The 107,569-nt window shown below is 73.2% G+C and carries 93 protein-coding genes and 1 pseudogene; 50 read left to right on the forward strand and 44 right to left on the reverse strand.

What is annotated here, in order from left to right:
• Nucleotides 1–103: 103 nt before the first annotated feature.
• The 4 genes from AB0P06_RS18040 to AB0P06_RS18055 form a co-directional block, all read right to left on the reverse strand.
• A complete protein-coding gene (locus AB0P06_RS18040; RefSeq protein WP_363608328.1) occupies nt 104–2,893 on the reverse strand; it encodes an SdrD B-like domain-containing protein in 2,790 nt (929 codons plus the stop codon).
• Nucleotides 2,894–3,098: 205 nt separating this feature from the next.
• Nucleotides 3,099–3,830, reverse strand: a complete 732-nt coding sequence (locus AB0P06_RS18045; RefSeq protein WP_363608329.1) for a PIG-L deacetylase family protein — start codon at nt 3,828–3,830, stop codon at nt 3,099–3,101.
• A 472-nt stretch (nt 3,831–4,302) separates the two neighbouring features.
• Entirely contained in the window at nt 4,303–4,614 is a 312-nt protein-coding gene (locus tag AB0P06_RS18050) for a hypothetical protein (protein WP_363608331.1), read from the reverse strand.
• The gene (locus AB0P06_RS18055; protein ID WP_363608333.1) at nt 4,542–4,961 is read right to left on the reverse strand and encodes a hypothetical protein; all 420 of its coding nucleotides are present in this window, start codon (nt 4,959–4,961) and stop codon (nt 4,542–4,544) included. Before AB0P06_RS18055 ends, AB0P06_RS18050 begins: the two co-directional genes overlap by 73 nt.
• 542 nt (nt 4,962–5,503) lie before the next feature.
• On the opposite strand from AB0P06_RS18055, the gene AB0P06_RS18060 reads away from it, so the two are divergent.
• Nucleotides 5,504–6,496: a tetratricopeptide repeat protein gene (locus tag AB0P06_RS18060; protein WP_363608335.1), complete on the forward strand. Its 993-nt coding sequence runs from the start codon at nt 5,504–5,506 to the stop codon at nt 6,494–6,496.
• A gap of 294 nt (nt 6,497–6,790) precedes the next feature.
• Here the strand turns inward: AB0P06_RS18060 and AB0P06_RS18065 are convergent, their stop codons facing one another.
• Both AB0P06_RS18065 and AB0P06_RS18070 read right to left on the reverse strand, forming a co-directional pair.
• Nucleotides 6,791–7,264 (reverse strand): GNAT family N-acetyltransferase, encoded by a 474-nt coding sequence (locus AB0P06_RS18065; RefSeq protein WP_363608337.1) that lies wholly within the window; start codon nt 7,262–7,264, stop codon nt 6,791–6,793.
• Nucleotides 7,265–7,339: 75 nt separating this feature from the next.
• Complete coding sequence (locus tag AB0P06_RS18070) at nt 7,340–11,353, reverse strand: ATP-binding protein (RefSeq protein WP_363608339.1); 4,014 nt, start codon at nt 11,351–11,353, stop codon at nt 7,340–7,342.
• A gap of 222 nt (nt 11,354–11,575) precedes the next feature.
• Here AB0P06_RS18070 and AB0P06_RS18075 point away from each other — a divergent pair, with 222 nt between their 5' ends.
• The 4 genes from AB0P06_RS18075 (at nt 11,576) to AB0P06_RS18090 (ending at nt 14,627) form a co-directional block, all read left to right on the forward strand.
• The gene (locus AB0P06_RS18075; protein WP_363608341.1) at nt 11,576–11,842 is read left to right on the forward strand and encodes a hypothetical protein; all 267 of its coding nucleotides are present in this window, start codon (nt 11,576–11,578) and stop codon (nt 11,840–11,842) included.
• Between the two features lie 123 nt (nt 11,843–11,965).
• Nucleotides 11,966–13,603 carry an NAD(P)/FAD-dependent oxidoreductase gene (locus tag AB0P06_RS18080; protein WP_363608343.1) on the forward strand — a complete coding sequence of 546 codons (1,638 nt, stop codon included), beginning with the start codon at nt 11,966–11,968 and terminating at the stop codon, nt 13,601–13,603.
• Between the two features lie 64 nt (nt 13,604–13,667).
• On the forward strand, nt 13,668–14,141 hold the full coding sequence (locus tag AB0P06_RS18085) for an SRPBCC family protein (RefSeq protein WP_363608345.1): 474 nt from the start codon (nt 13,668–13,670) through the stop codon (nt 14,139–14,141).
• A gap of 312 nt (nt 14,142–14,453) precedes the next feature.
• Entirely contained in the window at nt 14,454–14,627 is a 174-nt protein-coding gene (locus AB0P06_RS18090; protein ID WP_363608347.1) for a CsbD family protein, read from the forward strand.
• Nucleotides 14,628–14,850: 223 nt separating this feature from the next.
• On the opposite strand, the gene AB0P06_RS18095 is transcribed toward AB0P06_RS18090, so the two are convergent.
• From AB0P06_RS18095 to AB0P06_RS18105, 3 genes are all read right to left on the reverse strand, one after another.
• A complete protein-coding gene (locus tag AB0P06_RS18095; RefSeq protein WP_363608349.1) occupies nt 14,851–15,375 on the reverse strand; it encodes a hypothetical protein in 525 nt (174 codons plus the stop codon).
• Nucleotides 15,376–15,458: 83 nt separating this feature from the next.
• On the reverse strand, nt 15,459–16,013 hold the full coding sequence (locus tag AB0P06_RS18100; protein WP_363608351.1) for a hypothetical protein: 555 nt from the start codon (nt 16,011–16,013) through the stop codon (nt 15,459–15,461).
• A 204-nt stretch (nt 16,014–16,217) separates the two neighbouring features.
• Nucleotides 16,218–17,270, reverse strand: coding sequence for an AI-2E family transporter (locus AB0P06_RS18105; protein WP_363608353.1), 1,053 nt, complete (start codon nt 17,268–17,270; stop codon nt 16,218–16,220).
• A gap of 364 nt (nt 17,271–17,634) precedes the next feature.
• Here AB0P06_RS18105 and AB0P06_RS18110 point away from each other — a divergent pair, with 364 nt between their 5' ends.
• The gene (locus AB0P06_RS18110) at nt 17,635–17,775 is read left to right on the forward strand and encodes a hypothetical protein (RefSeq protein WP_363608355.1); all 141 of its coding nucleotides are present in this window, start codon (nt 17,635–17,637) and stop codon (nt 17,773–17,775) included.
• 10 nt (nt 17,776–17,785) lie between these two features.
• Nucleotides 17,786–18,250, forward strand: a complete 465-nt coding sequence (locus AB0P06_RS18115) for an ATP-binding protein (RefSeq protein ID WP_363608356.1) — start codon at nt 17,786–17,788, stop codon at nt 18,248–18,250.
• Nucleotides 18,251–18,562: 312 nt separating this feature from the next.
• Here the strand turns inward: AB0P06_RS18115 and AB0P06_RS18120 are convergent, their stop codons facing one another.
• Nucleotides 18,563–18,886, reverse strand: coding sequence for a plasmid stabilization protein (locus AB0P06_RS18120; RefSeq protein ID WP_363608358.1), 324 nt, complete (start codon nt 18,884–18,886; stop codon nt 18,563–18,565).
• Between the two features lie 272 nt (nt 18,887–19,158).
• On the opposite strand from AB0P06_RS18120, the gene AB0P06_RS18125 reads away from it, so the two are divergent.
• From AB0P06_RS18125 to AB0P06_RS18135, 3 genes are all read left to right on the forward strand, one after another.
• The gene (locus AB0P06_RS18125) at nt 19,159–20,076 is read left to right on the forward strand and encodes a SigB/SigF/SigG family RNA polymerase sigma factor (protein WP_363608360.1); all 918 of its coding nucleotides are present in this window, start codon (nt 19,159–19,161) and stop codon (nt 20,074–20,076) included.
• 93 nt (nt 20,077–20,169) lie between these two features.
• Nucleotides 20,170–20,484 (forward strand): hypothetical protein, encoded by a 315-nt coding sequence (locus tag AB0P06_RS18130; RefSeq protein ID WP_363608362.1) that lies wholly within the window; start codon nt 20,170–20,172, stop codon nt 20,482–20,484.
• Entirely contained in the window at nt 20,481–21,476 is a 996-nt protein-coding gene (locus tag AB0P06_RS18135) for an iron-containing redox enzyme family protein (RefSeq protein WP_363608363.1), read from the forward strand. The genes AB0P06_RS18130 and AB0P06_RS18135 overlap by 4 nt, the downstream gene beginning before the upstream one ends.
• Here AB0P06_RS18135 and AB0P06_RS18140 read toward each other — a convergent pair.
• Both AB0P06_RS18140 and AB0P06_RS18145 read right to left on the reverse strand, forming a co-directional pair.
• Complete coding sequence (locus tag AB0P06_RS18140) at nt 21,450–21,653, reverse strand: CDGSH iron-sulfur domain-containing protein (RefSeq protein WP_363608501.1); 204 nt, start codon at nt 21,651–21,653, stop codon at nt 21,450–21,452. The genes AB0P06_RS18135 and AB0P06_RS18140 overlap by 27 nt on opposite strands.
• A gap of 16 nt (nt 21,654–21,669) precedes the next feature.
• A complete protein-coding gene (locus AB0P06_RS18145) occupies nt 21,670–22,326 on the reverse strand; it encodes a HemK2/MTQ2 family protein methyltransferase (RefSeq protein WP_363608365.1) in 657 nt (218 codons plus the stop codon).
• 204 nt (nt 22,327–22,530) lie between these two features.
• Between AB0P06_RS18145 and AB0P06_RS18150 the strand changes: the two genes are divergently transcribed.
• The 5 genes from AB0P06_RS18150 to AB0P06_RS18170 all read left to right on the forward strand — a co-directional run bounded on the left by AB0P06_RS18150 (nt 22,531) and on the right by AB0P06_RS18170 (nt 30,693).
• Nucleotides 22,531–22,824 carry a helix-turn-helix domain-containing protein gene (locus AB0P06_RS18150; RefSeq protein WP_363608367.1) on the forward strand — a complete coding sequence of 98 codons (294 nt, stop codon included), beginning with the start codon at nt 22,531–22,533 and terminating at the stop codon, nt 22,822–22,824.
• Between the two features lie 155 nt (nt 22,825–22,979).
• Nucleotides 22,980–24,167, forward strand: coding sequence for a YbdK family carboxylate-amine ligase (locus tag AB0P06_RS18155; RefSeq protein ID WP_363608369.1), 1,188 nt, complete (start codon nt 22,980–22,982; stop codon nt 24,165–24,167).
• Between the two features lie 1,167 nt (nt 24,168–25,334).
• Nucleotides 25,335–27,218 (forward strand): stealth family protein, encoded by a 1,884-nt coding sequence (locus AB0P06_RS18160; RefSeq protein ID WP_363608371.1) that lies wholly within the window; start codon nt 25,335–25,337, stop codon nt 27,216–27,218.
• Between the two features lie 113 nt (nt 27,219–27,331).
• Nucleotides 27,332–29,338 carry a hypothetical protein gene (locus AB0P06_RS18165; protein WP_363608373.1) on the forward strand — a complete coding sequence of 669 codons (2,007 nt, stop codon included), beginning with the start codon at nt 27,332–27,334 and terminating at the stop codon, nt 29,336–29,338.
• A gap of 149 nt (nt 29,339–29,487) precedes the next feature.
• On the forward strand, nt 29,488–30,693 hold the full coding sequence (locus AB0P06_RS18170) for a sensor histidine kinase (RefSeq protein ID WP_363608375.1): 1,206 nt from the start codon (nt 29,488–29,490) through the stop codon (nt 30,691–30,693).
• 69 nt (nt 30,694–30,762) lie between these two features.
• On the opposite strand, the gene kdpC is transcribed toward AB0P06_RS18170, so the two are convergent.
• The 5 genes from kdpC to AB0P06_RS18195 all read right to left on the reverse strand — a co-directional run bounded on the left by kdpC (nt 30,763) and on the right by AB0P06_RS18195 (nt 35,521).
• Nucleotides 30,763–31,401 carry a K(+)-transporting ATPase subunit C gene (gene kdpC / locus AB0P06_RS18175; protein WP_363608377.1) on the reverse strand — a complete coding sequence of 213 codons (639 nt, stop codon included), beginning with the start codon at nt 31,399–31,401 and terminating at the stop codon, nt 30,763–30,765.
• A gap of 74 nt (nt 31,402–31,475) precedes the next feature.
• Nucleotides 31,476–33,605, reverse strand: a complete 2,130-nt coding sequence (kdpB, locus tag AB0P06_RS18180) for a potassium-transporting ATPase subunit KdpB (RefSeq protein ID WP_363608379.1) — start codon at nt 33,603–33,605, stop codon at nt 31,476–31,478.
• Nucleotides 33,605–35,266: a potassium-transporting ATPase subunit KdpA gene (kdpA, locus tag AB0P06_RS18185; RefSeq protein ID WP_363608381.1), complete on the reverse strand. Its 1,662-nt coding sequence runs from the start codon at nt 35,264–35,266 to the stop codon at nt 33,605–33,607. Before kdpA ends, kdpB begins: the two co-directional genes overlap by 1 nt.
• Before the next feature lies 1 nt (nt 35,267).
• Complete coding sequence (gene kdpF, locus AB0P06_RS18190; RefSeq protein WP_363608383.1) at nt 35,268–35,357, reverse strand: K(+)-transporting ATPase subunit F; 90 nt, start codon at nt 35,355–35,357, stop codon at nt 35,268–35,270.
• Entirely contained in the window at nt 35,354–35,521 is a 168-nt protein-coding gene (locus AB0P06_RS18195; protein ID WP_363608385.1) for a hypothetical protein, read from the reverse strand. Before AB0P06_RS18195 ends, kdpF begins: the two co-directional genes overlap by 4 nt.
• 277 nt (nt 35,522–35,798) lie before the next feature.
• On the opposite strand from AB0P06_RS18195, the gene AB0P06_RS18200 reads away from it, so the two are divergent.
• Entirely contained in the window at nt 35,799–36,989 is a 1,191-nt protein-coding gene (locus AB0P06_RS18200) for an AI-2E family transporter (protein ID WP_363608387.1), read from the forward strand.
• 235 nt (nt 36,990–37,224) lie between these two features.
• Nucleotides 37,225–40,731: a S8 family serine peptidase gene (locus tag AB0P06_RS18205; RefSeq protein WP_363608389.1), complete on the forward strand. Its 3,507-nt coding sequence runs from the start codon at nt 37,225–37,227 to the stop codon at nt 40,729–40,731.
• 54 nt (nt 40,732–40,785) lie between these two features.
• On the opposite strand, the gene AB0P06_RS18210 is transcribed toward AB0P06_RS18205, so the two are convergent.
• Nucleotides 40,786–41,193: a DUF190 domain-containing protein gene (locus AB0P06_RS18210; protein ID WP_363608391.1), complete on the reverse strand. Its 408-nt coding sequence runs from the start codon at nt 41,191–41,193 to the stop codon at nt 40,786–40,788.
• A 340-nt stretch (nt 41,194–41,533) separates the two neighbouring features.
• On the opposite strand from AB0P06_RS18210, the gene AB0P06_RS18215 reads away from it, so the two are divergent.
• The gene (locus tag AB0P06_RS18215; protein WP_363608393.1) at nt 41,534–42,772 is read left to right on the forward strand and encodes a styrene monooxygenase/indole monooxygenase family protein; all 1,239 of its coding nucleotides are present in this window, start codon (nt 41,534–41,536) and stop codon (nt 42,770–42,772) included.
• Between the two features lie 43 nt (nt 42,773–42,815).
• Here AB0P06_RS18215 and AB0P06_RS18220 read toward each other — a convergent pair whose 3' ends face one another.
• Both AB0P06_RS18220 and AB0P06_RS18225 read right to left on the reverse strand, forming a co-directional pair.
• Entirely contained in the window at nt 42,816–43,676 is an 861-nt protein-coding gene (locus AB0P06_RS18220) for a universal stress protein (RefSeq protein WP_363608395.1), read from the reverse strand.
• Nucleotides 43,677–43,782: 106 nt separating this feature from the next.
• Nucleotides 43,783–44,652, reverse strand: a complete 870-nt coding sequence (locus AB0P06_RS18225) for a universal stress protein (protein ID WP_363608397.1) — start codon at nt 44,650–44,652, stop codon at nt 43,783–43,785.
• Nucleotides 44,653–44,940: 288 nt separating this feature from the next.
• On the opposite strand from AB0P06_RS18225, the gene AB0P06_RS18230 reads away from it, so the two are divergent.
• Nucleotides 44,941–45,615: a pyridoxamine 5'-phosphate oxidase family protein gene (locus AB0P06_RS18230; RefSeq protein ID WP_363608399.1), complete on the forward strand. Its 675-nt coding sequence runs from the start codon at nt 44,941–44,943 to the stop codon at nt 45,613–45,615.
• 82 nt (nt 45,616–45,697) lie between these two features.
• Here AB0P06_RS18230 and AB0P06_RS18235 read toward each other — a convergent pair whose 3' ends face one another.
• Entirely contained in the window at nt 45,698–47,317 is a 1,620-nt protein-coding gene (locus AB0P06_RS18235) for an MFS transporter (protein WP_363608401.1), read from the reverse strand.
• Nucleotides 47,318–47,559: 242 nt separating this feature from the next.
• On the opposite strand from AB0P06_RS18235, the gene AB0P06_RS18240 reads away from it, so the two are divergent.
• Nucleotides 47,560–47,769, forward strand: a complete 210-nt coding sequence (locus tag AB0P06_RS18240) for a hypothetical protein (protein ID WP_363608403.1) — start codon at nt 47,560–47,562, stop codon at nt 47,767–47,769.
• An 81-nt stretch (nt 47,770–47,850) separates the two neighbouring features.
• Here AB0P06_RS18240 and AB0P06_RS18245 read toward each other — a convergent pair whose 3' ends face one another.
• The 9 genes from AB0P06_RS18245 to AB0P06_RS18285 all read right to left on the reverse strand — a co-directional run bounded on the left by AB0P06_RS18245 (nt 47,851) and on the right by AB0P06_RS18285 (nt 59,478).
• Nucleotides 47,851–48,825 carry an SDR family NAD(P)-dependent oxidoreductase gene (locus tag AB0P06_RS18245; RefSeq protein WP_363608405.1) on the reverse strand — a complete coding sequence of 325 codons (975 nt, stop codon included), beginning with the start codon at nt 48,823–48,825 and terminating at the stop codon, nt 47,851–47,853.
• Between the two features lie 477 nt (nt 48,826–49,302).
• Nucleotides 49,303–50,037, reverse strand: a complete 735-nt coding sequence (locus AB0P06_RS18250) for an alpha/beta hydrolase (protein WP_363608407.1) — start codon at nt 50,035–50,037, stop codon at nt 49,303–49,305.
• Nucleotides 50,038–50,573: 536 nt separating this feature from the next.
• Entirely contained in the window at nt 50,574–52,088 is a 1,515-nt protein-coding gene (locus AB0P06_RS18255; protein WP_363608409.1) for an FGGY-family carbohydrate kinase, read from the reverse strand.
• Nucleotides 52,085–53,743 (reverse strand): glycerol-3-phosphate dehydrogenase/oxidase, encoded by a 1,659-nt coding sequence (locus AB0P06_RS18260; RefSeq protein WP_363608411.1) that lies wholly within the window; start codon nt 53,741–53,743, stop codon nt 52,085–52,087. Before AB0P06_RS18260 ends, AB0P06_RS18255 begins: the two co-directional genes overlap by 4 nt.
• Before the next feature lie 66 nt (nt 53,744–53,809).
• Nucleotides 53,810–54,697, reverse strand: coding sequence for a 3-hydroxy-5-phosphonooxypentane-2,4-dione thiolase (gene lsrF, locus AB0P06_RS18265; RefSeq protein WP_363608413.1), 888 nt, complete (start codon nt 54,695–54,697; stop codon nt 53,810–53,812).
• Between the two features lie 51 nt (nt 54,698–54,748).
• On the reverse strand, nt 54,749–55,759 hold the full coding sequence (locus tag AB0P06_RS18270; protein WP_363608415.1) for an ABC transporter permease: 1,011 nt from the start codon (nt 55,757–55,759) through the stop codon (nt 54,749–54,751).
• Nucleotides 55,756–56,715, reverse strand: coding sequence for an ABC transporter permease (locus AB0P06_RS18275; protein WP_363608417.1), 960 nt, complete (start codon nt 56,713–56,715; stop codon nt 55,756–55,758). Before AB0P06_RS18275 ends, AB0P06_RS18270 begins: the two co-directional genes overlap by 4 nt.
• Nucleotides 56,708–58,327, reverse strand: a complete 1,620-nt coding sequence (locus AB0P06_RS18280; RefSeq protein ID WP_363608419.1) for a sugar ABC transporter ATP-binding protein — start codon at nt 58,325–58,327, stop codon at nt 56,708–56,710. The genes AB0P06_RS18275 and AB0P06_RS18280 overlap by 8 nt, the downstream gene beginning before the upstream one ends.
• A gap of 26 nt (nt 58,328–58,353) precedes the next feature.
• Entirely contained in the window at nt 58,354–59,478 is a 1,125-nt protein-coding gene (locus AB0P06_RS18285; RefSeq protein ID WP_363608421.1) for an ABC transporter substrate-binding protein, read from the reverse strand.
• A 274-nt stretch (nt 59,479–59,752) separates the two neighbouring features.
• Between AB0P06_RS18285 and AB0P06_RS18290 the strand changes: the two genes are divergently transcribed.
• The gene (locus tag AB0P06_RS18290) at nt 59,753–60,490 is read left to right on the forward strand and encodes a GntR family transcriptional regulator (protein ID WP_363608423.1); all 738 of its coding nucleotides are present in this window, start codon (nt 59,753–59,755) and stop codon (nt 60,488–60,490) included.
• 286 nt (nt 60,491–60,776) lie between these two features.
• On the opposite strand, the gene AB0P06_RS18295 is transcribed toward AB0P06_RS18290, so the two are convergent.
• On the reverse strand, nt 60,777–63,119 hold the full coding sequence (locus AB0P06_RS18295; RefSeq protein WP_363608425.1) for a collagenase: 2,343 nt from the start codon (nt 63,117–63,119) through the stop codon (nt 60,777–60,779).
• A 654-nt stretch (nt 63,120–63,773) separates the two neighbouring features.
• On the opposite strand from AB0P06_RS18295, the gene AB0P06_RS18300 reads away from it, so the two are divergent.
• The 6 genes from AB0P06_RS18300 to AB0P06_RS18325 all read left to right on the forward strand — a co-directional run bounded on the left by AB0P06_RS18300 (nt 63,774) and on the right by AB0P06_RS18325 (nt 70,903).
• On the forward strand, nt 63,774–64,883 hold the full coding sequence (locus tag AB0P06_RS18300) for an aminotransferase class V-fold PLP-dependent enzyme (protein ID WP_363608427.1): 1,110 nt from the start codon (nt 63,774–63,776) through the stop codon (nt 64,881–64,883).
• Nucleotides 64,884–64,984: 101 nt separating this feature from the next.
• Nucleotides 64,985–66,322 (forward strand): extracellular solute-binding protein, encoded by a 1,338-nt coding sequence (locus AB0P06_RS18305; protein WP_363608429.1) that lies wholly within the window; start codon nt 64,985–64,987, stop codon nt 66,320–66,322.
• Nucleotides 66,319–67,245, forward strand: a complete 927-nt coding sequence (locus AB0P06_RS18310; RefSeq protein WP_363608431.1) for a sugar ABC transporter permease — start codon at nt 66,319–66,321, stop codon at nt 67,243–67,245. Before AB0P06_RS18305 ends, AB0P06_RS18310 begins: the two co-directional genes overlap by 4 nt.
• On the forward strand, nt 67,242–68,075 hold the full coding sequence (locus AB0P06_RS18315; protein WP_363608432.1) for a carbohydrate ABC transporter permease: 834 nt from the start codon (nt 67,242–67,244) through the stop codon (nt 68,073–68,075). The genes AB0P06_RS18310 and AB0P06_RS18315 overlap by 4 nt, the downstream gene beginning before the upstream one ends.
• Nucleotides 68,076–68,089: 14 nt before the next feature.
• On the forward strand, nt 68,090–69,829 hold the full coding sequence (locus AB0P06_RS18320; RefSeq protein WP_363608433.1) for a glycoside hydrolase family 36 protein: 1,740 nt from the start codon (nt 68,090–68,092) through the stop codon (nt 69,827–69,829).
• A 54-nt stretch (nt 69,830–69,883) separates the two neighbouring features.
• Complete coding sequence (locus tag AB0P06_RS18325; RefSeq protein ID WP_363608435.1) at nt 69,884–70,903, forward strand: LacI family DNA-binding transcriptional regulator; 1,020 nt, start codon at nt 69,884–69,886, stop codon at nt 70,901–70,903.
• Between the two features lie 56 nt (nt 70,904–70,959).
• Here the strand turns inward: AB0P06_RS18325 and AB0P06_RS18330 are convergent, their stop codons facing one another.
• The gene (locus tag AB0P06_RS18330) at nt 70,960–71,766 is read right to left on the reverse strand and encodes a DeoR/GlpR family DNA-binding transcription regulator (RefSeq protein WP_363608437.1); all 807 of its coding nucleotides are present in this window, start codon (nt 71,764–71,766) and stop codon (nt 70,960–70,962) included.
• Between the two features lie 185 nt (nt 71,767–71,951).
• Between AB0P06_RS18330 and galT the strand changes: the two genes are divergently transcribed.
• Nucleotides 71,952–73,103, forward strand: coding sequence for a galactose-1-phosphate uridylyltransferase (gene galT, locus AB0P06_RS18335; RefSeq protein ID WP_363608439.1), 1,152 nt, complete (start codon nt 71,952–71,954; stop codon nt 73,101–73,103).
• A 55-nt stretch (nt 73,104–73,158) separates the two neighbouring features.
• Nucleotides 73,159–74,289: a galactokinase gene (gene galK / locus AB0P06_RS18340; RefSeq protein WP_363608441.1), complete on the forward strand. Its 1,131-nt coding sequence runs from the start codon at nt 73,159–73,161 to the stop codon at nt 74,287–74,289.
• Nucleotides 74,290–74,349: 60 nt separating this feature from the next.
• Here galK and AB0P06_RS18345 read toward each other — a convergent pair whose 3' ends face one another.
• Nucleotides 74,350–75,036, reverse strand: coding sequence for a ScbR family autoregulator-binding transcription factor (locus AB0P06_RS18345; RefSeq protein ID WP_363608443.1), 687 nt, complete (start codon nt 75,034–75,036; stop codon nt 74,350–74,352).
• A gap of 236 nt (nt 75,037–75,272) precedes the next feature.
• Here AB0P06_RS18345 and AB0P06_RS18350 point away from each other — a divergent pair, with 236 nt between their 5' ends.
• Nucleotides 75,273–76,355 (forward strand): ScbA/BarX family gamma-butyrolactone biosynthesis protein, encoded by a 1,083-nt coding sequence (locus AB0P06_RS18350; protein WP_363608445.1) that lies wholly within the window; start codon nt 75,273–75,275, stop codon nt 76,353–76,355.
• A gap of 417 nt (nt 76,356–76,772) precedes the next feature.
• Nucleotides 76,773–77,447 carry an HAD-IB family hydrolase gene (locus tag AB0P06_RS18355; protein ID WP_363608447.1) on the forward strand — a complete coding sequence of 225 codons (675 nt, stop codon included), beginning with the start codon at nt 76,773–76,775 and terminating at the stop codon, nt 77,445–77,447.
• 13 nt (nt 77,448–77,460) lie between these two features.
• Here the strand turns inward: AB0P06_RS18355 and AB0P06_RS18360 are convergent, their stop codons facing one another.
• Nucleotides 77,461–78,042 (reverse strand): TetR/AcrR family transcriptional regulator, encoded by a 582-nt coding sequence (locus AB0P06_RS18360; RefSeq protein ID WP_363608449.1) that lies wholly within the window; start codon nt 78,040–78,042, stop codon nt 77,461–77,463.
• 327 nt (nt 78,043–78,369) lie between these two features.
• On the opposite strand from AB0P06_RS18360, the gene AB0P06_RS18365 reads away from it, so the two are divergent.
• From AB0P06_RS18365 to AB0P06_RS18395, 7 genes are all read left to right on the forward strand, one after another.
• Complete coding sequence (locus tag AB0P06_RS18365) at nt 78,370–79,590, forward strand: transposase (protein WP_363608451.1); 1,221 nt, start codon at nt 78,370–78,372, stop codon at nt 79,588–79,590.
• A gap of 289 nt (nt 79,591–79,879) precedes the next feature.
• Complete coding sequence (locus tag AB0P06_RS18370; RefSeq protein ID WP_363608453.1) at nt 79,880–81,088, forward strand: acyl-CoA dehydrogenase family protein; 1,209 nt, start codon at nt 79,880–79,882, stop codon at nt 81,086–81,088.
• Between the two features lie 154 nt (nt 81,089–81,242).
• Nucleotides 81,243–82,310, forward strand: a complete 1,068-nt coding sequence (locus AB0P06_RS18375) for an alcohol dehydrogenase catalytic domain-containing protein (RefSeq protein WP_363608455.1) — start codon at nt 81,243–81,245, stop codon at nt 82,308–82,310.
• 65 nt (nt 82,311–82,375) lie between these two features.
• Nucleotides 82,376–83,950 (forward strand): trehalose-6-phosphate synthase, encoded by a 1,575-nt coding sequence (locus AB0P06_RS18380; RefSeq protein ID WP_363608457.1) that lies wholly within the window; start codon nt 82,376–82,378, stop codon nt 83,948–83,950.
• A gap of 72 nt (nt 83,951–84,022) precedes the next feature.
• A complete protein-coding gene (locus tag AB0P06_RS18385) occupies nt 84,023–84,523 on the forward strand; it encodes a flavin reductase family protein (RefSeq protein ID WP_363608459.1) in 501 nt (166 codons plus the stop codon).
• Nucleotides 84,524–84,617: 94 nt separating this feature from the next.
• The gene (locus tag AB0P06_RS18390; RefSeq protein ID WP_363608461.1) at nt 84,618–85,613 is read left to right on the forward strand and encodes a Gfo/Idh/MocA family oxidoreductase; all 996 of its coding nucleotides are present in this window, start codon (nt 84,618–84,620) and stop codon (nt 85,611–85,613) included.
• Nucleotides 85,614–85,701: 88 nt separating this feature from the next.
• Entirely contained in the window at nt 85,702–86,697 is a 996-nt protein-coding gene (locus AB0P06_RS18395) for a methyltransferase (protein WP_363608463.1), read from the forward strand.
• Nucleotides 86,698–86,806: 109 nt separating this feature from the next.
• Here the strand turns inward: AB0P06_RS18395 and AB0P06_RS18400 are convergent, their stop codons facing one another.
• Together AB0P06_RS18400 and AB0P06_RS18405 are read right to left on the reverse strand one after the other, a co-directional pair.
• The gene (locus AB0P06_RS18400) at nt 86,807–87,889 is read right to left on the reverse strand and encodes an LLM class flavin-dependent oxidoreductase (RefSeq protein ID WP_363608465.1); all 1,083 of its coding nucleotides are present in this window, start codon (nt 87,887–87,889) and stop codon (nt 86,807–86,809) included.
• 86 nt (nt 87,890–87,975) lie between these two features.
• On the reverse strand, nt 87,976–88,332 hold the full coding sequence (locus AB0P06_RS18405) for a helix-turn-helix domain-containing protein (protein ID WP_363608467.1): 357 nt from the start codon (nt 88,330–88,332) through the stop codon (nt 87,976–87,978).
• A gap of 221 nt (nt 88,333–88,553) precedes the next feature.
• Between AB0P06_RS18405 and AB0P06_RS18410 the strand changes: the two genes are divergently transcribed.
• Both AB0P06_RS18410 and AB0P06_RS18415 read left to right on the forward strand, forming a co-directional pair.
• Complete coding sequence (locus AB0P06_RS18410) at nt 88,554–90,026, forward strand: MFS transporter (protein WP_363608469.1); 1,473 nt, start codon at nt 88,554–88,556, stop codon at nt 90,024–90,026.
• 247 nt (nt 90,027–90,273) lie between these two features.
• Entirely contained in the window at nt 90,274–91,257 is a 984-nt protein-coding gene (locus AB0P06_RS18415; protein ID WP_363608471.1) for a carbohydrate kinase family protein, read from the forward strand.
• A gap of 161 nt (nt 91,258–91,418) precedes the next feature.
• Here the strand turns inward: AB0P06_RS18415 and AB0P06_RS18420 are convergent, their stop codons facing one another.
• The 5 genes from AB0P06_RS18420 to AB0P06_RS18440 form a co-directional block, all read right to left on the reverse strand.
• A complete protein-coding gene (locus AB0P06_RS18420) occupies nt 91,419–92,216 on the reverse strand; it encodes an ABC transporter ATP-binding protein (protein WP_363608473.1) in 798 nt (265 codons plus the stop codon).
• Nucleotides 92,189–92,989 carry an ABC transporter permease subunit gene (locus AB0P06_RS18425; protein WP_363608503.1) on the reverse strand — a complete coding sequence of 267 codons (801 nt, stop codon included), beginning with the start codon at nt 92,987–92,989 and terminating at the stop codon, nt 92,189–92,191. Before AB0P06_RS18425 ends, AB0P06_RS18420 begins: the two co-directional genes overlap by 28 nt.
• A 20-nt stretch (nt 92,990–93,009) precedes the next feature.
• Nucleotides 93,010–94,101, reverse strand: a complete 1,092-nt coding sequence (locus AB0P06_RS18430; protein ID WP_363608475.1) for an ABC transporter substrate-binding protein — start codon at nt 94,099–94,101, stop codon at nt 93,010–93,012.
• A 64-nt stretch (nt 94,102–94,165) separates the two neighbouring features.
• The gene (locus AB0P06_RS18435; RefSeq protein ID WP_363608477.1) at nt 94,166–95,242 is read right to left on the reverse strand and encodes an LLM class flavin-dependent oxidoreductase; all 1,077 of its coding nucleotides are present in this window, start codon (nt 95,240–95,242) and stop codon (nt 94,166–94,168) included.
• Entirely contained in the window at nt 95,242–95,859 is a 618-nt protein-coding gene (locus AB0P06_RS18440) for an OsmC family protein (RefSeq protein WP_363608479.1), read from the reverse strand. The genes AB0P06_RS18435 and AB0P06_RS18440 overlap by 1 nt, the downstream gene beginning before the upstream one ends.
• A gap of 590 nt (nt 95,860–96,449) precedes the next feature.
• On the opposite strand from AB0P06_RS18440, the gene AB0P06_RS18445 reads away from it, so the two are divergent.
• The 7 genes from AB0P06_RS18445 to AB0P06_RS18475 all read left to right on the forward strand — a co-directional run bounded on the left by AB0P06_RS18445 (nt 96,450) and on the right by AB0P06_RS18475 (nt 102,822).
• A complete protein-coding gene (locus AB0P06_RS18445; RefSeq protein WP_363608505.1) occupies nt 96,450–96,524 on the forward strand; it encodes a putative leader peptide in 75 nt (24 codons plus the stop codon).
• A 167-nt stretch (nt 96,525–96,691) separates the two neighbouring features.
• Nucleotides 96,692–97,723, forward strand: a complete 1,032-nt coding sequence (locus AB0P06_RS18450; RefSeq protein WP_363608482.1) for an LLM class flavin-dependent oxidoreductase — start codon at nt 96,692–96,694, stop codon at nt 97,721–97,723.
• A gap of 136 nt (nt 97,724–97,859) precedes the next feature.
• Nucleotides 97,860–99,065: a peroxidase-related enzyme gene (locus AB0P06_RS18455; protein ID WP_363608484.1), complete on the forward strand. Its 1,206-nt coding sequence runs from the start codon at nt 97,860–97,862 to the stop codon at nt 99,063–99,065.
• A 498-nt stretch (nt 99,066–99,563) separates the two neighbouring features.
• The gene (locus AB0P06_RS18460) at nt 99,564–100,097 is read left to right on the forward strand and encodes an EF-hand domain-containing protein (protein ID WP_363608486.1); all 534 of its coding nucleotides are present in this window, start codon (nt 99,564–99,566) and stop codon (nt 100,095–100,097) included.
• Nucleotides 100,098–100,125: 28 nt separating this feature from the next.
• On the forward strand, nt 100,126–101,217 hold the full coding sequence (locus AB0P06_RS18465; protein WP_363608488.1) for an isocitrate/isopropylmalate family dehydrogenase: 1,092 nt from the start codon (nt 100,126–100,128) through the stop codon (nt 101,215–101,217).
• A complete protein-coding gene (locus AB0P06_RS18470) occupies nt 101,214–101,813 on the forward strand; it encodes an isochorismatase family cysteine hydrolase (RefSeq protein ID WP_363608489.1) in 600 nt (199 codons plus the stop codon). The genes AB0P06_RS18465 and AB0P06_RS18470 overlap by 4 nt, the downstream gene beginning before the upstream one ends.
• 124 nt (nt 101,814–101,937) lie before the next feature.
• A complete protein-coding gene (locus AB0P06_RS18475; protein ID WP_363608507.1) occupies nt 101,938–102,822 on the forward strand; it encodes a class I SAM-dependent methyltransferase in 885 nt (294 codons plus the stop codon).
• Here AB0P06_RS18475 and AB0P06_RS18480 read toward each other — a convergent pair.
• Nucleotides 102,816–103,052 (reverse strand): annotated as a pseudogene (locus AB0P06_RS18480) (LuxR C-terminal-related transcriptional regulator); the annotation flags it as partial. The gene AB0P06_RS18475 and the pseudogene AB0P06_RS18480 sit on opposite strands and share 7 nt — an antisense overlap.
• A 51-nt stretch (nt 103,053–103,103) precedes the next feature.
• A complete protein-coding gene (locus AB0P06_RS18485; RefSeq protein ID WP_363608491.1) occupies nt 103,104–103,544 on the reverse strand; it encodes a hypothetical protein in 441 nt (146 codons plus the stop codon).
• A 345-nt stretch (nt 103,545–103,889) separates the two neighbouring features.
• On the opposite strand from AB0P06_RS18485, the gene AB0P06_RS18490 reads away from it, so the two are divergent.
• On the forward strand, nt 103,890–104,621 hold the full coding sequence (locus tag AB0P06_RS18490; protein WP_363608493.1) for a CocE/NonD family hydrolase: 732 nt from the start codon (nt 103,890–103,892) through the stop codon (nt 104,619–104,621).
• Nucleotides 104,622–104,668: 47 nt separating this feature from the next.
• On the opposite strand, the gene AB0P06_RS18495 is transcribed toward AB0P06_RS18490, so the two are convergent.
• Nucleotides 104,669–106,090, reverse strand: a complete 1,422-nt coding sequence (locus AB0P06_RS18495) for an MFS transporter (RefSeq protein ID WP_363608495.1) — start codon at nt 106,088–106,090, stop codon at nt 104,669–104,671.
• Nucleotides 106,091–106,302: 212 nt separating this feature from the next.
• Here AB0P06_RS18495 and AB0P06_RS18500 point away from each other — a divergent pair, with 212 nt between their 5' ends.
• Together AB0P06_RS18500 and AB0P06_RS18505 are read left to right on the forward strand one after the other, a co-directional pair.
• The gene (locus tag AB0P06_RS18500) at nt 106,303–106,878 is read left to right on the forward strand and encodes a helix-turn-helix domain-containing protein (protein WP_363608497.1); all 576 of its coding nucleotides are present in this window, start codon (nt 106,303–106,305) and stop codon (nt 106,876–106,878) included.
• Nucleotides 106,879–107,178: 300 nt separating this feature from the next.
• A complete protein-coding gene (locus AB0P06_RS18505; protein ID WP_363608499.1) occupies nt 107,179–107,451 on the forward strand; it encodes a hypothetical protein in 273 nt (90 codons plus the stop codon).
• Nucleotides 107,452–107,569 lie beyond the last annotated feature (118 nt).

Below are 107,569 nucleotides of genomic sequence, written 5' to 3' on the forward strand. Positions count from 1 at the left end.
GCCCCCCGGGGGGGCGGGGTCCGCCCCCCCCGCGCCCCCCCCCCCGCCCGATCCACTCCTGCCGGCAGCCGGCGCACCGGGCGCCGGCCACCGAGCCCGGATGCTACCGGTGCTGGGCCCTGCGCCTGCGGACCAGCACGAGCAGCGCCCCGCCGAGAGCCGTCAACATCGCGGCGGCCAGGGCCATCGGCATGAGCTGGCCCGTGCCGGTGCTCGCCAGGGGCGAGCCGGGCACGGCGCCCGGTGCGGCAGGCACGTTCGGCGGGTTCGGCGCGGCCGGTGCGCTGGGCGTGTCCGGCGTCGGCGGCGCCGGTGTGGGTGTCGGCGTTGCCGACGGGGTGGGTGTGGGGGTGGCCAGCAGCCGGTTGACCGCGGTCGTGGAGAGTCCGGCGTCGAGGTTCCCGGCGTTCAGCACCAGCGGGCCGAGGACCGGTTCGTCCGGAGCGGCGTAGCCCTCGGGCGGGCTGACCTCCTGCCAGTAGTACGTTCCCGGTACGACCATGAACTGGCAGATGCCGTCGGCCCCGGTCGTGCAGGGCTCACCGACCGGCGTGTCGGGCTTCGTCCCGGTGGTCTGCAAGCCGTCGGTGCCGTTCGTCTCCTTCCACAGCGCGAATTTCGCTCCGGACAGCGGTTTGCCGTCCTGGTCGTTCTTGACCAGGCGCAGCGCACCTTCCTGCTGACGGAACCCGAAGTCGAAGGTGTGGTCGTTCTCGCCCGGTCCGCCGGTGGTCAGCGCCCGTTCCGGGAACTTCCCGCCGGCCGGGACGATGCCCTTGGAGTCGACGAAGTGGTTGTCGCCGACGTCCGCGTCGGTGGGCACCCACTGGTACAGCGGGCCGTCCTTGGCGTAGTCGGCCGGGTTGTCGAGCCGGATGGTGTACTTCGTCTTCGGCTTCAGACCGCCGGGCACGTTCGAGTCGTCGAAGTAGTACTCACCGCGCGGTGTTGTCTTCGTCGTGCCGACGAGTTTCCCCGACTCGTCGTAGAGGTTGACGGTGGCACCGGGGACCGGGCGCTGGCCCGGGCTCTGGACGCCCTTGCGCTCGGGGTCGTACCAGACCCGGTTGCCGATCTGCAACGGTGCCTGGTCGCAGAGCACCTCCAGGTCGCCCATCGAGGCGCCCTTCCCGAAGGCGGCGTTGCCCGGGTTCAGGCGCAGGCCGGAACCGCGCTCCCGCGTTCCGTCGCGCTTGGTGAACATCGTGCCGGCGCCGTACGCCGTGTCATTGGGGTCCACACCGGAGGTCGCGATGTAGTCCTCCACCTTCGACAGCGCCAGGCCGGCGTAGGCCGAGTTCGCGTGGATACCCCCCATGCTGGACACGTTGAAGAACCTGGTGCCGCGCGGCGTCAGCCCGCAGCCGGTGTTCGTGTCCATCACGTACACGCCGCCGGCCAGGCACGCCTTGTTCAGGTCGCCGCCGGCCACGATCACCCGGTAGGTCGAGGTGTCCCCGGGCCGCGCATACGCCGTCGACTGGTCGGCGAACCGGTCGCGGAACGCCAGCAGCATGGAGCCGTCGGTCTCGAAGGCGATATCGGCCAGCTCCGGCTCGGGGTTGGACATGGACCCGCCGCACGCCTGGCCGTTCTGCTGGGTGGGGTACGTGTCCGTCCAGGGGAACCAGCCCGACCCGGAACAGGGACCGGCCCCACCGAGCGTGGACAGGCGCGGGTAGTCCAGGGGCTGCTCCAGCACCGCCTTGCCGAAGGTCCCCGTCGCCGGGTCGAAGGGCAGGACCACCGCGCGCAGATCCGAGACCTTCCCGGTCGACTCGCCCGAACAGACACCGCCGACGTAGCCGACGCCGTCCTGCAGGCCCAGGCCGAACGGACGCCAGTCACCCGGCGCGGGACAGCCCGGGTCCGGGATGGCGTGGACGGACTCGGGAGCCGCCGCGGTCGGCAGGGTGGCGTTGTAGTGGTACAGCTTGCGGTTGTTGAGGTTGACGACGAAGAGGTCGCGGCCGTCCTCGGAGATCTCCAGGTCGCCCAGGCTCTCCTTGCCCGTCGCGGAGAGGAAGGCGTCGTCGGCGGTGCCGGCGCCGTGCGCCGACGCTCCGGAGTCCGGGACGGTGGTGAACAGCGACGTGGTCTTGTTCGTCATGTCGGTGACGTAGATCGCGCCGGCGCCGCCGGGGCCGTACGTCGTGTCCCGCTTGGCCAGCGCCGAGCTGAACAGCCGCTTCCCGGGCTTGCTCCACCCGATTCCGTAGAGGGTGCCGGTCTCGGCGTTCGTGGCCAGGTCGGTCGTGTCCGTGTTGAGTCCGCGCGCGTTGTACGGGAACGTCACCAGCGTTCGCTGGGACTGCGGTTCATTGCTCGCGGGCTGGCACGCCGTGACCAGCGGCGCGTTCTTCTGGCAGTAGTCGCCGGGGCTCCACAGCCCCGTGGTGTACGCCACGTGCTTGCCGCCGCCGAGGTCGACGAACTCCTCGTTGCTGCTCAGCTGGTTCGGCGCGCCGTCCAGGCCCTGCCGCGACGCGAACGCCGGGAACAGCACGCCCGGCTTCGGGTTCACGACCTGGACCCGGTACTTGCCGCTGGCCGTCCGGGCCGTACCGGGTGCCAGGGTGAGCGTGCCGTCGGCGGCCGTCACCCCGGTGATCCCGACGCCGTCGTCGTTGGTGAGTGTCACCGTGACGCCGCCGATGCCCGGTTCCAGGGCCGGGCTCCACACGCCGGTCGCGTCCACGGCCCGCACCACCCGGACCGTCACCGATCCGTCGTCCGCCTGCGGATACGCCGCCGGTGCGACCGCCAGTGAGCAACTGGCGATTCCCACGGCGAGGGCCGCGGAGCGGGCTATGGTGCGGCGGCCGGGCAGACCCGACCACCGCCGGCCCGGTCCGTGCGCGGCGCCGTTCGTCTGTTCACTTCTAGGTGTCATTCCTGCTCTCATCGTGGAGAAGGGGCTGGTGCCCCGACCTCGTGAAGGAGTCCATAGAGCGGCGGTGATCCGCCTTCTTAACGGAAGTTTAAAGAGGGTGTAAGCAAGCATGTGACAGAATGGCAATTTTGACGTCAGGTCAATTCGCTTCGGTGCCCGGCCCCGGCCTTCCGCGAGCGAGCCGCCCGGGCCGGGGATCCCGTGGTCAGGTCGACAGGCGGATGAAGTGCTCGGTCGCGAGGATTCGGTGCCTGACGTCGTCGGGCAGGCGGGACAGGACGCCGGGAAGAGGACGCTCGCCGTCGACCTGGCTCCGGTGTGCCGTGATCGCGGCCCACTTCTGCCCCATCCAGGGGCGGACGTCGCGTGTCACGTCGGCCAGGGCGTCCGGGACGCTGAGCACGGACTTGCCGACCCGCGTCAGCAGGGGGCCGAGGTCCGCGACCGCCGAGTGGGGATGGGTGGCCATGTGCACGGAGCCGGGCCGCCAGGGCGCCCCGGCACCCGGGTAGAGGTGTTCGAGCCCTGCGGCGGCCGCGGCCAGCAGGGTGGCGCGGTGGGTCTGCCGGTGGTCCGGATGGCCTGTCAGCTGCCCGTAGGCGTCGTGGGTGAGCACGATCTCGGGCCTCACCTCGCGGATGTGGCGCACGATGTCCTCCACCACGCGATCGAGAGGTGCCTCGCACAGCCGCGGCCGCCCGGGGGCGGAGTCCGGGGCACGGTGGTCGGCGTAGCCGAGCATCCGCGGCTCGCCCGCGCCCAGGATCCGGAGGGCCTCGGCGAGTTCGGCGGCGCGGTGGGTGCCCGGCGCCCAGGTGACGGTGACGACCGCTGTCCGTGCTCCGGAAGCGGCGTGCTGGGCGAGCACCCCGCCGACGAGGAGCGACTCGTCGTCCGGGTGCCCGACCACGGCGAGCAGCGAGGGCAGTGGCGGCATGCGAATCTCCATCATCGGTGCGCCGGGAACGGTCGGCGGAGCGGCAAGGGGGGCTTCACCGGCTGCTGCTGCCCTGGTCGTGGTGGGATGGTTCACGCGGTTGGTCCGGTGCGGTGTCGGTGCTGTGGTGGTGCCGGTCGGATGTGGGGTCCGCGCCTCGATGAGCACTGGGCCCTGTGGGGACGCGCGATTCCACGCCCGATGGGCACTCGTTCTGTCGGTGTTGCGTGAGCAATCGGCGCGCTCCAAGCGTCGGCGTGGTAACCGTGTGTAGGGACAGCGCTGGGGGCGCATCGTCATCATGTGAACGCACGCCCGGCGATTCATCCAAGTCGCTTTCAGGCGTTCCTGGACGACGTTCCGTCAGTCCTGGCCGGTCGAGTCCTGGTCGAACGCTTCCCAGGGGGTTCACTCGAAAGAGTGAACCCCCTGGGGTTCGCGGTCGGCGCCGGATGCTGAGGGGTGCCCGGGGTCAGATCCAGGTGTAGTTCTGGTCCGTGATCGGCTCCAGTTCGAACCTGTGCACCGGGGCGGTGGGGCTGTCGAGTTCGGCGATCTGCTTGCCGATCGGCGGGAAGAGCGGCAGGCCGTCCACCTTGCGGTAGTCGTGCCACTCGATGGTGCCGACCTCGTGGCTGCCGTCGGGGAGTTCGTCGAACTCCTGGGTGGCGAGCTGGGCACGGACCTCGGGGGTGACGTGGATCCGGTAGATCAGGTGGAACTTGCGGGGCGGCGGGGCAGGTACACGGCCACGTCGAACGTGGCGAACACCCTGCTGGCCCACAGCGCGAGCGTGGCCGTGAGGTAGGGGCCGCCCGCCAGGCCGAAGGCGATGGTTCGGTCCGCGTAGCCGTCCTGGATGATCACGGCGTCGGCAGGCCGGGGCGGGTCGACGCGGACCAGGAGCCCGTCGAGCGCGTACCCTCCGACCAGGAACGCAGCCGTGATGGCACTGCTCTCGGCCTGCCGGACCAAGGGGAGCCGCTTGAGCAGCGGCTCGACGGGGTGGTGCTCGGCGAGCATCCCGCGATGCCGCACCGCGGTGACTTCCCGGGCTTCGAGGGTCTTGATCAGAGTGGTGACCAGGGTGGTCTTGCCCGACATGTCCAGTCCGTCGACGAGGATGCGCACGGCGTGCCTCCTGAACCTCGATGGGGTAGGGCTCGGGCCGCCGCACGGGCCGGTCGAGCCCGTGCGCGTGGGCGGTTCGGGGAGGGGAATGAACGTCCTCGCCGACCGCGAGCGGCTGACTCTCAGTCAACGGCCGTGCACGCAGCAGCAGAAGCTGCCAGGGTGTAGGCCAGTCGTCGGCCAGTTGTCGGCCACTGTCGGCCGGGGAGAGGGGTGCCGTGTCAGCGGATACCGCACCGATCGGGACGCTGATCAGAGATGCCAGGAAGAAGAAGGGCTGGTCGCAGCCCCGGCTCGGCCGGGAACTCGGTAAGGCCGAGGGCAAGGGGGCCGCTGGTCCGGGGCGTGATCAGGTGTCGCGGTGGGAACTCGGTGGACGTGTCCCGAAGTACTGGCTGCCGTACCTGATCGAGGTTCTGGACCTGCGGCCACCAGATCCGGGCGGCAGTTCGCCAACCGGTCCGGAAGATCCGGTGTCGGGCGATACCGTGGATTCCGTCATCGAGCTGAGCCGGAGGGACGTGGTGGATCGCCGGGGATTCGTGGCCGCCTCCAGTGCGTACGCGCTAGCGGCCCTGGGGCTGCCCGATCCGGAGAGCCTTCTCCGCCGTGTCCGCCTGAAGGCCGGAGGGAAAGTCCAGGTCGGCCGGGGCGAAGTCGCGGCCGTCCGCCAGATGACCAAGTCCCTCGGCGACGCGGCGGCCGAACTCGGCGGCGGACACGCCCGCCACCTCGCCGTCCGCTACCTCCACGAGGACGTCTCCAAGTGGCTGGACGGCACGTGGACCGAAGCCGTCGGCCGCGAATTGTTCGCCGTGACCGCCCAACTCGTCCACCTGGCCGGCTGGATGGCCCAGGACGAGGGCAACCAGGACGCCGCCCAGCAGTACTACGCGCACTCCTTCCGGCTGGCCTCCGAGGCCGGCGACGCCGAACTCGCCGCCACCGCCCTGCGTGGCCTGGCAGTCCAGGCCATCGACCTCGGCTTCCGCGCGACCGCCGTGCGGATGGCCGAGGACTGCGTCAACCAGGCCAAGAACCTGGACGACCCCCGCGCGGTGGCGTACTACCAGGCCACCTTGGCCAACGCCGCAGCCCTGGACGGCGACCGGCCGACCGCCACCCGATCCCTCACCACCTCGCAGACGTCCATCGAACGCGCCACCGGCGCCCCCGGCGACTCGTGGGCCTCGCACTACAGCATCGGCCGGTGGGCCCACGAGGCCGGCATGATCCTGGCTCAGCTCGGTGACTTCACGAGCGCACAGGACCACCTGCACCACGCGCTCGACATCCACGGCCTCGACCGTCGGCGCACCCGCGCCATCGTCCTGGCCGACCTCGGCACCGTCCGGCTCCGCCAGGACGACGTGGACGGCGCCCTCGCCTCCTGGAACGACTTCCTCGACTGCGCGGACGGCATCCGCTCCATCAAGGTGCGGGACGCCATCCACGACATGCGAGCCCGCCTGTACCGGCTGCGTGACGTCCCCGGCGTCGAGGAACTGGACGAACGAGCGTCAGCCCTCGAATAGAGAAGACACACGGCAGAGGACCTGACCGAGCGGTACGGGCCACTCGCAGGCAGCGGAAGTGCAGACGAAGGGGGTCACTGACTTCCTTGCCCTACAGATATCCAGCCGTTGCGACAACCGATGGTAGGCCGAGGTTCACACCGCTGGGTAGGGCCGCCAAGGGCAGTGTGCTCGTGGTGCTGAACGGGTCGGTCTTCGAAGAACGTGGCCGCGTCTCCTGGCGGGGCGGTGAAGTACGGCACCGTCTCGACCTCGGATCCGCACTCCTCGCAGACCCGGGTCCCGACTGTCTGGTCAGCGCACCCACCCGTCAGGGCCGGGACGCAGCGTCATGTAGCCGTCCACGGGCCCGAAGCCGAGGTCGCGGTAGAGCGGGGCGCCGGCCTCGGTGGCGCGCAGCTCGATCGAGCCGCAGCCGGCGTCCTGGAGCGCCTCGACCAGGGCGGTGGTGACGGCGCGGGCGTGGCCGCGCCGCCGGTGCGCGGGGTCCGTGGCCACCGTGTGGATCCGGCCCCAGCGGCCGGTGGGAAAGGCCGGGCCGAGGTAGCCGCGGTAGATGATGCCGATGGCGCACGCCGCGAGCCCGCCGTCGGTGGGGACGACGTAGGCGAGCAGGTTCGGGTCGCTGCCGAGGCGGGCGCGCATGTCGTCACGGAAGGTCGAGCGCCACTCGTCGGTGGGCTGGGCGCCGTCCAGGACGGCGACGCGCAGGCGCAGCAGTTCGTCGGCGTCCTCGGGCCGGGCCGGACGGGCGGTGGTGGCGGTCATCGACTGGTCTCCTTCGCACGGGGGTCGGGGTCGGTGGTGAGGAGGAGGCGGATCCGGCGGGCAGGACGGCGGCGCTCAGGAGCACGCCGGCTCCGCTTCCCCCTGCGGCCACGCGTCGCGGTCGCGGCGGTGGTCGAACTCCTCGGCCTCGGCGGCCAGGACGTCGAAGTGGGGGAGCGGGGCCCAGAGGCTTCGTTCGCCGATGACGTAGAGGCGGCGCTTGGCGCGGCTGGCGGCGACGTTGAGCAGGTGCGGGGTGCCGGCGGCCCACGCGCGGGCGCCGGGCCGGCCTCCGCCGAGTACGAGGATGACCACGTCGGCCTCCTTGCCCTGGGCCTTGTGGACGGTGGCGCAGCGTTCGTCGAGGAGATCAGGGGACCAGCCGGTGCGCTCGCGGCAGATCTTCCTGCACTCGTCGACGAGGGCGCGGAACGGGGCGATGATGCGCAGGCGTTCGAGGTCGACGCCGTGCTGGTGGAGGCGGTCGAGGACGAAGGTGAAGGCGCGGCGGTCGCGTTCGCCCCAGGGAGCGTCGGGTGGGCGGTTGGGGTCGTCGGTGTTGAGCCAGCGGCTGGGCAGCAGGCCGTCGCGGGCGGTGTCGGGGAAGGGCCTGGGGTGGGTGCCGTAGACCATGAGGCCGCCGTACGCGACCTCGTTGCTGACGGTGAACATCGGTTCTTCGCAGCGGCGGTGGACACGCAGGGGCGAGCCGACCCAGACGTACTCGTCGTCACCGCCGGGGGAGGGCAGGTAGGTGCCGTAGCGGTTGACACGGTCGGCGACGGCTTGCGCGGAGGTGGCGGAGGGCAGCCACTCCTCGTCCACTCCGTAGGCGCGCAGCAGGCGGCGCTGGAGGCTGGTGGGCATGGTGACGACGGGTTCGAGCTGGAGAGGGTCGCCGACCAGGACGGCGCGGCGGGCCCGCCACAGGGCGCCGACGGCGGCCTGCGGGGTGGCCTGGCCGGCCTCGTCGACGAGGACCCAGCCGACCGAGCCCTGTCCGAGGCGGGCGAACATGCTGCCGATGGAGGAGAAGGTGGTGGAGACCACCGGCACGAGGAGGAAGAGGGTCTGCCAGGCGTGCTGGACCTCCTCGTCGGGGACGGGGCCGTTGGTGCCGGCCATCAGCTCCATCAGGACCTGGAGGTTGCCGCGGACCTTCTTGGCGGTGCCCGCGACGAGGGCGCGGTGCAGGTCGAGGGCGCGCAGGAACAGGTCGCTGCGGGCGGTGGACCAGGCCTCGTCGGACCAGGGTGAGCCGAGTTCCTGGTCGCGCTCGTCGAGGTGGAGCCAGCCGAGCGGCAGGGCGGGCAGCGTGCTGGCGGCCTCCCGCAACTGGTGGTGGAGGGCGTCGAGTTCGGCGACGGCGGAGTCGAGGTCGCGTCGGGCGGTGGCCGTCGCGTGCCGGGCGCGCCGGAGTGCGTCGTCGGCCGCGTCCTCCTCGGCGCGGGCCGCGTCCTCGCGGGCCTGGGCGGCGGCGACGGCGGAGGCGGCCTCGGCCACCGCGCCGCCGCTGCGGGCGTGGAGGTCGGCGGCCAGGGCCTCGGTGCGTACGGCGGCGGCGACCTGCGCCATGGCGCTGTCCAGGTCGGTGCGCTGCTGGACGAGCAGGTGCAGGATCTCGGCCTGGGTGCGGTCGCGGTGCTGTTCGGCGGCCTGCCGGTCGGCGGAGGTCTGCAGCAGGCGGCGCAGTCCGCCGCGCACGCCCCGTTCGGTGGTCGGGGGCGCCTCGTGACGGGCGGTCAGCGCGTCCACGTACTGCCGGTGGTGTGCGGCCAGTTCGCGGGCGGCCGACAGGTCCGCGCGGGCGGTGGCCAGCTGCCGGCGGGCCTGGGGAACGCCTTCGCCGGCCAGCCGGTGTGCCGTCTCGGCTGCCCGGGTGGCGGCCTGGGCGGTGGCGGTCGCCGCGGTGGCGGTGTCGAGGCGGGCCGCGGCGGCGACCGCCCGCTCGTCGGCGCGGTGGATGTCGGCTCGCAGTGTCTCGATCCGCTGTCCGGCCCGCGGTGACTCGACGCCCTCCAACCTGGCGGCCAGTCGGCGGCGTTGCTCGCGCAGGCGCTCGACCTCGGCCTGCGCGGCGCGGAAGTCGGCGACGGCCTGCGTCCAGGACGGCACCGGCCGGGCCGGACCGGCCGGTGGGGCGGTGCTCGGGCCGGCGGAGCCCTCGGCCCGGCCGCGGGCCGGGGCCGGGGTGCGGGGCGGGATCCAGTCACTCAGGAGGGCCTGCATGCCGCGCAGCGCGGGGAGCCCCGCGGCGGTGCGGGCGTCGGCCTCCTTCTCGGGCAGCCGCCCCCACCAGAAGCGCTCCCCGAACTCCCTGCGGTTGGCCTTGTTGCCGAGTACGGCCGCGACGAGCCCCCACGCGGGCGCGCCCCCGAGGAGCGCGGAGGCGAGGTCGGCAAAGTGGTCCGGGTCGTCGTGCCAGTGTTCGTCGAGCGCGTCGAGGCCGGGGAGTTCGGCGGTGATGTTCTCCACCGCGCCGTTGTTGGACGAGGTGACCACGATCTCGAAGCCGGTCAGCCGCGGGTCGAGCCCGGAGACGAAGCGCGCGTGAGCGCCCTGGCGGTCCTTGCCCTGCCACGGGCGGCCGGTGAACGCCTGTGCGGGCCGGTCGAAGTCGGCCATCGCCGCGGCCCGTTCGACCACGAGTGCGGCGACCAGATCGCGCAGCATCGTCGTCTTGCCCGTTCCCGGCGGGCCGTTGACCGAGAACAGCCCGCCGTCGGTGCCCGCCCGGTCGGCCAGCATGCGGTCGACCGCGAACTGCTGGCTCAGCGCGAGGGGGAACCGCGCCGGTGCCGGCCACCGGCCGGCCGGCACCAGGTCCGGAGCGACACCGGCCAGGACGACCTCGCGGTCCTGCCGGACATCCGTCCTCGCGCCGGTGTCGATGGCGCCGTGCTCGGTCAGGTAGGCGTCCAGGGCCGGGCCGAGGCCCTCGCCGGCGGCCGCGCGCACCCGGGCGAGGTCCGGCGGAAGCAGGCTGTTGAGGAACGGCTGGGCGGCGGTGACCTTGGTCCTCGGATCGCGCGGGCGGTGAACCAGCAGGCTGCGCACCCGGACGACCCTCGGCCGCAGGTGCTCCTGGACACCGCACAGGTCGGCGATCTGCGCGGTCAGGGCCACCAGGTCGGCGAACGCGACCGGGCGCGGACCGGCATCGGCCTCGCGGCCGGGCACCGCAGCCACGTCCGCCGGGTCGGTGGGCGATGCCTCGGAGGCGGCGTCCGGGCCGCTGTCGGCTTCGGCCGCGCGGCCCTCCTCCACGGTGCCGCGAGCGGAGTGGCGGGCCGCAGCCCAGTCGGCGGCGCGACGTACCAGGGGCTCCGTCGCGCCCTGCAACGCGACGCCGGCGATCTCGCCGAACAGCGCGCCGACCGCGGCCACCGCGGCGCCGCCCAGAATTTCGGCGAGCAGCTGCTGCCAGCCGCGAGCACCGGCCACGGGTTCCGGTGCCGCCGTCCCATCGGGCCGCCGGACCGCTTCCCGGACCGTGGATCCGGGCGATCGGGGGGAAGTGGCGTACGGGACCGCGGCAGCGGTCAGCTCGCCGACCGCCACGGCGAACGCCTCGCTCAGTTCCTCGAAGCCGTCCAGCCACCCGGGAACGGACGGGCCCGGGTCGAACAGCCGCCCCGCCGCCCAGCCGCACGCGGAGACCACGGACGTGTCCTCGATCGGGCGCCCCTGGTCGTCCAGGACGAGCGCGAACATCGCGCTCTGACCGGACAGCACCAGCTCCTCCTGCGGCACCCCCGGATCCGGGTCGGTGCCCTCGGGCAGCACCGCGATCATCGCCTGGCGCAACAGCTCCAGGTCGAAGACCCCGCCGTACACCTCGTGGCGCCACACCTTCCCGTACGGCGCCCGGTCCGCGGCCGTCACCGGATGGTCCGGCGCCCACGGCAGCGGCGGCAGCGCCTGGCCCGCCGTCGGCGTCAGATCCACGACGTGCTTGTCCGCGGTGCCGGCCCGGCCCGCGCGGCGCCGGCTCGCCGCCGGGATGGTCGGCGGGCTGAACAGCTCGACGGCCCGCCAGCATTCCAGCAGAGCCTCCTGGCGCCGGCCCTCCCCATGTGCGGTCCGCACCCACTGCCCCCGTGTCGAACGCGCGGCGCACGGCCGCTTTCTGTGCTGATCAGCTGTCCGCAGAATCTACCCGACCAGGGACGGGTGAGCGGAGTGGGTTGCACGGGTGCCTGGCGGGGCGCGGTGCGCACACGGCAGGGCCGGGACTGCGCCCGATCGGTGGATCAGCCCTCGCCCGCTGTCGGGTGGCGAGCCCGCGGCGGGGCGGCGAGCATCGAGACCATGGCCGACCGCGACATCCCCTTGAGTCACGACGCGTTCTACCTGGACGCCACGGCCCGTATGTTCGGGTGGAACGTCACGCGGGAGGCGGACGAGAGTCTGATGATGTCGCTGTTCGAGCGGACGGTGCGGGTGGTCTTCTGGCACGACGGCGGGTTCCGGTACGCGTGGGCCACAGGCCCGGGCAGCGAGGCCATGGAACTGGCACTGCCGGAGGTGCTCGACGTGCTGGAGGAGTACGGCAGCGCGACGCCGCCGGCGCCGTAATGGAGGAGGAGGCCTGATCGGCAGCGTGTGTCACCGGGCGTTGCCCCGGATCCTCCGGCGGGCCGCGCCGCACTGGCGCGGGTAGCGTCTTGTCCTGGGGAGCCCGGCAGCGCGAGGAGACTCATGTCCGATGCCATCGTGATCGGCGCGGGCCCCAACGGGCTGGTGGCCGCCAACGTCCTGGCGGACGCCGGCTGGCAGGTCGATGTCCTGGAAGGCCAGGCGGAGCCCGGCGGGGCGGTCCGTAGCGACCGGGGCGTCCACCCCGGCTATGTCCACGACGTGTTCAGCTCCTTCTATCCGCTCGCCATGGCCTCGCCCGCCATCGGAGGACTGGACCTGGAGAAGCACGGTCTGCGCTGGAGCCACGCACCCACCGTCCTGGCCCACCCCCTGCCCGACGGGCGCTGCGCCACGCTGCACCGGGGCGCCGCCGCGACCTGCGCAGGCCTGGAGAGCACGTTCGGCGGGGCGGACGCCGGGGCGTGGCAGCGGCTCTCGCAGCTGTGGGACGAGCTGGACCCCCACCTCCTGCGGACGCTCTTCACTCCTTTTCCGCCGGTCAAGGCCGGTGCGGCGACGGCGGCCCGGATACGGGCGGCGGGCGGTCTGCGGGCGTTGCGCTTCCTGACCCTGCCGGTGCGCCGCCTGGCGCAGGAGGAGTTCACCCAACCGGGTGCCGGTCTGCTGCTCGCCGGGTGCGCGCTGCACGCCGACATGCTGCCCGAGGGCGTCGGCAGCGCGGCCTTCGGCTGGCTGATGGCGATGCTCGGACAGCAGGTCGGCTGGCCCGTCCCGGTGGGCGGCGCCTCCGCCCTGACGGGCGCGCTGGTGCGCCGCCTGGAGTCCCTGGGCGGCAGGGTGCACTGCGGGGCCCCGGTCGTGGAGGTGATCGTGCGCGGCGGCCGCGCGCTGGGAGTGCGTACCGTCGACGGCCGGGCGTACCGGGCCCATCGCGCGGTCCTCGCGGACGTGCCCGCCCCCGCCCTCTACGGTTCACTCGTGGGGTGGGAGCACCTGCCGCCCCGGACGGCGGAGGACCTGCGCCGCTTCCAGTGGGATTTCTCCACCCTCAAGGTCGACTGGGCTCTGGACGGCGCGATCCCCTGGGCCGCACCAGCGGCGGCGGACGCGGGAACCGTGCACCTGGGCGCCGACCTGGACGAGCTCAGCGACTACGCCCTGCAGCTGACCACCGGGCGGCTCCCGCGCCGCCCGTTCGCCCTCCTGGGGCAGATGACCACCGCTGACCCCGCCCGCTCCCCGGCCGGAACCGAATCGGCCTGGGCCTACACCCACGTCCCGCAGAAGATCAAGGACGATCTGGGCCCCGACGCCATCACCGGACGCTGGGACACCCGCGAGGCACACGCCATGGCGGAGCGCGTCGAGGACCAGGTGGAACGCTTCGCGCCGGGCTTCAAGGACAGGATCGTCGCCCGGCGCATCCTCACCCCGCCGATCCTGCAGTCCCTCAATCCCAGCCTGGTCGGCGGTGCCATCAACGGCGGCACCACCGCCCTGCACCAGCAACTCGTCTTCCGCCCCGTGCCGGGCACCGGCCGGCCCGAGACACCCGTCACCGGGCTCTACCTGGCTTCCTCCTCCGCGCACCCGGGCGGCGGCGTCCACGGCGCTTGCGGAGCCAACGCCGCCCGCGCGGCCCTGCGCTCGCACCGGCTTCTGGCCGGCCGCATCCTCTCACCCGGCCTGGCCGCCACCCAACGGCTGCTGTCGGGCCCACGCGAGAAACACATCTGACGATCACCGCACCGGCCCCGCCGGGCAGCAGACCGCGTGGCGGGGAACACGGAGGAGGAACCGCATGGCACGGCGCCAGCAATTCATCGAGTGCCCACCGCAGCAGGTGTGGGCCGTCCTGGCGGACGGCCACAGCTACGCCCAGTGGGTCGTCGGCACCCAGCACATCGGCCACGTCGACCCGCGCTGGCCCGCTGTCGGTGCCGTCCTGCGCTACCAGGCCGGCCTCGGACCGTTCAACATCCACGACATGACCGTGGTGAGGATCTGCGAGCCCGGCACCCGCCTGGAACTCGAGGCGAAGGCCGACCCGTTCGGCGCCGCCCGCATCGCCCTCACCCTCATCCCCTGGGGAGACAACACCCTGGTCCTCCTCGACGAGCACCCCCTGACCGGTGCCGGCGCGCGGCTCCAGGGACCGGCCAGCGAACTGCTGCTCCACCTGCGCAACCGCCGGTTGCTCGGCAACCTGGCCCGGGTAGCGGTCGGGGAACAGCATCAGGACACGGCCTCGGGATCCGCCCCGCACCATTGGTGAGCGCGATCGCCTCTGTCACCGATGACGGGGCGGCGCCGATGACGACACAGCGCCGTTCGCTGACAGGCCTTCTCCACGACAACGGCACGGCGTGAAGCAGTCGCCTGGTCGCCCGGACAAGTCTTGGCAGCCAAAAGGTAGTTCGGGGCGCCAGGCCGCTTGTTGCCCACCCTGATCGTTCTTCACGCCGGGAAGTCGACCTTCAGGCCCGACGTACCCGTGCGTCAGGGCGACCCAGGAGACCCCCGGCGTTATCGTGGAAGGAGTGGCGGGCCCGCGATCGGGGCCATAACTCACGAAAGGCAACCAGCCATGGCTATCGGGAAGAAGGCCGCCCACAAGGCCGAAGCGGTCAAGGGCGGCGCGAAGAAGACCGCCGGTCGCGCGACCGGTGACCGCAAGCTCGAGGCAGAGGGCCGCGGCGACCAGATCAAGGGCAACATCAAACAGGCAGGCGCCAAGATCAAGGACGCCTTCAAGCACTGACCGTCCGGCCGCGGCGGCGCTCGGCCTGTATTCCCGCGCGGCCGCGGCCCGGCGTATCGGACACCCTGGCGCGCCGCCCCACGTCCAGCATGTCCGCCGCCGATCCGATGGCCGCACTGACAGGTCGTCACCTGCGCTACGACCGGCACGACCCCGCGACCCCGGCCAACGACGATCTGGTCTTCTCCAGGGGCCACGGGGCGTGTGTCTTCTGCCGCGTTGCTCAGGTGCTGAGCAGGCGGTTGAAGAACGAGCGGTAGCGCCGGAGTGCGATGCGCAGTTCTTCGGTCGGCACCTCGTCGCCGCGGTGCCATTGGCCTTCGAGGTCCTGCTTGTGTGCGGCGAAGGTGGTGGCGAGTGCCTGCATCGCTTCGGCGACCAGTGTGTCGGCCGCGTGTACGGCGTTGCGCGGGTCGTCGACGAAATCGCTCTGGATCTTCTGCCACCGTGAGCGGAACTCCTCCTGCTCCGCCCCCAACAGGGGTTCGTTCTCGTCGGCGGCTTCCTGGTCTTCGGCGGGCTCGGATGCCTGGGCGTCACCTTTCTCCCGGTCTTCTTTCTCCCGGTCTTCGGCGGTGGACTCCTGCCCGCGGCCCTCCCGCTCGGTGGCGGTGGCTTCCCCGGGGAACGCCGGTGGCGAATCCGCCCAGGAAGTACCGCTCTGTTCGTCGGTGTCCTGTCGGGCGCCGGCCAGGTCCTGCGTGGACAGGCCGCCCTCGCCCGGCTCGGGTGTCTCTTGGCTGCGCATCTCTTCACTTCCGTTTCGGCAGTTACGGTCGGCTGCGGCCGCCGACGGGTGCGCCCTGCCGGCTCAACTCGCCGGTCCAGGGCTCACGTACGGCTGTCCCGCGGCCGGTCGCCGTTGTGGAGCAGTTCCTCGAACAGGGTGCGGTAGTGCACCATCGCGCCCCGCAGCTCTTCCGTGGTCGCCTGGTGGCGGCTGCTGCGGTCGTTGACCTCGTGGGCGGACCGGAAGTGCGTCAGCACGTTCCCGTGTTCGACGGAGAGGTCCTTGAGCTGCTGTTCGTACCCCTCGGTCGGGTATCCGCGTTCGCTCATGAGCGTGGTGACGAGCCGGTCCGCCTCGTGCACCGCGTCGTCGGGCCGATCGACGAACCGTTCCTGCACCCGGGCCCAGTCCTCGGCGTACCGCTCCCGGACGCCCGGTGGCAGCGGCTTGATGTTCAGCGCGTCGTGGCGTGCCTCGCGTTCGCGCAGCTCGCGGTCGGCCGCCAGACGGCCGTCCTTCGCCTCCGCGGTCCGGTCGTACTCCGGCCCGAACCGCTCCCGCAAGTGGCGGCGGCGTGTGACGAACCACGCCACCAGCGCGCACACGATCAGCAGGACCACGACGACACCGATGATGATGAGGGTTCCTGTTGACATTGGGTCCTCCGCTTGTAGCCCACTGAACCCCCAAGACCGCGCCTTCCCTTGACTGCTGATCCGAAACGCGGACAAACCGGGCCGAACTTTCGCCACCTGGCGGCCTCCGAAGACCGGCCCCCGCTGAGGGCGTACGTCTCCGGCCGTCGTGGGGCCGGCGCCCGGCAGTGGTTCGCTCGAATCGCTCGACTTCGTGGAGCGCCATCAGCCCGAGGGCGCCGGTCGGGTCGGCGGCCCGTGGTCCCGGAGCTCGCCGATCACCGCCCAGGCCACCGACACCACCGGCACCGCCACCACCGCGCCCAGGAGGCCGGCCAGGACGGCGCCGCCGGTCACGGACAGGGCCACCGCGACCGGGTGGATCCGGACCGACCAGCTCATGACCAGCGGGTGCAGCAGATGGCCCTCGATCTGGCCGATGACCACGATCAGCCCGAGCACCAGCAGCGCGACCAGCGGACCACGGGCGGCCAGGGCGACCAGCGCGGCGACGGCCAGCGCGATGGGGGAGCCGATCAGCGGGACGAGCGCCGCGACGAACTCCAGCACCGTCAGCGGCAGTACGAGCGGCACCCGCAGCACGGCCAGGGCGATACCGACCAGCATCGCGTTGGTCGCCGCCACGATCAGCACCCCTCGGGTGTAACCGGCGAAGGTGTGCCACGCGGCGCGCCCCGCCCGGCCCCACACCGGACGCGCCCGGGCGGGGAGCTGGTGCTGCGCCCAGCACCACATCCGGTCGCCGGAGTGGAGGAAGAACACCGAGCAGAACACCGCGAGCGCCAGCCCGGTGAGCAGTTCGACGGCCCGGCTCGCGCCGCTGAGCGCGGTGCTGAGCAGCGCGGAGCGGTGGGCGGCGACGAACTCGCCGATCTTGGCCCGCAGGCCGGTGACGGTGCCGGGCCGCAGGTGGAAGGGGGCACCGGTGAGCCAGTGGTCGATCCGGCCGAGGCCGCCGCGCAGTTCGGTGCCCAGCCGGCTCCAGTCACCGGCGACGGTCGTCCCCACCAGGGTGAGAACGCCGGCCACGACCACGAGGGCGCAGACGACGGCCAGCAGGACGGCGAGCGGGCGGGGCAGCGTCCGCGCCAGCAGGTCGACGAGCGGCCGCAGGACGGAGGTGATGACCAGCGCCAGGAACACGGCGATGACCGGAAGTTCGAGCTGGGTGAGGACGGAGACGGCCAGATAGGCGGCCACGCCCAGCAGGACCAGCCGCCAGGTGTACCCGGCGGCGGTCCGCAGCCCGGAGGGCACGCGGTCCCCGGAGGGCACGCGGTCCCGGGACGCCGGGGGACGGACCCGGGGCGGGTTCACCCTGGTCCGGCGGCTGCCGGGCGGGCGGGGTCGCCGGGCCGCTCTGACGCCGTTCACTCGCACGGGCGGCCTCCCTGACGTCGGCCGGGTTTCGTCCGGTCCCGTGCGGCTACCCCGGCGGGTGGGCCGGAAACGGTCGCGGCCACGGCTGCGTGGCGACCGCGGCCGGCAGGACCACGAGGCCCACGGCCGGTCACGCCACGTGGTCGCCGGGCAGTCCGGAGTGGGGGCGGTGCGGGGGGCAGGACGGTCTCTCCTGCGCCCGCGCCCGTGTAGCCGCCGCGGAGCCGGGCAAACGCGGGGCGTGGACGAGGAGCAGGTGGTGAGTCCGGTCCTGCCCGGGACGGCGATCTCCCCGGCCCCGGTCGTCCGCGCGACCCGGCGCGCCGCCCGGCGCACGACGGCCGCAGACCCGCCGCCGGGCACCTCCGACGACGTGGAGTGAGGAGCCCGGCATGAAGCGCCCAGGGGAAGGCCCCGCGCCAAAGGGCTCCGACCGGACCAGGCGGCTCGTGCTGGACGGCGGTGAAGGCGCGGTGCAGCGTTCCCGGGACTTCAGCCGCCGGTCCCTGGTGTCCTGGCATTGGCTGCCCACCTCGGACGCCGGGCAGCTGGCGGTGGCGGGGGACGTCCTGCTGATGGTCTCGGAGCTGGTCACCAACGCGTGCCTGTACGCGCCCGGCGGCCCTCGGGAACTGCGGCTGAGCTGGGACGGCGAGCGGCTGCGGGTGGAGGTTTCGGACGCCAGCCCGGTCCCGCCGCGGCTGCGCCCGTTCGCCGACCCCGGTCGTCCTGGTGGCTACGGTCTGCGGGTGGTGGACCGGTTGGCGCGCGACTGGGGCTGTCTGCCCGAGGGCGAGGGGAAGCTGGTCTGGCTGGAGGTTCCGTCCCCGATGGACCACGGCGCCCGTCGGCGCTGACCCGCTGAGACCCGCTGACCCTCGGGCTCGGTACTGCCAGGTCTGCCCCCTCGGTACAGCCAGGTCTGCCCCCGGAGGCCGGCGCGGTCAGGTCTGCGCGGTCAGGTCCGCCCGGGGTGTGGCCTGGGCGGCGGTGCCGGATCGGGGCCCGGGAAGGGGCCGGGATTCGGGAAGGGCGGGATCGGCGGCGGAACCGGGTCGGGGTCCTTGCCCGGCTTCGGCGCAGGGTCGGGGCGGGGGATCGGCTCGGTGTCCGGGCCCGGGGGAGGCGGGATGGTCATCACGGCCGGGACGGTCTTCACGACGGCCTCCTCAACGGCCCATCGCGTGCGCCAGCTCGCGCTTGTTCATCTTCGAACGGCCCTTGATGTCGCGGTGCTTGGCCTCGTTGTACAACTGCTCGTAGGTCGGGCCCTGGGCCCCCTTGTGCGAGCGCTGCCCACCGCGGCGGCTGGAGGACATGTCCTGGAGGGAACTGCGGCTCGCGGTCTTCGACTCGCCGTGCCGGGCGCGTTCCTTGTTCACCGTCCGGGCGGCGATCTCCTTCGCCCGCTTCTCGCTCTCGCCCCGGTCGAGCGCGCTCTCCTTGATGTGCTCGTACTGGCGCTCCCGCTTGGGGCTGGATCCTCGCGGCATGGCGGTCGCTCCTCTCTCGGCCGAGGTTGTTGCCCGAGCGCGTATACCCGGAGAAAAAGCAACAAACCACCCAAAACATGAATTGGATGTCGTGTGTCGGGTAGAAAAACCCATGACGCGGCCCAGACGCACAGCCGGCCGCGTCAGCACCCCCGCCGGGTGCCACCGGGACCGTCGCTTGAAGACGGGCACAGGTCCTCCGGAAAGCAGCCCGCCGCGCTTGAGCGCGAGCCGCTCGCGGCGTTCGCCCCGATGCCCAGGAGAAAACCACCGTGTTCACCACACTGGAAACCGGTCACTCCACCGACCGGACGGCCGCCCCGCCGTCCGGTCTCCCGCCCGACCTGCCACCGCGTCCGACCGACGCGCAACTGCGTGCGATGGACAAGTCCGAGGCACGCGAACTCAGCGACGCGCTGTTCGAGCGCCTGGCCGGACTCGGCCGCGAGACGCGCGCGTACAGCTACGTGCGCGGCACCATCATCGAACTCAACATGCCGCTGGTGCGTTTCATCGCCGCCCGCTTCCGGTACCGCGCCGAGGACATGGACGACATCCTCCAGGTCGGTACGATCGGTCTGATCAAGGCCGTCGACGGCTACGACCCGCAGCGCGGCGTCGAGTTCGTCACCTACGCCATCCCCACAATCGCGGGCGCGATCAAGCGGTTCTTCCGCGACACCTCCTGGCCGGTCCGGGTCCCGCGCAGCATGCAGGAGCTGTACCTGACCGTCGCCCGCGGCTCCGACCTGCTGGAGCAGGATCTCGGCCGCCTCCCGCACCCCGACGAGATCGCCGAGGGCCTCGACCTGACGGAGGCCCAGGTCATCGAGGGCCTGGTCGCCGGCCGGGTCTACCACCCCGACTCGCTGGACGCGTTGCGTGACCAGGATGCCGACGAAACCGGCAGCGCCCTGCTGGACCGGCTCGGTGACTGCGATCCGGGCATCGAGCTCGCCGAGTTCCGCATCGCCGTGCGCCCGCTGCTCGCCCGACTGCCGCGCCGCGATCAGACCGTGCTCAAGCTCCGCTTCTGGGACGGCTGGACGCAGTCCGAGATCGCCGAGCGGATCGGCGTCTCCCAGATGCACGTCTCCCGGCTGCTCACCGCCACCCTGGTCCGCCTGCGCGAGCAACTGGAGGACCGCGAGGCCCCCGGCTGGGCCGACCGGCCCGGCCAGGAGGACTGAGGCGGAGCCGTCGCCGTGGACCGGCCGGGTCGGTCCGGGCGCGACCGGGGGCCGCTCGGCGGCGAGAACGGCGACCGCGAGGAGGCGGGCACGATGGATCAGCAGGACCAGCAGGACCAGACGGCACCGCTCGGAAGCGGGACCGAGGCGCGCCGCGACCGCGAGCCGGACGCGCTGCTGCGCAGGTTCGGCCTCGGGTTGCGAAGCCGGGCCTGGGAGGTGATGCGCGGCGTACGGCCCCGTACGGTGCTGGTGCTGGGCCTGCTCTCCCTGGGCCTGCTGATGGGCGGGCTGCGGACCTCCCCGGCGGCCGTGTTCTGGGCGATCACCGGCTGCTGGGCCCTGGCGCTGGGCGTCGGGTTCGCCGTACTGTGCGCCTTCGCCGAGGGCCGCCGGAGCGGGCGGTGAACCGGCTCCCGGGCCCGCGCGGCCCGCTGTCCGAGGCGGTGCTGAGCCTGGTGACCTCCGGCCCGCCGGGCGCGGGCCGGCTCCTCGTGCCGCCCGTCCCGGGCACCGACCCGTGGGGCGAGGACCACCAGCTCGCCCTCCACCTCTGCTACGAACTCCACGACCGCGGCCTGCCCGGCGTCCACCCCGGCTGGGAGTGGGAGCCCGAACTGCTCTCCTTCAGAGGAGAATTGGAACGGCCGTTCCTCGCCGCCGTGCGCGCCGGGGCGGAGCCCGTCCGGCCGCTGCGCCAGGCCCTGGAACGGTTGCTGACGGAGCCCGCCGAGGGGACCGGGCCGTCGCACTTCCTGCTCGCCGAGGGTGCGCGGTGGCACGCGCGCGAGTATCTGGTGCACCGCTCGGTCTACCACCTGAAAGAGGCCGACCCGCAGCTGTGGATGCTGCCGCGGATCCACGGCCCCGCCCAGGCGGTGCTGATGACGGTGGCGTACGACGAGTACGGCGCAGGCCGGCCCGACCGGGCCCACTCACTGCTGTTCGCCCGGATGATGGCCGACTTCGGCCTCGACGCGGAGTACGGGCACTACCTCGGCCTCGTCCCCGCGCCCGCGCTCGCGGTGGTCAACCTGATGACGCTGTTCGGCCTGCACCGCGTGCTGCGCGGCGCCGCCGTCGGACACTTCGCCACTGTCGAGATCACCTCCTCGCCCGGCTCCGCCCGCCTGGCCGCAGCCCTGGAACGCCTCGGCGCAGGGCCGGACGGCACGCTGTTCTACCGCGAGCACGTCGAGGCGGACGCCGTCCACGAGCAACTGGTCCGGCGTGGGGTGATCGATGAACTGATCAGCGCCGAGCCCGGGTTGGAGGACGATATCGCGTTCGGTATCGCGGCCGCCGAAGTCGTCGACGGCCGGTTCGCGGACCACCTGCTCGGCCAGTGGCGGGCCGGCCGCAGCTCGCTTCGCTCATTCCTGCCCGACGGCCGGGGCTGAAGCCCGCCCCGGCCGGGCGCGGCGCCGGTGGCTGGTGTCGCAGAACGGATAGCGACGGCTGCGCCGGCAGGCGCACAGTGCCACCACCGGGTGGTCGGAGACGTGGACCGTCCCGTCCGGCAGGACAACCTCCACCGGGCCCTCGACCAGCAGCGGCCCGCCCGGCACGACGGTCACCCGGGTCGCGGCCCGGTCAGCGCTCCCGGACACCGCGCACCACCACCAGTTCCTCCTCGCGCTCGCCGGGCCGGATCAGCCCCCGCCGCTCGAACAGTCCGGCGCGCGCCGTCATCACCGGCCCGAAAGGCTGCCTGCGACGGGTCGCCACCGCCACCCGTAGCCCGGCCGACCGCAGCGTGGCCAGTGTCGCCGGGACATCGGCCAGCGAGGACTGCACCAGCAGTAACACCCCGCCCCTGGCCAGCAGTTGCGGCGCCTCCCGGCAGATCCGGTCCAGCAGCAGCCGCCCGTCCGCCCCGGCGTCCCAGGCCAGCGTGCGCCTGGGGCGGGGCCGCGCCACGTCTTCGCAGGTGGGGACGTACGGCGGGTTGGCGGTGATCAGGTCGAAGCGCTGTCCGGCGACCGGGGCCGCCAGGTCGCCCCGGAGCAGGCGCACCCTGCGGCGGTTCAGCCTCGCGTTCAGCCAGGCGGTCGCCACCGCCCGGGCGGAGAGGTCCACGGCGGTGACCCGCGCGCCGGACCCGGCGGCGGCGAGGGCCACCACACCGGTCCCGGTGCCGAGGTCCAGCACCCGGCTGGCGGCGTCCAGCGACTCCTGGCGCAGGCAGGAGAGCAGGAGCTCGGTGTCGCCCTGGGGCGGGTAGACGCCCGGTGGTCTGATCAACAGCATGCCGGGCGGCTGCCCAGGTCGGCGGCGCCTACACCTCGGACGCCGACCTGCGCCGTGCCGTGGCTGCCGCGACGGTCCGCGGCCTGCCGGCGCGCGTCCGGGCAACTCCCTCACTCACCGTTGACCTCGTAGCGCATTTCGTGTCAAGGAATGCGCGAATTCCACTTCATGTCTTGTTCAGCGTGATCGTCCTATCCTGAAGAGGTGGAAGAGCAGCAGGCGGTCGGGCGTCAGTGGACGTTTCTGACCAACCACGCGCGCGTCCTGGTGCAGATCGCCCGGGACCCGGGCATCAGGGTGCGGGACATCGCGGCCCGCTGCCTGCTGACCGAGCGAGCGGTCCAGCGGATCATCGCCGACCTCGAAGCGGCGGGCTATCTCAGCCACCACCGCGTCGGACGCGCCAACATCTACCGCGTCATCGACGGCAAACAGCTGCGCCACCCCGCCGACAGCGGCCCGACGCTGGCGGAACTGCTGGCTGTCCTGCTGCGCTGACCGTCGGCCTCGGCCTCGGCCGCGCCCGGGCCCTCGCCCTTCCGCGGCAGGGGCGTGTGTTTCCGGCTGCCCGTTCGGGAAACACGCCGGATGACAACACCTTGCCCGGAGCGGAGCACCATGACAGGGAATCCTTCCCGCACGGGAGCGCGGCGGTGACCGGCCCCGGCGTGTTCAGGTTCGGCGTCGAGGAGGAGTTCCTGCTGGTCGATCCGGCCACGCGGCTCACCGTTCCCCGAGCCCACCGCGTAGTGCCGGGGGCCGCCCGAACACTGGGCGGCCGGGCCCAGCACGAGTTCCTGGCCACCCAGGTCGAGGTGTGCACCCGCCCCGTCGTGACGGCCGCCGACCTGTGCAGGGAACTGGCGGCGGCACGCCATGCGATGGCCGCCGCGGCGGAGGACACCGGGTGCCTGCTGGTGGCCTCCGGTACCGCCGTGCTGCCCAGCCACCACCCGCTGCCGCTCACGCCGACGGACCGCTACCGGCGCGTCGCCGACCACGTGGGCCGGATCGCCGACCAGCGGGGCGGCGAACTCTGCGGCTGCCACGTCCACCTCGGTGACCTCAGCCGGTCCGAGGCCCTCGCGCTCAGCGCGCACCTGCGCCCCTGGCTGCCGGTCCTGCAGGCGCTCTGTGTCAACTCGCCGTTCTGCGAGGGCCGGGACGGCGGCGCCGCGAGCAGCCGGGCCGGCCGCTACGAGGCGTGGCCGACCTGCGGACCCGCCCCGGTCCTGGATCCGAGAGAGTACGAGGAGACGGTGCGGCGGCTGATCGCCCACCGCGTGATCCTCGACCGGAAGATGGTCTACTGGTACGCCCGGCCGTCGGAACACCTGCCGACCCTGGAGGTGCGGATCGCCGACACCAACGCGGATGCGGGCGTCCCGCTCCTGCTGGCCGTCCTGCTGCGCGGCCTCGCCCAGGTCCTCCTTGCCGCGCACCGCGACGGTGCCCCACCCCCGCGCATGGCCCCGGCGGTTCTGCGGGACGCCCACCGGCGAGCCGCACTCGGCGGTCTCGCCGCCGTCGGTACGGACCCGTCCACCGGACTCCGCCGACCCGTGTCCGGGCTGGTCGCCGAGGTGCTCGAACTGGCCGCTCCCGGCCTGGCGAGGGCAGGGGACCTGGAACTCGCCCGCATTCTCCTCCACCGCCAGCTGACCTGCGGCACGGGTGCCGACCGGCAGCGGGCCGTGTTCGCCCGCCGCCGCTCGCTGACGGATGTCGTCGACCACCTCGCCCGCCTCACCGCCGGCCCGGGGATCGCGCCGCTTCCGGTCCTCGCGTCCGGCGGCACCACGTCCTCCCGCCGAGCCGACGGCACCGCCGCCCCGTTCTGACAGCCAAGGGCGGGGAGGGGGCGGAGGCCCGATCGACCGGCCTCCGAGTCCGCCCGTTCTGTGGACGGTCTCTGCCGCAAACATCTTGAGCGTGAACGTTTCTGACTGTCTGTCACTTGACTTTGCGCTTCGGCTACAGTCGCCTGAGCCAGGTCTGGCGCAGCACGGTGCGATGGGGTGGGGGGAGACGTGCGCGAGGGCGTGATGGTCGCGGGCCGCCTCAATGGAGTGCCCTGCCCGTGAGGCGGTGTCCGACTCCGCTCCGCCTCGGAGCTGATCCCGGGGCGGGGTCTGCGGTGGCCGGGCCCGGCAGGCGGCTCTTCGCCCGTAATTCGCCCGCATTTGTCGTGCCCGTGGCAGGAGCGGCCCAAAGTGATCCTTTCTTCCGCAGGCGTATGCATGGCAGGCGAAGCGTGGACAAATCAACCGGGGGAATCGGGTGGGGGTGAGGGCTTCCGGGTGCGAGCCCGGGCGAAGGTGGTGCGTCAACGTCGTTCTCCCGGTGGGTATTCGGCCGGGCGGCGGCCTTCGCGGTGCGGGTGGGAATCGCGAGGCGCGTGGCCGCCCTCCCCTGCCGTCCCGTGCCTGGTTCCGGGGGCGGGCCCTGCGGTGGCAGGGTCGTTCGGGCCGTGACCTCCTCGGTGGAGCCGCCCGGAGATGTGCCGGAGGCAAGAGCGACACTTGCCGCAGATCGGTCGCCGGCCCGGCCGCCCCTGAATTCGGTTGAGACCTTGGCGATATGAGGTCGTTACGAATAACGGGCAATGGGCGAGTCAAAGATGCGTATGATCGCCTACTGTGCGCCAGCGGCCTTGGCGTTATTAATGCGGCATCCAGTTGACCTGCGGGATTCTCAATGAATGCGATGATTCTTCGGCGATGTTCCGCTGCTGCCCGGCTTCCGCATGGGCATGCCGGATTCTGCGGGCTGTAGCCACCGGGATTGTCCGGGGACCGATCCGGGCGACCCGCCGGGGTCCGTACCCCGGCGAACTCCGCAGGACGGACCGCCGGGTGGTTGGCCCGACCGCCGCAGGACCACCCCGCCCCGCCCCGTCGAGGCGTACCACCCACCGCCCGACGGGCGAACCCGTTGACACACCGGCCCTGACACGGCATCTCCGGGCGCTGCCCCGGGTTGGCCGACGTTCTCTCTCGGAGTCCCCCATGCCCAGTACCCACGTGGCCGCCACCCTTCGGAAGCGCCTGCTCGGAATCGTCGGCGCCAAGGCGCCTCAGCCTCCCGCTCCCGTCCCCGCCCAACCCGCGCCGCCCGCCGCACCCGTCGCGCCCGCCGGACCCGCCCCCGACCCGCTGGCCGAACGGGAGGCGCAGCTGGCCGAGGAGCTGTCCACCGTGGTGCGCCACGGCGATCGCCTGGCGTACCCGGGTGGCGACTACTGGCCGGCGCAGGCCTGGGACGAGAACCTGGAGGAGGCCGCCGCCGCGCTGCGGGCCGCCGGCCTGGCCTTCGCGCTCGTGCCGGACCCCGAGTTCCGGCACCGCCTGGCCATCCGCCCCGGCGACCGGGCCGCGGTACTCGACGCCTGCGCGACCGCCTTCGCCGGTCAGGCCGTCTACGCGGATCTGCTGGAGCACGGCAGGACGCTGCGCACCGTCCTGGCGGAACAACTTCCCGTGGCCGTCGCACAGTTCGAGGCGCCGGCCGACGAGTTGCCGACGGAGCGCGGCGCACAGGACGAGCGCGACGCGGAGGACCCGGCGGAGCAGGAGCAGGAGCAGGAGCAGGTTCGGGACCGGGTCAAGGGCATCCGTCTCTACCGTCCCCGCCTCACGCAGGGACCGCAGTACTACGGCGCCGACTACGGCTGTGACCTGGAGTTCTGGGACTCCGCCGAGCCCGGTCCCGGAGCGATCGCCTCCATCGCGGAAACGAGCTTCGGCTGGTGGCTCCCCTCCTTGGAGGCGACGGCCGACCTGCGGATACGTGGCCGAAACTACCCGGTGCTGGACGCCCTGGCCGCGACCTTCCCCGACGACGTCGGCTTCCCCGTCGACGTGGTCATCACCTGGGTCGACGACTCGGACCCCGAATGGCAGCAGCGCCGCACCGCGACCCGCGCCCGCGTCCTCGCGGGTCTCGCGGGCCACGCACCCGACGGGGACGGCACGGAACTGCCCGGAGACGCCGACCACCGCTACCACAACCGGGACGAACTGCGGTACTGCCTGCGGTCGATCGCCGCCCACGCCCCGTGGGTGCGGCACGTCTTCCTCGTCACCGACGACCAGACCCCGGCCTGGCTCGACTCCTCGCAGCCCGGGCTCACCGTCGTCTCCCACCGGGAGCTGTTCGCCGGCACCGACGCCCTGCCCGTGTTCAACTCGCACGCCATCGAAACCCGGCTCCACCTGATTCCCGGCCTCGCCGAGCACTTCCTGTACATCAACGACGACGTGTTCCTCGGCCGGCCCGTGCGCCCGCAGGCGTTCTTCCTCGGCAACGGGCTCTCGAAGATCTTCCGCGACACACGCGTCATCCCGCCGGACGTGAACGACCCGGACGCCGCCGTCCACGACGAGGAGAACCCGGACGACGCCGTCTACGTCGCGGCCCAGAAGAACACCCGCGCCGTCCTGGAGCGGGAGTGCGGACGAACGTACCCGCTGGTCCTCGCCCATGTGCCGCAGCCGCTGCGCCGCAGTGTGATGGACGAGGCCTCCGAGCGGTTCGCGGACGGTCTGGCCGCCACCACCCGGTCCGCGTTCCGCTCCGCCACGGACCTGGCTCCGGTGACCCTCGTCACCAACTTCGCGCACGCCTCCGGTCGCGCGGTCGACGGCCACCTCTACCACGGCTACTTCGCCGCCGACAGCGCCGAAGACCTCGAACGGCTGGACGACTTGACGCGGGAGCGCTGGGCCGACGTGTTCTGTCTGGCGGACGGGGCCCGTCATGCCGTCGGGCCGCAGGAACAGGACCGCGCCGTCCGCGACTTCCTGCAGGAGTACTTCCCCGTGCCGTCCCGCTTCGAGCACCACGGGGCCGACCGTCCCGCGGCACAGCGGGACGGGGCGTTCACCGCGTAGCACCCCGCCCTCCGCCCCCGCCCGCGCGGGTATCACCGCTGTTCAGGTGCCCGGGATCCGCTTGGTAGGCTCTGCGAGCCGCAGGACCGGGAGGGGCATTGAGGAAGCGATCCGTGGGCGCGCTCGCGTTGGTGCTGGCGGTGTTCCCGGTGTGGCACGCGCCCCAGGCGGTGCCCGGGGTGCGCCCCGGCAAGATCGTCCAGATCGTCGCGCACCAGGACGACGACCTGCTGTTCATGAACCCCGATGTGTCGAGCTCGATCCGCCGCGGGTTTCCCGTCGTGACCGTCTTCATCACGGCGGGGGACGCCAACCGCGGTCCGGCCTACGCCAGGGACCGGCAGAGGGGCGTGCGGCGGGCCTACGCGCAGATGGCCGGTGTGCGCGGCTGCGGCGACGACGGCAGCGGCTGCTGGATGAGGGAGGTGTACCGGCCGGTCGAAGGCGGTCCGGCCGTGGAGCGTGACACGCTCAGGAGCGCCACGTACACGCGGGTGGTCTTCCTCAACCTGCCCGAGTGGACCGACCGGGACGCGGCCTACCTCGGCGGCGAGGCACTCGACCGGCTGTGGCGGGACCCGGCTCTCTCCAGCAGCACCCTGGACATGGACGGCGCCGGCGGGGTGTGGCCCCAGCGCTACGACCGGGCGGCCCTGATCGGCGTCCTGAACGGCCTGCTGGCAGCCGAGGAGGCCACGCTGGTCCGGGTCCAGGACCCGGCCCCGGACCCCTCCCTCGCCGCGGACCACGGCGACCACATACGGGCGGCCTGGTTCGGGCAGGCGGCCGTGGACCGTTACTCCGCCACCGGCCGGCGGCGGGTGGTCGTGGAGCACTACCGCGACTACAACACCCGCAACTCGCCCGCCAACCTGGCCTCGGCCGAGAGCGCCGGCAAGCACGCCACCTTCGAGGGCGCCTACGCGCCCACCGACGACGAACTGGCCGACGAACTGACCCCGGGCGTCTGCGCGGACCAGAAGCGGTACCGGTGCTGGCAGTCCCGGCAGTACCCGCGCTCACCCCGGTCGACGCAGGTGGTCACCGCCGACCGCGACGGCGCGCTGCACGCCTTCGTCGTGGAGAGCGGCAGGCTCTACGAGTGGTACGAGGACGCGGACAAGGCCTGGCGAGGCCCGAACATGCTCGGGACGCCCGGCGGCCCGCTGGTCGCGGGCCTGTCCGTGGGGCGCGACCAGGACGGCCGGCCGGCGGTCTTCGGCCAGCGTGCGGACACCGGCGAGATCGTCTCCTGCCGTCAGGACGGGACGGGGGGCTGGACGTGGCAGCCGCTCGGCAGCCCGAACGAAATCGCCCAGGCCGCAGGCCCGTTGGGCAACGCCGCGCTTCAGGTCAGCACCCCGGTCGTGGCGTCCAACGGGGACGGGCGGCTCCAGCTCTTCGTGCGCAACCGGGACGGCGGTCTGAGCACCCGCTGGCAGCGGGAGGGCGACGGCGCCTGGAGCGGCTGGGCCGACCTGGGGCAGCACGACCTCCAGGGGCCGCCCACCGCCGTCACCACGCGGGACGGCCGGATCGAGGTGTTCGCGCTCTCCGTCACGGGCGGGCGTTCGACCGTCCGGCACTGGTACCAGCCCGCGCCCGGCGCGCTGCCGGTCATCGACCCCGGCTTTCCCGTGATCGCCCCCACCAGCACCGTCAGCGCGGCGGTGGGCCCCGATGGGCGGCTGGAACTGTACTACCGCAGTATCGATGCCGCCGATCCGCTGGACCAGTACGCGAGTTCCTCCACCGCCGTCCTGACCGAGGCCGCCGAGGGAGGCGCATGGAGCCCGCAGGGCCGCGCGCTCAACGGCACCGCGGACGACGGTGGCAGCGGCGAGGCGGCCATCGCCACCCCGGGACCGGTGGTCGGCCGCCGCACGGTCGTGGCCGTACGCAACCGCGACGGCGCCGTCAGCGTCAGCACCCGCGACGACAGCGGCTCGTTCGGGGCCTGGACCCACCTGGGCGGCTACATCGTCGGTGTCCCCGCCGCGGGCATCGACCGCGACGGCCTGACCGACCTGGTGACCATCGGCATCGACGGGCGGCTCTACGACAACCGGCAGAAGGCGGACGGCTCGTTCGCCGGCTGGCTCCCGATGGGCGACTCCTGACGCGACGTGAGCCGGCCGCGCTGCCGGAGAACACCGGCGCCGCCGGGGAGTTGCCCGCGGCCGCGGCCACCGGTGTGCGACCTGAGGAGGAGGGGAGGATCACCCCTGCGGCTTAGCCGCGGGGAACCTCGTATTTCTACTCTGGACTGATGACGCGCCTCGATGTCTGGCTCCGTGAGCACCCCCTGGCGGTCGACGGCGCCTGGGCGTTCGCCGTGTTCTGCCTCGCCGCGCTCTCCCGGCTCGACGGTCACGGCGCGTGGCAGGGAGGCCTGCGCGCGGAGGACGCCGTCGCCCTGGTCCTGTGCGGCCTGATGGTGGTCCGGCGCCGCCGGCCGGACGCGGTGGTGGCGGGCGCACTGGTGCTCGGCCTCGCCCAGGCGTGTCTGGACATGCACCCGGACGGCGAGGGCATCGCCTACCTGGTCTTCGCGTACACCGGCGCGGCCTTCGGCTCGGTGTGGATCTCACGGCTGGCCCTGGTCGGCTGCCTGCTGACCGGCCTGCTCGCCTTTGGCCTGATCACCAGGCACCCGGCGCCCGACCACGCGGTCCTGTGGGCCGTCCTGCTCTCCAGCCCCTTCCTCCTCTGCTGGGCCTGGGGGCGGCTGATCCGCACGCGCCGTGCCTATCTGATCTCGCTGGAGGAGCGGGCGGTGCGGCTGGAGCAGGAACGCGACGCGAACGCCCGGGTGGCCGTGGCGGACGAGCGGGCCAGGATCGCCCGGGAACTGCACGACGTGGTGGCCCACAACGTCTCCCTCATGGCGGTCCAGGCGGGCGGCGCCGCGTGCGTGGTGGAGACCTCCCCGGCGCTGGCCAGGGAGGCGCTGGGCACCATCGCCTCCACCGGCCGGAAGACGCTGGCCGAGATGCGCAGCCTGCTGGGCGTGCTGCGCGCCGCGGGCACGGCCGAGGAGTATGTGCCGCAGCCGCGTGTCGAGGATCTGCCGGAGCTGCTGGAGCAGGTGCGGACCGCCGGTCTGCCGGTGGAGTTCTCCGTCTCCGGGGAGTCGCGCGAGCTGCCGCGCGGGGTCGAACTGGCCGTCTACCGGATCGTCCAGGAGGCGCTGGCCAATGTGCGCAAGCACGGGGGGCCCGACCCCACGGCCCGGGTGACGGTGGATTTCGGCGACCGCAGGCTGGGGGTGCTGATCGAGGACGACGGCCGTGGCGGTACCGGCCGGTCGCCGGCGTGGGGCGCCGGCGGTACGGGGCACGGTCTGATCGGCATGCGTGAGCGGGTGGCCATGGTCGGCGGCAGACTGGAGGTCGGGCCGCGGCCCGGCGGCGGCTTCCGTGTCAGGGTCGTCCTGCCGCTGGCCGCCACCGGGCTTCCGCGCGCCGACTGGTGACACGCCGGCTGGTGACACACGTCGGCTGATGACACGCCGACTGATGACGGTCCGGCGCGACGCCCCGGGTCAGCCGAGCCGGGCGAGGGCCAGGTTGAGGGCGAGGACGTTCACCCTCGGCTCGCCGAGGAACCCGAGGGTGCGGCCCCGGACGTGGGCCTCGACGAGCCGCCGGACCGTGCCGCGGTCCAGGCCGCGGGCCCTCGCCACCCGGTCGACCTGCTCCTGCGCGTAGGCGGGGGAGATGTCCGGGTCGAGGCCGGAGCCGCCGGCGGTCACCGCGTCGGGAGGGACCAGGGCCGCGTCGACACCGTCGAAGACGGCGGTCGCCGCGCGGCGCTCCTGGACGGTCCTGGTCAGGCCCGCGTCGTTCGGACCGAGGTTGGAGGCCCCCGAGGCGGTGGGGTCGTAGCCGGCCGCGCCGGCCGCGGACGGGCGCGGCTGGAACCAGCGCGGGTCCGGCCGGGCCTGCCCGTCGGGGCCTGCGGGGTCCTTCCCCGGCAGGGTGAAGTTCTGGCCGAGCAGGCCGGAGCCGACCACCCGGCCCCGCTCCCTGACCAGCGAGCCGTTGGCCCGGTGCGAGAGGGCGGCCTGCGAGATCCCGACGACGAGCAGCGGGTAGGCCAGACCGCAGAGCACCGTGAAGACCAGCAGGACGCGCAGGCCCGTCAGATGCAGCCGGACCGGGGTCGGCAGGTGCGTGGCCACCGGGGACTCCTTCGCGGGGGCTGGGGGATCGGCTGGGGGCTCGGGGGGCTCGGCGGGGATCCGGGAGGCCGCGGCTAGTAGATGAACCGCACCACCAGGTCGATGAGTTTGATGCCGACGAACGGGAGGATCAGGCCGCCGACCCCGTACACGGCGAGGTTGCGGCGCAGCAGGCCGGAGGCCGACGAGGGCTTGTAGCGCACGCCGCGCAGGGCGAGCGGGATGAGCACGACGATGATCAGGGCGTTGAAGACGATCGCGGAGGTGATCGCCGAGGTCGGGCTGTGCAGGTGCATGATGTTGACCTTGCCCAGGCCGGGGTGGACCGAGGCGAACATGGCCGGGATGATCGCGAAGTACTTGGCGACGTCGTTGGCGATGGAGAAGGTGGTCAGCGCGCCGCGGGTGATCAGCAGTTGCTTGCCGATCTCGACGATGTCGATCAGCTTGGTGGGGCTGGAGTCCAGGTCCACCATGTTCCCGGCCTCCTTCGCGGCCGAGGTGCCGGTGTTCATCGCCACACCGACGTCGGCCTGGGCGAGGGCCGGGGCGTCGTTCGTCCCGTCCCCGGTCATCGCGACCAGCTTCCCGTCGGCCTGCTCCCGCCGGATCAGGGCCATCTTGTCCTCGGGGGTGGCCTCGGCGAGGAAGTCGTCGACGCCCGCCTCCTCCGCGATCGCCCTGGCGGTGAGCGGGTTGTCGCCCGTGATCATGACGGTCCTGATGCCCATCGTGCGCAGCTCCTCGAACCGCTCGCGGATGCCGCGCTTGACCACGTCCTTCAGGTGGATGACCCCGAGCACCCGGGCCGGCTCCCCCGGGTGGTGGACCGCCACGACCAACGGCGTACCGCCGGCCGCCGAGATGCCCTCGACGACGGTGCTCACCTCGGGGCCGACGGTGCCGCCGTTCCGCTCCACGAAGGCACTCACCGAGGCCGCCGAGCCCTTGCGGATCCGCCGGGCCGCGCCGTTCCCGGTGAGGTCGACGCCGCTCATCCGGGTCTGCGCGGTGAACCCGATCCAGTCGGCGCGGCCGAGCTCGCCCTGGGTACGGGAGCGCAGGCCGTACTTCTCCTTGGCCAGCACCACGATGGAACGGCCTTCGGGGGTCTCGTCGGCGAGGCTGGACAGCTGCGCCGCGTCGGCGAGTTCGGCCACCCCGCTGCCGCCGACCGGGGTGAAGCCGGCGGCCTGCCGGTTGCCGAAGGTGATCGTTCCGGTCTTGTCGAGCAGCAGGGTGGACACGTCCCCGGCGGCCTCGACGGCGCGGCCGGACATGGCGAGGACGTTGCGCTGCACCAGCCGGTCCATGCCGGCGATGCCGATGGCCGACAGGAGCGCGCCGATGGTGGTCGGGATCAGGGCGACGAGCAGGGCGATCAGGACCACGAGGGGCTGTTCGGCGCCCGCGTAGGCGGCCATCGGCTGCAGGGTCACGACGGCGAGCAGGAAGATGATGGTCAGTGAGGCGAGCAGGATGTCGAGGGCGATCTCGTTGGGAGTCTTCTGCCGGGCGGCGCCTTCCACCAGGGCGATCATGCGGTCGATGAAGGTCTTGCCGGGCTCGGAGGTGATCCTGACGACGATGCGGTCGGAGAGGACCTTGGTGCCGCCGGTGACGGCCGAGCGGTCGCCGCCGGATTCGCGGATCACCGGTGCCGACTCGCCGGTGATGGCGGACTCGTCGACGCTCGCGATTCCCTCGACGACGTCACCGTCGCCCGGGATGATCTGCCCGGCCTCCACGATCACCTGGTCGCCGAGGCCCAGCCGCGCGGCCGGGACCACCTCCTCGGCGGCCACCGCAGCGCCGGGCCGCCAGTCGCCGACGATGCGCCGGGCCACCGTCTCGGTCCTGGTCCGGCGCAGGGTCGCGGCCTGCGCCTTGCCCCGGCCCTCGGCGACGGCCTCGGCCAGGTTGGCGAAGACGACGGTCAGCCAGAGCCAGACGGCGATCACCCAGGCGAAGACACTGGGGTGGCGGATCGCCGAGACGGTGGTCAGCAGCGAGCCGACCTCGACCACGAACATGACCGGATGCCTGACCATCACCCGTGGGTCGAGCTTGCGCAGCGCGTCCGGGAGGGAGGAAACCAGTTGCCGGGGGTCGAGCAGACCACCGGAGACCCGGCGCGCCCCGCGCCCGGCGGGCCCGGCCGCGTCGGCAGGGTCGACGGGGCCGGGCGGAACGGGCGGGTCCATCAGCGGAGTCCTTCCGCGAGCGGTCCGAGCGCCAGGGCGGGGAAGTAGGTGAGGCCGACGACGATCAGCACCACGCCGGAGAGCATGCCGACGAAGAGCGGCCGGTGCGTCGGCAGCGTCCCCGCCGTGGCGGGGACCGGCTGCTGCCGGGCCAGCGAGCCGGCCAGGGCGAGGACGAAGACCATCGGCAGCAGCCGGCCGAACAGCATGGCCAGGCCCAGCGCGGTGTTCCACCAGGTGCTGGTGGCCGTCAGGCCGGCGAAGGCGGAGCCGTTGTTGTTGGCCGCCGAGGTGAAGGCGTAGAGGACCTCGGAGAAGCCGTGCGGGCCGGAGTTGAGGGCGGCGGACCGCACGCCCTCGAACGTCATCGCCGTGCCCGTGCCGATCAGTACGACGGCCGGGGTGGTGAGGAGGTAGAGGGAGGCGAACTTCATCTCCCGGCCGCCGAGCTTCTTGCCCAGGTACTCCGGGGTGCGGCCGACCATCAGCCCGGCGACGAAGACCGTGACGACGGCCAGGACGAGCATCCCGTACAGGCCGGAGCCGGTGCCGCCGGGGGCGATCTCGCCGAGCATCATGTCGAGCAGGGTCAGGCCACCGCCGAACGGCGAGTACGAGTCGTGGGCGGAGTTGAGCGCGCCGGTGGAGGTCAGCGTGGTCGAGGCGGCGAAGAGCGTCGACCCGGCGATGCCGAAGCGGACCTCCTTGCCTTCCATCGCCGCTCCGGCCGCCTGGAGCGCGGTGCCGTGATGCCGCCATTCGAAGACGGTCATCAGGGCCGCGGAGGCGATCCAGAACAGGGCCATCACGGTGACGATGGCATGGCCCTGGCGGCGGTCGCCGACCATCGTCCCGAAGGTGCGCGGCAGCGAGAACGCGATCACCAGCATCAGGTAGAGCTGGAGCCAGTTGGTGAGCGGGCCGGGATTCTCAAAGGGGTGCGCGGAGTTGGCGTTGTAGAAGCCGCCGCCGTTGGTGCCCAGCTCCTTGATGACCTCCTGCGAGGCCACCGGCCCGCCGGGGACCGACTGGGTGTCGCCCGTCAGGGTGGTGATCTGCTGCGCGGCGTGCAGGTTCTCCACCACGCCGCCGGCCACGAAGACGACCGCGAACACGACCGAGACGGGCAGCAGCAGCCGCAGGGTGATCCGGGTGAGGTCCACCCAGAAGTTGCCGACCCGGTCGGTGCGGTCGCGCGCGAAGCCGCGGATCAGCGCGGCCACCACGGCGATGCCCACCGCGGCCGAGAGGAAGTTCTGTACGGCCAGCCCCGCCATCTGCACCAGGTGGCCCATGGTCGACTCACCCGAGTACGACTGCCAGTTCGTGTTGGTGACGAACGACGCCGCCGTGTTGAAGGCGGTGGCCGGGCCCACCGGGGGGAGGCCGAGCGAGAGCCAGAGGTGGTTCTGCAGGCGCTGGAAGGCGTACAGGAAGAGCACCGAAACCGCGGAGAACGCGAGCACGCTGCGCAGATAGGCCGTCCACGACTGGTCCTGGTCACCGTTGACACCGATCAGCCGGTAGACACCCCGTTCCCCGGGCAGGTGTGTCCGGCTGGTCAGGACGTGTGCCAGGTAGTCGCCCACCGGGCGGTGCGACAGACCCAGCGCGGCCACCAGCGCCAGCGCTTGCAGGAGGCCTGCGAGGGTGGGGCTCACCTCAGAACCGGTCCGGGTGGAGCAGCGCCAGGAGCAGGTAGATCACGAGGGCGGTCGCGACGATGAGCCCGACGATGTTGTCCGCGGTCACAGCCGTTCCACCGCCTTGGCGATCAGAGCGAGGACGGCGAACACGAGAACCGTGACGCCGACGAAGGCCAGGTCGGTCATGAGGGCTCCACCGGGGCTGTCGGGACCGGGCGCCGAGCGGCTGTCCGATCGGTCCAGTCGATTGTCGGACGGCTGGGGTGACAATCCGTGGTTATCCGCGTCCGTCAGGGTGACGGCGGCCGGCGGGGCGGCGTGCCGGTGGTGCGGGAGCGGCGGGTCCGCGGACCGGGCGGTCCGTACCGCCGCCCGCGAACTCACCGCTGCCGCCCGCACGTTCCTCCGATGAGCCGTCAGGACACCGGCGCCGGTGAACTCGTCGGCCCGGCCTTCGGCACCGACCGGCCTTCACGGCCCGACCGACCGGCCCGCACCGCCGAACCGACCGGCCTTCACCGCCGGCCAGAGCGCAGGAGAACCTCCGATGTCTTCCGAACCGCCGACGCCCGACACCACGCCGCGGAACCCCGACCGCCGACGCGACGACGACCGGGCACTGCCCCGCTGGCTGCCCAGGGCGATGATGCTCGCCCTGCTGCTCGCGGGGGCGTTCCAGCTCGCGAACTGGGCCTTCCATCAGCTCATCGACCTCCTGGTGATGCTGCTGATCTCCTTCTTCCTCTCCCTCGCCATGGAGCCGGCGGTCGACCGGATGGCCGCCCGCGGCATCCGGCGCGGCGTCGGCACGTTCCTCGTCTTCATCGCCCTCGCGGCGGCCATGGCCGGCTTCGTCACCGCACTGGGCACGCTGCTCGTCGACCAGGTGGCCCAGCTGTCCGAGCGGCTGCCCGGCACCCTGCAGAACGGGATCGACTGGATCAACTCGAACTTCCACCAGAGCCTCTCGCTGGACGGCATCCGGAAGAAGTTCTTCGCCGACGGAGCGGTGGAGAAGTACGCGCAGCAACTGGCCGGGAACCTCTGGGGGGTGTCCAGCACGGTGATCGGAGGCCTGTTCCAGGCGTTCACCGTGGGCCTGTTCACGTTCTACTTCACCGCCGAGGGGCCGCGGGTTCGGCGGCTGGTGTGCTCGATGCTGCCGCCCGCCCGGCAGGCCGAGCTCCTGCGGGCCTGGGACATCGCCCTGACCAAGACCGGGGGCTACCTCTACTCCCGGGCCCTGCTGGCGGCCGTCTCGACCCTCGCGCACTGGGTCGCCTTCGAGATCGTCGGGCTGCCCTACGCCGCCGCCCTCGCGGTGTGGGCCGGGGTGGTGTCCCAGTTCGTCCCCACCGTCGGCACCTACATCGCCAACGCGCTGCCCATTCTGGTCGCGTTGACCGGCGAACCGTCCGACGCCCTCTGGGTCCTGGGCTTCGTCCTCGTCTACCAGCAGATCGAGAACTACCTCCTCCACCCCCGGATCACGGCACGGACCGTCGACATCCACGCCGCGATCGCCTTCGCCGCGGTCATCGTCGGCGCCGCCCTGCTCGGGGCCGTCGGCGCGCTCATCGCCATCCCCGCCGCGGCCACGCTCCAGGGTTTCCTCAGCACCTACATGCCCCGCTACGAAGTCGTCGGCGACCTCCGCTTCGACCGGCACCGCCGCCCCCGGCGCCACGGCATACGCGGGCTGCTCTCCAGCGTCGCGAGCCGGTGGCCGGGGCGCTGACGGGGCACTGACGGGGCGTTGACGGCATGTGAGGGCATGTGAGGGTGAATTTCCGTCTCCTTTTTACTTTCTGATGACTTCCTTATGGGACTAACCGCCTTGTTCCAGTGGTGTCAAGTGCGTTGGAATGCGAGGGCTGTCGGGACGCGCGTTCCAGAGGCATCCACGCGTCCGACCCGGATCCGCGTGCACTGGGCCACCGCAGCCTGACGTCGCATCAGACGAAAGGATGTCCATGATCGGCTGGCGGAAATCCCAGCTAGCAATCGCCGTCGCGGTCACCGCCGCGTCCATGCTCCTGGCCGGCGGGGCAGGCGCGAGCGCCGCCCCCGCGCCCGACCCCACGACCGCCCAGGCGGCCGCGGCGGGCGGAACCCCGGTACCGGTGATCGTGATTCTCAAGGACCAGATCGCCGACGCCCCGGCGGACGCCGGGCACCTGGGCGCGCGCAGGCAGAAGGCCGCGTCCGCCCAGGCGCCGCTGCTGGAGCGGGTCAGGGCCGGTGGCGGCACCGGGATCAAGAGTTTCGTGGTCGGAAACGCGTTCTCCGCCACGGTCGGCCCGGCACTGCGGGCGGCGCTCCAGGCCGACCCGGCGGTCGCCTCGGTGGTGGCGGACGGACAGGTCGCCGTCGCCCCGCCGATCGGCGGCAAGGACGCGGACCCCGCGACCGCCCCCGCCGCGAAGGCCCCGAAGTCCGCCGCGGCCGCCCCCGAGGCCGCCCGGGGAGACAAGGCCGGCAAGGGCGGCGCGGGCGGCGAGGAGAACGCGACCAACACGGTCTGCCCGTCCGACCCGGCCCATCCGCTGCTGGAGCCGGAGGCGTTGTACTCCACGCACACGGTCGCGACCGCCGGCTCGCCCGGCGCCCAGGACCTGGCCACCGGCAAGGGCGTGAAGGTGGCCTACATCGCGGACGGACTCGACCCGGACAACCCGGACTTCATCCGGGCCGACGGCTCGCACGCGGTCGTCGACTACCAGGACTTCTCGGGCGAGGGCACGGACGCGCCGACCGGCGGCGCGGAGGCCTTCGGCGACGCCTCGGCGATGATCGCGCAGGGCCGTCAGGTCTACGACGTCGCGCAGTTCGTCAACCCCTCGCACCCGCTGCCGGCCGGCTGCACCATCCGTGTCCGGGGCATCGCCCCCGACGCCTCGCTGGTGGCGCTGCGGGCCGGCGGCGAGATCATGTCGAACTCCTCGATCCTGCAGTCCATCGACTACGCGGTCTCGGTCGCCCACGTCGACGTGCTGAACGAGTCCTTCGGCGGCAACGTCACCCCCGACAGCGGTGCGCGCGACACCATCTCGCTCTTCAACGACCAGGCCGTCGCAGCCGGTGTGACCGTCGCCGTGTCCACCGGCGACGCCGGGATCAGCGGCACCGTCGGCACCCCGTCCACCGACCCGAACGTGATCGCGGTCGGCGCTTCCACCGACAACCAGAACTACCAGCAGACCGGTTACGCGGCGGCCCAGTTCTCCAACGGCACCTGGGACGACAACCGGATCTCCGCGCTGTCCTCGGGTGGCTTCACCCAGGCCGGCCGGACGCTGGACCTGGTCGCCCCCGGTGAGTCGGACTGGGCGCTCTGCTCGCCCGACCTGTCCAAGTACACCGACTGCGCCGGCTTCAGCGGCAACGGCTCCCCGATCCAGTCGTTCGGCGGGACCAGCCAGTCCGCGCCGTTGACCGCCGGTGCCGCGGCCGTGGTCATCCAGGCCTACCGCGACACCCACAAGGGCGCCTCGCCGGCTCCCGCACTGGTGAAGAAGCTCCTCACCGGCACCGCCCAGGACCTGGGCCTGCCGGCCGAGGAGCAGGGCGCGGGCCTGCTGAACGTCCGCGCGGCCGTGGAGGCCGCCCGGGGCTACCAGAACGGCTCCGGCGCCCAGGACGGCAACACCGTCGTGGTGACCTCCGGCCAGGTCGACATCGCCGGCACCCCGGGCTCGGCCCACACCGCCGACATCACGGTCACCAACACCGGCGCCACCCCACAGACGGTCAGCGGCGCCACCCGCAGCTTCGCCCCGCTCTCCGACGCCCAGCAGAGCATCCAGCTGAGCTCCTCCTCCGACCAGACCTTCAAGTACGCCACCAACGGCGCCACCTGGGTCCAGCAGCAGGTCAGGTTCAGCGTTCCGGCCGGTGCCGACCGCCTCGCGGCGTCGATCGCCTGGCAGGGGGCGGCCAGTCCGGTCGGCAACGGCCCGGTGGTCCGGCTGACGCTGCTCGACCCGTCCGGCCGGTTCGAGACCAACACCCGCCCGCAGGGCGGTGCCACCGTGGCCGACTTCGGCCTGGTGGACGTCCCGCACCCGGTGGCCGGTGACTGGACCGCGATCCTGTACACCCCGGCCGGCAAGAGCGGCTACACCGGCCAGGTCCTGCTGGACACCGCCACCCAGCGCGCGGTGCCGGCGGGCGCCGTGAGCCCGCAGGTGGCCGAGCTGGCGCCGGGCGCCAGCAAGACCCTGCACGTCCGGCTCACCACCCCGCAGACCGGCGGCGACTCCAGCGAGTCGGTCACCGTCTCCAGCTCCAACGGCCGCACCACCAGCGTGCCGGTGGTGCTGCGCAGCCTGGTGGCGATCGGTCAGGGCACCGGCGGTTTCACCGGCACCATCACCGGCGGCAACGCCCGCAGCGCCTCGCCCACGCAGACCTTCGGCTACGCCTTCGACGTCCCGAAGGGCCAGCACGACCTGCGGGTCGGCGTGACGGTCGCCAAGGACCCGAACCTGCTCCTGCAGGGCGTCCTGGTCAGTCCGAACGGCACGCCGGTCGACGCCGAGGGCAACGCGGTCCTCGACGCGCGGGGCAACCTCACCGGCACCACCGCCGGGGTCTCCGCCACCACGGTCGACCCGGCCGCGGGCCGCTGGCGGTTCGTCCTGGTCGTGCTCGGCCCGGTCAGCGGTGCGCAGGTCAGCCAGGAGTTCACCGGCACGGTCGGCCTCAACCTCGACCGCGCCACCGCCGCCGGTCTGCCGAACGACCCGCGTACCAGGCTGGCGGCCGGCAAACCGGTGACGGTGGCGGTGGACTACACCAACAACACCGTCGCCACCCAGCAGGTCGCCGCGGACGCCCGGCTCGACGGCCGGGTCGACCTGCCGCTGGTGCCGCAGGGCAGCTCGGCGACGGTCGGCCTGCCGCTGACCACCGACGCGACCACCCCGTCCTTCCTGGTCCCGCCGGGCACCGACCGGCTGACCGCCGTGTCGGCCTCCTCCGTCCCGGCCCACCTGGAGATCAGCGCCGTCACCGGCTCGCCCGACCTGTTCGGTGATCTGAAGAAGGCCCAGAACGGCTCGACGATCTCGGCCGCGACCGCCGCCGGCAGCCCCGCGCAGCCGGTCGTCCCGGGCAGGTGGACCACCTTCGTGCAGCAGATCGGCCCGTTCGGCACCTCCGGCGCTCCGGCCGGTACGGCCACCGTCACCGCGAGCGCGCACACCCGGGCGTTCGACCCGGCGCTGACCTCCAGCACCGGCGACCCGTTCGCCGCCGCGGTCGACGCCGCGGCCCCCGCCGCCACCCCCGTGACCGTCCAGCCGGGCGCCACGGGCACGTTGCGGGTCACCCTCACCCCGACCGGCCCGAAGGGCGGTACCGTGCACGGCGTGCTGTACCTGGTCTCCGGACCGACCGGTCTGGCCACCGCCAACAACTCGCTCGGCACCACCGGTTCGGTGCTGGCGGCGATCCCGTACAGCTACACGGTGAACTGACACCACGCCACAACGGCCGAGGCCGCCCCGGCTGCCGGGGCGGCCTCTCGGCGGTCAGAAACGCGGCTCGTCGGGCCGCGGCGGCACGGCCTCGACCGGGTCGAGCGTGATCAGGCTCCGGGGGGCGACCTCGCGCAGCTCCGGCAGGAAGCCGCGGATCCGCTCCTCGCTGTCCACGATCACGACGGCGACCGGGAGGTCCTCGGTCAGGTCCAGGAGCCGGGAGGTGTGAATGAGCGAGCCCGCGCCGAACCCCTCGACGCCGTGGAAGACACTGGCCCCGGCGAGGCCGGCCCGGCGCGCGCGGTGCACGATCTCGGAGAACACCGGGTGGTGCCGGTACCGGTCCGACTCGCCGAGGTAGACCGTCGCCCGCAGGGCCGGTCCCGTCGGCAGCTCGCGCGGCGGCGGCGGGGGTTCGGCGTCCCGGTCGTCGTGGTGGCGGTGCAGGTGCGGGCTCATCGCCACCCTCCTCCGGCCGTCGGCGTACGGTGCGGCCGCGGCGGGCCCCGCCGTCCTCAGGTCCACGATACCGGCGCGCCGGTACCTCCGCCCTCCTCGCGGCGGCCCCGCCCGGTCGCGGACTGCGCCGACCGCACCGACCGCACCGACCGCCTCGGTCCGGCGGTGCGGAGCCCGCGATCGCGGCCGATCGCGGCCGATGGGGCCGGGGCGCGATGGGTGATCGCGGAGCGGAGCGGGGCGTCGTCCCTCTGGCGCCGTCCTCCTGGCGCGCCCGACGGCTGTGCCGGCGCGGTGCACTGACGTAGCATCAGAGGCTTGTCCCCACCGGGAGGTTGTCATGCGTCGGATCGCCGTTGTCGGAGCGGGCCAGGCGGGTCTTCAGCTCGCGCTCGGGCTGGTGGCGGGCGGGTACGAGGTGACGCTGGTGGCCGCCCGGACCCCGGCGGAGCTGCGGTGCGGACCGGTGCTGTCGACGCAGGCGATGTTCGGCCCGGCGCTGCGGATCGAGCGTGCGGCCCGGCTGGACCTGTGGGCCGACGAGGCGCCGGCGGTCAGGTCGGTCGATTCGGTGCTCGTGACGCCCCCCGGGGTGCGGGCGCTGGAGTTCACCATGACGCTGGACGAGCCGGCCCAGTCGGTCGACCAGCGGATGAAGCTGGCGCGCTGGCTGGAACTGCTGGCCGCGCGCGGCGGCCGGGTGGAGTACCGCACGCTGGACCGCGCGGGCCTGCGGAAGCTCGCCGAGCGGCACGAGCTGACGGTCGTCGCGGCCGGCCGGGGCGAGCTCGCCGGGATCTTCGAACGGGACGGGGACCGCTCGCCGTTCGACGCGCCGCAGCGGGCGCTCTCCTGTCTCTATGTGCACGGGGTCGGCTCGCCCGACCCGGCGGCCGGGCCGAGGGCGCGGATGCACGCGCTCCCCGGGGCCGGCGAGCTGTACCTGCAGCCGGCCCTCACCCTCTCCGGGCCGTGCGCGATCCTGCTCTGGGAGGCGCTCCCCGGCGGCCCGCTGGACTGCTTCGCCGACCGCCCTTCCCCCGTCGCGCAGCTGGCCCGGATCCGCGAGCTGCTGCACACGTACCTGCCGTGGGAGGCGGAGCTGTGGGCCGCCGCCGAGCCGACCGACGCGGGAGCCGGCCTGTACGGGGCGGTGACCCCGACGGTCCGCCGGCCGGTGGCCCGGCTGGACGGCGGTGCCGGGGAGGTCCATGTGCTCGGCCTCGGCGACGCGCTGGTGGTGAACGACCCGATCACCGGCCAGGGCGCCAACAGCGCGGCGCGGGCCGCGGACGCCTATCTGCGGGCGATCACCGAGCACGGCGACGCCTCGTTCACCCCCGCCTGGATGCGCGACACCTTCGAACGGTTCTGGCGGCAACACGCGCGCCACACCGTCGACTTCACCGCCACGATGCTCACCGTGCCGGACCACCTCCAGGGCGTTTTCGCCGCCGCCGCACAGCACGACGACGTCGCCCGGCGCCTCGCCAACACCTACGCCGAGCCGAGCGACCACGCCGCCTGGCTCGCCGCGCCGGAGTCGACCGAGGCCTACCTGGCCTCGGTCGGCCGGTAGGGCACGCCCCGGGCCGGCGACCGGTCCTGCCCCGGCAGCGGTGTCAGCCGTACGGGACGACCGCGACCGGGCAGCGGACATGGTGGATCGCGGCGTGCGCCACCGAGCCGAGGCGCGTGCCGATCGGCGCCCGGCGGGCGCGGCGGCCGACCACGGCGAGGCCGGCCGCCGCGGTGGCCTCGACCAGCGCGACGGAGGCGTTCCCGCGGACCAGGTCCGCGGTCACGGCCACCCGCGGGTGACGGGCCCGCCACGGCGCCAGGACGTCTGTGAGCTGCTGCTTCTCGACGGCGGACAGCTCCTCGTCCACGCTCCCGATCGCGGCGAACGCCATGTACGCGCTGCCGGTCGGCGGGTCCCAGGCGTGGACGGCCCGGAGCGGGGCCGAGCGCAGCTCGGCGGCCTCGAAGGCGAAGGCGAGGACCTCGTCGAAGGGGCGCCGCAGGTCCAGCCCGACCACGACCTCGTGGTTCCCGGCGTCCGTCGCGGAGTCTTCCTCGGCCGCCCGGACCAGTACCACCGGGCACGGCGCCCGCCGCAGCACCTCCTGGCTCACCGAACCGACCAGGAAGCCGCGCAGGGCGCCCAGCCCACGTGAGCCGAGGACGAGCATGGCCGCCCGCCGGCCTGCCGCCTCCAGCGCGTCGGCCGGGTCATGGGGGACGTGGGCGGAGGTCACCTCCACCCCGGTGAGCAGGGCCCGCAGCCTCGCCTCCTCGGCGGCCAGCTGCTGCCGGCTCCAGGTGACGGCGTCGGATGTGCCGAGCACATCGGTCTTCGGCCACGGCCAGGCCTGGAGCAGTTCGAGCGGCAGGGCGCGGAGCAGCGCCTCACGGCCGGCCCAGCCGGCCGCGGCGACGCTCTCCGGCGAGCCGTCGAAGCCCGCGACGATCGGTGTGGTCATGCTGCCCTCCGGTACCGGGGCGGTCGGTGGTGCGGCGCCCGGGCTCCGGGCACCGCGGCCAGTATCGACCGGTGTCCGGCCTCGTGCCCGCCGAGCGGCCCCCGGGTCAGTGCGGGGAGGCGGGCACCGTGACGATCGGGCAGTGGGCGCGGTGCAGCAGGCCGTGCGGGACGGACCCGAGCCGCATGCCGGTGAAGCCGCCGCGCCCCCGGCGGCCCACGACGACGGCGAGGGCGTGTTCGGACGCGAGGGCGAGTCCCTCGACGGGGTGGTCCCGGAGGACCTCGTGGGTGAGCGTCACCTCGGGGTGGCGGTCGCGCCGGCCGGCCGTGCTCTCGTACAGCAGGCGCCGGAGCGTCTGCTCGACCTCCTGCTCGTCGGAGCGGCCGAACAGGCGGATCTGCCAGACCCAGAGGGCGCGCAGCGCGGCCCGGCGGCTCGCGGCGAGACCGAAGGCGAAGTCGAGGGCGGCCGCCGACGCCGGGCTGCCGTCCACACCGACCACCACGTACGGCGGCTCCTGGGTGACGTGCTCGGGTTCGCGGACGACCACCACCGGGCAGTGGGCCTGGGCGCTCACCGGGACGGTCACCGAGTAGGTGCTCAGCATCTCCTCCAGCCGGTTCAGCCGGCGTGAACCGAGGACCACGAGGCCGGCGTGCGCGGACTCCCGGCACAGCACCAGGGCGGGCACGTCCTCGGCGACGGCGGTGGTCACCGGCAGTCCCGGGTGCCGTTCGCGGGCGACGCCGGCGGCCCGGTCCAGGGCCTCGTCGCCGCGCTCGCGCAGCGCTTTGTGGTACCGGCCCTCGTCGAACGCGCGCAGCTCGTGGACCGGCGTCGGAATCGCGTGGACCAGCCGCAGCGGCAGCCCGCGGCGGTCGGCCTCGTCGGCGGCCCAGGCGGTGGTCATCGCACCCGTGGTGACGGCATCGACGCCCAGCACGACCGGCCGGCGCTCGCTGGCGGATGTCATGGCTCCTCCATGGGGCAGGGCGGGGTGGGACACCGGGCTCCGGCCCTGTTTCCACGCTAAGGACGCGGCGCGCCCGATGCCAGGGCTCGGGCCGGCCGGCTGCGGAGCCGGGTCCCGGTCCCACCGGCCCCCGTGGCGGCCACCGGCCGCAGGGGGAACGCTGGGGGAGAGGGCCGGCCCGGCCCGGACGGGCGGCAGGACGCGTACGACGTCCGCACCGGCACCCTCACGGTCGCGCTCGTCCGGGCGTGGCGACAGGCACAGGTACCGGCGAGCCGAGGAGCCACCGTGGACCACGACCCCGACCTCGAGGACGCCCGGCGGGCGGACCCCGCCGCCGTCGCCCGGCGGATCACCGAGCGCCGCGATCTGCTCGGCCTGAGCGAGCAGATGCTGGCGTCCCGGGCGGCGATGTCGCCGCGCTATCTCCAGTACCTGCTGGAGGCCGGGCCGGCCTTCGACCCGGCCGGCCTCGCGCGGATCGCCGCCGTGCTGCGGACGACGTACCGGGAGCTGCTGGAGGGCCGTGCCGACGCGCCGCCGGGGCAGCGTGAGGCAGGCGCGCGCCCGCTGCTCTTCCACCTGACCGCGTCCGAGTGCTGGGAGCGGATCGGTACCCACGGCATCGGCCGGATCGGCCTTCCGGTCCAGCCCGCCCCGGCGGTCTTCCCGGTCAACTACGCGGTGGACGCCAGGACGATCGTCTACCGGACGGCCGCCTTGGGCCCGACGGACCCGGCCGACGGTTCGTCCGTCTCGTTCCAGGTCGACCGCATCGACGAGCAGCTGAGCCAGGGCTGGAGCGTGCTCCTCCTCGGCCGGGTCGAGCACGTCGACGACCCCGCGGAGGCCGACCGCCTGCGGGGACTGCCCGGAACCGCCCCCTGGGCCGGTGGCGCCCGCGCGGTCTGGGTGCGGATCCGGCCGGACGAGATCACCGGCCGTCGGATCGGCGGCGGGTGAGCCCATGGCCCGGCGGGGCGATCCGGACCGTGCCGTCCCCGGCGTGCCTCACCCGGCTCCGTGCCTCACCCGGGCGCGGGCCTCACCCGGGTGCGGGGGAGCGGGGCGGTTCGGTCGGGATCCGGTGGACGAAGAAGAGCGCGACCAGCCCGCTGAGGGCGAGGACGGCGAGGGCGGCGCGCAGTCCCTCGATCCGCGCGGCGGCGTTCGCGTCGAGCGCGGCCCGGGCCGCCGCGGACTCCGCGCCGGCCTGCTCGAGGGCGGCCGTCAGCTGTGCGTCGGACAGGAACGGCACGCCGGCCGAGAGCTCCACCCCGGCCCGGTTCCTGACCTCGTCCGGGATCGCCGGGCTCTGCTCGATGGTGGTGAGGAACGACGTGGTCAGGACGGCGATGAGGATCGACCCGGCGAGCGCGGTGCCGATCGACGCGCCGAGGTTGGTGACGGTGTTCTGCACGCCGCCGACCTCGGCGCTCCGCTCGTCCGGCACCGCGGACACGGTGACCGCGCCGAGCTGGGAGGCGAGCGCCCCCATGCCGAGCCCGATCAGCAGCAGCGGGACGGTGACCACCTCCGCGCCCGTGCCCGCGTCGAGACCGGCCATCAGGACGACCGCGCCCAGGACCATCGAGACGATCCCCAGCCGTACCACCCGCCGTGGTGAGACGTCCGGGAGCAGCCGGGGGATCGCGAGCGCGGCGACCAGCAGGGTGAGGGAGAGCGGCAGGATGCGCACCCCGGTGGCGAGCGCGGAGAGCCCGAGCGCGACGGACAGGTACAGCGGCACGACGAAGAAGACGCCCATCTGCACCAGGAACTGGAAGAAGAAGACGACCAGGCCGCCGGTGAGCTGACGGTTCGTCAGTAGTGCCGGGTCCACCAGCGGTTCCTCGCCCTGCTCCGCGAGGCGGGCCTCCCAGCGGAAGAACAGCCAGATCAGGAGCACCCCCGCGAGCGTCAGCCAGACCACCGGTGAGAGGCCGAACCAGGCGGCGGTGTCGGACTTGGGCCGGAACCAGCCCCAGGTGGCCGAGCGGAGCACACCGAGGACGAAGAGCCCGATGCCCAGCGCGGAGAGGACGGCGCCCAGCAGGTCGATCCGCGGGCGGGTGCCGGGCGGCGCGTCGGCGACCCGTCGGGCCAGCAGCAGGATGCCCAGCACCAGCACGGTCTCGGCGGCGAACACCCAGCGCCAGGAGAAGAAGGTCGTCGCGGCGCCGCCGATGAGCGGGCCGAGGGCGATCGCCACCGCGCCCGCGGCCGTGACCAGGCCGTAGGCCGCCGGGCGCCGCTCCGCAGGGAAGTTCCCGGCGACCAGCGCGACGATCGCGGGCAGGATCAGGGCGGCCCCGACCCCTTCGAGCAGCGACCAGCCGAGCAGCAGCACGGTCAGGTTCGGGGAGAGCGCCGTGGTCAGGGAGCCGCAGCCGTAGACGACGCAGCCGATCATGAACGCGCGCCTGCGACCGATGAGGGCGCCCACCTTGCCGCCGGAGACCATGAGCATCGCCATGACGAGCGTGTAGGCCGTGATGGCTCCTTGCAGGCCGCTCACCGTGGTGCCCACGTCGTTGGCCACGGTCGCGATCGAGACGTTCATGACGGAGCTGTCGAGCGCCATCAGGAACTGTCCGGTCGCCAGCGTCAGGAGTACGAGTGTCGCGGCCGCGGCCTGCCGGGAGGTGCCTTCACTGCCTGCCATGGGCGTAGCGTTCCACGGCCTCGCCCGGCGGCTCCCCGACCCGCCGGAGGGGTCAGCCGGTCGGCGGGGGCGGGCGCCCGGAGGCACCCTCATCCGGACCGGCACCGAGCCCTACCGCCTCCAGGCCACCCAGGTGAACTGCCTCGGCAGCCGCACCAGCCACCACGCCCTTCAACAACTGCACGACGGCGCGGACTGGCGCGTCCTGGCGACCGCTCTCATCCGGCTGGCGGACCATCTCGATGCCCATCGACTACCACCGTCGCCGCGTGCTCGACTACACAGGCCTCCTGCCCGAGGAGTTGTGGGAGCAGGTGAGTCGCCGCAGCGGTATCCACCCGGGCCACAACCTCCGCCGGAAGCTGGCCCGCGCCGTCCTGTACACGCCCTACAACCCTGTTCCGGTCTCTGATGGCGAGGTGATGTCGGATTCTCACTGCGTCGTGCCCTGAGGGGCTGTCCTTGGACGGTGAAGCCAGTCGTCCTTGACCGATCTCATTCAATCGAGTCGTTCACTCAGCGGACCCAGTCGTTCAGCCTTCCGTCTCGGTGAACCTGGTCGTACGGGCAGACGTCGGGTCGACACCGGTCAGGGCACAGCTGGCCGTCCAGAGGTGCGCCGCGGTCGTGGTGTCGGCCAGGTGGTTCCAGAGGGGTTCGCTCCTGGGCCTGCCGCGCAGCCCGAACACCCGGGGGCCCCACATCTGGCGGCCGCGCACGTCTGGGTCGAGCACGGCGCGTACGGTGGGCCAAGCGCCGGCTTCCTTGCCCTGGACGAGAAGGCCGAGCGGCAGGCCGAGCAGCCGCTCGCCGGTGGTCCGGACCTGAACCGGCGGCCGCGAGGGGGTGAGGGAGTCGAGCGCGCCGCCGGGGTGGGCGACCACGCTCAGCGTCGTGCTGCCGGCGGCGTCCAGGCGGCGGTCGAGCTCGAAGGCGAAGAACATCTGGGCCAGCTTCGACCGCGCATAGGCGCGCTTGGGCTGGTAGTCGTGCGTGCTCTGGAGATCGTCGAGGTCCAGGCGTTCGGACTTGGCCGCGAAGCTGCCCGTGGTGACGATCCGACTCGCTGGGGCTGCCATGAGCAGGGGGGCCAGCCAGTGGGTGAGTGCGAAGTGACCCAGGTGGTTGGTCGCGAACATCAGCTCGTGGCCGTCCTTGGTCTCTCGGCGCGGCGGCTGGTCGAGCGCCACGCCGGCGTTGTAGACGACCGCGTCGAGGCGGTCCAGTTCGAGCGCGTCCACGGACGTCCTGAGCGATGCGAGGTCGGCCAGGTCCAGAGGCAGATGTCGCACCTGGGCGCCGGGGACACGTGAACTGATCGAAGCGATCGCGGCTTTGGCCTTCGTCTCGGCCCGGCTGCCGAGGACGACCGTGGCCCCGGTGCCGGCGAGCTGCTCGGCGACGAAGTACCCGATGCCCGCGTTGCCGCCGGTGACCAGGAAATTCCTGCCCTCGGCGCGAGGCAGCCGGTGAACGTCCCACACTGGGGCCTTGGGTACGGAGGGCATGGCGGGCTCCCGGAGCTTGGAGTGATCTGGAGGCGGGCGGAGCCGCACCTTCACCACCGGTCCCACCCAGCCCCTACGGTCCCGGTGGTAACTCACATCCCACCGACAGGTCGCTGTCGCCACTGACAGCCGACCGGCATCGCGTGGGCCCGTCATCCGTCGCGGCCGATCTCCGTACCCGACACATGTGTGTCTCATCCGACCGAGTCGGCACAGGTCAGCGGGATCCCCGGCGACTGAATTCCTTGCGAACGGTCAGCCCTGTCATCCAATCGAGGCGGTTGACACCGGACCTGGGCGTCCACACCCTCACGCCGCCCCGACCGGCCGGTACCAGCGGTGGCCGGTACCGTCGCGATCGGGGCGGTTGTGCATCTGTCGGCCACCGCCATCGAGGAGGGCCAGGGCCTGTCCTTGATGAGCGGCTGGCCGGTACCGCCTACCGTCTACTGCCCCGGCGGTGGGGCCGGCCCGTGGCTAGCGCAGATGCCGAGCGAAGAACCCGGCCGCGCCCTCCCCTGCGAACTGCGGGACGCCCGTGTGCCCGCCCATATTGGCGTGCAGGGACTTCTCCTTGGAGCCGAAGGCGTCGAACAGGTCCAGCGCCGCCTGCCGGTCGTTGCCTTCGTCGTCCCACTGCAGCAGGACGTGCAGCGGAATGGTGACCTGGCGGGCCTCCTCGAACATGGCGCGAGGCACGAAACTCCCGGCGAAGAAGCCGGCGGCCACGATGCGCGGCTCGACCACCGCAAGGCGAACGCCGATGGAGATCACTCCTCCCGAGTACCCGACCGGGCCGCCGATCTCGGGCAGCGACAGGAGGGCGTCCAGGGCGGCCTGCCATTCCGGGACCGACTTTTCGACCAGCGGGAGGACGAGGGCGTCGATGATCTCGCCGCTGACCGGCTCGCCGGCCTCCATGGCCCGGCGCAGGTCGGCGCGGGCCTGCTCGGCGGCGGGCCAACGGGGCCGGTCACCACTCCCCGGGAGCTCGATGGTGGCCGTGGCGAAGCCATCCGCCGCGGCGTGCCGGGCCCGCGCCACCAGTCGGGGGTACATCTTGCGCAGCCCGAGGGGAGGGTGGCCGAGCAGGATCAGCGGCGCCGGTGCGGATGCGGATCCGGGCGTCCACAGGATGCCGGGGATCTCACCGAGGGTGAATTCGCGCTCGAGGACGCCGTCATCGAGGCGCTGCTCAGAAATGAAATGCACGGTCGTGCCTTTCGGGAGTGCACTGGAACGGCGCTCCCGGACGACGACCTATCGCCCGACCGTGACCCCGGAGGAGAGCACCCATGTCGATACGGTCACGGGTACCACCTCCTTGTTCTCTCGCACGGCCTCCGGCAAAGCTAGCAATGGTCACCGAGGTTCGCCAAACGGGTTCTTGCGGAGGCTCCGTGACCGGATGCCGGAGACTGCCCGTCCTCGGCGGCACCCTGACGCTCGGATTCGCCCCTGACACCTGGCAGCCGACGCCCGGGCAGGCCGCCGACTGCCAGGAGAGCCTGGAACAGGGCTTCGGGCCCGGCCCCGATCCGCAGGTCCACCTTGCGCGGCTGCTCAGGCCTCTCATCAGCGGTCAGGCGGTGTTCCGGGCCCGGTTGACACCACCCCCGGGTCGTCCGATCGGCAGGGGCAACAGTCATGCCGGGCCCGGAGGCCAGGAGCCCCGTTCCAGGACCACCACGAAGGAGGTGACGGCGTGGCGGTGCCGGACGGCGTCCCCGGGGGTGGGCGCGGAGGGGCTACGCGGTCGCGGTCCGGTACTGGTCGACGTTCTGCCAGGTGACCGGCAGGGACGCCAGGCACCGGTCGAAGACCTCGGCCTGGCGCAGGTAGGCGGCACGGTCGGGACCGGGGCGCACGCAGAGGTCGTCCGCGTCGCCCACCGACCACGGCTGGAGCCCGTGGGAGAGCGCGGCAGGCAGCAGGGAGGCCACTCCCCGTGCCCCCAGCTCGCTGGTGAGCTGGCGTCGGACGGGGCGGCCCAGCACGTCGGCGAAGATCTGCGCCCAGACCTCGGAGCGGGCGCCTCCGCCCGCGATCCGCCAGGGGCGGTCGGCCACGTCCGCCCCGCTGGCCACGAGCCGGTCGAGCTGTACGCGGTGGTACTGGGCGACGCCCTCGATGACCGCGCGGGTCAGGTGGCCGCGCCGGTGCACACCGGAGATGCCCAGGAAGGTCCCGGACGCGGCGGGATGCTCGGGCGCGCCGTTCACGAAGGGCAGGAACAGCAGGCCGTCCGCGCCCGGCCGGACCCCGGCCGCCTCTCGCAGCAGTTCCGTCGGCGGCACCCGGTCGGCCCGGTCGTGCGGCACCGCGGCGGCGGCCAGCCACTCCAGGTTGGCGGCCGAGGTCGGGGCCACCTCCATCGCGAGCATCCGGCTGGGGTCCGGCAGCAGGGCACTGAGGGTGACCTTGGGCGCCGGGGTCCGGGCCGGCACCACCGCGCCGTTGATCGCCCAGGTGCCCACGATGACCGTGACGTCGCCCAGTTCGTGGCCTCCCGTGCCCAGGGTGGCCGCCACGCAGTCCATGGCGCCCGCGATGACCGGCAGCCCCTCGGCCAGGCCCGTGCGGGCCGCTGCCCGCGCGGTCAGCCCGGCGACCACCTCACCGGAGGGCCGCAGCGCGGGGAAGCGGTCCAGGTCCGCGGCCGGCAGGCCGACCAGGTCCAGCGCGGTGGTGGTGTACCGGCGGGTGTCCAGGACGACCATGCCGAAGGCGCTGGCGTCGCTGTAGTCGGCGCTGGCGACCCCGGTGAGCTGGGAGGTCACCCAGTCCTTGCAGGACAGCGCCCATCGGGTGGCCCGGTAGGCCTGTGGCTCGTGGTCGCGCAGCCACCGCAGCAGCACCGCGGGCTGGGCCGCCCACGGGATGGAACCGGTCTCCGCGGCGAGCCGGGCGGCCGCCTCGGGGGAGATCGCGTCCACGATCCGCTGCGCCCGGGTGTCGGAGGAGGCGATGGCGGGGCCCACCGGCCGCAGCTCGGCGTCGACCGGGTAGAGGCCGTTGCCGTGCGCCGCGACGCCGAGGCCGGCCGGGGTCCAGCCGTCGGCCGTCAGCTTCGCGTTCAGCTCGGCCAGCAGCGACAGCACCGTGTCGGCCAGCAGGACCATGTCCACGTCGTGGCGGTGCGCGGTGACGCAGGTGCGCGGTGTCCGGGCGGTGACGACGTACAGCTCACGGCCCTGTGCGTCGAAGGCGGCGGCCTTCGTCGCGGTCAGCCCGACGTCGACACCGATGTAGCAGGTGGTCACTGTGGTCTCCTGTCGCCGGTCGCGGCGGTCGCCGGGGTCTTCAGGCCCCGGGGACGGAAGCGCCGCAGCTCCGTGTCGTAGGCCGCGATCTCCGCGGCGATCCGTTCGTCGTCCCAGCCCAGGTACCGCGCGGCGATCCCGGCGCAGCGGGCGGCCGCGGCGCGGCCCATGTCGCCGCCCAGGCCGACGAGGGTACGCCGCAGCATGATGTCCCCCAGGGTGACGGCTCCCTCGTCGACGACCGCGACGGCCACCTCGGCGGCGATCGCCCCCGATTCCTCGTCGACGACCTCCAGCAGCCCGGGGTCGGCCTCGGCGAGCGCCAGCACCCGTCGGGCCCGTACGCCGTAGACGTCGAGCAGCCGGCGTCGCTGGGCCGGGGTGAGTACCGGGGAGTTGAGGAAGTCCTCGCGGAACGCCTCCCACTGCGCGGTGTCCGCGCCGGGGAACGGGCGGGTGCGGGTGGTGCAGCGCCGTGGGGCGCGTCCCATGACCTTGAGCGCCTTGTCGGTGACGTCCTCGGCGAGCGCGCGGTGGGTGGTGAGTTTGCCTCCGATGACGGTGAGCAGGCCGGGGTGGGCCGGGGCGTGGTCCAGTACCGTGTGGCCGCGGCTGATCTTGGCGTTGTCGGTGACGTCGGCGGCGTAGGGCAGGGGGCGGATGCCGGACACGCTGTAGAGCACGTCGTCGGGGGTGAGCCCGGCGCCGGGGAAGATCCGGTTGGTCTCGTCGAGCAGGTAGTCGATCTCCGCCTCGCTGGCCACGACCTCGTCCAGGTCGCCCTCGTAGGTGAGGTCGGTGCTGCCCAGCATGTAGCGGCCTTCCCAGGGAAGGACGAAGATCGGCCGCTGGTCGGCCGCGGCTTCGAAGAAGATGCAGGTCTTCGGGGCCCCCGGGAAGGGGTCCACGATGACATGGCTGCCCTTGGTGCCGCCGTTGAGCCGCTTGGAGGCGATCTGCCCTTCGAGGACGTGGTCGATCCACGGGCCGGCGGCGTTCACGGTGAGGCGGGCCCGGATCTCCTGTTCCTCGCCGGTCCGGTTGTCGCGGGTCCGCAGGCCGGTCACGCGCGCGCCGTCCCGGATGAGCCCGGTGACGGTGGTGTAGGTCAGGACCCGGGCGCCGAGGTGGCGGGCGTCCAGGAACAGTTCGACGCAGAGCCGCTCCGCCCACGGGACCTGCGCGTCGTGGAAGAGCGCCGCACCCCGCAGGCCCTTTCTGGACAGGTGTGGCCAGCGCTGGGCCACCCGGTGGTTGGTCACGGTGCGGCTGAGGCCGCGCCCCCGGCGCGCCGCCAGGGCGTCGAACACGGCGAGGCCGAGCCGGATCAGGATCCCGGGCCTGCTGTTGCCGGCGTAGAAGGGGATGAGCATGGGGTAGTCGCGGACCAGGTGCGGGGCGCTGCGGAACAGCAGGTGGCGTTCCCGGATGGACTCGTGGACCAGGGTGAAGTCGTAGCGTTCGAGGTACTTCAGGCCGCCGTGGATGAGTCGGCTGGACGTGCTGGTGGTGCCGGAGCCGACATCGGCGCGGTCGACCACGACGACGCGCAGGCCGCGGGCCGCAGCGTCGCGGGCGATGGCCAGCCCGTTGATCCCGGCTCCGACGACGGCGAGGTCGACGATGTCCTCGCCGTTGGAGGGATGGTGCGACATGGGAGCTCCCGGAGGTGAGGGGTGCCGGTCCCGGTGGTTCGCACCGGGACCGGCACCCGTGCAGGGTCAGGCGGAGGCGGAGCCGGCGGACTGTTCCCGGAACAGCTCGTACGCCTCTTCGGGCTTGACCTCGTCGTGCACGACGGCCCGGACGGCCGCGAGCATGGCGGCCGGGTGCTCGCTCTGGAAGATGTTGCGGCCCATGTCCACACCGGCCGCGCCCTCCTGGACGGAGCGGTAGGCCATGGTCAGGGCGTCCAGCTCGGGCAGCTTCTTGCCGCCCGCCACGATGATCGGCACCGGGCAGGCCGCGGTGACCGTCTCGAAGCCCTGCTCCACGTAGTAGGTCTTGACGACGTGCGCGCCCATCTCGGCGCTGATCCGGGTGGCCAGCCGGAAGTAGCGGGCGTCGCGGACCATGTCCTTGCCGACCGCGGTGACGCCGAGGACGGCGATGCCGTGCCGCTGACCGGCGTCCACCAGGGCGGCCAGGTTGCGCACCGAGCGCGACTCGTGCTCGGCGCCGATGAAGACCTGGGTGGCCACGGCGGCGGCGTTCAGCCGGACCGCGTCCTCCATGTCCAGGGCGATGTGCTCGTCCGAGAGGTCACGCAGCACGCTCGGGCCGCCGCTGGCGCGCAGCACGATCCCTGCCTCACTGTGCGAGGGGATGCTGGTGCGCAGCGCACCCCGGGTCATCATGATCGCGTCCGCGTCGGGGACGAGCGGGGCGATGTTGGTGTCCAGGCGTTCCAGGCCGGCCATCGGGCCGAGGAAGTAGCCGTGGTCGAACGCGAGCATCACCGTGCGGCCGGTGTCCCGGCGGAAGATCCGGGAGAGCCGGTTCTGCAGGCCCCAGTCCTGGGCGTGGGCGCCCTTGACGTGGAAGGTGCCCGCGGCGGCCTGGGCCCCGCCGAAGTCGCGGGCCTCGATCAAGGCGTCGGTGTCAGCCATGGGTGTGTACTCCTGTACGTGTCTGGGTTGTCGGGGGTCAGTTGTCGGAGGTCAGTTGTCGGGGTTGGTCGGGGTGGCGGACGCGCCCGGGACGGGTGGTCGGTGCCCGGTGCGGCGAAGGGGGGTGCGGCCGGTGCGGCCTCCCCCGCCCGCCAGGAAGAGGACGAAGAGGACGAGGGAGCCCTTGAGCAGGTTCTGCGCGGCGGTGCTCCAGCCGACCAGGTTGACCAGGCCGTCCAGCAGGATGAAGAACAGTGCGCCGCCCCAGATGCCGACCGGCACCGCCCGGCCGCCGGAGATGAGCGTCCCGCCGATGACCACGACCGCGATCGAGTCCAGCAGGTAGCGGGTCCCCAGGTCGGGGGCGGGCGCGATGTAGGTGGCCAGCAGGGCTCCGGCGAGCCCGGCCAGCGCGCCGCTGGCCAGGTAGGTCGCGGCGAGCACCCGGGTGACGGGGATACCGGCCCGCTCGGCGGCGCGGGCGCTCTGGCCGATCGCGGTCAGCGACCGGCCGTACGTGGTTCCGCGCAGCAGCAGCACGATCAGCACGGTCAGCACCGCGACGGCGACGGCCGTCAGCGGCACGCCCGCCGGGCGCAGGTTGAGCAGCCGGCGCAGCCCTGAGTCGGGTACCGCGGTGAAGCCTTCGGCCATGACCAGCGTGCAGGACGAGGCCATCAGGCCGGTGGCCAGGGTGGCGATGATCGGCGGCATCGAGAGGCCGAGGATCGCCGTCGCACTGACGGTGGCCACCGCGAGGCCCGCCGCGATCCCGGCGAGGATGCCGAGCGTCACCGAGCCGGTGGTGGAGGCGGCCGCGACGGAGACGAACCCGGCCAGCGAGATGACCGGCCCCACCGACACGTCGATGTTGCCCGGCCCGGCGGTGACCACGAGCATCTGACCGACGCCGACGAGGACGAGGTACGGCGCCAGCGACAGCGCGAGGGAGACCGTCTGGCCGCCGCCCTGGCCGGAGACCGCCAGGATGACCAGCCAGACCAGCAGGGCCGCGAGGAATCCCCAGATCCAGGGGCGGGTGAAGAGCGCACGGAGGTTCATCGCAGCACCCTCCCGATCACGGCCCGGCCGGCGAGGACGGCCAGCACGATGCCGCCCTGGACGGCCGACTGCATGTTGGACGGCACGTTGAGCAGGCTGAGCGTGACGCTGACCAGGCCGAGGGTGACGCCACCGATGGCCACGCCCCACGGCACGGCGCTCCCACCGCGGAAGCTTCCGCCGCCGAGGATCACCGCGGCCACGGTGACCAGGGTGTAGCTGGAGGCCGACGAGACATCGCCGCCGCCGGTCTGCGAGGCCAGCAGCAGCCCGGACAGCACCCCGAGGACGCCCGCCACGGCGTAGACGGCCACCCGGGAGGTCAGCGGGCTCAGCCCGGCGCGCTCCAGCGCGGTGGTGTTGCTGCCCAGGGCGCGGATGCGCACGCCCACCGAGCTGCGCCCGGTCAGCAGGTACGTCAGCGCGGCGACCGCGATGATCGGCAGCAGCGGTGCGGGGAACCCGCTCGGCTGCCAGGCGCCGAACCGCGCCAGCCACTCGGGGGTGGTCCCGCCCGGGGTGGGCAGCAGGAACAGCCCCAGGCCCAGCCAGATGAACGAGGCGCCGAGCGTGGCGATCAGCGAGGGCACCCGGCGCAGGTGGATGAGCGCGCCCAGGACGGCGTACCCGGCCACCAGCGCCAGCAGCATCAGCGCTCCGACCAGGGGAGAGGTGACCAGCCGGGTGGCGGCGACGACGGTGACCAGGCCGACGAAGGAGCCGATCCCGAGGTCGATGTCGCCGACCGACATCAGCATCATCTGGGCCTGGGCCGCGAAGACCAGGGGCACGGTCGCGGACAGCACCAGCGTGAGCCCCGGGACGGTCAGCACCCCGGACTGGAGGGAGGCGCAGACCCCGATCATGGCGGCCAGGGCGATGGCGCTGACCGCGGCCGGTGCGGCTCTGTGCAGCCCGGCTCTGGTCGGCAGGGCCGACGTGAGGACATCAGTCATGGCGGTGTGCTCCGGCTGGGCTCCCGGCCGCCTGAGGGGCGGCCGTCGGGTGGGGGGCGGGCGGCGGCTCGGGCGCCGGGTGGGGGGCGGACTCGTCGAAGGAGACGGCGATGATCCGTTCTTCGGATATCTCGGCCCCGGCCAGTTCGGCGACGACCCGGCCGGCCCGGAAGACGTAGACCCGGTCGCAGTGCGCCATCTCGGCGTTCTCGCTGGAGTACCAGACGACGCTGCGCCCCTGGGCCGCCTCGGTTCGGATCAGGCTGTACAGGTCGGTCTTGGTGTGCACGTCGACGCCCCGGAAGGGGTCGTCCAGCAGCACCAGGTCGGCCGAGGAGGCGAAGGCGCGGGCGACGATCACCTTCTGCTGGTTGCCGCCGCTCAGCGCGGTCATCGCGGCGTCGGCGCCGCCCCGGATCGACAGCTTCCCGACCCAGTCCTGGACGACGGCGCGTTCCTCGGCGGTCCGGCGGAGCCCGTACCGGGCGAGGGAGCGCATGCCCGAGACGATGAGGTTGTCCGCGACGGTCCACAGCGGCAGGACGCCGGAGCGCTGCCGGTCGCCCGGGACGAACGCCCGGGTGCCGTGCACCTTGGTGTCGCGGCGTACCGGGTGCCAGAGGCGTTCGAGTACCTGCTGCTGGCCCTGCCCGGCCAGCCCGGCCAGGCCCACCACTTCGCCCTTGGCGACGCGCAGGCTGACGCCGTGCAGGCCGGGTCCGGTGGCGTCGCGCAGTTGGGCCACCACGGGGCCGTCGGCCGCGGGCGCCGCCCCGGTGGCCGGGCCCGTCCCCCGGGCCGCGCCGCGGGGTGCCACGTCGGCGCCCATGAGGGCCAGCACGTCGTCCTCGCGGAGTCCGGCCGCCGGGCGGTCCTCGGCGACGGCGCCGTCGCGCAGCACCGCGACCCGGTCGGCCACCGACAGCACCTCGCGGATGCGGTGCGAGATGAGCAGGACGGCGGTGCCGCGGGCGGTGAGGGTGCGGACGTACGCGTACAGCGACTGCGCGGCGTCCGGGCCGAGCGACTCGGTCGGCTCGTCGAGGATCAGCAGGTTCAGCGGATGGGCCAGGCCGGCCCGCGTGATCTCGACCATCTGCCGCTGGGCGAGCGTGAGGTCCTCGACCCGGTCGCGGGGTGACACGCCGTGGCCGGGGAACATCTCGTCCAGCCGCTGCCGCACCGCCTCGGCGGCGGCCCGCCGCGGGCGGGTCCGGGGCAGGCAGTGGCGCGAGGAGAGCCAGATGTTCTCCGCCACGGTGAGGTCGGGGCAGAGCGAGGTCTCCTGGTACGCCATCCGGACGGTGCGGAAGTCCTGTTCGCGGGGCCGGGTTCCGCCGGGGACCTGTCGGTCCAGGACGGTGACCGTGCCCTGGTCGCAGCCCTCCAGACCGGCGAGAACCCGCATGAGGGTGCTCTTGCCGGCGCCGTTGTGGCCGACCAGGCCGAGCACCTCGCCGGCGTGGACCGCGAGGTCCACCCCGTTGAGCGCGCGGGTGGGACCGTAGCTCTTGGTGACGCCGCGTGCGGCGACCACGGTCACGGCGCGGGGGTCCTGGTTCTTCCCCGGCGGGACGGCGGATGGTCCCGCCGGCAGCTTGTCGACGTGCATGCCTCGCTCCTGGTGTGGTCGTCCGGTCAGCCGGCGGTCGTCGGGACCGGGGGCTGCACCGGGGCGCCGCCGCTCTTCGAGGCCTCCACCTGCTTCTGGAACAGCTCGCGGGTCCACGGCCAGGCCGCGTACTGGTCGGGCTTGAGCACGGCGGCCCAGGCGTCGCGGTCCTTCTGCTCCACCAGGACGATCGGCAGGGTCATGTGCTGCGGGACGTCCTTGCCGTCCAGCAGGTCCAGTGCCGCCCACAGGGCGGCCACCGACTGGCCCGGGTCGGACATGACGGCGACCGAGCCGTTGTCGAGCTTGGTGTCCTTCCAGTAGTTGAGCGCGCGGCCGTTGGTCTCGAAGGTGACCGCCGGGACGGGCTTGCCGGCCGTGGTGAAGGCCTGGGCCACGCCGTAGCCGTCGCCGCAGCCGATGACGCCGTCCACCGTGGGCACGCTGGAGAGCACGCCGAGCACGGCCTTCTGCGCGGTCGCGCCGTCGCACATGCCGTTCACGGTCGCGGCGGTCTTCACGTCCGGGTACTTGGCGAGGATCTCCTCGGTGGCCTTGTGCATCTCGGCCTCGGGCTGGGAGCCCACCACACCGCGGCTGACGATGACGTTGCCCTTGCCGCCGATGCCGTCGAGGAGGGGCTTGGCCGCGTCGGTGGCCCAGTCGGTGAAGCTGTTCTGGATCACATGGGCGCACGGGGCGTCGATCGCGGAGTCGAAGACGACCACCTTGACGCCGGCGGTGCAGGCCTGCTGGATGACGGGCTTCAGCGCGGTGGGCGAGGCCGGGTCGATCAGCAGCGCGTCGGGCTTCTGCAGCAGCAGGCTCTTGATCTGGGCGATCTGTTCCGTCGCCGAGTTGTCGCCGGGCGCGTTGACGGTCTGGTACTTGCCGATCAGCCCGTCCGCCTGGGCCTGCTTGGCGGCGGTCTCGAACGAGGCGACCATGGTCTGCCGCCAGCCGTTGCCGATGAAGCCGTTGCTCAGGGCGATGAACGGCTTGCCCGGTCTCTTGGCGGATGTTCCGGCGTCGCCGCCGGCCGAGCCGGAGCCGGAGCCGGAGCCGCAGGCCGTGGCGAGGAGCGCGACGGCGGTGGCGAGCGAGGCCGCGGCTGCGGCACGACGGCGCGGGGAGGTCGAGGGGATGCGCATGGTGCCTCCTGGGAAGCAGGACCGCTGAGGGTGGGGGTGGGGCGGCGGTGGGGGTCAGTGCCCGGTTCCGACGCAGTGAGTAGTCATTACAGGCCTGTAATGACAGGTTGGCCAGAGGGTGGGAGCTAATGTGTTGTAGGTCACACTTGTGGCCGTAGCGGCGGAAAATCTCCCCGCTGGGGGATCTCTTGTTCCCTACCTGTCATGACAGCATCGATGCCGTGGCATGATTTGAGGACACAGTCGTACCGCCACCGAGGGGGATGGTCAGACCATGGCGCATCAGCGGTTGAACCGCGATTCCAGCGAGCCGCTCTGGATGCAGCTGATGACGGCGCTACGCGCCCAGATCGAGGCCGGCCGCCTGGCACCCGACCAACCCCTGCCCTCCGAGGCGGAGCTGACGGACCTCTACGGCGTCTCCCGCACCGTGGTCCGCGAGGCGCTGGGCGAACTCGTCCAGCAGCGGCTGATCTACAAGGTCAAAGGGCGCGGCGCATTCGTCGCCCCGCGCAAGACCGAGCTGCGGTTCGTCGGCTCCGTCTCCGGCTCCGCCGACGACCTGCGGGAGTCCGGACGCCGCGTCACCACCCAGACCATCCACCAGGAACTGGCCGAGGCCGACGAACGCGAGGCCGCACTGCTGCGCATCCCCATCGGCGAACAGGTGGTGAGGACGCGCCGGCTCCGGCGGGTGGACGGCCAGCCCTGGCTCCTGGTCGACACCACCCTGCCCGCCCGCCTGGTCCCCGGCCTGGAGAAGGCCGTCCTGGAGAACCAGTCGCTCTACGACGTGCTGCGCCGTCGCTACGGCATCGAACCCGACGGGGCCGACCGCTGGATCGAGGCCGTCTTCCCCAACGAGCAGGACGCGGCCGTCCTGGAGGTCTCCACCTCCACGCCGCTGCTCGGCATCGAATCCGTGTCCTGGCTGCCCGACCGGACCCGCTTCGAGGCCTACTACGCCCTCCACCGCAGCGACCAGACCCGCTTCTACGTCGGCATCCGCTGACGGGAAGTCACTATTCGGCGGCCCCAGGGGATATGACGAGGGATGCGTCGATGTCCAGGGCCGGGCCGGGCGGTTCGCACCTGCCCGCGGGGGAAGCGGGTATCCCGTCGGGGGTCTCGTCGGCGTGCGGCCGGGCGATCCCGCCCAGGCCGCCCTTTGACCGCAACCGGGTACGGTGCCTGGGGACGGTCGTCAAACTCCCGCCTGCGTGGCGGTGTTGGGGCAATGCCGCCACGCCCCCCGCCCGGAGGGCGGACGGCGTGGGTTCGACGACAGGCCCCGGCGGCTAGCGGCGCAGCGGGCCCTCGCAGGTGTAGTCGGCGCTGCCGGCCTGGCCGGCGGGCCAGACGTCGACCTTGCCGAACCAGCAGTTCATGTCGGCCATGTTGTTGCTCGCGGCGCCGCCGCGGCCGAGGAGGAAGTGGTCGACGGTGTCGGCCATGTCCTTGCGGACCCGGCCGCTGTCGGCAGGGTTGCCGAGGTTGGCGGTGATGCGCCCGGTGCAGGTGAAGCGCATCTTGTTGTCCCAGTCGCCGTTGTCCTTGCAGACGGGGGCGTTCTCGGTCGCCTTGGCGAACGCCGCCTGCACCTCGGGGGCCAGGGCGGAGGCGAGCCGGCCGTTGGGGGTGTAGGTGGTGTCGGGGACGAACAGCTCGTCGGCGAGCGGCACCTCGGCGTCGAGGTAGGCGGTGTAGTCGCGCTGGAGGGCGGCGTCCCGGCCGAGGCGGTCCCGCCAGGCGTCGTAGCCGGTGCGGTCGTCGGCACGCAGCAGGCGGTACATCTCGGCGAGCTGGTCGGGGTGCCGCTCGCCGAGGAGGTTGAAGAAGGTCGCGGCGTAGGGGTAGGCGCGGAAGCCCTCGCCCGCCCAGGTGGCGTGCAGGATCTGGTCGACGGTCAGGCGGGGGGTGCCGGCCTGGTCGTCCCAGCCGACCTGGCGGACCATGTACTTGCGGGCCTTGACGCCGTCGTCGCGGGTGGCGCCGGCGAAGTACTCGGCGGTGCCCTCGTTCATCGCGAAGGTGGCGTCGCCGGGCCAGCGGGTGGTGTAGCCGGACTCGGGGATCGCCCAGCGGGCGTTGAGGTAGTGCGTGTACTCGTGCCGGAACAGCTCTTCGAGGCTGAAGTACGACTCGGCGGTGGTGCGCTGGTAGGTGTAGAAGGTGGACTGGTCCTCCATGAACATGCCGCCGTTGTTGACGTCGCCGATGCCGAACAGCAGGCTCTGGAAGGACTGGTAGTTGGTCTTGGTGTCGTAGAGCTGGACGGTGAGCGCCGGGTGGGTGTCGTCCGCGAGCGGCTGGTCGGTGCCGATGACGCGGAAGAACTGCGCCTTGACCTGCTTGGTGGCGTAGTAGAGCTGGTCGGCGGTGGCCCGGTCGAGGGCGGTGCGCACGACCAGGGTGCCGTTGTCGTACGTGTAGGTGTTGGGGAAGAGCTGCTTCTCGATGTCGGCGCGGCAGACGCCGTACTGGGCGCAGAGACCGAGGTCGTTGACCGGGCCGACGAGGTTGGCCCAGGGCCTGCTCATCCGGCCGAAGGTCGCGGCGGCGAGCTCCAGTTCGGGGCCGATCCGGCTGGTCAGCTCGGGCTTGAGGGCGCCGATCTGGGCGAAGCGACCGTACTCCAGCATGGCGTCGGCGGCGGCCCACTCGCTGGCGGTGCCCCTGAGGTGGGCGTAGCCGGCGAAGACCCGGAAGGTCTCGCGGTAGTCGGCGTCGGCGGCGACGGCGGCGCGGAAGAGGCCCTGCGGGTCGTCCGCGACATTGGAGATGCCCTGGAAGTTGATCTGGAGGGCGCCGAGGGCGGCCCAGTTCCAGCCGCTGTCGCCGATCACCCTGCCGCCGGGCGCGAACATCCGCAGGACCTGCTTGATCAGCGGGATCCGGGCCTGCCGCAACTGCGGGGTGGAGCCGGCCTGGAACAGCTCGCCCATGGTGTTGCCGTTGGTGGTGGTCGGCTCGAACACCCGCGGGTTGGCGGTGTAGGCGGCGATGGCGCGGTCGACGGCGGCCACGGTGACGGCGTCGCCGCCGTCGATCTCGGAGTGGCTGAAGTCGAAGTAGGCGACGCTGTGCAGGTAGTACCAGAGTTCCTGCTGGTTCAGGTTGTTGGCGCTGTCGAAGGAGGGCGCCAGGGTGCTGATCCGGTCGGCGACGGCCTGCACGTGGGCAGGGGTCATCACCTTGGCGAGCTGGGGGTTCCAGGTGAGCAGCAGCGGCCGCAGGCAGGCCTCGTAGGTGTGGCCGCGGTCGGCGAGGAAGTCGGCCAGCGCGCTCGGGCCGAGCGCCGTGAACTCCTCGGGGGTGCAGGCGGCCTGCCGCGCGGCGACGCCGCGGGCGGCGGCCGGCGGAGCGGTGGCCGGTTCGCCGGGCTGGGGGCCGCCGGTGGTCGGCTGGAGCGCAGCGGTGCCGGGGAAGCCCTGCGGGCCGGACCGGACGGCGGCGCCCGGAGCGCCCTGGTGCGCCACCTGGTCGCCGGCGGTCGGCCGCGCGGTGGCGGAGGCCGCCTGGGTGGTGGCTGCCCCAAGGGGGCCGGCGACGGCCTGGGCGCTGTGCAGCAGCGGCACGGCGAGGGCGGTGGCCAGGGCGGCTGAGAGCAGGGTGTTGCGCACGGATGCGGTTGAGGGCACCGGATCTCCTCGATGGGGGTACGTGTGGGGGGTGGTGCGGGGGTGCTCGCCGGGGGAGGAGGGAGGCGGCGGGCGCCCCTGATACCGGGACTTGGGGTGGTGCCGGTATCGGGATACAGCGATGTCGACGTGGAGCTGGACCCGTACGGGGCCGCCGCGGAAGCGGATCGGATCGGCGGCCCCGTACGGGGGTTCGGTGGGGCTGCGGGGGAGGGCGTGGGGTCCGTGTCGTGGACCCCAAGCCCTGGCGCGGCCGAGGTGGGTGAGATGCGGTCAGGACCGGCCGGGCCGAGAGTCAAGTGCCAGGAGAATCACCGCTGTTGAGGGCAGCGAGGAGATTCCCGGCGACCCGGTCGGGTCACTGGGTGAGGGCGGCGGCCGGGTGGCCGCCCTGCATAACATAGTAATGTGACATGGCACTCGACAAGAGGGTGCAGCCCCGTTATTCATCCGTGTCCGAGCGGATCCCGGCCGTGTCGACCCCCGGCGGGAGGGATGCCGTGGAAGGTCACGGAAGGGTTTCGAAGTGGCGCGGCGTCACACGGAGGCCTTGACGCGGTCCGGGGTGCGGCGTTTGCTGTGACCCGCTCGTTTAATTCTGTTTGTATCTGGTCTGTTATGTGCTTTTGAACGTTCAAATCGAAGGAGCGCGACATGGGCGCGATCGCTGGGGCGGCGGAGTACCTCCGGCAGTTCGACGAGCCCGTCGGCTACCTCGACTTCGCGCGCTTCGGGCCGGTGTCGGCCCGGGTGCGCGACGTCCTCGGCCGGGCCGCCACCGCGATCCACGGCCAGGGCTGGGAGGCGCTGGCCGGTCTCGACGCGGCGGGGGAGGAGGCGGCCCGGGCCGCCGCGGACCTGCTCGGCTGCGCGGCGCACGAGATCGCCTTCGTCAGCTCGACCTCGCACGGCATGTTCGCGGCGGCCCACGCGCTGCGGGGCCCCGGTACGGTGCTGGTCGGCCGGTCGGACTTCCCCGGCGCGGTCTACCCCTGGCTGCGCGCCGAGGAGAGCGGAGGCCTGACGGTCCGTCTGATCGACGGACCGGTCACGGCGGACGCCGTCCGGGCCCACCTGGACGACCGGGTGCGGGCGGTCTCGGTCTGCGCGGTGGACGCCGCGACCGGCCACCGGGTGCCGCTGGCCGCCCTCAAGGAGCTGATCGGCCCGCGGCGCGTCCTGGTCGTCGACGCCGTCCAGGCCCTCGGCGCGGTCGGGATCGCCGCCGACGCCGCGGACATCCTCGCCTCCGGCGGCCAGAAGTGGCTGCGCGCGGGGTGGGGGGCGGCGCTCCTCCTGGTGCGCGACCGGGTGGCCGGCCTGCTCCGGCCCGGGCTCGGCGGCTGGTCGGGCGTGGTCGACCCGATCGACCGCGACGACCACCCGCGCCCGGCCCGGCCCGGCGCCGTCGCGCACACGCTCACCAACCCGGACGGCCCGGCCGTCGCCGCGCTCGGCGCGGCACTCGCGCTGGTCCGGGAGACCGGCGTCGAGCGGATCAACGCCCTGATCGGCGAGGCGCTCGACGGCCTGCTCGACGCCGCCCGGTCGGCCGGTGCCGAAACGGCCGGCGGTACGGGCAGCGGGATCGCCCGGTTCCGGCTGCCCGGAGCCGACCCGGCCGCGGTCCATCACGCACTGACCGGCGCCGGGCTCGCCACCACACTGCGCGGCGGCTGGATCCGGCTGTCGCCGCACGCCTCCAGCGGGCCGGAGGCGGCCGCCCGGCTGGCCGGGGCGCTGCACACCCTACGGGCCTCCTGACCACTCCGGACCCCGGCCCGCCGGGAGCGTCCGCCACCCGGTCGGCCAAATCCCGTCCGGGTGCCCACAGGTGACGCCACCACATTTTCGAGAGGAATGCAATGTCACACCTTTCCCGTCGCGCCCTGCTGCGCGCCTCCGGAGCCGGCCTGCTCGGCCTGACGGCACTCCCCGCGCTCTCCGCCTGCTCCGGCTCCGGCTCGGCCCCGGGCGGGGACGCGGCCACCGGCACCGTCACCGTCTGGTCCTGGACCTCGGCGGCCGAGGCGTTGCGCGCCGTCGTCCCGGCCTTCGAGAAGGACAACCCGGGCATCAAGGTCGACGTCCAGGACATCGGCGAGCCGGCGATCTGGGACAAGATCACCGTCGGTCTGGCGGCCGGCGGCCAGGGCCTCGGCGACGTGCTCCACATCGGCTGCGACTACCTGCCGGGCTACCTGGAGAAGTTCCCCGGCGGCCTGGCCGACCTCTCGGCCCTCGGCGCCGACGCGCACAAGGAAGCGTTCGCCCAGGGGCTCTGGCCGGTGGTCAGCGGCAAGGACGGGCACGCCTACGCGCTGCCGTGGGAGGTCAACCCGTTCGGCTTCTTCTACCGCAAGGACCTGTTCGACAAGGCCGGCCTCGACCCGGAGTCCTTCCGGACCTGGGACGACGTGATCGCCGCCGCCGGCCCCTTCAAGGCGGCCAACCCGGGTGTCGCCCTGATCGGCCTCAACAAGCCGGGCACCCCCGACGCCGACCCCAACTTCCTGCAGGCGCTGATGCAGCTCCAGGGCGCGTTCTACTTCGACCTCAAGGGTGCCATCACCATGGGCTCCCCCGAGGCGGTCCGGGCCCTGACCGTCATCAGGAGCCTCGACGAGGCCGGGCTGGTCGCGGACTCCTCCGGCGACCACGGCTGGTCCAACCTGGTGAAGGCGGGAAAGGTCGCCGCCGCCCCGCTGGCAGCCTGGGCCGCGCACTACCTGGAGACCAAGTTCCCGGACCAGAGCGGCAACTGGCGCCTCGCCCGGCCCGCGGCCGTCACCGCCGGCGGCAAGCGCGCCGCCATCGTGAACTCCACCCACCTCGCCGTCTCGGCCACCAGCCCCCGCCGCGTCGCCGCCTGGAAGTTCGTCGAGTACGCCCTGACCAGGCCCGCCTCGGTGAACGCCATGTTCACCGCCGGCGGCGTCTTCCCCGCCCTGACGGCGGCCCACACGGACCCGATGTACGCCGCGCCCAGCGCCTTCTACGGCGGCCAGCCCGTCCTGAAGACCTTCGCCGACCTGCTCGCCGAGGGCGCGGACGCCACCAACTACTCCGGCGACTACGCCCGCGCGCTCAAGCTCGCCGGCGACGCGCAGGTGAAGGTCTTCCTCAAGGGCGCCGACCCGGCGGCCGTCCTCAAGGACGCCGCCAAGCAGCTCGCCCAGCAGACCGGGCGCACGATCGCATGACCGCCACCGCCCGACCCGCCGCCCCGGCCCCGGCCGTGGCGGCGGCGCCCCGCCGCCGGGCGGCCGTGCTCCGCCGCCGGGCCCTGCCCTACCTGCTGCTCGCCCCGGCCCTGATCACCTTCACGGTGTTCAAGGCCTACCCGATCATCTCCTCCCTGCTGCTCTCGCTGACCACCGGCTCCGGCGCCGCCACCCACAACGCGGGCCTCGCCAACTACCGCCGGCTGCTGAACGATCCGCTGTTCTGGACGGCCTTGCGCAACACCGGCGAGATCCTCGTCGTGCAGGTCCCGCTGATGCTCCTGCTGGCCCTCGGCCTGGCCGTCGGCATCAACTCGGCCGTCGTCCGCTGGCGCGCCGTCTGGCGGCTCGGCGTCTTCATGCCGGCCGTCACCGGGCTGGTCGCCACCGGTGTGATGTTCGCCTTCCTGCTGAACACCGACCACGGCGCGGTGAACTGGCTCCTCGACGCCGTCGGCCTGCCCACGGTGGACTGGCTCGGCAGCCCGTTCTGGTCGCGGATGTCCGTCGTCCTCGTCCTGACCTGGCACTACACCGGCTACAACGCCGTCATCTACCTGGCCGGCCTGCAGGGCATCCCCAAGGAGCTCTACGAGGCCGCGATGATGGACGGCGCCGGACCGCTGCGCCGCTTCCGGTCGATCACCGTGCCGGCCCTGCGCCCCGTCCTGCTCTTCACGGTGGTGCTCTCGACCATCGGCACGCTGCAACTCTTCGACGAGCCCTACGTGCTGACCCACGGCGGACCGGACAACGCCACCCTGACCGTCTCGATGTACCTGTACGTCAACGGTTTCCGCTACTTCGACTTCGGCTACGCCTCCGCCATCGCCTACGCGCTCACGCTGCTCGTATCGGTGCTCGGAGCAGTCCAGACGCGCCTGATGGGAGAGCGCGAATGAGCACGAGGTCCGCGCGGCCGCGCGGTTGGCCCCTGACCCTCGTCCTGGCCGGTGTCGCCGGGCTCTCGGTCGGCCCGTTCTACTGGCTGGTGGTGTCCGCCACCCAGAAGGACGGCGACATCTTCGACTGGCCGCCCAGACTGCTGCCCGGCGGCAGCCTCGGCGACAACCTCGACCACCTCCAGGCCAAGATCGGCCTGCTCCGCGTGGTCGGCAACTCGCTGCTCGTGGCCGGGCTGCAGACGGCGGGGGCACTGGTCGTCGCGCTGCTGGCCGGCTACGCCTTCGCCAAGTTCCGGTTCCGGGGCCGTACCGTGCTGTTCGCCCTGCTGCTGTCGACCCTGGTCGTGCCGGAGCAGGTGATGCTGGTGCCGCTGTTCAAGATGATGATGTCCTTCGGCCTGCTCGACAGCTACCAGGCCATGGTCCTGCCGGGCCTCTGTGTGCCGTTCGCGATCTTCCTGATGCGGCAGGCGCTGAGCGGGATGCCGGACGAACTCCTGGACGCCGCGCGGGTCGACGGCGCGGGGGAGTTCCGGGTGCTGTGGAGCGTGGTCGTCCCGGTCATGCGCCCGGTGCTGGCCGCCCTGTCGATCTTCCTCTTCCTGGGCTCGTGGAACCAGTTCGTCTGGCCGCTGATCGCGCTGCGCAGCCCCGAGATGCACACCCTGCCGGTGGCCCTCGCCACGCTCCACGGCAACGAGAGCAACACCGACTACGGCGCGATCCTCGCCGGGACCGCGCTGTCCACCCTGCCGATGATGGTCCTCTTCCTGGTCCTCCAGCGGCAGTTCATCTCCGGCCTGCTGGCCGGCGCCACGAAAGGCTGACCGTGGAGGAAACCGTGGAGGAGACCGTGGAAGAGATCTGGGAGCCGCACGCCCCCACCGCGTCCGGCCGTCCCCGGCCGCTGACCGTCGAGGGCCTGGACCTCCTGGTCACCGGCACCGCGACGGCGCGCACGACGGACGAGGGGGTCGTCGAGGTCACCGCGGACGGCGAGGGCGAGGTACGGATCGAGTGGCGCCTCCCGTGCGTCGACGCGACCGCCTTCTGGACCCCCGACCCCAAGGGCACCGGCTGGCTGCCGGCCGCCTGGAGCGCCCCCCGCCGGGTGACCCTGGCGCGCGGCGCCCCGGTCGCCGCCCTGGTCGGCACCGGCGACATCGCGATCTGCGCCTTCGCCGCCGACCGCCCCGACGTCCTGGCCGGGGCCGGAGTCCTGGAGGAGACCGGCGAGTTCCGCTTCTGGGTGCAGGCGGCCGGGCGGCTGACCGTCCGGATCGACACCTCCCGCCGGCACTTCGCCCGCTGCCTGGCCGCCATCGCCGGCTGGTGGTGGGCCGACCGCGAGGCGTCCGTCCCCGAGGCCGCCCGGCTGCCCGCCTACTCGACCTGGTACTCGCTGCACCAGGACATCAGCCCCGAGGCGGTGGAGACCCAGGCCGCGCTCGGCAAGGAGCTCGGGCTGGACAGCATCATCGTCGACGACGGCTGGATGACCGCCGACCGCACCCGGGGCTACGGCCACTGCGGCGACTGGGAACCGGTCTCGCTGCCCGACACCGCCGCCCACGTCCGGCGCGTCCACGACCTCGGGGTGCGGTACCTGCTCTGGTACGCCCTGCCGTTCATCGGCCGGGACAGTGCCGCCTGGGAGCGGCTCGGCCGGTACGCGCTCGCCGACGCCGCCCACATGGGCGCGATCGTCGCCGACCCGCGCTACCCGGTGGTGCGCGAGCACCTCACCGAGCGGCTCGCCCGGGCCGTGGAGGAGTGGGGGATGGACGGGCTGAAGATCGACTTCGTGGACTGGTTCGGCGTCGAGAACCCACCAGCCGCCGGCCCGGAGGCGGACTGCGGGACGGTCGCCGAAGGCCTCGAACTGCTCCTCGCCGAGATCCGCCGGCGGATCACCGCCGTCCGGCCGCAGGCCATGATCGAGTTCCGGCAGCCGTACGTCAGCCCCGGCCTCTGGCCCTACGTCACGATGATCCGGGCCACCGACTGCCCGCTCAGTCCGGCCGAGAACCGGCAGCGCACCATCGACACCCGGCTGGTGGCCGGCCCGATCGCGGTCCACGCCGACATGCTCATGTGGCACCCGGCCGAACCCCCCGAGCAGATCGCCTGCCACCTCATCAACGTGCTGTTCTCCGTGCCGCAGATCTCGGTGGACCTGGCGGTCCAGACCCCGGAGCAGCGGGAGGCGATCGCCTTCTGGCTCGGCGTCTTCCGCGAGCACCTGGGGACGCTGCAACTCGGCGAACTGCGCCCGGCCCGGCCCGACCTGGGCTACCCCCTGGTGACCGCCGTCGGCGGCGACACCGTGGCGGTCGCGCGCTACGCCCCGTGGCCCGTCCGGATCGGCTCGGATCCGTGGCGCACCCTCCTGGTCGCGAACGCGGACGCGGACCCGGAGGTCCGACTGGTCGGCGGCGGGGGACTGGCGGAGGCCGTCGTCCACGACGCTCGCGGACGGCAGGTCCGGCAGGGCACCATCGACCTGGCCGGCGGTGCGGTCGTCCCCGTGCCGCGCGGGGGGCTGCTGACCCTGCGCCGGGCGGAGCCGGGCCGAGGGTGAGGCCGCCGTCCACCGGTCACCACTGATGAGCCCGATCCAGCCAGCGGAGAGCAGATGAGCCAGGAACCACGTCGGCCGCGGGGCGGCGCCATCACCATCGAGGACGTCGCCCGCGCGGTCGGCGTGTCCCGGCAGACCGTCTCCAACGCCCTCAACGCGCCGCACCGGGTCCGCCCGGACACCCTGGAGCGGGTGACCGCGGCGATCGAGCGGCTCGGCTACCGGCCGGACCAGTCGGCCCGGTCGCTGCGCACCGGCGCCCGGCGCACCCTCGGCTACCTCGCGCCGACGGACGACCCGTTCGACCCCAATCCGCTGATGGCGGGTTTTCTGGAGGCCCTGGTCGACGCGGCCGGGGCCGAGGGGTACCGGGTGCTGCTCTTCCGGCCGCCGCCCGGTACGGCGGACCCGCGGCCGACGATCGACGAGGTGGTCGCCGCCCGGCAGGTGGACGGGCTCGTCCTGGCGGACGTGCTCCACGACGATCCGCGGGTCGGCCACGTCGCCGCGGCGGGGATCCCGTTCGCGGCCTTCGGCCGGATCGGCGAGGGCGGTCCGCGGCACTGGGTCGACATCGACAACGGGGCGGCGATGGCGGAGGTCGTCCGGCACCTCGCGGAGCGCGGCCACCGGCGGATCGGCTTCGCTGGGCCCCCGGCGGGCCTGCCCTGGATGGCGGCACGGCGGGAGGGCTTCCGGGCGGAGGCGGTCCGGCAGGGGCTGGAGGTCTCCGAGCCGGTGGCGCCGGCGGCCGTCGGGGAGATCAGGGCGCTGCTGCGGGGGCCGGACCGGCCGACGGCGGTCGCGGCCGGCAGCGACCTGCTGGCGCTGGACGTCTACGAGGCGATCCGGGCCGAAGGCCTGGTCGTCGGCCGTGATGTCGCGGTGGTCGGGTTCTACGACACCCCGATCTGCCGGCACCTGCATCCCGCGCTGACGTCCGTCCGGCTGCCGCTGCGGGCCATCGCCTCGGCGCTGGTCCGGCTGCTGCTGGCCCAGCTCCGCGGCGAACCGCAGCCGGAGGCCGGGCTGTTGCTGCCGACCGAGCTCGTCGTGCGCGACAGTTCCCGGTGACCGGCCGGCCGAGCCGGCGGTGCCGCCCGGCCCTGCGGCCGGTGGGCCGGGCGAGGTCAGGACGCGGGGACGACGATCAGCTCGCCGACGAGGCGGGCGGCGGCCTCGCGGTCCTCGTCGGGCAGGGCGTCGTCGGTGACCAGGACGTCGATCTGGTCCAGTGTGGCGAACGAGGCGAGGCCGACGGCGTTCCACTTGGTGTGGTCGGCGGCGACCACGACCCGGCGGGCCGACTGGAGGAAGGTGCGGTTGGTCTCCGCCTCGGCGAGGTTCGGCGTGGTCAGTCCCGTGGCCGGCGAGAGGCCGTGGCAGCCGAGGATGAGCACATTGACGTGCAGGGACCGGATGGCCTGGTCCGCCACCGGGCCGACCAGGCCGTCCGACGGGGTGCGGACGCCGCCGGTGCGGATGACCGTGGCGGAGGGCGGGGTGCCGTCCTCCGCGGGCTGTTCGAGCACGTCGGCGATCCGCAGCGAGTTGGTGACGACGGTCAGGCCCTCGACCGCGCGCAGGTGGCGGGCCACCGCGTGGGTGGTGGTGCCGGCCGCCAGGCCGACCGCCGAGCCGGGCGGCACCAGCCCGGCGGCGGCCCGCGCGATCGCCTCCTTGGCGGGCAGCTGCCAGGACGCCTTCGTCTCGAACCCCGGCTCGCCGCTGAGCGGGGCGTCCACCTTCACGGCGCCGCCGTGGACCTTGTGGATCAGACCCCGGCGGGCGAGCGCGTCCAGATCCCGGCGGACGGTCATGTCGGAGACCCCGAGGTCCCGGACGAGTTCGGTGACCCGGACGCCGCCCTGCGCGCGGACCAGGTCGAGGATCTGGACGCGCCGCTGTCCGGCGAGCGGTTGGGCACTGTCGCGCATCGGGCGGCCTCCTGGCGGCGCGGTGATCGGTGAAGAGTGATCGATGAAGGTGGTCAACGCCATGATGGCAGGTCGTGGCGGGGCGCGCCCACCAATTCTGTTGCTTTTTGTTGGATGTTGTTTGATTATGATGTTGCCTGGTCGGGCCCACCGGCCGGCCGCCGGAACGCCTTCGGGAGGAAGACATGGCCAGGACCGTGACCGAGCCGACGGCGCCGCCGTCGGCGGCGGGGACGGAGAGGACGGTGACCAGGCTGGCGGACGGCCGGGAACTCGTCTACTTCCACACCGGGGCCGCCCCCCGCCCGGCCACCGACCGGCGCCCGCTGGAACCCGCGGCCGACCGCCCCGAGGTGCGCCTCGACCCGGCCACCGGCGACTGGGTCACCATCGCCGCGCACCGCCAGGTCCGCACCTACCGGCCGCCGGCCGACGAATGCCCGCTCTGCCCGTCCCGGGACGGGCGGCTCAGCGAGATCCCCGCCGGGGACTACCAGGTCGCCGTCTTCGAGAACCGCTTCCCCTCGCTCGCCGGAGCGCCCGGCGCGCCGTCCGCCGATGCCACCGATCCCGCCGAGGGCGGGCTGCACACCGCCCGGCCCGGCTCCGGCCGGTGCGAGGTGGTCTGCTTCACCGCCGACCACGGAGCCTCCTTCGCCGACCTCGACGAGGCCGGCGCGCGGCTGGTGCTGGACGCCTGGACCGACCGCACCGCCGAACTCTCCGCCCGGCCCGGCGTCGCGCAGGTGTACTGCTTCGAGAACCGCGGCACCGAGATCGGCGTCACCCTCGCCCACCCGCACGGCCAGATCTACGCGCTGCCCTTCACCACCCCCCGCACCGCCCGGATGGCCGGACAGGCCGGCCGCCACCGCGCCGCCACCGGCCGCAACCTCTTCGAGGACCTGCTCGCCGCCGAACGCGCCACCCCCGAACGGCTGGTGCTCACCGGAACGCACTGGACGGCCTTCGTCCCGTTCGCCGCCCGCTGGCCCTACGAGGTCCACCTCTACCCCCACCGCCGCGTCCCGGACCTCACCCGCCTCACCGAGGACGAACGCGCCGAGTTCCCCGGGCTCTACCTCGAACTGCTGCGCCGCTTCGACCGGCTCTTCGGCACCCCGGAGGCCCCCGTGCGCACGCCCTACATCTCCGCCTGGCACCAGGCGCCGCGCGAGGGCGGCGCCGAACTCGCCCTGCACCTGGAGCTGTTCACCATCCGGCGGGCCGCCGACAAGCTCAAGTACCTGGCCGGGGTCGAGTCCGGCATGGACGCCTTCGTCAACGACATCGCCCCGGAGGCGGCCGCCCGGCGGCTGCGGGAGGTCGCCTCGTGACCGGGCCCGCGAGCAGCGCCACCACCCCGTCCCTCCACCCGGGAGAGCAGACACCATGACCACCTTCCACGAGCTCTTCGGCCACGCCCCGACCGGGGAGTGGGCGGCACCGGGCCGGGTGAACCTGATCGGTGAACACACCGACTACAACCTCGGGTTCGTCCTGCCGATCGCCCTGCCGCAGACCGTCCGCGCCCGGGCCCGCCGACGCGACGACGGCCGGCTGCGGCTCTACAGCGTCCAGGGCGACGGCCGGGTCGCCGAGCTGGCCGTCGCCGACCTCGCCCCCGGCACGGTGGCGGGCTGGGCGGGCTATCCCGCCGCCGTGGTCTGGGCCCTGCGGCAGGCCGGCCACCCGGTCGGCGGCGCCGACCTGCTCCTCGACAGCGACGTGCCGACCGGCGCGGGCCTCTCCTCCTCCGCCGCGCTGGAGTGCGCGGTCGCCTCCGCCTACAACGACCTGTACGGCCTCGGCCTCGCCGCACAGGACCTCGCGGTCGTCGCACAGCAGGCCGAGAACCGGTTCGTCGGCGTGCCCTGCGGCGTGATGGACCAGATGGCGTCGATGTGCGGCCGCGCGGGAACCGCGCTCCACCTGGACGCCCGCGACCTGTCCATCCGGCACGTGCCGTTCGACCTGGCGAGCGCGGGCCTGCGGCTGCTGGTCATCGACACCCGGACCAGGCACGACCTCGCCGACGGTGCGTACGCGGCGCTGCGCGCCGGCTGCGAGCGGGCCGCGGCGCTGCTCGACCTGCCCGCCCTGCGCGACGTTCCGCCGTCCGGCCTCGATCCCGCGCTCGGCCGGCTGCCCGCCGAACTGCGGCCGCTGGTACGGCACGTGGTGACCGAGAACGAGCGGGTGCGCCGGGCCGTCGCCCTGCTCGACGCCGGTGACCCGGCCGGGCTCGGGCCGGTCCTCACCGCCGGGCACGCCTCGCTGCGCGACGACTACCGGGTCTCCTGCCCGGAGACGGACCTGGCGGTCGAGGCCGCCCTGTCCGCCGGGGCGCTCGGCGCCCGGATGACCGGCGGCGGCTTCGGCGGCTCGGTGATCGCCCTGGTGGCCGTGGGCGCCGCCGACGAGACGGCGGCCGCGGTGGCGGCGGCCTTCCGGCGGGCCGGGTACCCCGAGCCGGGCCTCGTCCACGCGATCGCGTCCGCCGGGGCCCGTCGGGTGTCCTGACGGACCCCGGCAGGGGGGCGGCCGGTCCGCGTGTTCCGTCCCCGCCCCGCTGACCGGGCGTCACGACTCCAGGACGGAGAGCGGTTCGGGGAGCGCGCTCTCGGCGCACGGGATGACGGTCCTGATGATCTCCATGGTCCGCTCGGTGAGGTCGGCCCGGTTGCCGAGCACCCAGGAGATGTGCTGGGCGCCGAAGAAGGCGGAGACCAGCACCTTGGCGAGGACGGCGGGCGTGGTCGAGCGGGCGAGCTCGCCGCGCTCGGCCCCGTGCTCCAGCCAGGAGCAGATCAGCGCGGTGTAACCCTGGTAGGGCAGCGGGAGTTCGGCCTCGATCGCCGCCCGCTCGATCTGCAGCCGGGCGCCGGCCTGCATCACGGTGTCGTCGCGCAGGGCCGCCGCCGTGCGCAGCAGCAGTTCGGCGACGGAGGCGATCGGCGGCAGGCCGAGCTGCTCCACCCGGCCCGCGATGGCCGCGATGCGGCGGTAGAACTCGTCGGCGATGCTGAGGGCGAGGGCTTCCTTGTTGGCGTAGTGGAAGTACACCGCGCCCTTCGTCATCCCGGACAGCTGGGCGACGTCGAGGATGGTGACGGCGGGGAAGCCGTTCTCGGCGAAGGCCTGGGCGGCGGCGTGCAGGATCCGCTCCTGGGTGCGGACGGCCCGTTCCTGTTTGAGTTCCTTGCCCCGGGCCGTCTGCGGCGGGGTGGTGGTGGGCCCGGGGAGGCGTTGTCCCTGCGGCGCTCTCATGATCGGCCTCTCTCGGACGCGGTGGACGGGGGTGCGGTGGACGCTGGTGCCACACGACGTAACAGTGAACGGCCGGCCCTTGAAACAAACCTTCGTAAAGGTAGATTTGAGAGCGCTGGCGGGCCGGGCCCGTAAGGGCTCGCCCACGACCTCTGGGGGGAGAACATGCGGCAATACCATGTGCGACGTGCGGTCCGGAGAACGGTGACGCGGCGGGTGACCCGGCGGCCGGGACCGTGACGGCCGCCCCGGTCCTGGCCGGCCCCACCCCGCCAGGAGCCCGACTGACGTTCGACCGGACGATACCCCGGCACCTCGTCCACCGTGCGGCCGTCGCCGAGGTGTTCGTGACGGACGCGGTCGCGCTCGGCGGCGACCGCTTCCTGGTCGGCGCGCAGTGGCCGAGGGACCACGCGCTCTACCACCCGGACCCGCAGGGGGTGAGTGATCCGCTGCTCTTCGCGGAGACCATCCGTCAGGCGCTGGTCTGTCTCGCGCACTGGCACTACGGAGTGCCGCTGACCCACCGGTTCGTGGGCAGCGACATGGACTTCGAGATCACCGACCCCGGGGCGCTGCGGGTCGGCACGGAGCCGCTGCGGGCCGAACTCCTGGCGCGGTGGCACTGGGTGGACAACCGGCCGCCGCGACGGTTCGGGATGCGGCTGGAGGTGGTGCTCAGCATCGCGGGCCGCGAGTGCGGCCGTGGCGGTCTGCGGGTCGTCGCCCTCGACGAGCGGACCTACCGGGTGCTGCGCGGGCGCCGCTCCGAGGCCGGTCCCGGCCCGGCCGGGCCGGTTGCCGGGGGGACCGTCGCGCCGGAGGCGGCGCGCCGGAGGGTCCGGCCGTGGCGGGTGGGCAGGCTGCGGGGCAAGGACAGTGTGCTCGTCCCGGGCCCGTCGCCGCGCGAGTGGCGGATGCTGGTCGACCTCGACCACGCCATCCTCTTCGACCACCCCACCGACCATGTGCCGCTGATGGCCCTGCTGGAGGGCGTCCGGCAGTTGGGGCACCTGCTGGTCCACGACCCCGCGGCGGGACCGCCCGTCGTCGGCCCGCGGGCCCTTGGCCCGCAGGTCCTCCTCGCCCTGACGACACGCTGCCTGGCCTTCGCGGAGCTGGACGAGCCCCTTCTCCTCGCGGTGCGGGGCGGGGTGACGAGGGCGTCCGGCCGGGGGCGGCTGGCGATCGACGTGCTCCAGGGAAACACGGTGCTCATGACATCGGAGACGGACTGGGGCGGGGCCGGTCCGGGTGATGCGATGGCGAACCATGGACTCCGACCTCCCTTTTTCGTGACCGCCGACAGGCACCCTTAGAAATACCGTCGGGAAGGAATGGGAGCAACGGGATCATCCTTTCCTTGAAGATCCCTTTACCGTGAGCCGGGGTGCCGGCCGCACTTCGGGGCGTTCCCGGGTCGGGGCCGGCCGCCGGTCCGGTTCGGCGGCCGGTGGCCGGAGTGACAACTGACTGCTCGTCATAATTCCTTGCAGGTAGGGGAAGTGTGTCCATCAGTGCGCGCCGGTCCGGCCGGGACCGGCGGTCGGGCGGTGGCGTGGCCCGGCCCGCACGGCCGCACCACCGGCCGTGCGGGCCCGGTGAATCGTCCTTCACCAAACCTTCCATCGTCGTTCTCCTCCCGCGGCGCCGGCCGTCGCCCCGTCGAACCGCGCGTCCCTCGTTCCGCGTCCACTCTCCCGCCCGCGCCCCCCGCTCCGTACCGGAGGAACCGCATGGCCGTCCCAGAGCCCACCCGGCTGGTGTTCAGCGACGTCGACGAGACGCTGCTCACCCGCAAGAGCCTGTTCGACTTCCTGGACTACTACTTCACCCGCCGCTACGGTGCCGCCGGTGCGCGGCACGTCGACCAGACGCGCCGCTGCCTGACGGCCCTGGCGGCGGCCGGCGCCCCGCGGGAGCGCGGAAACCTGGCCTACTACCGGGCGTGGGAGGGTCAGCACGAAGCCTCGGTCGCCGAGTCGGCGCGGCGCTGGTTCGTCGCGGCCAGCGCCGAGAAGGGCTTCTACCGGGCGCGGACCCGCGCCGAACTGCGGCGGCACCAGGCCGAGGGCGGCCTCCTGGTGCTGGTGTCGGGCGGGTTCCCGGCCCTCCTGGAGCCCGTCGCCGCGGACATCGGCGCACGGCACCTGGTGTGCACCAATCCCGAGGTCCGCGAAGGCCGTTACACCGGCGGGGTGGTCGGCGACCCGGTCATCGGCGCGGGCAAGGGGGCCGCCGTGCGCCACCTCATCGGCGCCTACCCGCACCTCGGGCCGCAGGAGTGCTACGGCTACGGCGACCACGTCTCCGACCTGCCGATGCTGGCCGAGGTCGGCCACCCGGTGGTGGTGGGCGCGGACCCGGCCCTGCTGGCCGCGCTGCCCGGTGCGCGGGTCCTGCCGGACTGACGCCCGCGGCCGGTCAGGCCGCGGGCGGCAGGACGAGCCGCCAGATCTCCTGGACCTGTGCGGGGAAGGTGTCCAGCCGGCACGCGGAGGTGGCGGTGTAGTAGGTGCCGAAGACGGAGGCGATCACGAACCCGCTGAGCGCCGAGGGTTCGTGACCGTCCTCCAGTTCGCCGAGCCGCTGGGCATCCCGGACCAGACGGGTCATCACCAGGGACAGGTCCGTGATCACGTCCGGGGTCTGGCTGCGGGACTGGGCCTCCTCGACGACCAGGTGGAGCCCGGCCCGGAAGCGCAGACAGGTGTGGAGCAGACCGACGAGGCCGAAGGTGATCTGACGCAGCACCCCGAGCGGGTGCCGGTCGGATTCCTCGACCTGGTCGAGGACGCCGCGCCAGGCATGGTCGAAGGGGGCGGTGAGCGCCGCGGCGAGTTTCTCCTTCGAGGAGAAGTGCGCGTACAGCGCGCCTTTGGTCATTCCCGTCCGGACCGCTATGCGTTGCAGGTTCGCTCCGGCGTACCCGTGCCGGACGAACTCGTCGGCAGAGGCGTCGAGGAGCAGCTCATGCGTCCTCCACGCCCGTTCCTGCTTGATCACGATGCCTCTCAGCCGTTGTCGGCGAACGTGGCCGGCGAAACGCCGGAACCGTCTTCTGTGAATCTTTTACCGCGGGCGGGTCCGGCAACAAGGGCGGTGCGGCGGGCGGTGGACGATTGAGCCATCTTCGGCCGGTCGCCGGAGCGGTGTGCGGCGGCCGTGCGCGGTCGCGGGCGCCGTGTGCGCGGGCGTGTGTGCAGGTCGGGGCGGGAGGTTGCAAAGTCGTCGACCGCTCCGTCAAAACTGACGTTCGAGAAGGTATTTTTGTCTGCGGTCGATCGCGCAGACGCATCATCGGTGCACCATACAAGGGGGAGTGAACGTCACATGCGGTCAGACGACATTCAGGACGTGGCGCCGGCCGGAAGACCTCTCCTACAGACGTTCATGGAGGAGGTCTTCGACTCGCTGCACCGTGCCGATCAGCGTCGCTGGGCCCGGGCGTACCTGGGCGGGCTGCTCAGCGTCCCCGGCAAGAAGACGCTGCAGCAGCTGGCGCGGACGGTCGCGCCGACCTCGGCCGCCGTCCACGGGCTGCAGCAGTTCATCAACGCCAGCCCGTGGGACTGGGGGCCGGTGCGCCAGGCACTGGCCCGGACGGTGGCCGAGAGCGCGGTGCCGCGCGCCTGGAGCGTGGCGGAACTGACCATCCCCAAACGCGGCGACCACTCGGTGGGGGTCCACCGGCGCTTCGACGCGGCATCCGGACGAACCGTCAACTGCCAGCAGGCGAGCGGCTCCTTCCTGGTCACGGACACCCACTGCGTCTCGGTGGACTGGCGGCTGCTGCTCTGCGAGGCCTGGTGCGAGGACGAGCGGCGCCGCCGGCGGGCCCGGATCCCGGACGGGGTCGCGGCCCGGCCCTCCTGGACCCACGTCCTGGACTTCGCGACCGCGGTCGCCGCCCACCCCCGGCTGGCCTCCGTGCCCTGGGTACTGGACCTGCGGCACGAGCCCGACATCGCACCGGTGGCCGCCGGACTCGCCCAGCTGGGCATGGACTTCGTCTGCGAGGTGGGCCCCGGGCAGCCGGTGCGGCCCCCCGCCCGCACACCGTCCCCGCCGGTGGGGATCGGGGCGCTGATGGCGCGCAGCCAGACCCGCCAGCCGCATCTGGTGGTCCGTCAGTTGCCGTCCGGCCGGCCCGAACCGTTCACCGTCCACTCGGGGCTGGTCCGGCTGCCCCGGACGGAGGCCTCCGGCGCCGCGCCCCGGCGCACCTACCGGGTGCTGGTCAGGCCCGCCCCGAGCGGGCAGCACCCCGCCCGGTACTGGATCACCAGCCTGACCGAACGCCGGGTGGAGGACGTGCTGGCGCTCGCCCGGGCCGTCCCGGCGGCCGAGCGCGCCATGGCCGACCTGGCGGAGAACTTCGGGGTCCTGGACTTCGAGGGCCGCTCCTACCCGGGCTGGCACCACCACATGACGATGGCCTCGGCGGCCGCCGCCTACAGCCGGCTGCACACCGGCCCCGCCGGCGCGCGGGCCCCGCTCACCGCCCGGGTGCCCGCGCACCGGGCGGCCGGGCCGGAGCGCCGCTCCGCCTGACCGCCGGCCGGGCTCCGCGGGCGCCGGCCGGGGCCCGCGGAGCCCTGCGACTTCCGGAGGTCGCGCTTGTCCGGAGGCGGCCGCGCGCCCGAGAATGGAACCGGCGCGGGAATCCCCGGAGCCGTTTTCCGGAAAGGCCGCGGAAATCGCGGGCCGCCCCGCCGCAATTCCCTGTTCCGTTCGGTGACACCGGTACGCCTTGGCGCTGCCGGTCCGCTGTGCCTGCATTGTGCCTGCGTTGTGCCGGGTCGCATACCGGTAATCGCCGAAATCAAGCGAAGGATCGAGGATGACTGTCGCGAATTCAGCTCCGGCCGAGGGGCGACTGCTCCGGGCCGGTTATTCGGACGAGACCCGGGAATGGCTGGCGCGGGTGGAGAAGATCGCCCCGCTGGTCGAGGAGAACCGCGAGCGCGGCGACCGGGAGCGGGTCACCCCGCGCCCGGTCTTCGAGGCGCTGCGCGACGCCGGGATCCCGCGGATGTGGGTGTCACGGCAGCTCGGCGGCGGGCAGGTGAGCATCGAGACGGGTTCGGCGGTGATCCAGGCCCTGGCGCAGCTGGACCCGTCCGTCGCCTGGCAGATGGGCGTCCAGGGTGCCATCGGCCGGCTCTCGGACTACCTCCCCGAGCCCACCGCGCGCCGCCTGTTCGAGGAGCACACCGGTTTGGTGGTCGGCGGCGTCAACCCGTCCGGATTCGCCGAGGCCACCGACGGCGGCTTCACCCTCAACGGCGAATGGGCGTTCGCCAGCGGGTCCGCCCACGCCGACTGGCTGGTCTGCGCGGCCTGGGTGACCGAGGGCGGGGAGGTGCGCCGCACCGAGGCCGGCCCGGAGCTGCGCCAGCTCTTCGTCCGCGCCTCGGACGTCGAGATCCGCGACACCTGGCACACGGTCGGCCTGCGCGCGACCGGCAGCAACCACTACCGGGTGGAGAACGTGCGCGTGCCGGTGGAGTACACCGTCGCGGGCGCGGAGATGTACCGCCCGCCGGCGCCGAGGGCGTCCCGGGCCTACGACATCAGCTACTACGACTTCGGCCCGTTCACCTCGGCCTCGACGGCCCTGGGGATCGCGCAGAACGCCGTCGACTCCTTCAAGGAGCTCGCCGCGGGCAAGACCAGGACGGCCGGCAGCAGCACCCTCGCGCAGAGCCACGTCGTCCAGGAGAAGCTGGCCCGGGCGGAGTTCCAGGTGTACGCGGCGCGGGTCCTGCTGCTCGACACCGCCCGCCGGGTCCAGGAGTTCGGCCCGACCGGCGGCGACCCGCTGAGCGCCGTGGCCCGGCTCACCGCCGCCACCGTCGCCGAGCAGGCGGTGGCGGCCGTGGACGCCGCGTACGACCTCGCCGGGGCCACCTCGGTCTACGAGACCAGCCGGCTCGAACGCTGCTTCCGCGACGTCCACTCGGCCGTCAAGCACATCACGCTCTCGCCGACCCACTTCGAGATGGCCGGCCAGTACCTGCTCGGCGGCGGTCTCCAGATGCGGCGGTAGCACCGCGCCACCGTCCTGCCCGTGTCACCGTCCTGTTCGTGTCACCGCACCGCCGCTTCGCCGTTCCGCCGCGCCACCGCACCGCCCGTGTCACCGCTGCCCGTGTCACCGCTCCCACCCTCCGCCTTCGGACAACTGAGATGAGGAAACAGGCATGGAGACGATGAAGGCCGTACAGCTTCTGGCCCCGCGCAAACCGGTACTGGCCGAACTGCCCATCCCGAAGACGCCCGCCGACGGGCTGCTCATGAAGACCCGCTGCGTGTCGATCTGCTCCACCGACATCTCCTTCTTCGAGGGCCATCTCTTCCCCTCCGAGTACCCGGTGATCCTCGGTCACGAGTACCTGGGCGAGGTCATCGACATCGGCCCCGAATTCGACCAGCACGGCGCCGACATCGCCGTCGGCGACCGCGTCGTCTACTGGGGCCAGACCGACTTCGGCGGGTTCGCCGAGTACCGCACCGTGCGGCCGATCTTCTCCGGGCAGGTGAAGGAGGACGTCTTCGCCGCCGACCGCAACTTCCACGACGACCACCGGGCCGCGGCGGTGAAGATCCCGCAGGAACTGAGCGACCTGGAGGCGTCGTTCATCGAGCCGGTCACGGGCGCGCTGCGCTCGGTGCTCTCCAACCCGCCGCAGGTCGGTGACCGGGTCCTGATCCTGGGCACCGGCCCGATCGGTGTGATCGCGGGGAGCATCATCCGCCGGCTGCTGGCCCCCAACTCGGTCGTCTCGGTGGACGCCAACCCGGCCCGCAACGATTTCGCCGAGCAGCAGTTCTCCCAGCGCTCCTACCTGCCGGACGAGTTGATCGAGACCGTCGAGGACGGCGCCTTCGACTACGTCTTCGACGCGCTGCCCACGGTCAAGGTCTCCGACGAGACCAAGGACCCACGCCGGGTGGCGATGCGCAAGCTCCGGGCCGGCGGCCAGTACGTGCTGTACGGGGCCTCGCAGGAGATGCAGAAGTTCGACACCTGGCTGATGCTCGCCAAGGGCATCACCATCCGGTCCGCGCCCTTCGACGTGACCAGCTTCCCGATGCACAAGAGCGCCAATGTGATCGCCTCGGCCATGCAGATGCTGCTGTCGGGCGTGGTGAACGGCAAGGCCCTGCTCTCCACCGTGCACAAGTTCAGCGACTACGACGGTCTGGTGGACATCTTCGAGAACTACCGGAGCACGACCGATCTCAAGACGATCGTCGACTTCCGCTAGGACTTCTCCGAGGCAGCCACCCCCGCCCCGTCCACCGCCGCGATTCCCCGAGAGAGGTACGTCGGATGCACGAGCAGAGGAGCGCGGCGCCGCCCGGCGGGGCCGGACTCGTGGTGGTGGCCAACCGGTTGCCGGTGAGTCTGGAGCGCGACGCGGACGGCACCGAGCGGTGGCGGCACAGCCCGGGCGGGCTGGTCAACGCCCTCGAACCGTTCCTGCGCGCGCACCAGGGGGCCTGGGTGGGCTGGCCCGGCGCGAGCGGTGCGAGCGCGGCGCCGCCCCCGCAGGACGACGGCCTGCGACTGCACCCCGTCGAGCTGACCGCCGAGGACGTCCGCGACTTCTACGAGGGCTTCTCCAACGCGACGCTCTGGCCGCTCTACCACGACGTGGTGATGCCCCCGGAGTACCACCGCCACTGGTGGGACGCCTATGTCCGGGTCAACCGGATCTTCGCGAAGGCCGCCGCCGAGGTCGCCGCCCCCGGGGCCACCGTCTGGGTCCAGGACTACCAGCTCCAGCTGGTGCCCGCGATGCTGCGGGAGCTGCGGCCGGACGTCCGGATCGGGTTCTTCCTGCACATCCCGTTCCCGCCGGTGGAGCTGTTCATGCAGCTCCCCTGGCGCACCGAGATCGTCCGGGGCCTGCTCGGCGCCGACCTGATCGGATTCCAACGCCCGGGCGGTGCACGGAACTTCCAGTGGCTGGCCGAGCGGCTGGCCGGTCTGCGGCCGGACCGCGAAACCCGCGACCCGGCGGACGGGCCCGGGCGGCTGCGGGTCGGCGGGCGCGGCGTCACGGTGGGCGCCTTCCCGGTCTCGGTGGACGCGGCGGCCCTGGGCCGGCTGGCACGGAGCCCCGGGGTCCGGCGCCGGGCCCGGCAGATCCGCGCCGAACTCGGCAACCCGCGCCGGATCGTGCTCGGCGTGGACCGGCTCGACTACACCAAGGGCATCGACGTCCGGCTCCGGGCCGTGCACGAGATGCTGGCGGCGGGCCGGATCAGGCCGGAGGAGGTGACGATGGTTCAGATCGCCACCCCCAGCCGGGAACGCGTCGACCACTACGTCCGGATGCGGGAGGACATCGAGCGCACGGTGGGGCGGATCAACGGGGAGTTCGGGCGGGTCGGCTACCCGGCCGTGCACTATCTGCACACCTCGGTCGGGCCGGAGGAACTCGTCGCCTTCTACTGCGCGGCCGACGTCATGCTGGTCACGCCGCTGCGGGACGGCATGAACCTGGTCTGCAAGGAGTACGTGGCCTGCCGGTACGACCTCGGCGGCGCCCTGGTGCTCAGCGAGTTCGCCGGTGCCGCAGCCGAGCTGGAGGCGGCGTTCCAGGTCAACCCGCACCACCTGGACGAGGTGAAGTCGGGTCTGGCCCTGGCCCTCGACGTCCCGGCGGAGGAGGGGGCCCGGCGGATGGCGCAGTTGCGCCGGCAGGTGCTCGGCCATGACGTCGGCCACTGGGCGCAGTCCTTCCTGAGTGCCCTCGACGGGACGGCCGGGCCGGCCGGCGGCCCGGCCGCCGCCACGACACCGGCGACCGCGCCGACCGTCCGCGCGCCGTCCCCCGACTCGCCCGCGAGCACGATGACCTGGGGCCCGACGTCCGCTCCCGGCCGCACGACCACGTGACCGGGCCGGCATCCGCCGCCCGACGGCCCGCGCGCGGGCCCGCTCCTGAACCGACCGAGAACGGAGGCCCCGATGCCCGTCAACCAGGCCGACTTCACCCTGGCGATGTCCCGTGTCCCCTCGCCCGTCACCGTCGCCACGACGGTGGACGCGGTCGGCCGCCACTGGGGTTTCACCGCGAGCTCCTTCACCTCGCTCTCCCTCGACCCGCAGCTCGTCCTGATCTGCCTGGACAAGGCCGCCAGTACCCACGCCGCCTTCCTGGCGGCCGAGCACTTCCTGGTCAACGTCCTGGCGCACGACCAGGCCGAGGTGGCCCGGCGGTTCGCCACCTCGGGCATCGACCGCTTCGCGGCCGGCGACATGGTGCCCTGCGAACTGGGGCTCCCCGGGCTGGCCTCGGCGTCGGCCCGGGTCGCCTGCGCCACCCACCGGATCCTGGACGGCGGCGACCACAGCATCCTGGTCGGCCGGGTGGAGCGGACGCACGCCGGCAGCGGCCCGCCCCTGGTCTACAGCGACCGGGCGTTCACCCGGCCCGAACCGGCCGCCCGGCTGGCCCGGGCCCGGTGACCGGCCCGGTCGCCGCGGTCTGCCCGCTCTGCCTGGTCTGCCCGCTCTGCCTCGTCGGCCTGAACGGCCTGCCGCGCCCGGCCGGGCGACGCCGGTGAAGCGCGTCCGGCTGGCCGTCCTCGGTACCGCCCACGTCCACCTCGCCGACCACCTCGACGTGGTGGCCGCGGACCGGCACACCGAACTGGCCGCCGTCCACCGGGGATCGGGCCCCTGGCCGCCCCGGCTGGCCGGTGTACGGCCGGCGACCGCCGACGAGGCGCTGGCCGGGGCCGATGCCGCACTGGTCGCCTCGACCACGGCCGAACACGGCCCCCTGCTGCGCCGGGTGGCCGCCGCCGGGCTGCCGGTGCTGGTGGAGAAGCCGCTCGCCGGCTCGGCCGCGCAGACCGCCGAACTGCTCGCGGTGCTGGCGTCCGGCGGCCGTCCGGCGACCACCGCGATGTTCCTGCGCTGCGCCCCGGCGTTCGGACGGCTGCGGGCTCTGCTGGCCGCCCGGGCGTTCGGCGAACTGGCCTCGGTGGAAGCCGGGTTCAGCCATCCGGGGCTGCCGGACGGCCTGTTCGACGGCCCGGCCGGCTGGATGCTGGACGCGGCGCACGGCCCGGCCGGCGCCTTCGCCGACCTGGCCGTCCATCTGGTGGACCTGCTCGGCTGGCTGGCGCCCGGGGCCGGCCTGCGGGTGCTCGGGGCGGTGCTCCGGCACCGGCCGGGCCTGGCCGCGGACGTCGGCGGGGCGGCGCTGCTCTCCTGGGGCGGGGTGCCGGTCTCGGTGCGCGCCGGGTGGGCCTCCCGCCCCGGCGGTGTGTCGGTGCGGGTGGAGGGGGAGCGCGGGACGGCCCGGGTGGACGGTGGCCGGCTGACCCTCACCGGCGCGGGTGAGCGGGTGGAGGAGTATCCGCCGCCGCGGGCCGGTGCGGCCCTGGAGGGGTTCCTGGCCGGCCTGCGCGGTGAACGGCGCTGGGCGGCGCCGACCTGCGCCGAGATCCTGCGCGGCGCCCGGGTCATGGACGCGATCGGACGGCGGACTTCCCAAAGTCTCATCGATCCGGCCCCGAGCACCCCACAACCGGCCTGCCATCCTAAATAATACGTATTGTCGTACGGAGCCTGCTCTGGGCGCCGGGAACACAACCGGAGGAGAATCAATGTCTTCGCCCCTATCCCCAACCCCGTTGATGGACCTGACCCTGGGCGTGTACGCGTTCAAGGGGCTGGCGCTGGCGACCGAGCTCGAGGTCTTCACCGAGCTGGCCGGCGGCAAGGGCGTCACCCTGGACGCGTTCGCGCGGCGGCACGGGATCCACGAGCGCCCGGCCGAGCTGCTGCTCACGGCGCTGGTCTCGCTCGACCTGCTGGTCCTCGACGACGAGGGGTTCTACCGCAACTCGGCGGTCTCCGAGGAGTTCCTGGTCAAGGGCAAGCCGCGGTACTTCGGCGGCTGGGTGACGCTGGTCGACAAGCACGAGTACCCGGCCTACATCAAGATGCTGGACTCGCTGCGCGGCAACCACCCGACCACCTGGGACGTGGAGAACCAGAAGTCGCTGTTCCAGCCGGACGACCCGGTGGTCAAGGAGCACTTCTGGGACGCGATGCACTCGCTGTCCGCCTACACGGCCGGCCGGCTCGCGGAGTCGATCGACTTCAGCGGGATCAAGCGGCTGCTGGACGTCGGCGGCGGCGGCGCGGCGTACGACATCGAGCTGTGCCGTCGTCACCCGCACCTGAAGACCACCGTGTTCGACCTGCCGTTCGTCTGCGAGCTCACCAGGCCCCGGGTCGAGGCGGCCGGCCTGGCCGACCGGATCGACTTCGCCAGCGGTGACTTCTTCGAGGTCGGCGGGGTGCCCGGCGGCTACGACGCGATCCTGCTCTCCAACATCCTGCACGACTGGGGCATCGAGGACGCGCGCAAGATCCTGCGGGCCTGCGCCGAGGCGCTGCCCTCCGGCGGTGTGCTGCTGGTGACCGAGTCCTTCGTGGACGACGACAAGCGCGGGCCCGCGCCGGCGGCGCTGATGAGCCTGAACATGCTGGTCGAGACCTGGGGCCGGAACTACACGGCGGCCGAGTACGGGGAGTGGGCGGCCGAGTTCGGGCTCAAGCCCGAGGGCGTCGTCCCGTTCGAGGGCCAGGGCGCCAACGGCGTCTGGGTCGCCCGCAAGCCCTGAGCCACCCCGGTGGCCGCCGCGACCGCTCGCACCCGGTCGCGGGCACCGCACCCCGAAACGCCCGGCCGGGTTCTCCCCGGCCGGGCGTTTCGGTGCTGTCCGGCTGTGCTCAGCGCAGCAGCGCGGCGCCGCTGCCGACGGCCGGGTGGACCGGCGGCGGTGACACCTGCGCCGGCCGCCCGTCCGCGAACTCCTTGCGCAGCACCGGGACGACCTCCTCGCCGAGCAGGTCGAGCTGCTCCAGCACGGTCTTCAGCGGCAGTCCGGCGTGGTCCATGTTGAACATCTGCCGCTGGTAGTCGCCGAAGTACTCGCGGAAGCGCAGGGTCTTCTCGATCACCTGCTGCGGGCTGCCGACCGACAGCGGGGTGATGTCCATGAACTCCTCCAGCGACGGGCCGTGCCCGTACACCGGGGCGTTGTCGAAGTACGGCCGGAACTCCCGTACCGCGTCCTGGGAGTTCTTGCGCATGAAGGCCTGGCCGCCGAGGCCGACCACGGCCTGTTCGGGCGTGCCGTGGCCGTTGCGGGCGTAGTGCTCGCGGTAGAGCGCGATCAGCTCCTGGAAGTGCTCCTTGGGCCAGAGGATGTTGCTGGCGAAGAAGCCGTCGCCGTAGTAGCCGGCCTGGATGGCGATCTCGGGGCTGCGGATGGAGCCGTGCCAGACGAACGGCGGGACGCCGTCCAGCGGGCGCGGGGTGGCGGTGAAGGACTGCAGCGGGGTGCGGAAGCGGCCCTCCCAGTCCACCACCTCCTCGCGCCACAGGCGGTGCAGGAGCGCGTAGTTCTCGATCGCGAGCGGGATGCCCAGGCGGATGTCCCGGCCGAACCACGGGTAGACGGGCGCGGTGTTGCCGCGCCCGAGCACCAGGTCGACGCGGCCGTCCGCGAGGTGCTGGAGCATCGCGTAGTCCTCGGCGATCTTCACCGGGTCGTTGGTGGTGATCAGGGTGACGGCGGTGGAGAGGATGATCCGCTCGGTGCGCGCGGCGATGTAGGCGAGCAGGGTGGTGGGAGAGGTCGGCACGTGCGGCGGGTTGTGGTGCTCGCCGGTCGCGAAGACGTCGAGCCCCACCTCCTCCGCCTTGGCGGCGATGGCCACCATCGCCTTGATGCGCTCGTGCTCGGTGGCGGCGCGGCCGGTGGTCGGGTCGGGCGTGCAGTCGCCGACGCTGTAGATCCCGAACTGCATGGGTGTCCTCGCAGGGGTGGCAGTGGCAGGTCGTGACGCGCCGGCCACCCGGCCGCGGGGGCCGTGCGGGGATCCGGTGCGTGGGTTCAGCCGGCGGAGTCGGGCCGGTGGCGGGCCGCCTGGACGGCTTCGTCGTCCAGGGCGCCGGCCAGGATGGCGTCGAGCAGCCCGGGGTAGCGGGCGTCCAGGTCGGTGCGGCGCAGCGAGAGCAGGTTCTCCCGCCCGGACGGTTCCTGCCGGATGACGCCGCTGTCGCGCAGGACGCGCCAGTGGTGCGTCATCGTCGACTTGGCCGTCACGCCGAGGACGTTCAGGACGCTGCCGCAGTTGTGCTCCCCGCCGGCGTCGAGGACCCGGACGACGGCCAGCCGTACCGGGCTGCCCAGGGCCGACAGGACACTCTCGATCCGGATCTGGTCGCGTTCTGGGTGGCGAAAACTCATGCTGCCACAGTACCGCGACAGTCCAACAGTGCTCAGCCCCCACCGGACGCCCTTTCCCCGTCTCGTTCCGTCCCCCGCTCCGGCCGGGGGCCGGAACGAGGTTGCCGAACAGTCCTAGAGTACGCAAAGATACAAACAGTCGTACTCAGGACGGGCATTCCTGCCCGAGATTCCCCCGGCCCCGGGCCGCCCGAGACCGGATCCGAGAAGGGTGCACTCCCATGTCCACTTCGTCCGCGCCCACGGGCCCCGCCCAGGGGGGCGCCCGGCACCTGGGCTGGACCCTGGCGCTGCTGGCACTGGCCCAGCTGATCTACGCGCTGGATCTCAACATCGTGTTCGTCGCCCTGCCCGAGATCGGTTCCGACCTCGGGTTCCCCGGCCAGACCCAGCAGCTCGTGGTCAGCGCCTACGTCGTCTTCGCCGGCGGCTTCCTGCTCTTCGGCGGGCGCGCCGCCGACCTGCTCGGGCGCCGCCGGATGTTCGTGCTGGCCCTCACCGTCTACGCGGTCTCCTCGCTGGCCGGTGGCCTGGCCGGCAACCCCGGCGTGATCATCACGGCCCGGGCGATCCAGGGCATCGGCGGCGCGCTGCTGCTGCCGGCCACGCTCTCCCTGATCAACACCCTGTTCGACGAGGGCCCCAAGCGGAACCGCGCCCTCGCCGTCTGGGGCGGCGCGGGCGCCAGTGGCCTGACCCTCGGCGCACTGCTCGGCGGCGTCCTCACCGAGAACTTCGGCTGGCCGGCCGTCTTCTACGTCAACGTCCCGCTGGCCGGCCTGGTCGCCCTCGCCGCGCTGTTCGTCATCCCGCGCGACGCGCCCCGCACCGAGCGCCGCCGCTTCGACCTGCCCGGCGCCCTGAGCGTCACCGGCGGCTCCACGCTGCTCGTCTTCGCCCTCGTCCAGGGCCCCGAACTCGGCTGGCTCAGCGGCTGGGTGGTCGGCGCGTTCGTCCTCGCGGTGGCCCTGCTCGGGCTCTTCGCGCTGATCGAGACCCGCAGCGCCGACCCGCTGCTGCCCTTCCGCGTCTTCCGCAACCGCAACCTGACCGGGGGAGCGGCCATCACCTTCATCTACATGGCCACCTTCGGCGTCCTGCCCTACTTCCTCACCGTGCTGCTGCAGACCGTCCACGGCTACAGCGCCCTGGAGACCGGCCTCGCCTTCCTCGTCCCGTCCCTGGCGATCGCCACCGGCACCCAGCTCGGCGAACGCCTCACCACCCGCAACGGCCTGCGGCCCACCCTGATCGGCGGCTTCGTGGTCGGCGCCGTCGGCACCGCGGCCCTCGCCTTCGGCTTCGACGCGGACGCCGGCTACCTGGCGCTGCTGCCGGGCCTGATCGTCTCCGGCGTCGGCCAGGGTGTCGTCTGGACCGCGATGTGGATCGCCGCCGCGACCGGCACCCCCGACCACGAGCAGGGCGTCGCCAACGGCGCCGCCTCCACCGCGCTCAACCTCGGCAACGCCATCGGCCTGGCCGTCTTCACCGCCATCGCCGACGCCGGCACCGGCGGCAAGACCGGCCACGACCTGCTCTCCGCCACCGCAGACGGCGAGTTCCTGGTCGTCCTGCTCACCGCGGCCGGGATGCTCCTCGGCCTGCTGATCACCCTCACCCTGCGCGGCGGCCGGGCCCAGCCGCCCGCCGCGCCCACCACCCCGACCGAGGAGGCGCTCGCCGCCCACTGATCTCGGGGCCCGCCGATCTCCGGACGGCGGGCGGTGGACCCGGCCTCCCCGGCGCCGGGCACCGCCCGCCGTCCGGTTGGCGTGCCCGCCCGCCGGGTGCCGCGCGAACCTCCCGAAGTCTCCCCGGACCGTTCCCCGATGATTGCCGACCGTCCAACGATACGAAAGAGTACGTACTGTTCGGTCGGTCCGCCCCCGGCACCGGCCGAGGACCGCCCCGGCCGCCCCGGCCCCGAGGAGACCCCAGATGCGGATAGCCGTCACCGGCTCCATCGCCACCGACCACCTGATGACCTTCGCCGGACGGTTCGCCGACCAGCTGCTGCCGGACCAACTCGCCCACGTCTCACTGTCCTTCCTCGCCGACGACCTCAAGGTCCACCACGGCGGGGCGGCGGCCAACATCGCGTTCGGGCTCGGCCGCCTCGGCCTGGCCCCGCTGCTGGTCGGCGCCGCCGGCACCGACTTCGCCGACTACCGCGCCCGGCTGGACGCCCACGGCGTCGACACCGGCGCCGTCCACGTCAGCGAGACGCTCCACACCGCCCGCTTCGTCTGCACCACCGACGCCGACCAGAACCAGATCGCCACCTTCTACCCCGGCGCCATGTCCGAGGCCCGCCGGATCGACCTCGCGCCGCTCGCGGCCCGCCCCGGCGGCCTCGACCTGGTCCTCGTCGCGCCCGACGACCCCGCCGCGATGCTGCGCCACACCGACGCGTGCCGCGCGCTGGACATCCCCTTCGCGGCCGACCCCTCCCAGCAACTGGCCCGCCTCACCGGGCCGGAGGCCCGCCGGCTCGTCCTCGGCGCGACCCTGCTCTTCACCAACGAGTACGAGGCCGCCCTGCTCCAGCACCGGACCGGCCTGGCCCGCGCGGAGATCCTCGCGCAGGTCGGCACCTGGGTCACCACCCTCGGCCCCGGCGGGGTGACCCTCTCCCAGGACGGCCGGCCCGACCTCACCGTCCCCGCCGTGGAGACCACCGCCGTCGTCGACCCGACCGGCGCGGGCGACGCCTTCCGCAGTGGCTTCCTCACCGGCCTGTCCTGGCAGTGGTCCAGGGAGGCGTCCGCCCGGCTGGGCTGTGCGCTCGCCACCACCGTCCTGGAGTCGGCCGGCAGCCAGGAGTACAAGCTGTCCGCCGCCGACCTCGCCGCCCGCACCGAACGGGCCTACGGGCCGCGGGCCGCCGACGCGCTGCGCCGGCGCCTGGAGGACGTCCTGTGACGTGCCGCCACGCCCACCGCACGCCCCGGACGCCCTGAGCCGGGACCTGGCCGACCGCGTCGGCGTTCCGGCCAGGGCCCGCCGGGCCCACAGCACAGCACACGGGGCCCGCCCGCCGCGGCGGACGGGCCCCGTGTGCTGTGCTGTGGGCCGGACGGTGCTCAGGGAGCCGGCGGACCGGCGTCCGCGGCCCCCGGAACGGCCACGCCGAGCCCGCCGAGCAGGCGCGACCGCAGCCGCCCGAACTCCGGATCGGTGACCTCGCGCGGGCGGGGGAGCCCGACCCGGACCTCGTCCGCGATGCCACCGTCGGCCATCAGCAGCGCCCGGTCGGCGAGCAGCAGCGCCTCGTCCACGTCGTGGGTCACGAAGAGGACGGCGGGCCGGTGGAGCCGCCAGAGGTCGATCACCAGATGCTGGGCCTTCAGCCTGGTCAGCGCGTCCAGGGCGCCGAACGGCTCGTCGAGCAGCAGCAGATCGGGGCGGCGGACCAGGGCACGGGCGAGCGAGACACGCTGCGCCTCGCCGCCGGAGAGGTCCTTGGGCCAGGCATCGGCGCGGTGGCCGAGACCGACCTCGGCCAGGGCCCGGTCGGCGACGGCGCGGTCGGCGCGGCCCGGCAGACCCAGCACCACATTGCGCCAGACCCGTTTCCAGGGCATCAGCCGGGGTGCCTGGAAGGCCACGGCCCGCCGCTCGGCGACCTCGGCCTCCCCCTCGACCTCGGGGTCGAGACCGGCCAGCACCCGCAGCAGGGTGCTCTTGCCGCAGCCGCTGGCGCCGAGCAGGGCCACGAACTCGCCGTGCGCCAGTTCGAGGTCCAGATGGTCGATGACGGCGCGTTCGCCGAACCGCCGGACCAGACCGCGCACCCGGGCCGCCGGGGGAGCGGCGGTCCGGGCGTCGGGGCCGACGGCCGGCGGTGCGGTCGTCAGGTGCCGCTGAAGGCCGGTCGCCATGACAGCAGGGTCCTTTCCAGGAGGCGGACGAGGACATCGGCGCCGAGGCCGAGAAACGCGTAGACGACGAGGGCGACCACGACGATGTCCGTCCGGTAGACCTCGCGGGCGTGCGTGATCAGATAGCCGATGCCGCTCTGCGCGTTGACCTGCTCGGCGAAGACGAGGGCGAGCCAGGCGGAGCCGAGCGCGTAGCGCAAGCCGACCAGGGTGCCGGCCGCGGCGCCCGGCAGGATGACGTGGCGGACCATGGCCGGCCGGCCCAGGCCCAGCGTGCGGGCGGCCTCGACCAGCGTGGTGTCCACGTTGCGGATGCCCGCGTAGACGTTGAGATAGAGCGGGAAGGCCACCGCGAACGCCACCAGGGCGATCTTGGGCTGCTCGTCGATGCCGAACCAGATGATGAACAGCGGGATCATCCCGGCCCAGGGCAGGGTGCGGAGCATCTGCATGGGGGCGTCGACCAGGTCCTCGCCGAGCCGGGACAGGCCCGCCGCCAGCGCCAGCAGCAGCCCCAGGGCGCCGCCGATGGCCAGACCGAGGGCGACCCTGCGCAGCGAGGAGACCATCGCCTCGCCGAGCGAGCCGTCACCGATCAGGTCGCCGAAGGTCCCGGCCATCGCCCACGGCGAGGGCAGCACGTCCGGGGCCAGCACGCCGGCGGCCGAAGCGAGTTGCCAGAGCGCCAGGAGCAGCACGGGGCCGGACGCCTTGCGCAGCCAGCGCGGCGGGGCCGGCACCCGGCGCCGGGCCCGTGCCGCGGCGGGGCGCAGGACGGGAGCGGAGGTCTCGGTCACGAGTGGCTCCCGGAGGGCGTGGCCGGCCCGGGTGAGGCGCCGGCGGTCGCGGCGACCCTGGCCAGTTCGTCGGTGATGACGGCGTCGAAGCCGGGCTCGATCCGGTCGGCGATCCGGTAGCTCTGCTTGATCTGGTTCTGGCCGCGGAAGTACTCGATCTCGTCCTGCCAGCCCGCCTGGATACCGGCGTCGGCCGGCTGGAGCTGCGCCTCGGACCGGTCGGCGGCCAGCTTCGCCGAGTCCGCCGGGATCTGGGCGAGCCTGGACAACTCGTCGGCCCACTGCCCGCGGTGGCTGTTGACCCAGGCGAAGGCGCGCACCGAACGGCGGGCCAGGTCCTCCAGCGCGGCCCGCTTGGCGGGGTCGGAGGTGGCGCGGGCCGAGGCGTACAGGGCGCTGTAGGTCTGGAGGTCCTGGCCGAGTTCGTGGATGATCCGGGCGTCGTTGTGGAGCTGGGCCACGGCGGCGTTCGGGTCCCAGATGACGAAGGCCGCCACGTCACCGGAGTTGAAGGCGGCCAGGCCGTCGGTCGTGGTGAGGTTGACCGCGTTCACGTCGGACCACTTCAGGCCGGCCGCCTCCAGCGACCTGGCGAACTGGTAGTGCTGCGCGGTGTAGAAGGGGACGGCGACCTTCTTGCCCCGGAGGCCGGCCAGATCGGTGACCGGCGAGTCCTTCTTCACCAGGACGACGGTGCCGCCGCTGCGGTGCTGGGCGACCGCGCCGAGCAGCCTGATGTCGGCGCCGTTGCCGATGGCGAACAGCACGCCCGTCTCGCCGCCCTGGGCGACGTCCACCTTGCCGGCCTTGAGGGCCTCGACCAGGGTGGGCGTCGAGTCGAAGTCGGCCCAGTTGATGCGGTACGGGGCGCCCCGGTCCTCCCCGGACGCGATCAGGAGCCGCTTCAGGCAGGCCTTGCACGGCGATCCGATGGTCAGGGTCACCTGGGCGGCCTCGGCGGTGCCGCCGCCCGCGGAGCCGCCACTGGCGCAGGCGGTGAGCAGGACGGCCAGGAGCAGGGCGGTCAGGACGGCGGCCGGCCGCCGCGGCTGCCGCCGCGGACGGGGGGTGGTGCGATGGGCGCGCAAGGGGATCCTCCGGGTGAGGGGTGGTGCGGGGCGTCGGGTGGCACCGGCGGACGGCCGGGCGCGGTCAGGGCCGGGGCCGCAGGCCCAGCGCGGGGGCGACCCGGGTGGCGATGGCCTCCAGCGCGCCGACGGCGCTGCCGAAGGACGGCAGCCCCGGCTGGAACTGCACGATCAGGTCGGTGGCGAGGGCGAGCGCGGGGTCGGCGGCCAGGCCGGCCGTGACGGCCTCCACCGGGCCGGCGTGGATGTCGTGGCGGCGCAGCAGCGCGTCGTCGTCCGACTCGGTGGCGGCCAGGTCCCTGCCGGCCCACTCCGTCGCCGCCTGGGCCAGCCAGGACCGGGCGCCGGGGACGAGGTCCCGGACGGCGGTGGCGCGGTCCGCCACCGGGTAGACGGTGCGGGAGACGCCGAGCCTCGGCCGGGTGCCGCGGCTGGTGTCGAACTCCTTGAAGTACGCCTCGGCCGTGGGCACTTGCGCCTCGCCGACGGGCGAGGACGGGTCGGTGGTGGTGCGGGAGAGCAGCAGCCCGTGGCCGGCCGCGGCGGCCAGGCGGGCGCGTTCGGTCCCGGAGACGGCGGCCTGCCAGATCCGGTCGGCCAGGCCGGGGGCGGGCGGGTGCAGCGGGGCGCCGCCGGGCAGCGGGCCGCCGCGCAGCGTGTCCTCCAGCACCCGGGCGGCTCGCTCCTGGTCGGCCCGGCGCTGTTCGAAGTCCCGCCCGAAGGCCTCGAAGGACGGCCGGTGGGCGCCACTGCCGATGCCCAGCTCGATCCGCCCGCCGCTGAGCAGGTCGGCCTGGGCGGCGTCCTCGGCGACCCGGACCGGGTCCTCCAGCGGAAGGGTGACGACGGCCGTGCCGAGGCGGATCCGGTGGGTGCGCGCGGCCACGGCCGCCAGGAAGACGAACGGGGACGGGACCACCCCGCTCTCCGCGCCGAGGTGGTGCTGGGCGATCCAGAAGGAGTCGTAGCCGAGCTCCTCGGCGACGACGGCCAGCCGCAGGTGCTGGTCGAGCACCGTGCGGGGGTCGCCCTGCCCGGCGACGTGGACCAGCAGCCCGAGCCGTTCCAGCCCGGGCCGTTCCAGGCCGGTCCGTTCGAGGCCGGGGCGTTCCCTGGTCGCGGCGTTCGCGTTGGTGGCCATTACGCTCCTCCGTCCGGGCGCGCGGCATCGCCGGAGAGCGTGTGCACGACCTCGCCGGTGACCTTCTGCGGTTCGCGCAGCAGGTTGTAGATCGGGCAGTTGCGTTCGACGGAGGCGTGCAGCTCCTCGATCCGGGCGCGGGTGGCCGGTGAGGTGACGCGCACGGTGTAGCGGATGTTGTGCGGGTAGATCGGGACGTCCTCGAAGCCGGGTGTGCCCGCGCGGCCGTCGTGCTCGGCCGCCACCTCGACGGTCAGGGCGTCCAGCGGGATCCGCAGGTCGGAGGCCTGGATGAGGTAGATGTGGGTGAGGCAGCTGGACAGCACGCCCAGCTGGAGCTCGGGCGAGGTGGGCCCGAGGTCGTAGCCGGCGAAGTCCAGCGGGGAGTCGCTGATGACGGTGTGCTCGCGGATGCGGATCCGGCGGACGCCGCTGCGGTGCTCGGCCGTGGTGCGGACCCGCAGGGTGGGCGCGGGCGCGGTGGCGTCGGCGGCCCCGTCGCGTTTCGCCAGCAGGGCGGCGCGCTTGACGGTGAGGTACTCGCGCAGGCCGGGTTGTGGGTCCGGGGCGGTCTCCAGGAGGGGTTCGGGGGCGTTCGGGCGCGTGGTCGCGGTCATGTCCGTCCTTGCGCGATGGAGGAGTTCGGTGATCGGAGGTGATCGGGCAGTTCGGTGATCGGGGGTCCGGAGAGGCGTGGATCCGGTTCGGGGGACGGCCCCGCACGGTCGCGACGGGGCGGCGGTGCGCATGCGCATGCGGTCGTGGCACGGCCGTGGCGGTGCGGCGGTGCGTACGGGCGGGATCCGCGGGGGAGCGGCGGAGGGGGAGAGGGAGAGGGAGGCGCGCCGAGACGAGAGGGTCAGCCGCGCGCGGGACACAGGGCACTGGCGACGCGACAGAAGTCGACGTGGCCGCGAATGCTCTGGTCGGGATGCACGGGACGAATCTAGGAGTGAATCTGAAAGACTGTCAATCGTCTGCCCCAAAAGGCCAATTAGTTGTGACGTTGGGGAGATCGGGGCAAGCCGGGCCGGTGGGACCGGCTCTGTGCGGCCCCGTCGGCGACGCCGGCCGGAGGGCCGGACGGGATTATGGCGGGGTCGGGTCAAACCGCTCTCCGGCCCGCCGCCCGGCCGGTGGAGTATCCCAACGCGACAATGGCAGCTGGCAATTGACAATGCATCGCTTTGTGTTCCAAGGTTCAGGCATGAAGACGCCGACGCGCCTGACCGCGCGGCGCCACGTGGACCTGATGCGCGTGGCCTCCGCAGGCTGTCACTGACCGTCCGGGCCCCTGCGCCCGGGCCGCCCGGCCGTCGCGCCGCCCCGAGCGCGACGGCGCCGGCCGCCCCCTGCCCCGAGAGTCACCAGCGCGGTGCGCCCTTTCTGCGCGCCCGTGCCGTCCCCGCGGCCACCGTCTGCCGCCGAACCTCCGGGAGAACGAACGCGATGAGCCTGCGACTGGGTTTCCTGACCCACGTCAACTCCGACGACGGCGGCCCGGCCACGGCCTCCGAACTGTACCGCCGAACCACAGAACTCTTCGTTGTCGCAGAGGAGTTGGGATACGACAGCGGCTGGGTCGCGCAGCACCACTTCGCCTCCTCGGCCGGCCGCCTGCCCGCCCCGCTGGTGCTGCTCGGCGCCATCGCCCAGCACACCCGCACCATCCGGCTCGGCACCGCCGTCCTGCTGATCGCCGCGGAGAACCCCGTCCGGGTCGCCGAGGACGCGGCCGTTCTCGACGCCCTCAGCGACGGGCGCCTGCACCTGGGTCTCGGCACCGGAGGCGACCCGCGGACCTTCACCGCCTTCGGGGTGGACCCGGAGCGGCGCCGCGAGCAGTACGCCGAGGCGGTGTCCCTGCTCCGGGCCACCCTGGCCGGCCGGCCGCTGCCCGGCGGGGGCCGGCTGGAGCCCGAGCGCCCGGAACTCCTCGACCGGCTCTGGCAGTCCACCACCGGCGCGGAAAGCGCGGCCCGGATCTCCGCCGAACACGACGGCCTGCTGCTGGCCAAGGCCGCCTTCCGGACGGAACTCCCCACCGGTCAGGCCCAGTTGCCGTTGGTCCAGAGCTATCTCGACGGCTGGCGCGGCTCCGGCCCGCCCCGGATCGGGGTCTCCCGGACGGTCTATCCGGCCGTCGACCGACGGACCGCCGTCGCCCAGCTGCGGGAGGGCGTGATCGACAACGTCGACCAGAGTGTCGGCGCCGGTCTCTTCCCGCCGGTGACCTCGCTGGACGGCTACCTCGCCCGCGCCCATGTGCACGCGGGCCACCCGGACGAGGTGGTCGCCTCGCTGCGGCGCGACGAGGTCGTCCCGCACGCGAGCGAGCTGATCGTGCAGACCCACCCCGGCCGGCTCGGCCACGACCAGACCATCGCGGCCCTGGAACTGATCGCCACCCGGGTCGCCCCGCACCTGGGCTGGCGGCGGGCCGAGCCGAGGCGGCCGGCCGTCCGGACCGGCGCGGCCTGACCTGCGGGCCGCCGTCCACGGGCGGCCACGACGGCCGTCACCGGTGACGGCCACCGACGGGTGGCTCCGGCGGATCCTTCGCCGAGCCGGACCGCGGACCCACCGAACGTCCCCCACCGCACCCACTGGAGCGCCGATGACCTCCACCGCCCCCGGCGGCACCACGAACGCCGGTACCGACGAAGCCGACGAGCGAGGCGCCGACCTGATCGCCGCTCTCGTCCCCCATCCCGCGGACGGCCCGCTGGCCGCCGCCCGGGCCCAGCGCCCCGACGTGGTCAGCGGGACCCAGGACAGTTACACCGCACTGTTCGACCCGCGGCTCGCGCAGACCACGCTGACCACCGTCGAACGGCTCCAGGCCGCCCTGCGGGTGGCCACCCTGCACGACGGCGGCCCGGCCACCCGCCGGCTGGCCGGGCACTACCGGGCCGCGCTGATCGCGACCGGTGCCCCCGAGGCGTTCGTCGACGCCGCCGCGACCGGAGCCGGCCGGGCCGACCGGGGTGCTCCCGGCGACCGCTCCGCCGCGCTGCTGGACCACGCCACCCTGCTCGCCCGTGCGCCGCTCGCCGCGACCGCCGACCACCACCGCCGGCTGGCCGACGCGGGCCTGAGCGCCGACGAGGCCGTGACCCTCTCCCAGGTCGCCGCCTACGTCTCCTACCAGGCCCGTCTGGTGCACGGCCTGGACCTGCTCGCCCAGCACCCCGGGCCGGCCCAGGACGGACCGGCGGGCCCGGTCCCGGACGGTGCCGAACTGCCCGAGGGCGAGATCCCGTTCACCCTCGACACGCTGGAATGGGACCCCTGGCTGCCCCCGCTCGACCCGGACTGGGCCACCGAGGAGCAGTCCGCCGGCCTGGCCGCCTCGCCCGACGCGAGCTGGCCCTACTTCCGTCTGCTGGCCCGCGATCCGCACATCCTGCGGCACCGCACCGGCACCGACCGGGGCATCTTCCGCGGTGCGGGAGGCCTGCCGCGCGCCGAGCGGGAACTGGCCGCGACGGTGGCCTCGCGGGTCAACGGCTGCGTGTTCTGCGCCTCCGTGCACAGCCGGCTGGCCGCCCGGCTGGCCGACCGCCGCGCCGACGTCCAGCGCCTGCTCGACCACGGCCCCCGGGCCGGCTTCGGAGCGCGCTGGGACGCGCTGGTCGCCTTCGCGGCGCGCCTCAGCACCACCGCGCCGACGGCCGACGCCGGCGATCTGGCCCGGCTGCGGGCCCTCGGCCTCTCCGAACTGGAGATCGTGGACCTGGTCCAGGCGACCGCCTTCTTCGCCTGGGCCAACCGCCTCATGCTCACCCTCGGCGAGCCCCGGCGGGTGCCGCACTCCGCCTGACCCGCGCCGCCCGACCCGGCCCGACCCGCCGGCCCCGGGCCGGGACCTCCTCGACGACGGCCACGACGCTGTCGTGGAACCCGGGGCCGCTCCGGACCGGGGGGGCGGGTCTCCTCCGGGCCGAGGTGGCCGGCGACCAGGCGCCCGACCGGGTCGGCACACCGGTGCCGCCAGTCGTCCACGGTCACACGTCCACGGCCCCCGCCTGCGCGGGGGCCGTGGACGTGTTCGGCGTTCGGCGCCGCGACGATCCGGCGGCCGGGCCGCCCGTGCTCGTCGGGCATCCGGCGGCGCAGCCGGATCGACGGCTGCACTGTGCCGACCGACGCACAACTTTGGTGGATGCCCGGGACCGGCGCGCCCAATTCCCTCGATCGAGTGAATTGAACCGGATTCCTCCGGGGTAGACCGGTGGCCGGCTGGATAGTGAGACAGATATTTCACCATTCCATCCGCGCTGCCCCGCAACGGGTCGGCCAAAAGAAAGGCGGCGGATCTGTGCGCACAGAGGCGGTCAGTCGCGTCAAGCTCGTCTTCTCCCTGCTCGACGCCAACGGAAACGGCCTTCTCGAGGCAGATGATTTCGCTCTTATGGCAGGTCGTGTGGTCGAGGCGGCACCCGATTCAGACGGTGCGGCGAGAGACGCGATGCTGGCCGCCTTCCGGCGGTACTGGACGACTTTGGCCACCGAGCTGGACTCCAACCGCGACGGCCGGATCACCTTCGACGAGTACGCCGCCTGCGTGCTCGCGCCGCAGCGTTTCGACGCCACGATCAGCGAGTTCGCGGAGTCGCTCGCCGCGCTGGGGGATCCGGACGGCGACGGGCTCATCGAGCGCCCAGCCTTTGTGGCGCTGATGGTGGCCATCGGCTTCGAACGCGCGAACATCGACGCCCTTTTCGACGCTTTCGCTCCCACGGATTCGGACCGGATCGAGGCGGCGACGTGGGCCGACGGCATCAAGGACTATTACCGTCCGGACAAGGCCGGAATTCCGGGTGACCATCTGGTGGGGCGCGTGGCGCGCTGATGAAGGAATCCGAGGACGAAGGAGAGCAATGAAGTCGGTTATCGGACTTGCGGTCGGCCGCGGCACCGGGGCGGAAGTCGCGGCCGTTTTCGAACGGGTCCTGGCCAGGCTCGCCCAGCTGCACGCGGTCGACATCGAGGTCGTCCGTTCGCCGCGAACGTATCACTCGTACGCCTCGTTGCGGGCCGAGGGCGGGAGCGATCGGGTCCGTGAGCTCACCCAGGAGGACGCCGAGCACTACGAGGGGTTCTGCCGGGCCCAGGCGGACAGCGGTGTCCCGGTGATCTTCCGTACGGCGATCAACGCCCAGTCCCTGTACCTGGTCCGGCAGCGGCTGCAGGCGGTCAAGGTCGATCTCATAGCCACCGGCGGCGGATCACTGCTGCTGGTCCGGGACGAGGCCCAGGGCTTCTACACCGGTGAGAACCAGCACTCCCCGGGCCTGGTCACCCGCACCATGACGTTCAGCCGGGAGATCACCGAGAAGGTCATCTCCTACGCCCTGCGGCGCGCGCGGCAGGAGTGGCCCGACGGCGAGGTCGGCCAGGTCGTCATGGCCTACAAGTTCCATCTGCTGGACGGCGCTCTCGACACCTGGGTGGCCGAGAGCGCCGGGCGGCACGGCGTGGACATCCGGCTGTTCCAGCCGGACACGGTGAACCGCAATCTGATCGAGCACGGGCCGTCGGCGCGCACCGTGATCGTCGCGGGCAACGAGTGGGCCGACATCATGCACGTGGTCCTGCTGGACCGCTTCGGCTCCGAGCGGCAGGAGAACTGCTGCACGGAGAACGTCTACCTCCACCCCGACCTGGCCGGACTGGTCGAGTACCAGACCGTGCACGGCTCCGCCGACGCCCTGGAGGGGCGGGACACGGTCAATCCGGTGGCGACCGTGCGGGCCGCGGCGGCGATCGCGGAGCGGCACGCGGGCTGTACCGGCGCGGTGCGGGTGGTGGAGCAGGCGCTCGAGTCCGTCGTGAAGCGGGGTGTTCTCACCCCGGACGCCGGCGGACGGAACTCCACCACCGAGGTGGTGGAGGCGCTGCTCGACGCGCTGGAGCCGGACGGGCCGGACGGGCCGCCGGCCGCCGGTGCCACCCGGGTCTCCGGGTCATGACCTCTCGGGAGGGCACGACGCTGGTCGTCGTCGATGTCCAGAACGACTTCTGCGCGGGCCCGACCGCCCTCGCCCGCTACCGCGGCGACCCCGCGACGCTGGACGCCGTGACGACGAACGTCGCGCGAGCCGTCGACCTGGCACGGGAGCACGGCACGGAGGTCGTCTTCGTGCGGTTCGTCGGGGACGTCGCGCACCAGGGGCCGAGCTGGCGGCAGCGGGACGCCGCCCTGGGCAAGAAGCCGAAGTGCCTCGACGGTTCGTGGGGCGCCGAGTTCCACAAGGTGTCACCGGCGCCCGGCGAACGGGTCTTCACCAAGCGGGCGTGCTTCGACGCCTTCCTCAGCGACGGATTCGAGCAGCACCTCGTCCGGCGCGGCACCGGGCATCTCGTGTTCGCCGGCCTGTACACCGACGTCTGCGTGGACTCCACGGCCCGGACGGCGTTCCAGAAGGGTTTTCACGTGACGGTGCTGACGGACTGCACCACCAGCCTGCACCTGCCGGACGACGAGGTCCTGCGGTTCATGAGCCTCGTCTACGGCGCCCGGTGTACCACCCATGAACAGCCGGCCTCGTGGTCCCGGCTCACCTGAGGGGAGGACAGTCATGATCGGCACAGCGATTCGCACCCCCGTGGCGCCGTCCTCCGGGGTGGCACGGCCTTCCGGACCGGCCCTGACCGCCGGGGTGGAAGGGGGCGTCGGCCTGACCGCCCTGATGGTCGCCGCGGCCCGGGCGATCGAGAGTCACCGTCACAACGCCCTGGCGAGGGATGTCTACGCCGAGCACTTCGTGCGCGCCGCACGGGCCTCCGCCGACTGGCCGGTCCGCCTGGAGCACGTTCCCGGCGGGGACGCGAACCCGCTCTGGGGGCGGCTGGGGCGCTACTTCGGCCTGCGGACGAGAGTCCTCGACGACGCCCTCCTCCGCTCGGTGCGGGCCGGCGCCCGCCAGGTGGTCCTGCTCGGGGCGGGGCTGGACAGCCGGGCCTTCCGCCTCGACTGGCCCCCCGGCTGCACGGTCTTCGAGGTCGACACCGAGGACGTCCTGGCGTTCAAGCACCAGGTGCTCGACGGGCTCCGCGCCGCCCCGAAGACGGTGCGGGTGCCGATCGCGGCGGATCTGTGCACCGACTGGGCCGGGGCGTTGACCGGCGCGGGCTTCGACCCGACCGCCCCGAGCGCCTGGCTGGCCGAGGGGCTGCTGCTCTATCTGCCCAACGCCGCCGAGCGGTACCTCATCGACGCGGTGGACGGGTTGAGCGCCGCCGGCAGCACGCTGGCGTTCGAGGTCAAGCTCGGCGGCGAGTCGCCGGAGGTCCGCGACAACCCGGTCTACCGCTCGACGAAGCAGCAGATCGGCGTCGACCTGCTCGACCTGTTCGACGGGGAGCCGCGGCCCGACTCGGCCGGCGCGCTGGCGCGCCGGGGCTGGGCCACCTCGCTGCACACCCCGTTCGACTTCACCCAGCACCACGGGCGCGGTCCACTCCCCGAGCCGAACGACGCGTTGGCGAGCAACCGGTGGGTGTTCGCGGACAAGCCCCGGGCGGTGGCGGTACGCCCCCCGGCCGGGCCGGGAGGAGTGCGGCTTCTTCAGTAGCCGGTCGGGCGCACCAGCCCCGTCCCGTAGGCGAAGACCGCCGCCTGGGTCCGGTCGCGCAGTTGGAGCTCGACCAGGATGCGGCTCGCACGGGACTTCACGGTCTGCTCCGCGACGACCAGCCGGGTGGCGATCTCCGCGTTCGACAGGCCCTGCGCGATCAGCGTCAGTACCTCGGTCTCGCGCTCCGTCAGGTCGTCGCCGACCCGCTCCTTGTGCGGGGCACGGGGGTAGGGGCGGGCGGGTCGCCCGCCCCTACCCGGTGTGGTGTCGGGCCCGGCTCAGCAGCTCACGACGGTCGAGGCGGTCGCCGTCGACGGCGGCCAGCCCCACTGGTCCACGCTGAACTCGACGGTCACCGTAGCTCCGCAGGGCGCGGTGGTGGTGATGCCGCTGACGTAGTTGCCGCCGGCGGTCACCAGGGTGGTCGGGTTGACGCCGCCGAACGGGGGGCTGCCGATCACGGCGCCGCTGAGCTTGAACCTGACCTGCTGGTCCTGCCAGCCGGGGCTGGTCGGGGCGGCGTGCCCGTAGAGGTTCACCTGGTTGCCGGTGACCTCGATGCAGGCCTTGGTCAGCAGGAAGCCGGGCGCGCCCGGGCTCCCGCAGGTGATGACGCCGGTGAACTCCGGCCCGGAGACGGGTGCGGCGACGGCGGTTTGAGTGCCGATCAGGGCTGCCAGGCCGGCGGTGCCGGCCAGTACGGCGGCGAGACGCTTCATGGGTTCCTCCCTCGTTCGTGCGCCCGGCGGACACCGAGAGCACTGTGACATGTCACATCGTTCTTCGGGCATCATGGCAGGCTCCGCCGGGCGGTCCACAGGTTTCCGGCCGAGGGGGCACCCTCGCGCCGATAACCGGCCGTCAATTGGCCTGATCCGCCTGTCATGAGCGGCCCAGGACGGCCGGCGCCCGGCGTCCGGCCACTCGGGTTGATGGCGGGCCGAGGCGCTGAGGTGGCGTCATCCGCACTGGGACGCAAGGTCGTTGAGGAATCCGCTCACCGGCTTCGCGCCACTGACCGGGGGGCGGCACACCGTTCACCCCGCAGCTCGGGCGGTGACCGGGTGCTGCACTACTACACCCTGAACGAGGGCACCTGGCGCGCCACCACCCGCTGGCCGGTGACCGGCACCCGGACCGAGCGGCTCTACCTGGCCGACGGGAACGCGCTCACCCGGCAGCGCCCGTCGGCCACCGCCGCCGGACCGGACGCCGACCTGCTGCGCCTCAGCCCGACCGCGGGCACCGGCCCGTCGGACCGCTGGAACACCAACCTCAGCGGCGCCCCGGTCAGTTACCCCGACCGCGCCGCCGTCGACCGTGAACTGCTCAGCTACGACAGCCCGCCGGTCCGCCAGGACACCCGGGTGACCGGCCTCGGGCGAGTGACCCTCGACGTGACCGGCATCAGCGGCGCGAGCGACGGCGCACTGCACGTCTACCTGGAGCACGTCGCACCGGACGGCCGCGTCACCTACCTCACCGAAGGCCAACTCGCCCTCGCCGACCGGGCGACCACCTCCCGCCGGGAGAACCCGGACTGGCGCCGGCTGCGCACCGCCCGCGGCTACACGAGCACCGACGCGGCGCCGTTCCCGCAGGGCAGGCCCCGGCAGGTGACCCTGGACCTGCAGCCGACCTCCGTCCTCTTCCGGGCCGGCGACCGGATCCGGCTCACCGTCGCGGCCGCCAACCCCGACTCCTTCGAGCTGCGGCCGGCCGACGGCCGGGCCGCCTACACGATCGGCCACGGCGCCGTGCGGCCCTCCTTCGTGGAGCTGCCGGTGGTCGGTTAGCGCCTGCCCCTGCCCTGCCGCTCCCGCCCCGGGCGGGAGCGGCGCGGTCAGTTCCGCACACTCTCCGGCTTCGGGGCCGAGCCGGCGACCACGACCGGGACGGCACGGTGGGCCGGCACGAGGAAGGCGGCCAGGGCGGCCGCCAGACAGAAGAGCGCGAGCAGGGCGAAACCGTTGGTGTAGCCCGAGGCGTAGGGGTGACCGGAGGGCTGGAGCCGGCCGGTGACCAGACCGGTCATCAGGGCCGTGCCGACCGAGCCGCCGATGGTGCGGATATTGGCGTTCATCCCGGTGGCCGCGCCGGTCTGCGCCGCGGGCACGCTCTGGACGATGAGGATGCTCATCGAGGCGTAGGCCAGACCGATGCCGATCCCGAACACGCCTGCCGCCAGGGCGATCTGCCACGGCCGGCCGTGCCAGGCGGCGAGCATCCCGCAGGCCGCCGCGCCCAGCACGGCGCCCACGGTGAGCTGCGCCTTGGCGGGGAAGCGGCCGGCCAGCCGGCCGCTGAGGACGCCGGCGGCGAACATGGTGACCAGCATCGGCAGCATCAGGAGCCCGGCGCCGGTGACGCTCGACCCGAAGCCGTAGCCGGCCGACGAGGGGGTCTGGGTGAAGCCGGGCAGGAACGCCCAGACCGCGTACATCCCGCCACCGAAGAGCAGCGCGGCGGTGTTGGTCGTCCAGACCGCCGGCAGGCGCATGACGCGCAGGTCGATCAGCGGGTGGCGGGAGCGGGCCTCGACCAGGGCCCAGAGGGCGAAGAGGACGACGGCCGCCAGGAGCAGGACGATCACGGCGGGGGAGCCCCAGCCCCACTTCGAGGACTGGCTGACGGGCAGCAGCAGTGCCACCAGCCAGCCCGAGAGCAGCACGGCGCCGAGCCAGTTGACGCTGCCCTCGGCCCGGTGCGGCGACTCGGGGACGAAGCGGTGGGCGATGACGGTGGTGATCGCGACGATGATCACGGGGAACCAGAACAGCCAGCGGTAGTCCAGCGCGCCGACGATCGGTCCGGCCAGCACCATGCCGAGACCGCTGCCCACCGCGATGACGGCGGAGAGGCTGCTGATGGCCGTGGGCACCCGCGCGGCGGGGAACTCGTCGCGGATGATGCCGAAGGAGAGCGGGAACAGCGCCCCGGCGATGCCCTGGACGACCCGGGCCACGATCAGCACGGTGATGTTGGGGGCGAGGGCGGCGACGAGGCAGCCGACCAGGAGCGCGACGAGTGCCGCGACGAGGGTGCGCTTCCGGCCGACGAGATCGCCGATCCGGCCGAGGATGGGCGTGAAGATCGAGGCGGAGAGCAGATAGGCGGTCATCACCCAGGTGGCCGTGGCCTGCGAGGTGTGCATCGCCTGCTGAACGGTCGGCAGGGCGGGCGCGATCAGCGACTGGAGCAGGGCGAACACACCCGCGCCGGTGGCGAGAACGCCGAAGGTGAGGCGGTTGGACTGGCGGTTCATCGAACCTTCTCGGGACGTGGGACGCGGGAGGCGGGACGCCGGAGGGGAGGGGATGCCGGAGAGTCGGGCAGGGGCGGCGTGTGGTGGCCGACGGCGGTGGCCGCACGTGGCGGCAGGGCGAAGCCCAGGCCTCACTGGTAAAGTTGAGGCATGCCTCCACATTAGTGGAGGTGAACCTCCGCTTCAACCCGTTGTCCGAAAAGAGACCCCCCGTGACGGAACAGGTCGTCAGCGAGTTCCTCGCGGCCCGGCGTCCGCGCCGCACCGACGCCGCGCGCAACTTCGACGCGCTGCTCGCCGCCGCCCGCGAGGCCTTCGCCGAACACGGGGCCGAGGCGTCCCTGGAGGACATCGCCCGCCGGGCCGGCGTCGGCATCGGCACCCTCTACCGCAACTTCCCCACCCGCCGGCACCTCTTCGAAACGGTCTACGCCGACGAGGTCGGCGAACTCAGCCTGGCTGCCGATGAATTGGCCGCCGAGCCGCCATGGGAGGCGCTCTCCGACTGGCTGCGCCGCTTCGTCGCCCACGCCCTGACCAAGCGCGCGATCCGCGAGGTCCTGGCGGGCGAGGAGACGGAGGTCTTCGTGGCCTGCCGCAGGTTGATGTACGACGCGAGCGCACCGCTGCTCCACCGGGCCCAGGCGGCCGGCGAGGTGCGCGCCGACATGAGCATCGACGATCTGCTGCGCCTCGTCTCCGGCGTCGGCTCGGTCTCCTTCGCCGACGAGAAGCAGCGCGACCGCGTCCTGTCCATCGCCCTGGACGGCATCCGCACCACGGCCTGACCCCTCGCCCGAGCACCACGGCCGCCCGCCCGCCGTCGCGCCGGTCCCTGCCCGGCCCCGGATGCGGCGGACGCCGCCGTTCGGGTGGTGGTGCGGGGTTCTTCCGGCCCCGCGACCCCGCCGCCGGACCGGGTCGCGGGGCCGAACGGGGGAGTCTGGCCCGGATTGGCGCCAATCGGGTGCCCCGGACGGCGGTCTCCGGTGGCAGCCCGTATGCGCGCGTGCGTAGATAGTGAAGGGTCGCCAGTTCGCGGCGATCTGACTGCTCATCAACTTCAATGCCTGGAAGGGCTTTTCCTCATGCGCACTGTGCACCGCGTCCTGGCCGTCTCCGCTCTCTCCCTCCCGCTCGTCATCGGTGGGGCGACCATCGCCTCGGCTCACGAGGCCGACCACATCCCCGTGGCGAACTTCGACAAGGGGGCATTCGCCGTCGGCCCGAACGGTAGCGCCATCCAGATCACCGACGTCGACTTCGGCCCCGACGGTGCCTCCTTCCTCAGCGCCGCCCTGGCGATCGGCGCCAACGGCGTCGGCGGCAACTTCACCGAGACCGGCATCAGCGGCGGCTGACCTTCTCCCACCTCCCCATGGCTGCCCCGGGCCTCGGCCCGGGGCAGCCGCGTGTCGTCCGGGCACCCCCGGCGCACGCGAAGGGGCGGGCGCGGGGGGGGGTGGCGGCCGGGCCCCC

Origin of the sequence: Kitasatospora sp. NPDC088351, from assembly GCF_040685575.1 — a bacterium.
Taxonomy (GTDB): Bacteria; Actinomycetota; Actinomycetes; order Streptomycetales; family Streptomycetaceae; genus Kitasatospora.

Coding starts and splice junctions, on each gene's coding strand:
- AB0P06_RS18420 (WP_363608473.1), bottom strand. CDS start 92,216: ATGGCGACCGGCCTTCAGCGGCACCTGACGACCGCACCGCCGGCCGTC.
- AB0P06_RS18215 (WP_363608393.1), top strand. CDS start 41,534: ATGCGTCGGATCGCCGTTGTCGGAGCGGGCCAGGCGGGTCTTCAGCTC.
- AB0P06_RS18310 (WP_363608431.1), top strand. CDS start 66,319: ATGACCGCCACCGCCCGACCCGCCGCCCCGGCCCCGGCCGTGGCGGCG.
- AB0P06_RS18355 (WP_363608447.1), top strand. CDS start 76,773: ATGGCCGTCCCAGAGCCCACCCGGCTGGTGTTCAGCGACGTCGACGAG.
- galT (WP_363608439.1), top strand. CDS start 71,952: ATGGCCAGGACCGTGACCGAGCCGACGGCGCCGCCGTCGGCGGCGGGG.
- AB0P06_RS18220 (WP_363608395.1), bottom strand. CDS start 43,676: ATGACCACACCGATCGTCGCGGGCTTCGACGGCTCGCCGGAGAGCGTC.
- AB0P06_RS18410 (WP_363608469.1), top strand. CDS start 88,554: ATGTCCACTTCGTCCGCGCCCACGGGCCCCGCCCAGGGGGGCGCCCGG.
- AB0P06_RS18205 (WP_363608389.1), top strand. CDS start 37,225: ATGATCGGCTGGCGGAAATCCCAGCTAGCAATCGCCGTCGCGGTCACC.
- AB0P06_RS18100 (WP_363608351.1), bottom strand. CDS start 16,013: ATGTCAACAGGAACCCTCATCATCATCGGTGTCGTCGTGGTCCTGCTG.
- AB0P06_RS18465 (WP_363608488.1), top strand. CDS start 100,126: ATGAAGTCGGTTATCGGACTTGCGGTCGGCCGCGGCACCGGGGCGGAA.
- AB0P06_RS18415 (WP_363608471.1), top strand. CDS start 90,274: ATGCGGATAGCCGTCACCGGCTCCATCGCCACCGACCACCTGATGACC.
- AB0P06_RS18120 (WP_363608358.1), bottom strand. CDS start 18,886: ATGCCGCGAGGATCCAGCCCCAAGCGGGAGCGCCAGTACGAGCACATC.
- AB0P06_RS18305 (WP_363608429.1), top strand. CDS start 64,985: ATGTCACACCTTTCCCGTCGCGCCCTGCTGCGCGCCTCCGGAGCCGGC.
- AB0P06_RS18210 (WP_363608391.1), bottom strand. CDS start 41,193: ATGAGCCCGCACCTGCACCGCCACCACGACGACCGGGACGCCGAACCC.
- galK (WP_363608441.1), top strand. CDS start 73,159: ATGACCACCTTCCACGAGCTCTTCGGCCACGCCCCGACCGGGGAGTGG.
- lsrF (WP_363608413.1), bottom strand. CDS start 54,697: ATGGCTGACACCGACGCCTTGATCGAGGCCCGCGACTTCGGCGGGGCC.
- AB0P06_RS18330 (WP_363608437.1), bottom strand. CDS start 71,766: ATGCGCGACAGTGCCCAACCGCTCGCCGGACAGCGGCGCGTCCAGATC.
- AB0P06_RS18275 (WP_363608417.1), bottom strand. CDS start 56,715: ATGACTGATGTCCTCACGTCGGCCCTGCCGACCAGAGCCGGGCTGCAC.
- AB0P06_RS18145 (WP_363608365.1), bottom strand. CDS start 22,326: ATGCTGTTGATCAGACCACCGGGCGTCTACCCGCCCCAGGGCGACACC.
- AB0P06_RS18365 (WP_363608451.1), top strand. CDS start 78,370: ATGCGGTCAGACGACATTCAGGACGTGGCGCCGGCCGGAAGACCTCTC.
- AB0P06_RS18325 (WP_363608435.1), top strand. CDS start 69,884: ATGAGCCAGGAACCACGTCGGCCGCGGGGCGGCGCCATCACCATCGAG.
- AB0P06_RS18260 (WP_363608411.1), bottom strand. CDS start 53,743: ATGTCGCACCATCCCTCCAACGGCGAGGACATCGTCGACCTCGCCGTC.
- AB0P06_RS18370 (WP_363608453.1), top strand. CDS start 79,880: ATGACTGTCGCGAATTCAGCTCCGGCCGAGGGGCGACTGCTCCGGGCC.
- AB0P06_RS18400 (WP_363608465.1), bottom strand. CDS start 87,889: ATGCAGTTCGGGATCTACAGCGTCGGCGACTGCACGCCCGACCCGACC.
- AB0P06_RS18225 (WP_363608397.1), bottom strand. CDS start 44,652: ATGACATCCGCCAGCGAGCGCCGGCCGGTCGTGCTGGGCGTCGATGCC.
- AB0P06_RS18485 (WP_363608491.1), bottom strand. CDS start 103,544: ATGAAGCGTCTCGCCGCCGTACTGGCCGGCACCGCCGGCCTGGCAGCC.
- AB0P06_RS18375 (WP_363608455.1), top strand. CDS start 81,243: ATGGAGACGATGAAGGCCGTACAGCTTCTGGCCCCGCGCAAACCGGTA.
- AB0P06_RS18450 (WP_363608482.1), top strand. CDS start 96,692: ATGAGCCTGCGACTGGGTTTCCTGACCCACGTCAACTCCGACGACGGC.
- AB0P06_RS18495 (WP_363608495.1), bottom strand. CDS start 106,090: ATGAACCGCCAGTCCAACCGCCTCACCTTCGGCGTTCTCGCCACCGGC.
- AB0P06_RS18085 (WP_363608345.1), top strand. CDS start 13,668: ATGGCACGGCGCCAGCAATTCATCGAGTGCCCACCGCAGCAGGTGTGG.
- AB0P06_RS18475 (WP_363608507.1), top strand. CDS start 101,938: ATGGTCGCCGCGGCCCGGGCGATCGAGAGTCACCGTCACAACGCCCTG.
- AB0P06_RS18315 (WP_363608432.1), top strand. CDS start 67,242: ATGAGCACGAGGTCCGCGCGGCCGCGCGGTTGGCCCCTGACCCTCGTC.
- AB0P06_RS18300 (WP_363608427.1), top strand. CDS start 63,774: ATGGGCGCGATCGCTGGGGCGGCGGAGTACCTCCGGCAGTTCGACGAG.
- AB0P06_RS18385 (WP_363608459.1), top strand. CDS start 84,023: ATGCCCGTCAACCAGGCCGACTTCACCCTGGCGATGTCCCGTGTCCCC.
- AB0P06_RS18245 (WP_363608405.1), bottom strand. CDS start 48,825: ATGCCCTCCGTACCCAAGGCCCCAGTGTGGGACGTTCACCGGCTGCCT.
- AB0P06_RS18395 (WP_363608463.1), top strand. CDS start 85,702: ATGGACCTGACCCTGGGCGTGTACGCGTTCAAGGGGCTGGCGCTGGCG.
- AB0P06_RS18505 (WP_363608499.1), top strand. CDS start 107,179: ATGCGCACTGTGCACCGCGTCCTGGCCGTCTCCGCTCTCTCCCTCCCG.
- AB0P06_RS18235 (WP_363608401.1), bottom strand. CDS start 47,317: ATGGCAGGCAGTGAAGGCACCTCCCGGCAGGCCGCGGCCGCGACACTC.
- AB0P06_RS18290 (WP_363608423.1), top strand. CDS start 59,753: ATGGCGCATCAGCGGTTGAACCGCGATTCCAGCGAGCCGCTCTGGATG.
- AB0P06_RS18380 (WP_363608457.1), top strand. CDS start 82,376: ATGCACGAGCAGAGGAGCGCGGCGCCGCCCGGCGGGGCCGGACTCGTG.
- AB0P06_RS18090 (WP_363608347.1), top strand. CDS start 14,454: ATGGCTATCGGGAAGAAGGCCGCCCACAAGGCCGAAGCGGTCAAGGGC.
- AB0P06_RS18065 (WP_363608337.1), bottom strand. CDS start 7,264: ATGACCGCCACCACCGCCCGTCCGGCCCGGCCCGAGGACGCCGACGAA.
- AB0P06_RS18345 (WP_363608443.1), bottom strand. CDS start 75,036: ATGAGAGCGCCGCAGGGACAACGCCTCCCCGGGCCCACCACCACCCCG.
- AB0P06_RS18075 (WP_363608341.1), top strand. CDS start 11,576: ATGGCCGACCGCGACATCCCCTTGAGTCACGACGCGTTCTACCTGGAC.
- AB0P06_RS18115 (WP_363608356.1), top strand. CDS start 17,786: ATGAAGCGCCCAGGGGAAGGCCCCGCGCCAAAGGGCTCCGACCGGACC.
- AB0P06_RS18470 (WP_363608489.1), top strand. CDS start 101,214: ATGACCTCTCGGGAGGGCACGACGCTGGTCGTCGTCGATGTCCAGAAC.
- AB0P06_RS18170 (WP_363608375.1), top strand. CDS start 29,488: ATGACGCGCCTCGATGTCTGGCTCCGTGAGCACCCCCTGGCGGTCGAC.
- AB0P06_RS18285 (WP_363608421.1), bottom strand. CDS start 59,478: ATGCGCATCCCCTCGACCTCCCCGCGCCGTCGTGCCGCAGCCGCGGCC.
- AB0P06_RS18440 (WP_363608479.1), bottom strand. CDS start 95,859: ATGACCGCGACCACGCGCCCGAACGCCCCCGAACCCCTCCTGGAGACC.
- AB0P06_RS18455 (WP_363608484.1), top strand. CDS start 97,860: ATGACCTCCACCGCCCCCGGCGGCACCACGAACGCCGGTACCGACGAA.
- AB0P06_RS18095 (WP_363608349.1), bottom strand. CDS start 15,375: ATGCGCAGCCAAGAGACACCCGAGCCGGGCGAGGGCGGCCTGTCCACG.
- AB0P06_RS18080 (WP_363608343.1), top strand. CDS start 11,966: ATGTCCGATGCCATCGTGATCGGCGCGGGCCCCAACGGGCTGGTGGCC.
- kdpB (WP_363608379.1), bottom strand. CDS start 33,605: ATGGACCCGCCCGTTCCGCCCGGCCCCGTCGACCCTGCCGACGCGGCC.
- AB0P06_RS18280 (WP_363608419.1), bottom strand. CDS start 58,327: ATGCACGTCGACAAGCTGCCGGCGGGACCATCCGCCGTCCCGCCGGGG.
- AB0P06_RS18200 (WP_363608387.1), top strand. CDS start 35,799: ATGTCTTCCGAACCGCCGACGCCCGACACCACGCCGCGGAACCCCGAC.
- AB0P06_RS18130 (WP_363608362.1), top strand. CDS start 20,170: ATGGATCAGCAGGACCAGCAGGACCAGACGGCACCGCTCGGAAGCGGG.
- AB0P06_RS18045 (WP_363608329.1), bottom strand. CDS start 3,830: ATGCCGCCACTGCCCTCGCTGCTCGCCGTGGTCGGGCACCCGGACGAC.
- AB0P06_RS18160 (WP_363608371.1), top strand. CDS start 25,335: ATGCCCAGTACCCACGTGGCCGCCACCCTTCGGAAGCGCCTGCTCGGA.
- AB0P06_RS18240 (WP_363608403.1), top strand. CDS start 47,560: ATGCCCATCGACTACCACCGTCGCCGCGTGCTCGACTACACAGGCCTC.
- AB0P06_RS18435 (WP_363608477.1), bottom strand. CDS start 95,242: ATGGCCACCAACGCGAACGCCGCGACCAGGGAACGCCCCGGCCTCGAA.
- AB0P06_RS18040 (WP_363608328.1), bottom strand. CDS start 2,893: ATGACACCTAGAAGTGAACAGACGAACGGCGCCGCGCACGGACCGGGC.
- AB0P06_RS18270 (WP_363608415.1), bottom strand. CDS start 55,759: ATGAACCTCCGTGCGCTCTTCACCCGCCCCTGGATCTGGGGATTCCTC.
- AB0P06_RS18405 (WP_363608467.1), bottom strand. CDS start 88,332: ATGAGTTTTCGCCACCCAGAACGCGACCAGATCCGGATCGAGAGTGTC.